Source organism: Carnobacterium viridans (assembly GCF_900102725.1).
In the GTDB taxonomy this organism is placed as follows: Bacteria; Bacillota; Bacilli; order Lactobacillales; family Carnobacteriaceae; genus Carnobacterium_B; species Carnobacterium_B viridans.
Map to the genome: position 1 here is coordinate 2,255,515 of NZ_FNJW01000008.1, position 115,343 is coordinate 2,370,857.

Here is a 115,343-nt window from a genome sequence, read left to right on the forward strand (position 1 = left end):
GACCGTTTTGGCATTGTCTCGCATATGGAATATTACACAGTAGAAGAGCTGAGTGATATTGTTTTGCGTTCAGCAGATATCTTTAATACTGAAATAATCGAATCAGGTGCAATTGAAATTGCCAGACGATCGAGAGGGACTCCTCGGGTAGCAAATCGCTTGTTGAAACGTGTAAGGGATTATGCTCAAGTAGAATCCAACGGTGTGATAAAAAAACAAATAGCAGATGAAGCATTGGCAATGTTGCGAATCGATCAAGAAGGATTAGATTTTGTTGATCAAAAATTATTAAAAACGATGATTGAAAATTATCATGGTGGACCAGTTGGATTGTCTACGATTGCAGCTAATATTGGAGAAGAAATTGAAACGATTGAAGATATGGTTGAGCCATATTTGTTGCAAGCAGGCTTTCTTCAACGGACCCCACGTGGAAGAATTGTAACTCATATGGGTTACACTCATCTCGGTTACCCAATTACTTATACAGATTAGGAGTATGACTATGTTAACAACAAAAGATTTTGATTTTGATTTACCAGAAGAATTAATTGCTCAAACCCCTTTAGAAAACCGCTCAAGTTCAAAATTATTAATTTTAGATAAAGAAACTGGAGAAGTTGACGATAAGCACTTCACGGATATCCTTGAGGAACTTAATGAAGGTGATGCACTGGTTATGAATGATACACGCGTACTTCCAGCACGGTTACACGGAGTAAAACCATCAACAGGCGCACATCTTGAAATATTGTTATTAAAAAATACAGAAAAAGATCAATGGGAAACGCTTGTTAAACCAGCTAAGAAAGCTATAGTGGGTGATGTCATTTCTTTTGGGGATGGAAGACTGACTGCGACTGTAATGGAAGAATTAACTCATGGAGGAAGAATCATCGATTTTTCTTACAATGGTATCTTTTTAGAAGTTTTAGAGTCATTAGGAGAAATGCCTCTTCCTCCATACATCAAAGAGCGATTAGAAGATAGTGAACGTTATCAAACCGTGTACGCAAAAGAAAACGGTTCTGCTGCTGCCCCTACAGCTGGCTTGCATTTCACAGAAGAACTACTAGAACAAATCAAGTCAAAAGGTGTAAAATTGGTCTTTTTAACGTTACATGTAGGTCTTGGCACTTTCAGACCTGTTAGTGTAGATTCAATTGAAGATCATGAAATGCATTCAGAATTTTATCGTTTAACAGAAGAATCTGCTGCAGAATTAACAGCTGTTCGAAACAATGGCGGTAGAATTATTGCTGTAGGAACAACCTCTATTCGTACGCTAGAAACGATTGGTACCAAGTTTAATGGAGAAATAAAAGCAGACAGCGGATGGACGGATATTTTTATATCACCGGGTTATACCTTTAAAGTTGTAGATGCTTTTTCAACTAACTTTCATTTGCCAAAATCAACATTGGTCATGTTGGTCAGTGCTTTTGCAGGCAGAGAGCACGTTTTAGCTGCTTATCAACATGCAGTAGACGAAAGATATCGTTTCTTTAGTTTTGGAGATGCCATGTTTGTTAAATAAAGTCTTTCATTAATCTGAATACAAACAAAGGGTCTATAATTTTTAGTGTTGGTAGATTTCTAAAATTGATTATACAAAATTTTTGGAAGAATAGGGGTTGCTTGTAGCCATGCATTGGATTCAATACGAATTACAGAGCGTTGACGCTTCAGCGATTACGCTTTGTTTGAGGCTTGAAAGCCTGAAGATGATAAGCTTCAGGCGGTCTCATGGCTCTATACAAGCAAACCCGTTCATTCCAGAAGAAATTTTAGTTTGATGCATCAACACTATTTGTCATACAACCCAAAAAAAATAGAAGTTGGCTTTTTAGGCCAACTTCTATTGGTTTTTAGAGAGGATAGGAGCAAATCAGCGAATAGTTTAAAACAAACACTTACTTGAACTTCTTTTAAAACGACATACAGTTTCTTTACTACTTAGGTTAAACTGCCTTTAAACTTTTAAAAAACGTAACTACTGTGTTGCCTAAGGTCCAGCTTTATTTTTAAACGAATGTGACAGTGAATCTTGTAACTAAAAACAGAATGTTGATTTTTTTGCTTCTTCTACTTCTAAACACTAAAGAAATTCAACTGATTCACTCATATGAGCATCTCTCTATCCACTTATAATATACCACGATTAGAAAGCGGTTACCAGTGAAGTGACTTAAAGTTAAAAAATAACTTGTTTTCTAAAATTAATGTGATAAACTATTATATTGAGTGAGTGCATACTTGTTTAAAAGTGTGGTAAATTTGGAGGTCATTATGAAGTGGCAAATGTAAACACGGAAGCATTAACAAAAACGCAGCAACGTATAATTGAGGCGGCATTAGATTTAGTTTCACATGTGGGCTATAAAAGTACTACAACAAAGATGATCGCACAAAAAGCTGAAGTTAATGAAACAACTATTTTTAAAAATTTTCAATCTAAACAAGTTTTAATAGATACTGCTTTTAAACAACACACAAAACAAATCACTGATGAAGTGGATAAGTTTTTTTCTCAGAGTTTTAAAGACACAACGGACTTAATGCAACAGTCCGGTCGCTTTATTGCGGATATTTTTGACAGGCATCGCCAGATTGTTCTGAGTACGATTAAAGAAGTAGGCAATGAACAAACAAAATCAATTTTTAACTATAAACAAGAATACATTCAGCAATTACTCTGTAGTAAATTAAAAGAATTTTCGAAGGATCATTCATTGACTGATCAACAGTATGAAACCATTGTTTTTATGTTTAATAGTGCTATTATGAGTCTTTTAGTTGATAAAGCTAGAAAAGAGTGTTCAGAAGATGATGAACAAGAACAGACGATTCATTTGGATGATGTTATTGAGTTAATATTAAAAACTGTGCGTTAAAGAATTGCAAATGGTAAAAAAAGTCACTGAATTTGTAATTTAAGAAGAACGAAAGTAGGAATGGAAACATGTCAGAACCAGCAATTAAATACCGATTGATAAAAAAAGAAAAACATACAGGTGCAAGACTAGGAGAAATTATTACTCCTCACGGAACGTTTCCAACACCTATGTTTATGCCAGTTGGAACGTTAGCGACTGTAAAGAGTATTGCTCCTGAAGAATTAGAGTCAATGGGAGCAAATATTATTTTAAGCAATACGTATCATTTGTGGCTGCGCCCGGGTGAGGATATCGTTGAAGAAGCAGGCGGACTACACAAGTTCATGAATTGGGACAAAGGTATTTTAACCGATTCAGGCGGATTTCAAGTATTTTCATTAAGTGATTTGCGTAGAATTGAAGAAGAAGGGGTTCATTTCAGAAACCATTTAAACGGATCGAAAATGTTCTTGTCTCCTGAAAAAGCCATTAATATCCAAAATAAACTAGGTCCAGATATTATGATGAGTTTTGATGAATGTCCGCCTTTTGACGAAAGTTTTGACTACGTAAAAAAATCAGTTGAACGAACAAGTCGTTGGGCTGAAAGAGGATTAAAAGCTCATGCCAAACCGGATAGCCAAGGATTATTTGGGATTATCCAAGGCGCTGGATTTAAAGAACTTCGACAACAAAGTGCTCGTGATTTAGTATCAATGGATTTCCCAGGGTATTCAATAGGAGGGTTATCTGTTGGAGAACCAAAGGAAAGTATGAATAAAGTACTAGAATACACTACACCTCTTATTCCAGATGATAAACCTCGTTATTTGATGGGCGTAGGAACTGCCGATTCTTTGATCGATGGTGTCATGAGAGGAGTCGATATGTTTGATTGCGTATTGCCTACTCGTATTGCTCGTAATGGGACATGTATGACCAGTAAAGGTCGAGTGGTTATTAAAAATGCACAATATGAACGCGATTTTGGGCCTTTGGATGATAAGTGTGATTGCTACACTTGTCGAAATTATACAAGAGCTTATATTCGTCATTTGATTAAAGCGGATGAAACATTCGGATTACGTTTGACTAGTTACCATAATTTGTATTTCTTATTAAATGTAATGAAAGATGTAAGACAGGCTATCATGGATGATAACTTATTGGAATATAGAGAAAGTTTTTTTGAAGAATATGGTTATAATAAACCAAATGCTAGAAATTTCTAAAGGTTTTATAAGAATGTTGTTTAAGAGATAGTAAAAAGACTAGATGTTTGGTAAAGTAAGTAATGTAAAGATGATTGAATCGGAGAATGGAGTGGAAAAATGGAGTTAATTCTTAATTTTGTACCTTTTATTGCGATTATGGGTTTGATGTATTTTATGATGATTCGCCCGCAAAAAAAAGCTGCTACAAAAACACAAAATATGCTTGATGCTATGAAAAAAGGCGACTCAGTTGTAACAATTGGTGGACTACATGGGATTATTGATGAAGTGAATACGACCAATAATACTGTTGTACTTGATTGTGACGGAATCTTTTTAACGTTTGAAAAGAAAGCCATTGCTCGCATAGTGACTAATGGAGTTTCAACTCCCGTAGAAGATCTTGGAACAAACACACCATCTCAAAATATAGTAGAAAACAATACTGACGAAAAATTTTAATCGTTACACTTAAGAACTTAAAGGGTGCTATCAGACTAAAACTGATAGCACCCTTTTTAATGCAATAGTTGTATTTTAAAACAAATTATGTTATTTTGTTTTAAAGTTCTGTAGCAGTTATATAAAGGAAGAGAAAGCAGTTTTTAGATAAGGAGTGCATGCTGTTGATCAATGAATCCTTTGCTTGTTATGCCAAGTATGAGCCGTGGTTAAAGTTGAAAATGCAAGAATTTAATCAAATGGGTTACCACCAAATAAACGAAGAAGATTTATGGAAATACGTTACAAACTTCTGTTGGAAAAGAATAAAACCAGCACACTATTACCAACAAATTAATGATATTATGAGGATTACACCAAATCAGTACTTAGATTTTGCTGCTTTAGAAGCTCAAGTTTATAAAGTTACTTCACTTGAAGAGATGGACTTTGATGATTTATTTTAAAAAGAGGAATCAGTGTAGTTGACTGGTTCCTCTTTTTTAAAGTGTATTTGTGAAGTATATAACATTTGAAACGAAAAAAATCGAAACATGTAAAATTATTAAAACCTTTCATTTAAAGGTTTTAAAATGAATTTAACTAAATTTCACTATTTTTCTTTACAAAAAAACGAAAATAAAGTATGATGATTGTGAAATAGATAACAACACTAGGAGGATTTAAAATGATGGAAGTTACTATGAAAGAAAAAATCAAAACAGATAAAAAAAATACTGTAAGCAATCAAGTTAGCGTAGCCGATGCAATCGACACTTTAGTTCGCCGAGGGAAAGAAGCCTTAAGTGTCTTAGAAACGTTCGATCAAGAAAAAGTAGATTTTATTGTTCATCAAATGGCAATGGCAGGCTTAAATCAACACATGCCTTTAGCTAAAATGGCAGTTGAAGAAACAGGTAGAGGAATTTATGAAGATAAATGCATTAAAAATATGTTTGCCACAGAATCTATTTGGAATACAATTAAACATGACAAAACTGCAGGTATCATAAGTGACGATGAGCAAAGCCAATTAATTGAAATTGCCACTCCAGTTGGAATCGTTTGTGGCGTAACTCCTGTAACTAATCCAACTTCAACAACATTATTTAAAGCACTAATTTCTATCAAAACACGTAACCCAATTATTTTTGCTTTCCACCCAAGTGCTCAAAAATGTTCAGAAGCTGCAGCACAAATCGTGTTGAATGCTGCTGTTAAAGCAGGAGCTCCAGAAAACTGTATCCAATGGATTAAACAACCCTCTCTTGAAGGGACTAACTTATTGATGAATCATTCAGATATCGCTATCGTACTAGCAACTGGTGGATCAGCAATGGTAAAAGCAGCCTATTCAACTGGAAAACCAGCTCTAGGAGTGGGACCAGGAAACGTTCCTAGCTATATTGAAAAGTCAGCAAAAATTAAACGTGCTGTCAATGACGTTATTGCTTCAAAATCATTTGATAATGGAATGATATGTGCTTCAGAACAAGCAATTATTGTCGATCAAGAAATTTATGATGAAGTAAAAGCAGAGTTTATAAAACATCAAGTACATGTTATTAAACCAAATGAATTAAAGAAACTTGAAGATGCAGTAATGAATCAAACTAAAACAGCTGTTAATGCATCTATCGTAGGAAAATCAGCAGAAGATATCGCTGAGCTTGCAGGGATCAAAGTTCCAAAAGGGACTAAAATTATTATTGCTGAATTAGATGGAGTAGGCGAAAATTATCCATTATCACGTGAAAAATTATCTCCAGTATTAGCTATGCTTAAGTCAACTTCAACTGAAGATGGATTCTCTTTAGCTCAACAAATGCTAGAATTAGGTGGTTTAGGTCACTCTGCAGCAATCCATACATTAGATGATGAATTGGCCAAAAAATATGGAGAACAAATGAAAGCATGTCGTATTTTAGTAAATTCTCCTACAGCACAAGGTGGTATCGGCGATTTGTATAATAACATGATTCCTTCATTAACTCTTGGATGTGGTTCATATGGTAAGAACTCAGTTTCCAAAAACGTATCTACTATTAACTTAATGAATATTAAAACAATTGCAAAACGTAGAAATAATATGCAATGGTTTAAACTGCCATCAAAAATCTATTTTGAGAAATATTCTATTCAATATTTACAAAAAATGGAAAATATCAAAAAAGTATTTTTAGTCTGTGATCCTGGTATGGTTCAATTTGGATATGCAGATAAAGTTATCAATGAATTAAACAAAAGAAAAGATAATGTACAAGTAGAGATATTCTCAGCAGTAGAGCCCAACCCATCAACGAATACAGTTATGATTGGAACAGAAGCTATGATCCAATTTCAACCTGATACCATTATTGCTATCGGTGGAGGTTCAGCAATGGATGCAGCCAAAGCAATGTGGTTATTCTACGAAAAACCTGAAACGGAATTCTTTGGAGCTAAACAAAAATTCTTAGATATTCGTAAAAGAACGTACAAAATTCCTACTTTAAATAAAACTCAATTTGTTTGTATCCCAACTACATCAGGAACTGGTGCAGAAGTAACACCTTTTGCAGTTATTACAGACAGTGAAACACATGTGAAATATCCTTTAGCTGACTATGCATTAACACCTGATGTTGCTATTATCGATTCACAATTTGTTATGAGTGTTCCTAAATCTGTTACTGCTGATACGGGTATGGATGTATTGACACATGCTATTGAATCTTATGTATCTGTTATGGCAAGTGACTATACAAAAGGATTAAGCTTACAATCAATTAAATTAGTTTTCCAAAATTTACGTAATTCATATGAATATGCAAATGAAGAAGCAAGAGAAAAAATGCATAATGCTTCTACTATGGCTGGTATGGCATTCGCAAATGCATTTTTAGGAATAAGCCACTCAATTGCTCATAAAATAGGTGGGGAGTATAATATCGCTCATGGACGTACAAATGCAATCTTGTTGCCTCATGTAATCCGTTATAATGCAAAAGATCCTTCAAAACACGCATTATTCCCTAAATATGAGTTCTTCAAAGCTGACGAAGACTATGCTGAAATTGCTCGTTTTATGGGATTCAAAGGAAATACAACAGAAGAGTTAGTGGAATCATTAATCTTTGAAATTGATAAATTAGGAAAAGACGTCGGTATTGAGATGAATTTGAAAGCTCAAGGTGTAACAAAAGAAGTTTTATATGACACTGTTGATCATATGGCTGAATTAGCATTTTTAGATCAATGTACAACTGCGAATCCAAAACAACCCTTAATTAGTGAGTTGAAACAAATTATTCTTGATGCATTTGAAGAAATCCATTAAGAACAAAAAGAAAAGCTAAGGCAAAAATTGCCTTAGCTTTTTTTTTACGCTCTTAATGCAATTAGTTGGATAAAGGACTTGCAAAAATATGAAATCAAGGTATACTTTTAACATAAGTTAGGCAAGCCTAAAAATAGCGAGTGGAAGCTGGTAGGGCTTTAAATTACAGGTGAAAAAAGATGATCCAATTGAATTATTTTATCTATAGGAATTAAAAAGATAAACCTAAAAAAGGTAGGAGAAAATTATGACGCCAAATAAAGAAGATTACTTGAAAATGATTTATGAACTTGGTGGTACAACTAAAAAAGTAACCAATAAAGAGCTGGTTGCAGGGTTAAAGGTATCTGCTGCATCTGTCAGCGAAATGGTGACCAAATTATTAAAAGGAGGATTTGTTGAACATGTTCCTTATCAGGGGATTCAATTAACCCAACAGGGTCTTCAAAAAGCAAGTGCTTTAGTAAGGAAGCATCGCTTGTGGGAAGTTTTTTTAGTTAGTCATTTAGGATATGCCTGGAATGAGGTCCATGAAGAAGCCGAGGTATTAGAACACGTTACTTCGGTTGAGTTAGCAAGGAAATTAGATCAGTACTTAAATTTCCCCACTGTTTGTCCTCATGGAGGAATGATCCCAACTGAAAAAGGCATCATCGATGAAAAAATACTTCCGAATCTAGTAGATAAACAAGTTTATGATGTGATCAAGATTAAACGAGTTGCGGATGAGAAAGAATTGTTGGATTACTTAGCTTCACTAGAAGTTAACATAGGCGATGTATATAAAATAATGGATATAGGAGCTTATGAAGGACCTATTATACTTGAGTCAGAAGGCAAGCAACTAGCAATCAGTTATAAAGCTGCTATGAATATTTTTATTGAAATAGCATAGAAAGTAGGAGAAAGATGAAAACTATTAAGGGTATTCTTTTCAGTTCGCTGTTTATTGCATTTATTTTTCTAACAGGTTGTTATAATTTTGAGTCAGATCAAGATTCGGATAAGTTAAAAGTCGTAGCCACCACGACTATGTTAACCGATTTATTGAAAGAAATAGGTGGGGAACAGATTGATGTAACCGGACTGATGTCTGCAGGAGTAGACCCTCATTTGTACAAAGCAAGTGCAAGAGATGTCATTTATATGCAGTCTGCAGATGTAGTAGCTTACAACGGACTAGAACTTGAAGGAAAAATGGGCGAAATATTTCAAGGTCTGGAAGAACAGAAAAAAACCGTTATTTCTTTAGAAGATGGTTTGAATGAAGAAGATATTCTTTCTGCTGGAGAAGGCAGTACCTCCATTGACCCGCATATTTGGTTTGACGTAGATCTATGGAAAAAATCAGCAATAGAAGTATCAAAAGGGTTGATTTCTGCAGATCCTAAAAATGAAACAAGTTATCAAGCGAACTTAGAAAGTTATTTGCTTGAATTGGAAGAGTTAGACCAGTATGTAACTAATCGTGTAAATGAACTTCCAGAAGATGATCGTGTTTTAGTAACAGCTCATGATGCCTTTAGTTACTTTGGTGAAGGATATGGGTTTAACGTTATTGGGCTTCAAGGATTAAACACAAATGCTGAAGCAGGGACAGGAGATATCAGCCAATTAGCTGATTACATTGTAGATAATGGCATAAAAGCTATTTTTATTGAGTCTTCTGTTCCAACAAGAACGATTGAATCTTTACAAGCAGCTACTAAAGAAAAGGGTTTTGAAGTTGAAATCGGAGGAGAGCTCTACTCCGATTCTCTTGGAGATAAAGAAAACGACAGTGAAACTTATATAAAGACAGTGAAATCTAATGTAGATACCATTGTTGATGCGTTGAAATAAATCAAAGAGACTGGAGTGCATAAAGTATGGAGAATGAACAAATAGAAAAAAAGACTGCAATACGCTTAAATCAATTAACTGTAGCTTATGAAGCACAACCGGTTTTGTGGAATATTTCGGTTAATATCCCTAAAGGCACATTAACAGCTATTGTTGGACCAAATGGTGCAGGTAAATCTACAATGATTAAATCTTTAATCAATTTAATCAAGCCAATTGCTGGTGAAGTAGATTTTACTTTTGAACAAACAAAAGATGAAAATTACGGAAAAAATAAAAACTTAGTCGCCTATGTACCTCAAAATGGAAGTGTGGATTGGGATTTTCCAACCACGGTTTTAGATGTCGTGGTGATGGGAAGATACGGTCACTTAGGGTGGTTTAAAAGACCTAAAAAGGAAGATAAAGCCTTAGCGAATGAGATGCTTGTAAAAGTAGGGATGGCTGATTTCAAAAATAAACAAATCAGTCAATTATCTGGTGGACAAAGACAACGTGTCTTTTTGGCCCGTGCATTGGTTCAAGAAGCGGAAATTTATTTAATGGATGAACCTTTTCAAGGTGTAGATGCCCAAACAGAAAAAATTATTATTCAGTTACTAAAGGAATTGAAAACAGAGGGGAAAACGATTGTCGTTGTTCACCATGACTTACAAACTGTGTCAGAATACTTTGATGAAGTTATTTTAATTAACCGCGAACTGATTGGAAGTGGACCAGTTGAAACAACCTTTACTAAAGAATTGATCGCCAAAACTTATCGTCAAAATCAAACAAAACCATGGGAGGAAGAGTAAATGGATGTACTAAGTGCTCTATTCTTTGATTATACTTTTCAAGTAGTCGTTTTCGGTTCGAGTATCTTAGGTTTATTAAGCGGTGTTATCGGAAGTTTTGCTGTTTTACGTAAACAAAGTTTACTTGGAGATGCGGTAAGTCATGCAGCACTTCCAGGAATCTGTTTAGCATTTATTCTTACCTCAAATAAACAAATGGAAATTTTGTTACTTGGAGCACTTATTTCAGGTTTACTGGCTACTTGGTTGATTATGGTGATCGTTAAACACTCTAAAGTAAAATTTGATAGTGCATTGGCGTTGACAACAGCTGTTTTCTTTGGTCTTGGTTTAGTCTTATTAACCTTCATCCAAAAAAGTCCAAACTCTAATCAAGCTGGTTTGGAAAAATTTATTTTTGGACAATCTTCTACTCTTTTAGAGCGAGATGTCAGAATTATGTTCCTAGTAGGGGTCGTGTTACTAATTGTGGTCATCGTGTTCTGGAAAGAATTTAAACTGTTAGCTTTTGATCAGTCATTTGCTACCAGTATTGGATTGCCAGTTTACTGGATGAATAGTCTTTTGGCAACTCTAACGGTGATCGTTATCGTGATGGGATTGCAATCAGTTGGAGTTATCTTAATGAGTTCTCTTTTGATTGGACCAGCAGTAGCAGCTAGACAATGGACGAATCATTTATCCATCATGGTAGTATTGGCAGCAACTTTCGGGTGTATTTCTGGAATTATTGGAACGATGATCAGTTCATTAGGCCAACAAATTCCAACGGGACCAACTATTGTTCTAATTATCAGTTCAATTGTGTTGATCAGTATTCTTTTTGCCCCAAGTAGAGGGATCATTTGGAAATGGATCAAAAATAACCAACGTAAAAAAGAATTTGCAACTCAATTAAAGAAAGGCGGATAAGTATGAACCCTGTTTTTGAAATACAACTCATTGCAGTTTTAGTTTCTGTTGCTTGTGCATTGCCCGGTGTTTTTCTGGTAATACGCGGGATGGCTATGATGACAGATGCCATTACTCATACGATTTTATTGGGTATTGTAGTAGCCTTTTTTATCACTCAAGATTTAAATTCGCCATTACTGATTGTAGGTGCTGCATTTGTAGGTATTCTAACAGTTTGGTTGACAGAATTAATTCATCAAACAAAATTACTGGATAAAGATGCCTCTATTGGAATTATTTTTCCAATGCTGTTTAGTATCGCTATTATCCTCATTACCCGTTATGCTGGAGATGTACATTTAGATACAGATTCAGTGTTATTAGGAGAATTAGCTTTTGCTCCTTTTGATCGATTGATTCTATTTGGGATTGATGTTGGTCCACAGGCTATTTATTCAATGACTGTTATATTGATTCTATTACTTTTATTCATTGGTTTTTTCTATAAAGAATTAAAATTGACTTCATTTGATGCTTTATTGGCAGCATCGTTAGGCTTTTCTCCGGTCTTGTTGCATTATGCATTGATGTCACTGGTGTCTGTTACAGCAGTTGGAGCATTTGAGGCAGTAGGATCAGTATTGGTAGTGGCGTTTATGGTAGGGCCACCCGTTTCAGCGTACCTGTTAACAGATCGGTTAAGTTATATGTTGGGTATCAGTGCTGCTTTAGGAGCTGTGAATAGTCTGATTGGTTTTCAACTATCTATGTACTTTGATGTTTCTATTGCGGGTATGATTGCAGTTGTAACTGGTTTAACCTTTATCTTAATTTTTATCTTTTCTCCAAAAAAAGGATTTATTTATGAATTGCATCGTAAAAAAAGACAAAAAAAAACATTGAAAAAAGCACTAGAAAGTAATCATTTAAGCTAAAACGCAGAAAGGGTCTGGACAAAAGTCTGAGACCTTTTTTTGCATGTTTGTTTCTTAATTTTAATGAAAATGGGATGTTATTCGTTCAATTCACTTATCTTATAAACCTTGATTCAGAATATACGTTCCCTTATAATAAGAGTGAAGGAGGTGGAAAAGGATGGACATTGGTGTATTAAGATTTGACGAACCTAAGAGAGACACAACAAGAAAAATTATACACATTGATATGGACGCCTTTTTTGCCTCAGTAGAAGAACGAGAAAATCCTGAATTAAAAGGGAATCCTGTTATTATAGCACGACATCCAAAAGAAACAGGAGGAAAAGGGGTCGTAGCTACTGCTAATTATGAAGCGCGCAAGTTTGGCGTACATTCTGCAATGAGTGCTCAAAAAGCATATGAATTATGTCCACACGGAAATTTTATCTCTGGACATTATGATTTATACCGCGAAATTTCTGCAGAAGTTCGGTCTATCTTTGAACGTTACACCGATACGATTGAACCTCTTTCGTTAGACGAAGCGTACTTAGACGTAACTGTAAATAAACAGAACTTAACGAGTGCAACTTATATTGCCAAACTCATTCAACGAGATATCTGGCAAGAAGTTCAATTGACTAGTTCTGCCGGAGTATCCTACAACAAGTTTATTGCAAAATTAGCTTCTGACTACCATAAGCCTGCCGGAATAACGGTTATCCCACCTGATGAAGCCTTGGATTTCTTACGGAAACTACCTATTGAAAAATTTTATGGTGTGGGGAAGAAGACTGTTGAAAAGATGCATGATCTTTCTATTTATACTGGAGAAGATTTATTTCAAAAAAATGAAATGGAACTGATGCAAAAGTTTGGCAAAATGGGCTATTCTCTTTATCGTAAAGTCAGAGGTATCGATAATTCACCTGTTCGAGTAAGTCGTGAAAGAAAGTCAATTGGTAGAGAGCTGACTTATGGAAAAAATCTTACAACTGAACAAGAAGTTCTGAGCGAATTAAGATTTATTGCAAATAAAGTACAAATCTCACTTCAGAAAAATCAAAAACACGGGAAAACAGTCGTATTGAAAGTACGGTATTCAAATTTTGAAACAGCTACAAAACGACTAACCCTGCCTAATTATGTGAAAAATGGGGAGGAAATATTCTTTCATGCTCAAAATCTATGGGATGAAATTGGGATATTGGATAGAGGCATACGATTACTAGGAATCACAGTAACCAACTTGGATCCTGTAGCCTATGAAAATATTGTCTTACCCTTATGGGATAAGGAAACATATTAATGAGTCTTGTTAGATAACAAGACTCATTGCATTCTATTTTTCACAACTGTATAATAAAATTATTCTATCGAGAGTTCGTTTCAGCGAACGAAAGGGGAGTAATAAGATGAAAATTTCTTGGCACGGACAATCTTGTTTACAAATATTGACTGATTCAGGAATGACTATTTTAATGGATCCTTTTATCACCGGAAATCCTAAAAGTGATTTAGACCCCAATACTGTTCAAGCAGATGTAATTATTTTGACACATGCACATGATGATCATATCGGAGATACAGAACCTATTGCAAAAAGAACAGGCGCTTTAATTATTGCTAATGTAGAAATAGCGTCTTTTTTTGAAAAGAAAGGCCTTAAAACGCATGGAATGCAAATGGGTGGGAAACATCAATTTGATTTTGGTGAAATTAAGATGACACCTGCTATTCATGGATCTTCATATGAAATAGAAGGAGAAACGGTTACCTTAGGACTTGCCGCGGGTATCATTTTTAGTGCGGATAAACAAACGATTTATCATGCAGGTGATACAGCATTGTTTACAGATATGAAATTAATCGGTGCTTATAAAACAATAGATGTAGCCTTTTTACCTATAGGAGACAATTATACTATGGGGCCAGAAGATGCCATCATTGCTGCAAGTTATATCCAAGCTAAAAAAGTTGTTCCTATTCATTATAATACGTTTCCACTCATTGAACAGAATGCAGAGGATTTTTGCACAAGCTTATCTGAAGATCAAGGTCTAGCCTTGAAAATTGGAGAAGTAATCGATTTATCTTATATGTAGCATGGAGGCAAATGAATGACTACTAAACACGATCAGATCATCACGTATATTGAAACATTACCGGTTGGAGAGAAAATTTCAGTAAGGTCAATTGCAAAAAATTTAAATGTTAGTGAAGGAACAGCATATCGTGCAATTAAAGATGCACAAAATGATGGATTGGTTTCAACGATTCAGCGAGTTGGAACGATTCGTATTGAACGTAAAATGAAAGAGACTTTCGAAACATTGACTTATGGAGAAGTTGTAAAAATCATAGACGGCGACATCTTAGGCGGTGAAGCAGGACTAGATAAAGATTTAAGCAAGTTTATCATTGGCGCAATGACGGAAGAGGCAATGATGCGCTACATTTCACCTGGTTCCTTGATGATCGTTGGGAATCGTGAAAATGCACAGAAATTGGCTCTTGAATGTGGCGCGGCAGTCTTGATTACAGGTGGCTTTAAAACAAATGAAGATATCATTTTATTAGCCAATAAATTGAATATGCCTGTATTAAGTACAACCTATGATTCTTTTACGGTAGCAACATTGATCAACCGAGCAATTACAGATCAACTAATAAAAAAAGAAATTATGCTTGTTGATGATATTTATACAAAAGCGGATAAAACCTTATATTTAACAGCTAATCAAGTCGTCCTAGATTATCGGAAATTAAATGAAGAAAGCCACCATACGCGCTTTCCTGTTGTGAATAAAAAAGGACGTTTGATTGGTATGGTTACCGCTAAAGATATAATTGGCAAACAAGATCAAATCAGCATTGAACGGGTTATGACAAAAAATCCTACATTCGCCAAAACACATATGAGTGTAGCCAGTGTGGGCCATTTAATGATTTGGGATGGGTTGGAAGTGATGCCTATCGTTGAAGATGACTTAACACTTATGGGTATAGTCTCACGTCAAGATGTCATGAAAGCCATGCAATCTTCTCAGCGTCAACCGCAAATGGGAGATACTTTATCTGATCAAATAAATGAAAATATAGAGATTTTAACAACTTCTTCAGAAGAATGGACGTCTAAAATCCCATATTATAAATTTAAAGTGACCCCGCAAATGACCGATAATGTTGGGACACTCTCATTTGGATTGTTGAGTGAAGTGATTTCTACCGTAACAAAAAATACCATGGTTGTTTATCAGAAGAAAAATGCTGTGGTAGAACAAATGAGTTTGTATTATTTAAAATTGATTCAGCTTGGAAGTGAAATAGAAATCAGACCAAGTGTTTTTGAAATTGGCAGAAGAACTGCCAAATTGGATATTGAAGTTTACACCGATACGGTTTTAGTAGCAAAAGCAACCGTAGTCTGTCAATTGATGCAAAGAAGTTAAAGGAGAAAAAGCATGGCTATAAACTTATACGATCAAATACTTGAAAAAATTAAAGAATCAGAAGTTGTTATTATTCATAGACATAAGAATCCTGATCCAGATGCGCTAGGGTCACAAGGCGGGCTAGCAGAAATATTAAAAGCTAGTTTTCCGACTAAAAAAGTTTTAAAAACAGGTGGACCAGTTGGCGATTTAAACTATTTAACTGAAATGGATGATGTTTCAGATGAAGATTATCAAGAAGCTTTAGTTATTGTGACTGATACGGCAAATACACCGCGCATTAGCGATGAACGCTACAGTCAAGGAAAGTACTTAGTCAAAATAGATCATCATCCTAATGATGATGCTTACGGAGATATTATTTTAGTGGATACGAATGCTAGTAGCTCTAGTGAAATAATTGCTGGTTTCTGTTTTCATCAAAAAAAAACATTGAAAATGACAACTACAGCTGCTAAATTATTGTATGCAGGTATTGTTGGAGATACTGGTCGTTTCTTATATCCGGCCACTACACCTAAAACGATGCGTATTGTTGCCGATTTAATGGAATATTCTTTTAAACCGGATGAAATCAATCAAAAAATGAATGCTATGTCGCGAAAAGTAGCGCAACTTTCAGGATATGTCTTACAAAATATAGAAATTCATCCATCTGGTGTAGGAAAAGTCGTTCTTACTAAGACGATTTTGGATCAATTCGGATTAACAGATGCTGAAACTTCTGCAGTTGTTTCCTTACCTAGCGCGCTCGAAGAAGTCATTTTATGGGGCATATTTGTTGAACAGTCGGATGGACATTTTCGTTGCCGTTTACGGTCTAAAGGACCAATAATTAATGAAGTAGCCAAAAAACATGATGGTGGCGGTCATCCACTAGCTAGTGGAGCTAACGCAAAAGATTTAAGTGAAGTAGAACAAATCATTCACGAATTGATTCATGTTGCTGAACAAAGTCAGTAAAAAAATAGATAAATGAGTCTCTAGACTTTTTAGTGTTGATAGCGTAGTTAAATTGGTTACAGGCTTCAGAGGTTTCCATGGCTCTCCAGAAGAAATTTTGGTTTGTTCTATCAACACCATTTTTGACGAAGAGATATAAATAAAAGCACATAATAAAAAGAGCCAAGATTGATTAATCTTGGCTCTTTTTATTTATTCTGAAATCTAAAAGTTACTCTATTTCATTCATAGCAACTTTAGGGGTCTTTTTTATAACATCGATAACTTCAAGGGTACCATTCCCAGACTTGATAACTTTAAAGATATAATTATTAAAAGTTAATTCTTCATCGATGGAAATATCGTATTTTTGATTCATCATCCAGCCGCCGATGGTATCGACATCTTCTTCTTCGATGGAAAGTCCAAAAATATCATTGACGTCATCAATCAACATCCTAGCGCTAACACGGTAGTGATGGTCGCCAATTTTTTTTATTTCTGGCTCACCAACAACTTCGTAATCATCGCTAATATCACCAACAATTTCTTCAACGATATCTTCCATTGAAATAATTCCACTGGTTCCACCATATTCATCAACAAGAACAGCAATTTGATTTCGTTCTTTTTGCATTTTTACAAGAAGCTCTTTAATAGGAATCGTTTCGATGACTGAAATGATGGGTCTAATGTATTCAGCAAAGCTAAAGGTTTCAGATAATTTTGCTTCCACGGCATCCACATAAACAGCGAATATTTCTTTTGTGTTTATAATGCCTAATACAATGTCTTTATCCCCATCTTTGATAACTGGATAACGTGTAAATCGTTCTTTACTTACCAACTGAGCTATCTCTCTCAAAGTCATTGAGGTCGACACAGTCACCATTTCAGTACGAGGTACCATGATTTCACGACTCATTCGATCATCAAATGCAAATACATTTTCTACGAATTGATATTCATCGCGATTAATTTCGCCACTTTTTAAGCTTTCACCCATAATGATTCGAAGTTCTTCTTCAGAAACGCCTTCTTCGGGTTCACTGATATTTTTCATTCCGATTCGGCGTGAAATACTATTTGCGATTCGATTCAAAATATAAACTAAAGGGTACATGATACGGAACCACATCTGTAATGGTTTAGCGATTAACAAACCAATCTGTTCCGTTTTATTGATGGCAATATTTTTAGGTACCAGCTCTCCAATAATGACTTGAAGAGAAGTTAAAATAATAAAAGATAAAGTAATTGAAGCAATCGTTGAAACAGAAGAGGGAATATCAACAGATGAAAATAAAAGATTAAACAAGCGCCCAAATGTAGGGTCACCTAACCAACCAATAGCTAACGAAGTGATGGTTACCCCTAATTGAGTTGCTGAAAGGTACGTATCAAGTTTTTGTGTCATCTCTTTTAAAAGGATTGCACGTTTGTCACCATTTTCAATTAAGTAATCCAACCTTGAAGGGCGAATACGTACCAGTACGAATTCTGACATCACGAATAATGCTGCGATAAATAAGATAATAAAGAATGCAATGATTCCAGTTGTAATTGACAAATTATTGTCTACGCCAGAGTTATAGCGTAGACTTCACCTCCTTGTAATATAGTTTTCAATGAATTGTAGTTATAAATAGTTCATCATACAAAGAGTAGTTCAATGGTCATTATTAGTAAATTCCTCAGGATGAGGATGAAATACAAGGTGAAAAACGACCAAAAGAAATAGTTGCATAAATAAAACTATCTTTTTGATAGCTTAATACCTTTATTCTATTTTCTGTCCCAAGGTCTCACCTCATCCTTTTTTTAACGAATATTAAAAAAACAGTCAGTTTTCCATTTTAATAAAGTCTTTAACTTTACTCTACATCAATATGGTAAAATGATAAAGAAAAAAATAGTAAAATGGTGAATAATAAACTATTGGTTAATGAAGACATATCCTACTTAAGGAGGATGTGTCTTCATTATTGATTTGCTAAACTAAGTATAATAGAGAATGATTTAGAATAAAAAGAATAAGGAATGAATGCGAATGAATAAATCTTCTTTTTTAGAGAAGTTGAAAAAAGCTTTGCTCACTTTTTGGAAATGGGCAAAACCGTATCTACTAAAATTTCACAAAATACGACAACGAATTTGGAAAAAATACCACGTAAATAAAATTATCCTTTTGATCATATTAACTGTTTCTTTAGTTGCAAGTGTTTATTTGTTGTATTTAGCCAAAACAGCAAATGTATCTACGTTAAAAGCAGGCCTAGAACAAACAACAACGATTTACGATGTTAATAATGAAGAAGCTGGAACCTTATACTCGCAGAAAGGAACGTTTATTTCTGTTGATAATATATCTGACTCGATTGAACAAGCCGTTATTTCGACTGAAGACAAACGCTTTTATAAACACTCAGGATTCGATCCAATTGGAATTGCCAGAGCGGCGGTTGGTTATGTTATCAATGGCGGAAACATTGTCGGAGGCGGGAGTACAATTACGCAACAATTAGCTAAAAATGCTTATCTGACATTAGATCAAACGTTTATTCGAAAATTAAAGGAACTTTTTTTAGCTATCGAAATTGAAAAAGTATATACAAAAGATGAAATATTAGAAATGTACCTCAATAATTCTTATTTTGGAAATGGAGTTTGGGGAGTCGAAGATGCTTCTCAAAAATATTTCGGGAAATCTGCGGCAGAAGTAACCTTATCAGAAGCCGCTACAATTGCAGGCATGTTAAAGGCACCTACAAATTATAATCCTATTGACGATTATGATAATGCTATTTCTAGAAGAAACGTTGTTTTGGACTTATTGGCAACAAATGAAATCGTTACTCAAGAAGAAGTAGACAATATAAAAGCTGAAGGGTTAACACTAGTTGATGCGTACTCAGAAAGAGAAGGATATCAATACCCATCTTACTTTGATGCAGTAGTAAATGAAGCAATTTACACCTATGATTTAAGTGAAGAACAAATTTTAAATAAAGGATATAAAATTTATACCTCATTAAATCAGGATTACCAGCGTGCAATGGATTTAGCTTATGAAAATGATTATTTATTCCAAAATGCAGCAGATGGAACATTGTTAGAAAGTGGTTCTGTTGCATTAGATCCGGAGACTGGTGGAGTTTTTGCCATCTTTGGAGGTCGAAAAGAGCATACATTTAGAGGATTTAATTATGCGACTCAAACGGTTAGGCAACCAGGTTCTATCATCAAACCATTAGCTGTTTATACTGTTGCTTTAGAGCAAGGATATAGCATTGATTCAATGTTAGTTGATGAGCCGATTTCTTATGGTAAAGATAAGTATACTCCTGAAAATGTTGATCATGAATATGAAGGAGAAGTACCAATGTATCAAGCATTGGCAGAGAGTAAGAATACCTCAGCGGTTTGGCTTCTAAATGAAATCGGGTTGAATAAAGGATTTAAAAAAGTTGAAGAATTCGGTATTCCTCTAACAGAAGGACCTGAAGGAGATGAATACCTAGGACTAGCTTTAGGTGGATTGAGTAAAGGAGTTTCTCCTCTTCAAATGGCGAGTGCCTACACAACGTTCGCTAATGGCGGTATGATGAGTGAAGGACATTTCATTACTAAAATCGTTGATGCTACAGGTGCAGTCATTGTTGATAACACGGAACCAAAAACTAAAAAAGTGACTACTCCAGAAGTTGCAGACCAAATGACAAGCATGTTGATGGGTGTCTTTACAAATGGAACAGCACAAAATAATAATCCGTCTGGTTATACGATAGCTGGAAAAACTGGGAGTACAGAAGTAACATTCAATGACGAGGGTGGTACAACAGATCAATGGACAGTTGGTTATACACCTGATATTGTAGTTGCAACTTGGATGGGGTTTGACCCAACTAATGAAGAACATTACATGACAACAGGTAGTTCCACTGGTGTAGGACCTTTGTTTAAAAAACAAATGGAAAATATTCTTCCATATACTGAATTAACAGCTTTTAATACAGAAAGTGCCCAAGAAATTGTTGCTGCAGAAGCAGAAAATGAAACAGGTTCTAATGACTGGAAACAAGATGTAAAAGACACAATTGATTCAATTGGTGGAAAAGTAAAAGAAGGCTCGGATATTGTTAAAGACAAATTTGGAAACTTGTTTGATCGATTTAAAAATAAAGTGACACAATAAAAAAAGTTAGCGATTTAGATTAGAATATTGGAAAAACAATGTATAAAATGGTATAGTCATTAAGATGAAACCATTATTTAAATTGGAGAGTGAAGTCTATTATGAGTACAAATATTTATGATACAGCCAACGCTTTAGAAAAAGAATTAAGAGATAGTGAGGAATATACTGTTTTGGTAGCAGCTTTTAATGAAGTAAAAAAAGACGAAGCAGCTAGCAAAATGTACTTTGACTTCCAAGAAGTTCAAATTAAATTACAACAAAAACAAATGTCAGGCGAACAAATTACTGAAGAAGAAATCGAGGAAGCTCAAAACTTAGCTCAAACTTCTGGAGAAAATGATGTTATCAAAAAATTGATGGAAGCTGAACAACGTTTAAGCACATTGATTGAAGATTTAAACCGCATCATTATGAAACCTGTTCAAGATGTTTACCAAGGTTAAGAAATAAAGGACAAAAAAGAACTCACTAGTATAGAAGAGTAGTGAGTTCTTTTTTTATGATATTAAAGGAACGTATGTGCCCTTCGTAAGCTGGAGGATATAAAAAGAAAGGAAAGAGTGAGTACAATGGTCAAATTTATTCATGCAGCTGATTTGCATTTGGATAGCCCTTTTATTGGCTTAAAAATGTTACCTGATTTTATTTGGAATGCTATTTATTTATCAACTTTTTCAGCTTTGACTACAATCGTGGATAGTGCGATAGAAGAAAAGGTGGATTTTATCTGCTTAGTTGGAGATATTTATGATAATGATGAGCGAAGTGTGAAAGCTCAAGCCTATCTACGAAATGAAATGGAACGATTGAATAAAGCCGAAATTCCAGTCTATCTATTGCATGGAAATCATGATTACATAGAAAATACTGGGCTACACTTAGAAATGCCTGAAAATGTCGTTGTCTTTACAGAATCAGTGGAAACAAAATGGTATACGACAACGGAAAAAGAGGAAGTTGCAATTAGTGGCTTTAGTTACGATAAAAGATGGGTTCTTGAACGGAAAATTAAAGAGTATCCTGAAAAACACTCACGTGCAAAGTATCATATTGGGCTGTTACATGGTTTCTCTGAAGGCTTAGATTCAGAACATGGAAACTACGCACCATTCTCATTAGGAGAGTTGAGAAGCAAGAGATATGACTACTGGGCCTTAGGACATATTCATAAGAGACAGCAGTTAGCTGAAAACCCGCCTGTTATCTATCCTGGAAATACTCAAGGTAGAAGCAGCAAGGAAAGTGGAAAAAAAGGATATGAATTAGTAACATTGACTGAATCTGGAGTGTTAATGGAATTTAGACCGACTTCAACGATTCAATGGGAGACAATTGACCTTTCCATTAAAGAAATCAAGAGTTTAGATGAACTTTACAAAGTTTTAAAGGCTGTTGTCGAAGAACAAAAAAATGATTTCTATAGTCTATTTCTTTCCATTCGTTTGGTGGATAGTGAGAATTTACTTGAAGGGGTCTTAAAAAAAATTAATCAAGGAGAATTATTAGAAGCCTTACAGCAAATTCCAAAAACAGATACTTTTGTTTGGGTCCACAAAATAGAATTGCAGACAGTAGTTGAAAATCGGATACCAGCTATCCAAAAGATTTTTCCAAATGAATGGGAACAAATTCAGAAAGAAATTGAAAAAGAAAGTTTATTTAATGAACTAACGAATGCTCTTTTTGATTTCCCAGGAATGGAAGAAGTTGTGGAAACACGTGAAGAAAATTACCGAAAAAAAATTGTGAAAGATGCTAAAGAGTTGGTTCGCAATCAACTTGGATTTGAGAGAAGTGATGACCTTGAAGATTAAATCAATGGAAATATATGGTTATGGAAAATGGGTAGACCACAAAATAGAGGATATAACTAACTTGCAATTGTTTTATGGAGAAAATGAAGCTGGAAAAACAACTTTAATGTCGTTTATTCACAGTGTTCTTTTTGGATTTCCTTCTAAGATTAGTTCTGAGCTAAGATATGAACCTAAGAGTAGCAGCCAATACGGAGGAAGGCTCTTTTTAACTGGTACACAATATGGGGATGTTCAAATTGAGCGTGTACGAGGAAAAGCAAACGGCACGGTTACAGTTACTTTTGCTAGTGGAGAAACGGGTGGCGAAGAATGGCTTGAAAAAATATTGTCTGGATTGGATAAGGCAACTTATCAAGCACTATTTTCTTTTAATTTAGCTGGTCTTCAAAAAGTCCAACAATTAAATCGTGAAAAATTGAATCGTTATTTTTTAAGTGTAGGATCAATTGGAAACGAACAGTTGTTAAAGGTGGCAGATAAGTTTCAAACGGAAGCGAGTAAGTTGTTTAAGCCCAATGGCCGAGTGACCATTATTAATAAAAAAATGGCCGATGTTGAAGCAAAAAGGAAACAAGTAAAACTAGCAAAAGAAAAGAATAGTCAGTACATGAATTGGTTGCTTGAAAAAGACAATCTTGAAAAAGAGTTGCTCAGCTTACGAGAACAAAGGACACATTATGAAGACAAAGCGTTCAAGCTAAACCAATTAGAATCAAATTGGGTACTTTTTAGTGAGATGCAAGATATCCAACATCAAATAAAAAAAGAACAGCTCGAAGAATTGCCCAAAGATGGATTGTATCAGCTCAATCATTACAATCAAGAAATAAATCAGCTTAAATTAACCATTACGCAACAACAAGAAAAATTGCATTATCTTAGAGATAAGACAGAGGAAACAAAGCAACTTAAAGTGTTTATCGAACATAGAGATGAAATCAATCAATTGATGGAAAAGCTGGATTATGTCCAAGCTAAGTTACAAGAAACTATTTTTATTAAAGAAACGATTTTGGCTACACAACATCAATTATTGCGTGAAAAACAACAATTAGGTTTAGAAGAACAACAAGCTATACCAGATATTATGACTGAGGAAAGTCGGTTTAGATTAAATGATTTACAAGTTAAACAAGCTCAAGTAGAGCAAAAAATAAAACTACTAACTGAACGTATAGCGTTTTTGAACTTCCAGCAAGAATCTTTAGGAGATCAACTCGATAAACTAGAGAAACGACTATGGGATAATCAATCCTATCAAGAAGTAGAAAATCAACTAGAAAAAAAGAATCCTGACCCACGTGCGTATAATAAAGTAGATAAGCAAAGTGAACAAAAACTAAGTAAAGGAAAACTCATTAACTTGATTATCGGAACAATGATAAGTATTTTAGGAGTGTATCTGTCTAATGGTACTGGATTAGTCCTCACGATTGCTGGTTTAGGACTCTTACTCTATAGTATTTGGCCAATCATCAAAAAAATAACCACACCAAATAAAGTAGAAGTGATTAAAGAAACGGCGTATTCATTTGAAGAATATATTCAACAAACCGAGATTCGAAAACAATGGCGAGAAAAACTTGCAGAAATTGATCAAGTTATTCTTGAATTAAATGAGAAACAAGCTCAATATGAAGAAACTGAAAATCAACAAGTTCATGTTGAAAAAGAATTTCAATCATGGAAACAAATATATGGTTATCCACTAGAGTACTCGAACAGCAGATTGATGCAAGAAACGGATATTTTTGGAGCAATAAGAGAAAAAGAAAACAACATCTATGAAAAACAAACACAATTAAGCCAAATGGAGAATGAGATAGTTGAGTGGAAAGAATCCCTCGATTATTTACAGTCTGTTATTTTTGTTGATTGGAATAGCAATATGCAGTTAATTGAAGGAATAAAACAATTTTTTAAAGAAGTTACAACGGATGAGGAAAAAATAAAAGAACTTACAAGGCAGCATAAAACAGCACATCAGCATATTGAACAGCTCATTATGCAACAAAAAGAATTTGAACGAAAGAGAAGATCGCTTTTCCAAACGGTTAAAGCTAAAACTGAAGAAGATTTCCGGAAAAAATATGTACTAGAGGAAGAATTAATAACAAAAAAAGCTCGTTTAAATTTGTTAGAACAGCAAGTTGGCGAATACAGTGCATTGTTAGAAAAATATCGTGATAAGGCTGCTTTAATTGAAAGTATCCAAGACCTAAAAGTAAAACTGCAACAATTAAAAGATTCAATTGAAAGCAAGTTAAATAAAAAAATAAAAACAGAAGTCGCGTTGAAAAATTTAGAAGTTGGTGGAGCTTATTCTGAACTATTGCAGGAATATGCTAATTTAAAGAGTGAAACACAAATTTTAGTTGATGAATGGACAACGTATAAAATAGCCGCAGAACTCATTGAGCGAACGTTAACTGAAGCTAGGAAAGATCGTTTCCCAGCAACTATTCGTGATACGACTTACTTTTTTGCTATTTTAACAAATGGAAATTACCAAAAAGTTTTCTTGAAAGACCAAACGATAACGGTTCAACGTAAAGATGGTACTCTATTTGAAGCTTCTGAGCTTTCCCAAGCAACAGCTGAACAACTTTATGTGGCTCTGCGTTTTTCATTCGTAAAAAATGCTAGTGACTTAATTCAATTGCCGTTGCTAGTAGATGATGGCTTTGTGAATTTTGATCACCAAAGAAAAAAAGAGATGTATCAACTATTACAGAGAATTAGTGAAGACATGCAAGTATTTTATTTTACATTTGATGCATCTGTAACAGATGTTTTTCGAAAAGAACAGATAGAAATGTTATAATAAAGAAAAGATGCAAATAGAAAGAGGGAGTCAAATGGAAAAGAAATTATTTGAATATACGAACGATGATACTTTCGACATTTATTTACTAATTAAATCAGCTGATATTCGTGTTGCTAAAAATGGCAAAAAATTTATTGCTTTTACATTTCAGGATACAAGCGGCCAAATGGATGGTAAATATTGGGATGCGTCAGAAGATGATATTGCAGCCTTTACTGCTGGAAAAGTAGTAAAAGTTTCAGGGAAAAGAGAACTTTATCAAGGGAATCCTCAAATCAAGCTATTTAAAATTGCCGTAACAAAATCTGGAGATCCAGATAATCCAGATTTATATGTTGAAAGAGCCCCATTAAAGAAAGAAGATATGATGGAAGAAATAAATGATACATTATTTGAGATTACAAATGCGAATATGAATCGGATTGTACGCTATTTATTGAATCATTATCAAAAACCCTTTTTTCAACATCCAGCAGCTAAACGATTTCATCATGCTTTTACTGGCGGACTAGCTTTCCATACGGTCTCTATGTTAAGAATTGCAAAGACAATCGCGACTCAATATGAAGATATCAATAAGCCGTTGCTGTATGCTGGTGTTATTTTACATGATTTGGGCAAAATTATTGAACTATCAGGACCAATATCTACAGAGTACACTTTAGAAGGAAATCTTTTAGGCCATATTGTAATAGTAGATGAAGAAATTACAAAAGCTTGTCTTGCTCTAAAAATTGATGAAAAAAGTGAAGATGTTTTGCTTTTGAAGCATATGGTATTGGCTCATCACGGACTGCTTGAGTATGGTTCTCCGGTTAGACCAAAGTTAAGAGAAGCTGAAATTTTATATATGATTGATAATTTAGATGCTACTGTAAATATGTTAAATTCGACATTAAATAGAACAGAGCCAGGGATGTTTACAGAAAGAATTTTTGGATTAGACAATCGGACATTCTATAAACCAAATGAATCAGAAAAAACAACGGATAGTAAATAAAAAAAGGCATTAGGATATTGATCCTAATGCCTTTTTTTATTTACGGTTGCTAGAGATACTAATGGTTATTCAGCAGCAGATTCTTCTACAGCAGATTCCTCAGTAGCAGAACTATCAGCAGCTGGTTCTTCAGTAGCAGACTCCTCAGTAGCAGATTCTTCAGTAGCAGACTCTTCAGTAGCAGGAGCCAAGTAAGCATCCATTGCAGTAGCTAGGTCTTTATCATCAATAAGGATATTTGCATCTTGCATAATACCTGAAATTACTTCTTGAATAGCAGCACTATCAGCTAATTTAGCTGTTAATAATTGATCTTTGATTGTATCTGTTTCTTCTTCAAGTGTTCCTTTTTCAGGTTTTTCAATCATTTTGATGATGTGGAAACCATATTCTGAAGCAACTGGTTCAGTTGTCATTTCGCCTTCTTTTAAAGCATAAGCTGCTTCTTCGAATTCAGGAACCATTTCTCCAGATGCGAAAGTTATTTCTCCGCCATTAGGAGCAGTAGCGGTATCTACTGAATTTTCAGTAGCAAGTTTTGCAAAATCAGCCCCATCATTTAGTTGAGTGATAAGGTCTTTTGCGGTTTCTTCATCTTCTACAAGAATATGAGCAGCTGTTACAGGTGGTACATAAGCGTCATAAGCAGCTTGAATTTCTTCTTCAGTAAATTTTGTTTTGTCTTTTACTGCTTCTTCAATTAATAAGTTTAAACGAATCGTGTCTTTATAGCTGTCAGCGGTATAACCTTGTTGCAGCATGATGTATTCAAATGCTTCAGCACCACCGTAATTTTCTTCTTCAGTAGAGTATTGTTTGTCCACTACTTCGTCTGTAACTTTATCTCCGTATGAATCATCTAAGACATCTTCGATAATCAGTTGTTGAAGCATACTTGTTCCAACGGTTTCTTTCATTGCTTCATAAAATTCATCTTCTGTAATTTTTCCTGCAGTTGATGAAGCAACAGTGCTATCAGAACAACCTGCAATTGTTAATCCGGCTAAGATAGTAGCTGTAGCTAGTAATAATTTTTTCATTTCCCTTACACATCCATTTCTTTTATTTTACATTATCAAATTACTTCCTAATGACAGATATAAATATACCATACTCATTTGTATAAAAAAAACTAAAATCCCATTATTTAGTTTAAAGTCAATTAAAAATCACAAAAAAAACACAATCGAACAAGTTTTTGAAAAAAAATCAGATAGAATAGACAAACGGAGCTGAGACTTTTAGGTCTCAGCTCCGTTATCTAAAGTAAAGGATTAAACTTGTTTCATACTTTGAGTTAAATCTTCTACATCTGCGGTTAGTTTTTCAGTATGTTCTTGAATTCGACGCATACGTGGTTCTGCTTCATAAGTGAATTCATCAACAGACTCTTTTACATCTTGTGTAAACTCTTCAGCTAATGTTTTACCTTCATTTGTTAATTGAGCTATTGCTCCTTTTAAGTCATTAACACTTTTAGATACATCATTTACTAAAACGGTCGTATCATCAACATATGTTTTTAGGACAGCTCTATTTTCTTTACCAGTACGTGGAGACTTAAGAAGACCATATATTCCTCCAGCTGCAGCACCTAAAATTAACCCATTCATAAAGTGATTAGACATTAATATCCCTCCAATTTGCTTTTTATGTTTAGTGCTATACTATCTAATTCATCAGTGGTGAAATTACCAGAATGATCACCAAAATGAATTGAAAAATCATCTTGTTCGTCATAACGAGGCAAGATATGTATATGTGAATGGAACACAGATTGATAAGCAACAGTACCATTATTATTAACGATATTCATTCCTTTGATAGCAGGATTGGATTTCTTGATTGCTGTCGCAATTTTGGGGATTTTACTGCCAATTGTAGCTGCTAAATCTTCATCTATTTCAAAAACATCTGCAACATGTTTTTTAGGAACAACTAAGGTATGACCTGGTGTTACTTGAGTAAGGTCTAAAAAAGCTACTATATCATTGTCCTCGTAAACTTTTCTGCTAGGTATTTCATTGTTGATAATTTTACAAAAAATACAATCTACCATATAAAATCCTTCTTTCTCCTACGATATCTTTATATATAAGTCGCGATTAATAGAGAAATATATTCTCTTATTTAATAAATGTATCATAAAATTGAAAGAAAGTGAAACGGTAACACATGAAACAGGAAAGATTCTCTCTTGTTCTTATGGTACAATAACTACAATAAATTGTGTAGAAGGGACTAAACTAATTATGAGTTTAACAGTATCGCATGTTACAGGAGGCTATAGTCAGATTCCTGTATTAAAAGACGTATCTTTTGAAGTAGGAGCTGGAAAATTAATTGGATTAATCGGCTTAAATGGAGCTGGTAAGAGTACGACTATAAAACATATCATTGGTCTGCTCCAATCTCAAAAAGGAGAAATCAGTATTGATGGTTTAACTTTAAAGAATGATAAAGAAAACTATCGAAAAAAATTCGGTTTTATTCCTGAAACGCCAGTTTTATATGAAGAATTAACCTTAAAAGAGCATATTGAAATTACAGCAATGGCATACGATATACCAATTGAAACAGCATATGAACGTGCTGACAAGTTATTAAAAAGATTTAGGTTAGAAAATAAGTTAGAATGGTTTCCAGCTAATTTTTCTAAAGGAATGAAGCAAAAAGTGATGATTCTTTGCGCTTTTTTAGTGGAGCCAAGCTTATACATCATCGATGAACCGTTTTTAGGATTAGACCCTCTTGGCATCAATGCCCTTTTGGAACTTATGGAAGAAATGAAAAAACAAGGAGCTTCCATTTTAATGTCTACTCACATATTGGCGACAGCTGAAAGGCAATGTGATGGATTTGTTTTATTACATGAAGGCAAAGTTAAAGCTGAAGGGACTCTGGAGGATTTAAGAAATACCTTTAACATGCCCGATGCGACTTTGGATGAGCTTTACATTCAATTAACAAAAGAAGAGGATAGTAAATGATGATAGAAATTTGGAAGCAACGTGTGAAACAACACCAAAAGAAAATGATGAAGTACCTAAAGTATATATTTAATGATCATTTCGTTATTGTATGTTTATTTTTAGTCGGTGCAATGGGATATGCGTATTCAAATTATTTGAAAACCCTGACGTCTTATGATGTGAAAGGACAATTAATAGGAGCTGTCGTTTTTACAGGAATATTAAGCGTTGGTAAACTAGCAACACTTATTCAACCAGCGGACGCTGTATTTATGCTACCCAAAGAAAAAGCTATGGAAGAGTATTTTAAACAGGCCAAATGGAGAAGTTTGTGGCTGCCTAGCTTCGTCATTTTAGTTGCTGTGGCTGTTTTAATGCCATTACTAGTCGCAATGTCTGGATTTGCTTTTTCAGATATATTTTATTTTGTAACAATGCTGATTATTTTAAAAGAAACTGATCTCAATGCCCAAGTCTTAAATTTAAAAACAAAAGAAACAAGTGACTGGATTAAAACGCGCTTTCTTTTATTTGGCATTTATTTGATTGTGTCAAGTCTTGCATTATTTATCCATCCTATAGTTGGATTAGTAGGAGCTGTGGTTGTAGCCGTAAGTTATCGCTTTTTAGCCAATCAAAAGAATGTTGCTCTAACGTATCAATGGGAAAAAATGATAAAAGATGAGACGAATCGAATGAAGCGAATCTATCAATTTATTAACTTGTTTACGGATATTCCAGCATTAAAGGGATTTGTTAAAAGAAGAGCTTATTTAGATGTTTTTTTGAATCCTATCCAAAAAAAACACAAAAATGTTTTTTACTATCTGTATGCTAGAGCATTTGTGAGGGGAACTGAATATAGCGGGTTATACATTCGCTTGGTTGTTATTGCTATGTTGCTAAGTGCCTTAGGACAATCGTTTATACTAAGTCTCTTTTTAACAGTCATATTTCTCTATTTGACCGGCTTCCAACTGTTACCACTTTATTTTCATTTTGACAATCTATCGTTAACTGTTTTATATCCTGTAAAGATAAATAACAAACTTCAAGCAATAAAGAAATTGATGCTGATACTTATGATGATTGAAGGTTTGTTAATTATTGGTGTATCTGTTTTTTACCTTTCCTTTATAGAAGTACTGATTATTGGAGTCAGTGCTATTGCATTTAACCTAGGGTTTTGTCAATTTTATTTACCGTCGCGGATAAATAAAATGATCAAATTACAACATTAATAATAAGGTGAGTTCAACTAATTTAATGTTAAGAATGCAAAGTGTCGTAATTTTTGATATGATAGAAAAAAATTTAAAAGGTATTACTTTTTAAAGGAAGAGGTTGAAGAATGAAAGTTATTTGGAATGATAAAATCGTTGAACGTAGTGAAGTTAAAATTGACATGGAAGACAGAGGGTATCAATTTGCAGATGGGATTTATGATGTCGTAAGGGCTTATAATGGCAAATTTTTCACGTTGAATGAACATGTAGATCGATTGTTTTCAAGTGCCGAAAAAATTGAACTGGTTATGCCTTTTACAAAGGATGAACTAAAACAGCTTTTAAGTACTTTGATGAAGGAAAATGGAATTAGTACGGGTAATATATATATGCAAGTAACTAGAGGAATTGGAATTCCAAGAAATCACACTTATACTGATCCAGAATTAGTGCCGCCAGTATTTACAGCTACAACTACAATTGTTCCGCGAGATCAAGAAAAAATGGATCAAGGGATGTCCGCTTTTATCGTGCCTGATATGCGATGGTTGAGATGCGACATTAAATCAATCAGTTTACTGGGAAATATAATGGCTAAGCACGAAGCCCATAAAAAAGGTGGAGATGAAGCTATTTTGCACCGTGATGGTATCGTTACAGAATGTTCTTCTTCAAATGTATGGATGATTAAAGATGATACTATCTATACGCATCCGGATGGTAATCTTGTTCTGCCTGGAATTACTAAAATAATGTTGTTAAAAGTTGCTCGAGAAGCAGGAATGTTAGTTAAAGAAGAAGCCTTTACTATAGAAGATTTGAAAAAAGCAGATGAAGTATTTGCTTCAAGTACAACGATGGAAGCTATGCCTATTGTAAGTATAGACGGAAATCCTGTTGGACATGGACAACGTGGAGCAGTTGTTGAAAAACTTCAACAACTATACGTTGATGCTGTTGAAAAAGAGTGTGGACAAATAAGATAGAAATCATAAGAGAATGCCTCTTTGTCAAATGGTGTTGATAAAAGAAATTTTCGTGCCATTAATTTAACTAAGCTATCAACACTAAAAAGTATAGAATCAAGAGAATCAGCCGAACTGTTTTGTTTGGCTGGTTTTCTTTGTAGAAATTTGTAGAAAAATGGCACCAGCTAAAATTGTGTGTTAAAAATTCGAAATAAAAATGGAATGAACGCCCATTTCAGCTTATATCTTCCGTTTCCATAGTAATAAAATAAACGCATTTGTAGAAAAAGAACGTATATATGCTTGACGTAGAAAGAAATTCTATCTAAAATAGGAAATGAACAGAAAGATAGATGTCTTTTGTGATATCTGTCCTTTTTTTGTCTGGCTTTGCGGGTAAACTATAAAATGATTTAGTGCTATTGGTTTAACGGGTTTAAACTTTTTTCGCTTATTCGAATAAGACGTTACAATCCCGTTTTGCTTTTCACGTCTGTATAGAAATGTTTCAGAATATAAAGCAAGGAATGATTTAGTATGGATTTTGAAATAGATTCTGGATGGAAATTGCATCCCGTTGGTGGTGACACTGGACAAGCGTATATGGGTACAAGGGCAGAAGAAAAGCTTTTTTTGAAGCGAAATTCTTCACCTTTTTTAGCTGCATTATCGGTTGAAGGAATTACTCCAAGATTGATGTGGACAAAACGCATCGGCAATGGAGATGTACTAACCGCCCAAGAATGGTTAAACGGAAGAGCACTTACTAAAACAGAGATGTCCTCACCACAAGTAGCAAAACTCATTAGTCGAATACATAACTCTGCGACATTGAGAAGAATGCTTGCTCGTGTAGGCGGTGAAATTGTTACTCCTGATCAATTAATTCAAAAGTATGAAGATAACTTGCCTTTAGATTTATACAATCATCCGTTACTATCACGAATAATAAAAAAACTAAAAGCTGAAGTAGACTTAATGAATATAGTTGAAACAAAAGTTTGTCATGGAGATATTTACCGGAAAAATTGGCTTTTATCAGATGAGAACCGTCTTTATCTAGTTGATTGGGATTCAGCTATGCTATGTGATCCAGCTATGGATCTGAGTATGTTGCTTTGTCAATATGTACCAAAAGATAACTGGATCGATTGGTTAGTTCACTATGATACGGAGCTGACAGAAGAGCTGAAAACGCGTATCATGTGGTATGCATTGATGAATTACTTGATTCAAACAAAAAAACACCACAGCGAAACCAGGTTCCATGAAATGAATAAAGACATTATTATGTTACAAACTCTTTATCAAGGTCAAAATTATTTTTTTTAATTAACGATTAACTCTAATTAGTTTAGCATTTATTCAAATCCTCTTCCTGTTTTTGAAGAGGATTTTTCTATGTAATGAGCAAAAAATAATAGAATACTAAAAAGAATGGAGAATAAGAATATGCGTTTAAGAAATAAACCAAATGCACCACAAAAAATTGCTGATTTTCCTCAGTATATACCAGAACAACCTGATAATTGGGTAGGAAGATGGCACGAAAGATTTGGCAATAATCACCCCATTCATATTGAAGTCGGTACAGGAAAAGGCCGCTTTATTACGGAAATGGCAAAGTTACACCCAGAAATTAATTATATTGGTATTGAACTTCAGATGAGTGTCATAGTTGTAGCATTAGATAGATTAATCGAGGAACAATTGCCGAATCTTCAATTATTACATGTTAATGGGGGTTCTGTAACTCAATATTTTGCAGAAGGAGAAGTTGACCAAGTTTATTTAAACTTTTCTGATCCTTGGCCAAAAACACGTCATGAAAAAAGACGTTTAACGTATAAGAGCTTTTTAGAAAGTTATGAGACCATCCTTGTATCCGAAGGTGAAATTCATTTTAAAACAGATAACCAAGGGTTGTTTGAATATTCATTGAGCAGTTTTTCAAAGTATGGCATGACACTTGAACAAGTATGGTTAAACTTACATGAGAGTGACTTTGAAGGAAATGTTAGGACTGAATATGAAGAAAAGTTTTCTTCAAGAGGCAGTCGGATTTATCGTGTAGTAGCAAAATTCCCTAAAAAAATCAAATAAGAAAAAGCGTTGAACCCAGAAACTATTCTGGGTTCAACGCTTTTTCTTATGGCTTTATACTTTTTAGTGTTGATAGCTTAGTTAAAAAAATGGTACGAAAATTCTGGAGGAATAGATTTTGCTTGTAGCCATGTATTGAATTCAATGCGAATTATAAAGCGTTAGCGCTTCAGCGATTAAGCTTTGTTTGAGGCTTGAAAGTCTGAAGACGTCCTTGGCTTCAGATGGTTCCATGGCTCTCCACAAGCAAACTCGTCTATTCCAGAAGAAATGTTGTTTTCTTCTATTCAACACCATTTGGCGAAGAGTTTTTCTTATTAAATACGGTATAAATCTAAGATACTACCTGTGTAAGCATCTGCAATAAATTCATATTGAATTAATTGGTCTTCTTCAATTCTTGAAATTCCGCCATAATAAACATCAGTTTTAAGCGCAAATTTTTGTAAGGGTACTTTTTGTAGTTCTATCCATGAACCTTCTATAGGACCTTCTTTTAAAAATAATTGTTTAACGTATTTTAAAATGGTATCTCCATGAATTGTTTTTTTTGCAGTGATTAGTTTATGAAGGAAATAACCGCAAGTTAATCCAGTTCCAAGAAGTAAGGCGCCAGCTAAAATATATGGTGTTGTTTCTTTTGTTTTACATACCATTTAATAAACTCCCCAATCTAATATTATTTTTTTATAGTATACCATGTTTAAAAATAAATGAAATTAAAGCATTCCTTCTTAAAATTAATTCGATTTAAGGTATAATAGAATAAATAGAGTTATAAGGGGGATAGATCATATAGGTTGAAGGAAAAGAACCTATATGGGGAAATACTTATGGAAGATAAAACATTCGATTTAATCAAGAAATTAACTGAAGCTCAAGGAACAAGTGGCTTTGAACACCGTGTACGTGATATTATGCGTAAAGAAATGACTCCATTAGTAGATGAAATTCAGCAAGATGGTCTTGGAGGTATTTTTGGAATCCGTAAAAGTAAAATAGAAAATGCTCCGAAAATCATGGTAGCAGCTCATATGGATGAAGTTGGTTTTATGATAGCCAGCATTTCAAAACAAGGATTATTTAGAGTTGTACCTTTAGGGGGATGGAATCCATATGTAGTTTCAGCACAACGGTTTACACTTCAAACTGCTAAAGGCGACTACCCATGTGTTTCTTCCTCTGTTCCGCCGCACTTATTGAGAGGTAAAGATGGAGCTGGGAGCAAATTAGACATTGCTGATATTTTATTTGATGCAGGTTTTGATTCTAAAGAAGAAGCTGAAGCATTTGGAGTACGCCCAGGAGATGCAATCGTGCCTGACGTGGAAACGATAAAAATGGCTAATGGTAAAAAGATTTTAAGCAAAGCTTGGGATAATCGTTATGGTACAACGGTTGTTATTGAAGCTTTAAAAGAACTACAAGGTGAGCAGCTGGCGAATACACTAATTGCTGGAGCTAATGTTCAAGAAGAAGTCGGTTTGCGAGGAGCAAAGGGAGCGGTTCATCAATTTAAACCAGATTTATTTTTTGCTGTAGACTGTTCACCTGCGGATGACTTAACAGGAGATAAAACTAAGTTTGGTCATCTTGGAGAAGGCTTTTTATTAAGAATCCAAGATCCAGGAATGATTACTTTAAAAGGAATGCGTGAATTTTTGTTGGATACTGCAACAACACACAATATTCCGTATCAATATTTTGTTTCTAAAGGCGGTACAGATGCTGGTGCAGCTCATCAAATGAACAATGGAGTTCCAAGTGCGGTCATTGGCGTGTGTGCTCGTTACATCCACACACATCAAACGGTCTTTCATATAGATGACTATGCAGCAGCAAAAGAGATGGTTGTGCAAGTTGCACGGACTCTAGATCGTAGTACCTTTGAAACGATTATGAAAAATAATTAATGGAATAGAAAGAGGGTAAGAAAATGGAATTATTAAATACTATTGAGGAATTCTATATAATGGTTAAAGAAAGTAAAAGAAAAACGATTTTCTTTTTCACGGCTGATTGGTGTGGAGATTGTCAATTTATCAAACCTATTATGCCTGAAATAGTCGAAAACCATTCTGAAATTGATTTTGTAGAAGTCGACCGTGATAAATTTATTGATCTTTGTGGCGAGTTGTCTATTTTTGGAATTCCTAGTTTTGTGGCATTTGAGAATGGAGAAGAGATTGGACGCTTTGTAAACAAAGACCGCAAAACTAAAGAAGAAATAGAGCAGTTTATAGAAACACTTTAATGGGTTGCTAAATTGATAAGAGGAGATGTGATTATGTTAGATACACAACAATACCAACGTATACTGATTGCGGTAGATGGAAGTGAATCTTCAGAAAACGCACTTATAAAGGCTATTAAAATAGCAGAAAGAAACAATAGTGAATTAATTATTGCTCACGTTTTTGATGTAAACTCTTATGCTTTAGGAATGATAGATACTGCGGGTATAACGGCTATAGATGCAATCGGAATTGATACAGACAAAGAAATAATGGAAAATCTTTTGAAAGAGTATAAACAAACAGCTATTAAACATCATTTGAAAAATGTTGAAACAATCATGGTACAAGGTGCTCCAAGAAAAGAATTAACTCAAAGTATACCAAATGATTACCATGTAGATTTGATTGTAGTTGGACAAACGGGTATGAATGCTGTTGAAAGATGGATGATGGGTAGCGTGAGTGAACATATTATTCGCAACGCTCCTTGTGACGTTCTAGTTGTACGAAATAAAAAACAAGATGAGGAAGTTAATAATGATTAGTATTTATAATAAAGCAGGTATTGGGGACACTCTTATTGTTATGTTAGACAATAGTGAACCTAAAGAACAAAGTTTTGAAAAAAATCAGGATGTTGTTCGTATTTTTAAAGAAGCAACCAATCAAACGGTTGGCTATAATTTTTTCAATAGTTCTCGATTTATTACTATTGAGGGAACGGGGCAAGTAATTTTGACTAAGGAACACGTAAGCAGTTTAAATGAAGAAATTGCTTTAGCAGGATTTTCTGATACTTTGGAGTCAGATGAATCTCCAAAATTTGTCATCGGAGAAGTGAAAGAATGTGCGGCACATCCTGATTCGGATCATTTATCTATTACGCAAACTGAGGTAGATAATGGAGAAATACTTCAAATAGTTTGTGGAGCCTCTAATATTGCTCAAGGCCAAAAAGTTGTTGTTGCTAAAGTAGGTGCTTTGATGCCTAACGGAATGGCTATATGGGATGGAGAGTTAAGAGGAGAACCAAGTCACGGCATGATTTGTTCAGCTCGAGAGTTAAACTTAACAGATCTTCCGAAACAAAAAGGTATTTTAGTTTTGCCAGATTCAGCCGTAACAGGCGAACAATTTCAATTGATTTAATTAAAAAAAAGACCCAAAAGCCCACTTTCAAAAAACAAAAAATTTTTTTTTGAAAGTGGGCTTTTGGTAATGTCTTTTTTTTTGTGTCTGTTTTGAAAAGATATCGTATGTTTCTTAAAGAAAGCACCTATAATCGCGCTATTTTTTATGGTAAACTAAGATTCGTAGTAAGGCAGGAAAGGAGGGTCATCATGCCCAAATATGATGGACCTAGTTATGAAAAAAATCAAGATCGCCAAAAAAAATTTAAATTTCCTTTCTATCGTGATGTTGAGAACGCACCGAATAAGGAAGAGTCGATTAAGAATTCCCAATTAAAAAATAAGGATAATCAACCAACCAAACAAGTAATAAAAAATGAAAAGAAAAATTCTAGGATTGATTTTACAACATTTCAAAAAGATAATATTTCTGTTAGAAACTATCTTTCAACCATTGGGAAAGAGGAACAACAGAAACAACTTGAATTGAAAAAACAAAAAAAACAATTTGAGAAAAGAATTAAACAAACAACTTATTCAAAAGAATCGTTAAAACATGCAGCTACTCCTTTTCAAGAAGGGAGAAGTTCGACTCCTTTTAAAGTTCAAAAGATTCCGTCTCCTTATTATGGATTTCAAGAGAGATCTAATAAGAAAAGTGAAGAAACCAATTACACAAGTATTCTTTTAGAGTTAAAAAAGAAATCAGAAGATTTCTTGCTATTTGAAGAGTATTTATTAAATGAATCAAACCAATCTTTTGTACATACAAGAGAGAAACAAGTAGAAGTGATTCAAGAAGTAGAAGTGTTACCAGAAGAAGAAACGATTCAAGAAGCAGAAGTGTTACCAGAAAAAGAAGTGATTCAAGAAGCAGAAGTATTACCAGAAGTAGAAACGGTACAAGAAGTAGGGATAATACAAGTACCCGCACAAGAAATAACTGAGGAAATTACAGAAGTTGTTACTAGTAATTCTGAATCAATAGTTGTTGAGAGCTCGTTAAATTCTGCAAAGAAAAAGCGTGGGTTATCTCGTTCTTTAGCTGGCATGATTGAAGAAGAGCAAAATATTCGACTTAATCGCGGGAAAAATGTAGCAAGGTATTTTGGTGAAGGAAAAACTTTGGCAACAAAAGCAAAAAATTCTATTAAATCAACTCGCATTTCTAGTAAAACTAAAGTTCAAAGTGCTGAAGAAATAGAAAATATGGAACTTATGGCAGCGCTAAGTCGAATGAATTATTTAGATAAACAAACTTTTCCAACTAATGATTTAGAACAAACTGAAAAACTAGAACAATCTCAAGAACTCATTGAAACACAATCAGAAACACAATCAGAAACACAATCAGAAACACAATCAGAAACACAATCAGAAACACAATCAGAAACACAATCAGAAACACAATCAGAAACACAATCAGAAACACAATCAGAAACACAATCAGAAACACAATCAGAAACACAATCAGAAACACAATCAGAAACACAATCAGAAACACAATCAGAAACACAATCAGAAACACAATCAGAAACACAACTGGATACCACTTTTACCGAAGTAATTGAAGAAAATAATTCTATCAGTAACTTAGAAGAGTCAAACCAAGATGAAATAGAAAAGAATAGTGAAATTATCACTCCTTTGTTGGAAATGACAGAAGAAATATATGATGAAAATTATAAGTTTCCATCAGTAGACCTTTTGCTTCGACCTGTAAAACTTGAACCAAATGCAATTGACGATTGGGTTCTAGAACAAGCAGAAATATTAAATGAGTCTTTAGATGCTTTTAATATCCATGCTCAAGTAATCGGTTGGACGATTGGGCCAGCAGTTACTCAATTTGAACTTCAATTAGGGCGTGGTGTAAAAGTTAACAAAATTACGAATCTATCTGATGATTTAAAACTTTCGCTAGCGGCAAAAGATATTCGTATAGAAGCTCCGATTCCTGGGAAAAGTTCGGTAGGGATTGAAATTCCGAATAAAAAATCAAGACCTGTGATGCTATCAGAAGTGATGGAAAGTAAAGAGTTTAAAGAAAGTCATTCTCCTTTAACGGTTGCAATTGGAGTTAATATAGCAGGTGAAGCAGTTGTCTCGACTATCGATAAAATGCCTCATGGTTTGATTGCCGGAGCAACAGGTTCAGGTAAAAGTGTTTTTATCAATTCACTTTTAGTAAGTTTGCTGTATAAAGCTACACCAAGTGAAGTGAAATTGCTTTTAATTGATCCAAAAGCAGTTGAGTTAGCTCCTTATAATGAAATTCCCCATCTCCTTTCACCAGTCATTTCCGAACCTAAAGCAGCTAGTGAAGCTTTAAAGTGGGCAGTAAACGAAATGGAAGAACGTTACCAAAAACTAGCAGCTGCAGGAGTTCGAAATATTCAACGCTTTAATGAAAAAGCAGAAGAACATGAAGATTTTGGGTTGAAGATGCCTTATATTGTCATTATTATTGATGAATTGGCTGATTTGATGATGGTGGCTAGCAACGATGTACAAGATTCAATTGCTAGAATTACTCAAAAAGCTAGAGCAGCGGGAATTCATTTAATTGTTGCTACACAACGCCCAAGTGTGGATGTCATTACAGGAACTATAAAAAATAATATTCCGACTAGGGTAGCCTTTATGGTATCTAGTCAAGTTGATTCACGTACGATCTTAGACACAGGTGGAGCTGAAAAGCTACTTGGAAGAGGAGATATGTTGTTCCAAGAAAATGGATCAGGACGCCCAATTCGTGTGCAGGGAACGTATGTTGAAAAAGAAATAGAGCGTATTGTTAAACACGTGAAAGACCAACGATCCGCAAATTATCTATTTGAACCCGAGTCACTGATGATGAAATTAGAATCAGTAGAGGGAAAAGATGAACTATTTGAAGATGTCCTTCCTTTCATTGTTTCAGAAGGACAGGTTTCAGCATCTGCTCTCCAACGAAAATTCAAAATCGGATTTAATCGAGCAGCCAATCTAATCGAATCTCTAGAAAATGAAAATTTTATATCTGGTCACAAAGGATCAAAACCGCGAGAAGTATTTTTGACAAAAGCTGATTACGAAGAAAAGTTTTTATAAATAATTCTACTGAAAAGTGAAAAACAGGTTTCGCGTAAGTCGACCTCCCAAAATACTGATTTTTGGAGGTCGTTTTATGTCTTGTTTACTCTCTTAATTAGAAATAAACATGTCATTTGCAAAAAAAATATTAAAAAATTATGACAATTGTATAGTTGAATCCGTTCACAATATTTCATTCTGCTAAGAGTCAGAGGAAAACGAGTTTTTAAGTGTGCTATTAAATTAATTCATGGTATACTAATTTCGTTGTAATTTTGTCTTTTTTAACTACCACTAAACGAATCATCTTATTTTAATGAGAAATACAAAGATGGTTTTTTTAACTCATCGTTCTATACTAACATTAAAGAACGTACTGGAATAGGATACATTAAATAGTCTCTCTCAAACATAACCATTCAAAAAGCATAAGGCTGAATTTACGAATATGGAGGAAATAAAGTAATGAAAAAAGAAACAATTTATCATTTTGTTGGTATTAAAGGTTCTGGTATGAGTGCTCTAGCTTTAATTTTGCACGATAAGGGATTTAAAGTTCAAGGATCGGATATTGAAAAATATTTCTTTACACAAAAAAATATTGAAGAAGCTAAAATACCAATGTTAAATTTTGACAAAGAAAATATTCATCAAGGATTAACTGTTATTGCGGGAAATGCTTTCCCAGATACTCATGAAGAAATAGTTGCGGCTAATGAATTAGGCTTAACCGTTATTCGTTACCATGATTTCTTGGCACAATTCATTGGTCAATTTACTAGTGTTGCAGTTACAGGATCACATGGAAAAACAAGTACAACAGGTTTATTAGCCCATGTGTTAAGTCCACTTAAAAGCACAAGTTACTTAATCGGAGATGGAACTGGTCATGGAGTACCTGATGCAGACTTCTTTATTTTAGAAGCATGTGAATACCGTCGTCATTTTTTAGCTTATCAACCGGATTACGCTATTATGACAAATATTGATTTTGATCATCCAGACTATTATAGCAGTCTTAGTGACGTCTTTGATGCCTTCCAGTCAATGGCAGTTCAAGTGAAGAAAGCTATTGTGGCTTGTGGAGATGACGAACAGTTACAAAAACTCCAAGCTAATGTACCAATCTTATATTATGGTTTTGAAGATCATAATGATTTTCAAGCTAAAAATATGACTCGTTCAACTACAGGTTCTACATTTGATGTTTATGTAAGAGATGAGTTTTATGGACATTTTGAGATTCCAACGTTTGGTAAACATAATATTCTTAATGCTCTTAGTGTAATTGCTATTTGCCAATATGAAAATATTGATAAAGAAGGCGTAATAGAAAATTTAAAAACATTTAAAGGCGTTAAACGTAGATTTAGCGAAAAACAAATGTTGGACATGGTAATCATTGATGATTACGCACATCACCCATCTGAAATTCGTGCAACAATTGATGCTGCTCGTCAAAAGTATCCGGATAAAGAAATTATTGCTATTTTTCAACCACATACTTTTACTCGAACAGTCGCATTGCTGAGTGATTTTGCGGAATCGTTGAATTTAGCTGACTCTATTTATCTATGTGATATCTTTGGATCAGTACGTGAAAATCAAGGAGACGTTACGATACAAGATTTAGTTAATAAAATCGATAATGGTGCGTCAATATTAAGCGAAGAAAATATGTCACCATTGTTAGACCATCATGATGCAGTTGCTATTTTTATGGGAGCTGGAGATGTTCAAAAATTTGAACTAGCATACGAGACATTGCTAAGTCATTCAGCATTAACAAAAGAATAGAAAAAAGACCAAAAGCTGTGGAATTAACCATAGCTTTTGGTCTTTTTATCCAAATTTATTTTAATTACCAGACTATCTGAAAAGTGCTAAACTAAACTCAAGAGTTACAAGACTAGAGAAATTGTAGATCGGATAATCAAGTTCGCTATCCTTCTGCTTTTTTGTTAAAATAGTAACGATAAGTAAGGCTTTCAAAAGAAGTTATTAGATGACTAAATGAGTTAAAACAGTAGCAGCTAAAGGAGTTTTATGATGAATGAGAAAAAGAAATTAGTATTGATTGATGGAAATAGTGTTGCATATAGAGCTTTTTTTGCATTACATTCACAATTAGAAAGAATGAAAAATAAGAACGGTTTACACACGAATGCATTATATGGTTTTCATAATATGATTGATAGTGTATTAACAAAAGAAAAGCCAACACATGTTTTGGTTGCTTTTGATGCTGGAAATACAACCTTTCGCCATAGTTTCTTTGATGAGTATAAAGCCGGTCGATCAAAGACACCAAGAGAATTCTCAGAACAAATGCCTTATCTAAGAGAGTTGTTGGATGGATTTGGGATTAGACATTATGAATTAGAAAACTTCGAGGCAGATGATATTATTGGAACTTTGGCCACAAAAGTTGATCCAACAATATATGATGTAGTAGTTATATCTGGTGATCGAGATTTAACACAGTTGGCAAAAGAGAATGTCCGAGTTGACATTACTGTAAAAGGTGTTAGTGAGTTAAAAGGGTACACAACTGAATCAATTTATGAAGAGATGGGTATTAGCCCGCTTCAAATCATTGATATGAAGGGTTTAGCAGGGGACGCATCAGATAATATACCAGGAGTAACAAAGATTGGCGAAAAGACAGCTCTTAAGTTATTGAAAGAGTATGGATCAGTAGAAGGAATTTATGAAAATATTGATTTATTAAAGAAAAGTAAAATGAAAGAAAATCTGATAAATGAAAAAGAAACAGCACTACTAAGTAAACGACTTGCGACTATTGATACCGATTCTCCTATAAAAGTTGGCGTTGAAGAATTGAGTTTCAATGGACCAAACATGGAAAAACTTATTTCTTTTTATAAAGAAATGGATTTTAATTCTCATTTAAGTAAACTTGACACTGCGGAATATGATGCAGAACAAAATAGTCAAAAAGAAGCTATTTTATATACAATCGTTACGGAAATTACAGAAAGTATGTTTAATAATAATATGGCTCTTTATGTAGAAATATTAGGCGACAACTATCATACTTCTCCTATTTTTTGTATTGGATGGGGAGATGACGAACATATTTATGTTGCGGAACCAGAAGTTGTTTTTGCATCAGATGATTTTAAAAACTGGGCAAAAGATAGTGGAGCTCAAAAACAAGTATTTGATGCTAAAAGGACCTATGTTGCATTAAAGAGACAAAGTGTGGATATCGCATCAATTGACTTTGATATCCTATTGGCTTCTTATTTGCTAAACACAAAAGACAATAGTAAAGATCTATCGGAAGTGGCTACAGAACATGAGTATTATGAGGTTTCCTCAGATGAAAGTGTTTATGGAAAAGGGGCAAAAATTGCTATTCCAGAAGAGAAGACTGTGACATACGATCATATTGCAAGAAAGATAAAAGCGATTCGTACCTTAAGTAAACAATTAGGAGAAAACTTAGAAAAGAATGAGCAAACCAAATTGTTTAATGAAATGGAACTGCCTTTATCCATCGTTTTAGCTGAAATGGAACTTACTGGGGTAAAAGTAAACGATAAACGATTAATGGAAATGAAAGAAGAATTTGCCATTCGTCTAACAGATATTGAACAACGAGTATATGAACTAGCTGGTGAAAAATTCAATTTGAACTCACCAAAACAATTAGGCGTTATTTTATTTGAGAAGATGGGTTACCCTGTGATTAAAAAGACTAAAACAGGTTATTCTACTGCAGTGGATGTTTTAGAGCAATTAAGAGAACAAGCTCCGATTGTTGAGCATATTCTAGATTATCGTCAAATTGCTAAAATACAATCCACTTATATAGAAGGTTTATTGAAAGTAATTGATAAAAAAACCGGGAAAATTCATACACGCTACATGCAGACAATTGCTCAAACGGGACGCTTAAGTTCAGTTGATCCTAACTTACAAAATATTCCGATTCGATTAGAAGAAGGTCGAAAGATTAGACAAGCCTTTGTTCCTAGTCATGAAGGTTGGGAAATATTTGCATCTGATTACTCGCAAATCGAATTGCGTGTATTGGGTCATGTTTCAGACGATAAATTACTAAAGGAAGCTTTTATTGAGGGGCAAGATATCCATTCAAGTACGGCTATGCGCGTATTTGGTATTGGATCACCAGAAGAAGTTTCCTCTGAGATGCGTCGTAGAGCTAAGGCTGTTAATTTTGGGATTGTTTACGGCATAAGCGACTATGGTTTATCTCAAAATTTAGGAATTAGTCGAAAAGAAGCGCAGCAATTTATTGATACGTATTTTGAAAAATATCCTGGCGTAAAAAAATATATGGAAGATATCGTGAGAGAGGCAAAAGATAAAGGGTTTGTTGAAACGCTCTTCCAACGTCGTCGTTATTTACCAGAGATCAATTCTCGAAATTTCAATTTGCGCTCATTTGCTGAAAGAACAGCTATCAACACACCTATCCAAGGGAGTGCAGCAGATATTATAAAAATTGCTATGATTAAAATGGACGAAAAATTAAAAGAGTCAACTATGCAAGCAACTATGTTGTTGCAAGTACATGATGAACTAATTTTTGAAGCACCAAAAGAAGAAATTGAACAACTAAGAGCATTAGTGGCTGAAGTTATGGAAGGTGCAGTAGAATTATCTGTTCCGTTAAAAGTTGACAGCAACAGTGGAAAAAGCTGGTATGAAGCGAAATAATAAAGAAAGTGTTTCTGCTAGGATTAGTAATAGCAGAAGCACTTATTTTATCTAGAAAGGAAGAAATACGTTGCCGGAATTACCTGAAGTTGAAACAGTTAGAAAAGGGTTAGAAAAACTTGTATTAAAAGCAACGATAGAATCCGTTGAGGTGTATTGGGATCGTATTATTTCAGGACCAATTGAAACTGCTGAGTTTAAACGCATTTTAATGGGCGAAAAAATCATGGAATTTGATAGACGAGGAAAATACATTATTATTCGTTTTAACCAATGGGCACTGGTCTCGCATTTGCGGATGGAGGGGAAATATGAAGTAGAAGAATCAGCAGCACCTCTAAAAAAACATACGCACGTTGTTTTTCATTTAGCGGATGGGAGAGACCTACGTTACTTGGATGTGCGTAAATTTGGACGGATGACGCTTGTGCCAATAGGAGAAGAATTTACTGCGACTGGGATAAGGTTGCTAGGCCCAGAGCCTATGGTAGAAACTTTTGACAAAGCAATATTTTATAGGACGTTGCAAACAAAAAAAAGAGCAATTAAGCCTCTGTTGTTAGACCAAAAGATAGTAGCAGGTTTAGGAAATATCTATGTAGATGAAGCACTATTTTTAGCTAAAATTCATCCCTTGAGAACGGCGAATAGTTTGCAAAAAATTGAAGTTTCTAAATTACACGAAGCCATCATAAAAGTACTTGGTGACGCAGTTGAAGCGGGAGGGACGACTATTCGTACGTATCAAAATGCGTTAGGAGAAGCTGGTTCATTTCAAGTGAATTTGTCTGTCTATGGTAAAAAAGGGCTACCTTGCGTTCGTTGTGGTACACCCATCGAAAAGATTAAAGTTGCACAAAGAGGGACTCATTTTTGTCCTATGTGCCAGCGATTAAGTGTTGATTAATAAAAAAGAGGCGATAGAATGACTGTGATCTTAGGATTAACTGGAAGTATTGCTACGGGTAAATCAACTGTCAGCAAAATATTTAAAGAACAAGGATTTCCTGTGGTGGATGCAGATCTTGGAGCAAGAGAAGTCGTCAAACCAGGAACAGAAGGATTGTGTGAAATAAAAAAGCAATTTGGCGATCACGTTATTTTGTCTGACGGCACGTTAAACCGAACGGCATTAGGGGAAATTGTGTTTAAAGACGAAAAACAAAGAGAAAAGCTAAATGTGATCTTATCTAAACGCATCTATCAATGGCTGATGGACCAAAAAGAAGAGTGTTTGAAACGAGACCCTGCGATTCTTGTGTTGGATATCCCGCTTTTATTCGAGTCGGGTTATGAAAAAGAAGTGGATCAAGTGATGGTAGTAGCTACGACCAAAGAGACTCAAATCAATCGATTGATGAATAGGGATAAGATAGGAATAGAAGAAGCAATTCAAAAAATCAACTCTCAAATCCCAATTTCAGAAAAAATTGTTCTTGGAGATAGCGTTATTGACAATAGCGGGTCAACCGAAAATACAAAACAACAAGTTATAGATTGGATAGACAAAATAACAGCCAAATAAGAGACGCAAGAACAAGTATTTTCGCTTGTTCTTTTTTTATAGATCAAATTTACTCCTTATTTAACCGGTTTTAACTCTAGTCTATGTGTGGTATAATAAAGCAAATAAATGCGTACAAATAGAGTGTTAATAAGAATAACACTTAAGATAGGAATGATAAACATGCAATGTCCACGCTGTCAAAATAATGGTTCTAAAGTTGTCGATAGTCGTCCAGCAGATGATGGGCGTGCTATTCGCAGAAGAAGAGAATGCGAAGCATGCAATTTCCGCTTTACTACATTTGAACGAGTAGAAAAAACACCGCTGTTAGTGATTAAAAAGAATGGAACCAGAGAAGAATTTAATCGCGAAAAAATTCTAAGAGGATTGATTCGTTCATGTGAAAAACGACCTGTAGCGATGGAGCAAGTCGAAAAGATAGTTGATGAGGTAGAGAATCAAATCAGAGGATTAGGCGAAAATGAAATTGCTTCTGCTATTATTGGAGAATATATTATGGAAAAATTAGCTGATGTAGACGAAGTAGCTTATATCCGTTTTGCTAGTGTTTATCGTCAATTTAAAGATATGAGTGTCTTTTTAAAAGAATTACAGGAATTTGAAAGAAAAAAACTGAAAAAAATTAATTGAAACAGAAAGGTGGGAGTTGTTTTGGGATATCCATGGAAAAACTTAAGTCCCAAGGATGGTTTTTTAGTAAAACAACAGGCATTGCTTTCGGATATCGATCAAAAAATTCTCACTTTTTTGTATCAACCTTTAGTAGGAAATGCTGCATACAGTCTTTATATGACTTTGTGGACAGAGATAGAAGAAGAGAATTACTGGAGTGAAGGAATCTTACATTCTGAATTGCTAGCTTTGTTAAATATTGGTATCCCTGAGTTGTATCAAGCTAGAATTAAACTTGAAGCAATAGGGTTGATTAAAACGTACCTTCAAACAAGTCCGACTAAGTTAATTGTCTATGAATTACAAGCTCCCCAAACGAGTGACGTCTTTTTTAAAGATGATTTATTGAGTTTGTTGTTATTAGAAAAAGTTGGAGAACGAAAATTTAAAAAATTAAGAAATCGCTTTGTTGTAGAAACTATAGATAAAAATAAGTTTCAAGAGATCACAAAGTCTTTCTTGGATGTTTTTCAATTTGACGCAGAATTACTAAAAAGAGAGAAAGAATTACTTAAACAACCGGTTTCTTATATTGGCAATACAAGTTCTACTAGACCCAGAGTGGATCCTAAAACATTTGACTTGAAATTCTTTTATACAGGATTAAATCAACAATATATCAACCGTTCTTCGATTACAAAAGAAATTGAAGAGACAATCCTAGTATTGCATACGCTATACGGCTTAGATGAATTAGCTATGCAACAATTTGTATTAAATGCTTCGGATATCGAAACGGGTAAAATTGACGAAAAAAGATTGAAAAGATTAGCGTATGATGATTACCACAACAAAAACCAACAAAACATTTCGTTAAAAGACGTTGTGGAAAAGGATATAGAAGTAGAATCAAACCAACAGAAAATGCGCGAAACAGAACTAACTAAAAGAGGATTAACTAAAGAAGACATTGCCGTTATTGAAGTGAGTGAGCAAATAAGTCCGGTTGATTTTATGAATTCTATTAAAGATCAAAAAGGTGGGTTTGTCACAAAACCAGAAGAGTGGACATTAGAAGAAATTGTCAAAAAAGCTAACTTGCCAACGGCCGTTATCAATATTTTGATTCACTATATTCTAGTGGTAAGGAATAATCCAACGTTGGATCAAAAATTAGCCTATAAGATTGCAAATGATTGGGCACAAGAGAAAGTCCTTGCGCCTGAAGAAGCGATTCAAAAAGTGAAAAAAATGTATTCTGAAAATGCTGAAAAACGACAACAACAAGAAAGTCGCAGTAAATCATATACGCAAAACAGAGGCAAAACAAATTATGGCAATCAAACAACGACAAGAAAAGAGACCCTTCCTGATTGGGCTAAAGAAGGAAATAATCAATTGGAAGAAAAGCCGATGAGTGAAGAAGAGCAAAAAGCATTTATGGAAAGATTGAAAAGAATTCAAAATTTCGGCAAAGAAGGTGAATAATGATGGAAGATATCGGTGAAAGCCTGACACGAATGATTAAAGAGCGTAATTTAAATCATAAATATGAGGAATTGATCCAAGAAGTATTAGATGATCCAGATGTCATGCAATTTATTGAAGACAATCGCCAAAAATTAGACGATGAAGCAATTGTCAAAAGTTATGCTAAGTTGTATGAATACGTACAAGAAAAAAAGAAATTTCATTTAAATAAAGGTATGATGGCACCTGGATACCATCCTAAATTGATTTTAAACTACCATTATATTGACGTAACTTATGTACCTTCTGCTGAGTTAGTTGCTAGGCAAAAAGAATTAGAAATCAAAAATCGTATTTATTCTATGGATATGCCTAAAGATGTTCGGAATGCAACATTAGCTGATTTTGAATTGACAGATGAACGACGGTTTGCGATTTCAGAGGTATATGACTTTATTGATGCTTATATGACGAGTCCTAAAGCTTACCATAAAGGTTTGTATTTACAAGGATCATTTGGTGTAGGGAAAACGTATCTTTTAGGTGCGTTAGCACATGAATTAGCTAAAAACGGATTTCCTTCTACGCTTATGCACTTTCCGTCATTTGCAGTGGAAATGAAACAATCTATTGGCAAGAATAATACCGGTGAAAAGTTAGAGTTTGTAAAAAAAGCCCCAATACTTATGTTAGATGATATTGGTGCGGATTCTATGTCTAGTTGGATAAGAGATGATGTATTAGGAGTTATTTTACAGTACCGTATGCAAGAACAATTGCCTACTTTTTTCTCTTCTAATTTTGATATGAAACAACTTGAAGAAGAACACTTAAGGGTAACTCAAAGAGGCGAAGATGAACCATTAAAAGCAAAAAGAATAATGGAAAGAGTTCGTTATCTAGCTAAAGAAGTAAAAATGACGGGTTCGAATCGACGCCATCTTCAATAAAGAAAAAAAATACGTATCCTCTCCTTGAAATTAGAAGCAAAAAGTGCTTTAATGATAGATATAAAAGAAATCATTGAGAAAGACACCAAAACTTGGTTGCGATTTTTTTAGAGAAGAAAACAATGCTGAAAGTTTTCTAATTTCGTTCTTGTTTTGACCCCTTTCGAGTGCCGCTGTGAACCTTTTCGTATTAGCAGTTGGTCGTTTAGCTAGCGTTAACAGCTTAGAGTGAATTTAGTGTGTTTACTAAATTCTGAATCTGGGTGGAACCACGTAATGAACGTCCCTTTTATGGTATTTTATATACTATAAAAGGGACTTTTTTGTTTTCTAGCTGAATAAAGATGGTATTTTTAAATTAGAATATGGAGGAATAAACTATGTCAGACATTAACATTACATTTCCAGATGGAGCAGTAAAGTCTTTTCCAGCAGGTTCATCTACAAAAGATATTGCTGAAAGTATCAGCAAAGGTTTAGCTAAAAAAGCATTAGCTGGTAAATTTAACGGAGAATTAGTGGATTTAGTACGCCCACTAGAAGTAAATGGTGAAATTGAAATTATTACACCTGATCATGAAGATGCCTTACAAATTTTGCGTCATTCTACTGCTCACTTGATGGCGAATGCATTACGTCGTTTGTATCCAGATATAAAATTTGGAGTAGGCCCGGCTATTTCAACTGGGTTCTACTACGATACAGATTCTGAAACACCAATAACAGATGAGGATATTCCAAAAATTGAAGCTGAAATGATGGCAATTGTAAAAGAAAACAATCCTATTGTTCGTAAAGAAGTTACTCGGGAAGAAGCATTAGAAATCTTCAAGGATGATCCTTACAAAGTAGAATTGATTACAGCTTTACCTGAATCAGAAAAAATTACAGTTTATGATCAAGGCGATTTTGTGGATTTATGTCGCGGTGTCCATGTGCCATCTACAGGTCGCATTCAAGTGTTTAAACTGTTATCTCTTGCAGGTGCCTACTGGAGAGGAAACTCAGATAATAAAATGATGCAACGAGTTTACGGAACAGCATTCTTTGATAAAAAAGACTTGAAAGAGTTTATAAAAATGCGTGAAGAAGCTAAATTACGTGATCATCGTAAATTAGGGAAAGAATTGGATTTATTTATGATTTCTCCTGAAGTTGGATCTGGCTTGCCGTTCTGGTTGCCAAAAGGTGCTACGATTCGTCGTACGATTGAACGCTACATCACTGACCGTGAGATCAGCTTAGGCTATCAACATGTTTACACACCTATTATGGCGGATGTAAACTTATACAAAACTTCTGGTCATTGGGACCATTATCATGAAGATATGTTCCCCCCTATGGATATGGGTGATGGTGAAATGCTTGTCTTGCGCCCAATGAACTGCCCACATCATATGATGGTATATAAAAATGATGTGCACAGCTACCGTGAGTTGCCGATTCGAATTGCTGAATTAGGACAAATGCACCGCTATGAAAAAAGTGGGGCTTTATCTGGATTACAACGAGTACGTGAAATGACTTTGAATGATGGACATACATTCGTACGCCCAGATCAAATTGAAGAAGAATTCAAACGTACATTAGAATTGATGTTAGCTGTCTATGGTGATTTTAATATTACTGATTATCGTTTCCGCTTAAGTTACCGTGATCCTAACAATACAGATAAATACTTTGATGATGATGCAATGTGGGAAAAAGCTCAAACGATGCTTAAAGCAGCAATGGATGATATGGAACTGGAGTATTTTGAAGCAGAAGGTGAAGCAGCTTTCTATGGTCCTAAACTAGATGTATTAGTAAAAACAGCTATCGGAATTGAAGAAACACTTTCAACAATCCAATTAGACTTTTTACTTCCAGAACGTTTTGACCTAACATATGTAGGAGAAGATGGCGAAAATAATCACCGTCCTGTAGTTATTCACCGTGGTATTGTTTCTACAATGGAGCGCTTTGTAGCTTACTTGATTGAAGAATATAAAGGAGCATTTCCTACTTGGTTAGCACCAGTTCAAGCAACTATTATTCCGGTTAACTTAGATATGCATACAGATTACGCTTACGAGATCAAAAAACAACTGGAAAGTATTGGAATGCGCGTAGAAGTTGACGAACGCAATGAAAAAATGGGGTATAAAATACGTGCTTCTCAAACACAAAAAATACCTTATCAATTAGTTGTTGGAGATAGTGAAGTTCAAGATAATACGGTTGCGGTACGTAAGTATGGCGAGAAAGCAACTGAAACAATTGGATTAACTAATTATTTAGAAAAAGTCTCAGCAGAAATAAAAAACTTTAGCAACTAATTGATTGACATTTTAGATTCAACAAAGTATAATAAATGAGTTGAGAAAATCAAGCAGAAGCACCCGCTTCTCGCCTAAGTTGACGAAAGTGTCTCTGGGCTAGATATAAACGATGATAACTTGCATTCGGTGTGAGTTAGAAATTATTTATAGGCGGGTTCATAATGAACTCGTCTATTTTTCTGCTGTTCTTTCTCTCAAATCTAATGGAGGTGTATGACCATAGCAAAAGATATGATGGTAAATGACGGCATTCGTGCACGTGAATTACGCGTTATTGGTAGTAACAGCGAACAACTTGGTGTAATTACAAAAAGTGAAGCGTTAAAACTTGCAGAAGAAGCAAACTTAGACTTAGTACTAGTAGCTCCAAAAGCAAAACCACCTGTAGCACGTATTATGGACTACGGTAAATTCCGTTTTGAGCAACAGAAAAAAGAACGTGAAGCCCGTAAAAATCAAAAAGTCATTAGTATCAAAGAAGTAAGATTAAGTCCTACTATTGATTTGAATGATTTTAATACTAAATTACGTAACGCACGTAAGTTCCTTGAAAAAGGAGATAAAGTAAAGGCTTCAATCCGATTTAAAGGTCGTGCCATTACTCATAAAGGTATTGGTAAAGAAGTGTTGGATCGTTTAGCTAAAGAAACAGCTGATATTTCAACTATTGAATCAGCTGCTAAAATGGATGGTCGTAGCATGTTCTTAATTTTAGCACCAAAGAATGAAAAGTAAGAGTATTTTGAGGAGGAAATAACAAATGCCAAAACAAAAAACACACCGTGGTTCAGCAAAACGGTTCAAAAGAACAGGTAACGGCGGATTAAAACGTCACCATGCTAAGACAAGCCATATGTTTGCAAACAAATCACAAAAACAAAAACGTAAATTACGTAAATCAGCAATGGTATCTTCTGGCGATATGAAACGTATCCGTCAACAATTAGCTAAATGGTAATCTTTTACCTTAGTGTATTTTAGTTCATTTTAAAAAATGAACAAATGTAGTTTAAATTAGTCAAAAGAGTTTTCTGTAGAGAAAACATCTTAGAGGAGGAAATTAATATGCCACGTGTAAAAGGTGGAACGGTTACTCGTAAACGTCGTAAAAAAATATTAAAATTAGCAAAAGGGTATTACGGTTCTAAACATATTTTATTCAAAACAGCTAAGCAACAAGTAATGAAATCATATACTTATGCTTACAGAGATCGTCGTCAAAAGAAACGTGATTTCCGTAAACTATGGATTGCTCGTATCAATGCAGCTGCTCGTTTAAACAACATGAGCTACAGCACATTTATGCATGGTCTTAAATTAGCAGAAATCGATGTTAACCGTAAAATGTTAGCTGATATCGCTGTTACAGATGCTGCTGCATTCACAGCATTAGCTGAACAAGCTAAAACTGCTTTAAACAACAAATAATATTTTAAAAGCTATTTCACTATTCTGTGAAATAGCTTTTTTTTTGAATGATTTTAAAGTAAATGTGTCGAGAATGTAACAAATAAAACAAAATTTTTAATGAGCAAAACTAGTTGGAAAAACTATAAGTATAGGATTTTTTCAAAAAAAAATGGGAGTACGATTAAAAGAAAACATTTTTATTGCATTATTTTAATAATTTGTATTGAGTTTGTGATAGTAAGATGATAATATGATTTGAGTAAACTAATATTGTGTTATTGATTATTAGAAGAATTGAAAAAGAAATAGGGGGATTTAAAATGAAAAAAAGTAAATTAGTTAGTTTATTAGGGTTAACAGCTACATCTGCATTAGTTTTAGCAGCTTGTGGTGGAAGCGATGGTGAAACAGCAAGTACAGAATCAAAAACTTCTGGATCTTCTGAAGAGCAAGTACTGAACCTGATTGAAAGTGCTGAATTACCAAATATGGATTCTGCAAAATCAACAGATGTAGTAAGTGGTACTGTTTTAAATAACGTAAATGAAGGATTATATCGTCAAAATCCAGAGAATAAACTTGAGTTAGGAATGGCTGAGGAAGAACCTGAAGTCAGTGAAGACGGATTAACTTACACTTTTAAAATCAGAGAAGATGCAGTTTGGTCTAATGGTGAACCCGTTACAGCAAATGATTTTGTCTATGCTTGGCAACGTTTAGCAACTCCTGAAACAGCTGCTGAATACTCATACATGATTGACGGTGTTGTTGAGAATGCTTCTGCAATTTTGACTGGAGAAATGGAACCTTCAGAATTAGGTGCTACAGCTGTTGATGAAAAAACTTTAGAAGTTCAATTAGAAAAAGCTGTACCTTACTTTAAAGATTTACTAACGCTTCCAATGTTTTTACCACAAAACGAAGCTTTCATAACAGAACAAGGTGAAAATTATGCAACTAATAGTGATACTGTTCTGTACAACGGTCCTTTTGTATTAGACGAATGGGATGGAACTGGCTTAAGCTGGGTGTTGAATAAAAATAAAGATTACTGGGATAAAGACACTGTAACGTTAGATACAATCAATGTTGATGTAGTTAAAGAAACATCTACTGCAATCAATTTATACGATACAGGAGCAGTTGACCGTATTACATTATCAGGTGAATATGTACAAACAAAACAAGGCGATCCTGAATTGAAAACTCAACCAACATCATCTGTTTTCTACTTTAAATTTAACCAAGAACGTGATGGAGCAGAAACACCTTTAGCTAATGAAAATATTCGTAAAGCTATTGCAATGGCATTTGACAAACAAGCTTTTGCTGACACAGTTCTTCAAAACGGTTCTATTCCAGCTAATGGATTAGTTCCAGCTGAATTAGCTGTTGATCCTGCTACGGATAAAGATTTCCGTGAACAAAATGGAGATTTATTATCATTTGATGTTGAACAAGCGCAAAAGTATTTTGAAGCAGGTTTAAAAGAGTTAGGTGTAGATTCACTTACTTTAGAAATTCTAGGTGATGATACTGAAAATGCTAAAAAATCTTTAGAATTTATGCAAGGACAATTGACTTCAAATCTGCCAGGTTTAGAAATCAACTTAAGAAATGTTCCATTTAAGGTTCGTTTAGAAGCAAACTCAAATCAAGATTACGATATTCAAATGGCTGGTTGGGGAGCTGACTACGCAGATCCAATTAACTTCTTAGAATTGTTCCATACAGAAAATGGAAATAACAAATCTGGCTACTCTAATCCTGAATATGATGCATTAGTTGAAAGTGCTCAAACAGACGTAACAGATTTAGAAGGCCGTTGGACAGATATGTTAGAAGCTGAAAAAATCTTAATGGAAACAGGCGGAATTGCACCAATCTATCAACGTGCATATTCTGTTTTAGAAAAAGATTATCTTAAAGATTACTCAAGTCACTTAACAGGTGCAGAATACTCGTACAAATGGGCTTCAATTGACGGAAAAGAATAACATTTTAGGAAAAAGAGCGAATGAATATTCGCTCTTTTTTTGTGTTTACCGTGTGAAATGGATAAGTTTCCAATGAGAGTAAGCCGATAGCCGTTTCTCTCCCTTTTGAATGATGATAAAATGATGAAGTTATGAATATTTTATGTTCGAATTTTATTACGATTCATTAGGAGGAAAAGAAGTGAAAAAGAAAAAATATCTTCAGTTAATGGGGTTATCACTAGCTTCTGTTAGTTTATTAGCAGCTTGCGGTGGAAACAAAGAAGAATCGACAACAAATACAGATAGCAAACAAGAACTAAACTTAATTGAGTCAGCTGAATTACCAACAATGGATTCAGTATTAGCAACGGATGCTGTTAGTTTCAATGTAATGAGTAACGTTAATGAAGGATTATACCGTCAAGGACCAGATGGAGAACTTGTGTTAGGTATGGCAGCAGAAGAACCAGAAATAAGCGAAGACGGATTAACGTATACCTTTAAAATCAGAGAAGATGCAGTGTGGTCAAATGATGAGCCTGTAACAGCTAACGACTTTGTTTTCGCATGGAAACGCTTAGCTACACCTGAAACAGCTGCAGAGTACTCTTATATGATTGATGGAGTAGTATTAAATGCAACTGCTGTCTTACAAGGTGAAATGGAACCATCTGAATTGGGTGTAACAGCTGTTGACGACAAAACATTTGAAGTTCAATTAGAAAAATCTGTACCTTATTTTGAAAGTTTAACAACATTGTCAATGTTTTTCCCACAAAATGAAGCTTACTTTACAGAACAGGGTGATGCGTATGCATCAAATAGTGATCACGTTCTTTATAACGGACCTTTTGTACTAGATGAATGGGATGGAACTGGCTTAAGCTGGGTATTAAATAAGAACGAAGGTTATTGGGATGCAGAATCTGTTGAGTTAGATGCCGTTAATATTGACGTTATCAAAGAAACTTCAACTGCTTTGAATCTCTATGATACTGGATCAATTGACCGTATGGTTTTATCAGGAGACTATGTTCAAACACAACAGGGTAACTCAGATTTGAAAACTCAACCTACTTCTACCGTAGCTTATCTTAAATTTAACCAAGAACGTGATGGAGAACAAACAGCTTTAGCTAATGAAAATATTCGTAAAGCTATTGCGATGGCTTTTGACAAACAAGCCTATGTAGATACAGTTCTTCAAAACGGTTCTATTCCAGCTGATGGGCTTGTTCCAGAAGCTTTAGCTGTAGATCCAGCAACGGGTGAAGATTTCCGTGAACAAAATGGTGATTTACTAACATTTGATCTTGAACAAGCTCAAGAATATTGGGAAAAAGGATTACAAGAGTTAGGAGTAGAGTCTTTATCATTAGAAATCTTAAGTGATGATACTGAAAATGCTAAAAAATCAATTGAATTTTTACAAGGACAATTAACACAAAACTTACCAGGATTAGATATCTCACTAAGAAATGTACCATTTAAAGTACGTCTAGATGCTAACAGCAATCAAGACTATGACATCCAATTATCATTATGGGGAGCAGATTATGCTGATCCGATTAACTTCTTAGAGTTATTCCAATCTGAAAATGGAAATAACAAGTCTGGATACAGCAGTGCGGATTATGATGCATTGATTGAAAGTGCCCAAACAAACGTAACAGATTTAGAATCACGTTGGCAAGATATGCTTGATGCTGAAAAAGTATTAATGGATGAAGCAGGTATTGCGCCAATTTATCAACGTGCGTATGCTGTTTTAGAAAAAAATTATGTTGAAAACTTTACAACTCATTTAGTAGGAGCAGAATGGTCACTTAAATGGGCATCTGTTACAAAATAATGTAAATTTAAAATTAGTAGATCAATTAAAAGAAAGAGCCTGGACTTCTGTTCCTGGCTCTTTCTTTACTATTATCACTGAAAAATAGTATATATAAAAACCAACTTAAGAACCTATTTTTTTATAAACAATGTTATAATTAAATGAATAAATTAAATTGGAGGCCTCTATTATGGAAGAAAAAGAACTAAAGATGTTAAAAGAATTAACAGATGCAAAAGGGATCTCAGGAAACGAAGGACAAGTAAGAGAACTATTCGTAAAGTATGCAAATCCTAATGCAGATAGTATTAGCTTCGATGGATTGGGTAGTGTCATTGCAAAAAGCGTTGGAGATAAAACTGGGCCTAAAGTATTGTTTGCTGGACATCTAGATGAAGTAGGTTTTATGGTAACAAACATTACTGAAGAAGGTTTTATTAAATTTCAAACGATTGGCGGATGGTGGGCACAAGTAATGTTGGCTCAACAAGTTCAAATTACAACTGGGAAAAACAAAATTATTCATGGAGTGATTGGATGTAAACCACCACATGTTTTAACTGCTGAAGTACGCAATAAAGCATATGATGTTCAAGAGATGTTTATTGATATTGGAGCTTCATCAAAAGAAGAAGTCATGCAATGGGAAATCAAGCCCGGAGATATGGTAACACCCTATACTGAATTCAGACGGTTAAATGGATCTAAATTTTTATTGGCTAAAGCTTGGGATAATCGTATTGGAACAGCTGTTACTTTAAAAGTATTAGAAAATTTAAAAGCTGAAGGACATCCTAATAAAGCATTTGCTGTTGGAAATGTACAAGAAGAAGTAGGGTTAAGAGGAGCAAAAACAGCAACTCATTTAGTTGATCCCGACATTGCTTTTGCATTAGACACCGGTACAGCTGGAGACACTCCAGGGATGACTGAAAAAGAAGCAGACTCTAAATTAGGAAAAGGTCCACAAATTATTATTTATGATGCTTCAATGATAGCTCACAAAGGCTTGCGTGACTTTGTTGTTTCTGTTGCAGAAGAATTAAATATTCCTTTCCAATATACCGTGATTGCAGGTGGAGGAACGGATGCAGGAAGTCAGCATGTAAGTAAAAATGGTATACCAGCTTTAGCTATAACGGTTGCTACACGCTACTTACACTCTCATACTTCAGTTATTCATGAAGATGATTATTTGAATACTGTAAAACTAGTTACAGAAGTCATTAAGCGTTTAGATAGCGATACTGTTGAAAAAATTAAATACCCTAGTTAAACTAAAATTCAAAAAACTGTAGTGCATATGAAATTCATGCACTACAGTTTTTTCTGATTTATATTCTCGTATCTTTATGACAAATCCATGAACTATGGACTAATCTTTTATAGATAAACGAGAATAACGTTTCCTTTTATTAAAATAACAAGTAAAATAAAGATAATGGAAAAAAATAGGTAATGCTAAATAATATATATGAAAAAAAACGAAAGGGGGGGAATTAATGAAGAGAGCTAAAAAGAGAATTACAGTAATAGGCGGCGGAATAACAGGGCTAGTTACTGCGTATCGTATAAAACAGCAAATTATAAATGAACAGCTGCCTTTTGAACTTATTTTATTAGAGTCTGCTTTAAAAGTAGGTGGTAAAATTTACACTATGAAGGTAGGTGAAAACTATTTTGATCTAGGTGCTGAGTCAATCGATATTCGTTATCCCGAGGCAATGGATTTGATTAAAGAATTAGGTCTAATGGATCAGGTAGTTTATAGTGAAGGAAATAAGCCAGATATCTTTTTTTACAATAAGTTGCATACTCTCAATTATCCAACTTATAAAGGTATTCCAGTGAGAAAAATGGATATTTGGAAAAGTGACTTATTAACATTTCAAGGTAAAATGGCTAGTTTTAAAGATAATCTATTTCCTATGAAACCCTTAGATAAAGACATTCAGATGAGCCTGTATCTTAAAAGTCGCTTCGGAGAAGAATTGGTAGAACATATTGTTGAACCTTTCTTTTCAAAAGTTTATGCTAGTGATTTGGATGAAATGGGAATTAAATCTTCCAAAGAGGTTATTTATTCATTAGAACAAAAATATGGAAGCTTATCGAATGGTATAAAGCATCATCCTGAATTATTGGATGGTTCTGGTAATTATATTACTTTCCAAAAGGGATTAGCTGTTTTAACCGATAAACTAACTGAGATTCTAAAACCACATATTCAAACAAGTAAAAAAGTTTTTGAAATTAAAGAAGGTACAGAAGGCACTTATATTATTGATATTAATCGAAAAGAACAAATGCGGGTTGGTGCAATTTGCATTGCAACACCAGTAACTGAATATTCAAAATTAATAAAAAATGAACGTTTTGGACAAAATTTTGACCAAGTTGAAACAGCGTCTATTGGATATATTTTATTTAAGTTTAAAAAAGCAGCTATTAAAAATGAACCAACTGGTTTTGGTGTAGTGACTCCTAGAAGAAATGATTCTTATGTAACATCAATTGTTTTTTTAAATAAAAAGTGGCCATTTCTTAAAGAGGAAGAAGATGTCTTTATCGGAGTAAGTTTTGGTAGAAAAGGTGAAGACCTACTTGTTACATTGGGCAATAAAGAAATAGAAGAATCGATACTAAAAGACTTGGAAATAATACTCGGTATTACCGACAAGCCATTAAACCGAATTGTAAAACGTTGGCCTGACGCAATACCTCAGTATACTGTAGAACAAGAAGAAAAAACAAAAGAAATGATAAAAATGTTAAACTATGAATATCCGGGAATTTATATTTCTGGGATTGGGCTAGAAGGTTTTGGGATCAATCAATGTATTAGCCAAGCAAATAGAACAAGTAAACGTATAGTTGAACATATAAAAAAACAAAATTGTGTTTAACATAAAAATCTGATTGCTTATAATAAAATAAAAGATTCCTTTTTAAAATAAAAAGGTTTTTTTTATTTTAAACTGAGCTGTCTTGGTGTATGGTGTTAGAGAAATGATAAATAAAAAAAGAAGCGAGGGATAAAGATGAAGTTAACCATTTTAGGTTTTTGGGGCGGATATCCAACGAATAATTCAGGTACAAGTTCTTATCTATTGGAAGCTGAAAATTATCACCTATTGATTGATGCAGGAAGTGCTTCTTTGATTGCTTTAGAAAACCATTTGAATCCACTACAATTAGACGCGGTAATATTATCTCATTACCACTATGATCATATTGCTGATTTAGGGGTATTGCAATTTACACGTCAGTTGAAGCGAATGAAGAATAATCTTGAGCGAGCTCCATTGCTGCCTATTTATGGACATGCAGGAGATAAGGAAAATTTCAAACGATTAACAATGGACCTTGTAAGTGAAGGAATAGAATATGAAGAAAAGGAAAAAATATTTATTGGCCCTTTTGAAATTCATTTTATGAAAACATTACATCCAGTAGAATGCTATGCTATGAGAATCAATGAAATAAAAACAGGAAAGACTCTTGTCTATACTGCAGATTCTGGTTACTTATCTGACTTTATTTCTTTTAGTAAAGATGCTGACGTTTTGCTAGCAGATACAAATTTTTTTAACGGAATGGAAAATCATCGCGTTCACATGACTGCTTCTGAAGTCGGAAAAATTGCAAATGAAGCAAATGTAAAAAAGGTTATTTTGACACATTTACCCCAAGAAGGAGATTTACAGCTTTTAAAAGCTCAAGCTATTAGTGAAGCGCCAACAACAGAAATTAGGTTAGCTAAAAAAGATTTGATAATTGAAATTTAATAAAAAAAGTAAAAAACAATCAGAGATGAGGAAAACTAAATGTATTACGTTAAAAATGTTCGCAATGGAAAAGAAATAACAGATCCTGCTATTAACTTGGCAATTGAATACCATTTATTAAATAATGTCGTATTGGATGAACCAATTTTACTATTTTATATTAATGAACCGTCTATTATAATTGGAAGAAACCAAAATACAATTGAAGAAATCAATACAGATTACGTTGAAAAAAAGAACATTCACGTAGTCCGTCGATTTTCAGGTGGTGGAGCTGTATACCATGATTTTGGAGTGTTTTGTTTTTGTTTTATTACTAAAGACGATGGAAATTCATTTCGTGATTTCGGTAAATTTACAGAGCCCATAATTGATTCTTTACACAAAATGGGAGTAGAAGGAGCTAAGCTTGAAGGTAGAAACGACTTATTAATAAATGGACAAAAATTCTCTGGAAATGCGATGTATTCAAAAAATGGACGAATGACCGCACATGGCACTATCATGTTTGATAGTGATATTGAAGAAGTTGTGAATGCTCTTAAGGTGAGAAAAGATAAAATCGAGTCAAAAGGAATTAAATCAATAAGAAGTCGTGTAACAAATATAAAACCTTATTTATCTGATGATTATCAATTTTTAAGTACAAAAGAATTTCGTGACCGCTTAATACTGAAGATTTTTGATGTTCAGACTCCTGATGGAATTAAAGAGTACGAATTGACAGAAAAAGATTGGAAAAAAATCGAAGAACTTTCTAGAAACTATTTTAATAATTGGGATTGGAATTATGGCAAATCGCCAAAATTCGAATTGGTTCGTCGTCAACGTTTTTCTATTGGTTCAGTAGAATTCAAAATGAACGTAGATAAAGGTTTAATTCAAGATATCCGTATTTTTGGAGATTTCTTTGGCTTAGGAGACATTTCTGATGTGGAAGAACGATTAAATGGGATTAAGTACGATGTAACATCTATAAGTGAGGCTCTTGACGACATAAATATCAAGAATTACTTCGGAAATATTACTAAAGAAGAATTAATACACTTAATATACTAAAAGAAAAAATCCGTTAGAATAGGAATTCTAGCGGATTTTTCTTTGGCTCTATACTTTTTAGTGTTGATAGCTTAGTTAAATTAATGGCACGAAAATTCTGGAGGAATAGGGTTTGCTTGTAGCTTGCATTGAATTCAATGCGAATTACAAAGCGTTGGCGCTTTAGCGATTACGCTTTGTTTAAGGCTTGAAAGTCTGAAGACTATGAACTTTAGGCTTCAGGCGGTTCCATGGCTCTCCACAAGCAAACCCGTCTATTCCAGAAGAAATTTTATTTTCTTCTATACAAGACCATTTGACAAAGAGTCTTTTCTTCTCATTATTTTCGTTTTCTGCCTAAACCAATTGCATTTCTCATTTTTAAAAGAGTCTTGTCAGCTACCATGCGTGCTTTAATGGCACCCTCATCCAAAATGGAATCTAACTCCTCTGAATCGATCAATTCATTGTGTCTAATTTGAATAGGTTCTAATACTGAAACGACAGCTTCCCCTAAATCTTCTTTAAATTGACCATACCCGCTATTTTGGTAACGATCTACTAATTCAGGAATACTAAAATCAGTAAATGAAGCGTAAATAGTTAATAAGTTAGATATACCAGGTTTATTTTCAGGATCATACTCTATTACGCCACTTGAATCTGTTAACGCACTCTTGATTTTTTTGCGAATGACTGTGGGTTCGTCCAACATTGAAATAAAACTTTTTTTATTCTCATCAGACTTGCTCATTTTTTTCAAGGGATCTTGTAAACTCATAATCCGCCCACCAGATTCTGGTATATTTACTTCTGGTGTTGTCAGCAATTGATTGCCATTGCCGTATTTATTATTAAAACGACTAACAAAGTCTCTAGTTAATTCTAAATGTTGCTTTTGATCATCCCCAACAGGAACTAAGTCAGATTGATAAAGAATAATATCGGCTACCATTAGAGGAGGGTAAGTCAATAAACCAGCAGATACACGAACACGATTATCTTTTGCAGATTTATCTTTAAACTGAGTCATCCGTTCTAATTCACCTAAACTAGTATTGCATTGGACAATCCAAGCAGCTTCAGCATGTGCAGAAACCTCAGATTGAATAAAAATAGTCGCTTTTTTTGGATTCAGTCCGATAGCTAAGTATAATGCAGCTAAACTTTTTGTTTGTTGTCTAAGTTTCAATGGTTCTTGCTGTACCGTAATTGCGTGTTCATCTACGATACAAAAATAACTTGTATAACTTTCTTGTAAATCTATAAATTGTTTCATTGCTCCAATGTAATTTCCAATTGTAGGAGTTCCACTAGGCTGGATACCTGAAAAAATTGTCTTCATTAATTATACACCCCTTAATTCTAAATCTAATCATTATTATACGCTATTTTAAGATGGATTAAAGGATTTGTTCATGCCTACTACTAAATAATCATCTTTCAATAAGGTAATAAGCTAACAACGTAAGGACACAGACAATTAATAAGGCTGAACCTACCTTTAAAAAAAAGTGATACCCTTTTCCAACTACTTTAGAAAGTGGTTTTACATGTAACTCTTCATCTGAGTTTCTGCCTTTTCGAATATTGAAAGCAGCTTTCCTCATACTGTAGTTAAAAAAGTCAAAGAATCCTGAAGAAAGAGTTGCACCAAAAAGACCAAGAATAAGAAACAAGGCAGCTCCATAAAACGTAAGATTTGTAGTATGATAAAATGAAAGTTCTCCATAGATAATAAGCTCGAACAGTATACATAAAAAGAGTATAGTTAAAAAAATCCGAATAGGTGTAAATGTTTGTTTCACATAATTTCCTCCTTGAAGTAGATAACTAATCGTACTAAATTCATTATAAAGGAATACAATGAAAAATGTATGGAAAAATTAGGGACAAAAAAGGCTTTATCTTTTGTAAAACAATCCGTTTTCTATTTGTCTTCTAATCTTTTTCTAATCTTTTGACAGAATATGATAGCTTATTTCAAAAAAGTTTTGCAATATTGCTTTTTACAAGCTATTCTATATAGTATATTCTTTTTCGTAGAAGAATTAAAATTAAAATTGTTGGAGGTGCTCTAATCGATGAAAAGTTATGCGAGGTTTTTAGGAAAACGTGTATTATACATGTTATTGACATTATTTTTAATTGCATCGATTACTTTCTTCTTAATGAAGCTTTTACCAGGTACTCCATATAGTAACCAGGATAAACTTTCAGAAGAACAAATCCATATTATGAATGAACAATATGGATTAAATGAACCGGTGCCGGTTCAGTATTTAGTATACATCGGAGGATTACTTAAAGGGGATTTAGGAACGTCATTCCAATTTAACAATACTCCCGTAACGAAACTGTTATCTACGCGTATAGGGCCATCCTTGCAGCTGGGTATTCAAGCAGTCGCACTTGGGACAATACTAGGGATTGTTTTAGGTGTAATCGCAGCAATGTATCAAAACACATGGATTGACACATTAGCAACATTTTCAGCAATTTTAGGTAGATCTATTCCTAACTTTGTTATTGCAGTATTATTGCAACTTATTTTTGGAGTATATCTACAATGGTTCCCAATCGCATTGTGGGATGGCGGATTCAGTTCATCTGTTTTGCCTACATTGGCTTTAACGATATCTCCGTTAGCCGATTCTGCTCGTTTTATTAGAACAGAAATGGTAGATGTATTGAGTAGTGATTACGTTGAATTGGCAAGAGCCAAAGGGCTAAGTAGATGGACAGTAGCATTTAAACATGGTGTTCGTAATGCATTGATTCCATTAGTTACAATCTTAGGTCCTATGGCAGTTGGTTTAATGACTGGTTCAATGGTTGTAGAAAATATCTATGCTATTCCAGGAATTGGAGAACAATTCGTTAAATCAATTATGACAAATGATTACCCTACCATTATGGGTGTAACCATTCTTTACTCGGCTATGCTAGTCTTTATTATTTTAGTGGTAGATATTTTATACGGAGTAATTGATCCACGTATTCGTGTTTCTACAGAAGGAGGGGACAAATAATGCATAATCAAGATAATACTCCTGTTGCAGATGAACTAAAGAATCTGTCTCCTGACATGTTTGCTCCAGCATCTGAATCCAGTATTCAAGATAACGAAAAAATTGCAGCACCTTCATTAAGTTTTATACAAGACTCGTGGAGAAGATTGAAAAAAAATAAAGCAGCCGTAGTTAGTTTAATTGTCCTGACAATTATGATTATTCTTACAATTGCAGCTCCAATTGTTGCACCACATGATCCAAATGTTCAAACTGTAGAGTTCGCAAGCTTGCCTCCTAAAATTCCAGGAATTGGAATTGATGGGTTAAATGGAACTCAAAAAATTGGAGAAACTCGGGTAGATAAGTATGCTGAAAAAGGTGTTCCTGAGGATCAATACTATATTTTTGGTACAGACAGCTTAGGTCGTGATTTACTTTCACGTATTCTTTATGGTACTCGAGTTTCCTTAATCATTGCATTTGTTGCAGCATTTTTTGACTTAACGATAGGTGTAACTTATGGTTTAGTTTCAGGATGGTGTGGTGGAAAAATTGATAACTTCATGCAACGTGTCTTAGAGATTTTATCAGGTGTTCCTAACTTAGTCGTCGTTATCTTGATGCTCTTGGTTTTAGATCCAGGTATTATGTCTATTATCATTGCGTTAGCTATTACTGGATGGATTTCAATGGCTAGGGTAGTTCGTGCACAGACATTGAAATTGAAAAATCAAGAATATATTCTAGCAGCCCGTACGTTGGGTGAATCTTCAATAAAAATTGCATTTAAACATCTAATTCCAAATTTATCAGGTGTTATCATTATTCAAACTATGTTCTCAATTCCGTCTGCGATTTTCTTCGAAGCATTCTTGAGTTTCATCGGTATAGGTATTCCTGCACCAACAGCTTCATTAGGAACATTGATTAATGATGGATACAAAACATTCCGTTTCTTACCTCATTTAATGTGGTATCCAGCAGCAGTTATTTGTATTTTAATGATTTCATTTAACTTGTTAGCAGATGGTTTGCGTGATGCATTTGATCCAAAAATGAAAGATTAGCGAGGTGAAAATGAATGAGCAATGTATTAGAAGTTAAAGATTTAGAAATCACATTCGACACCTATGCTGGTAAAGTAAAAGCTATCCGTGGTGTCAGTTTTGATTTGAAAAAGGGCGAAACATTAGCTATTGTAGGGGAATCCGGTTCTGGAAAATCTGTTACTACTCGTAGCATTATGCGTTTGCTGTCACAAAATGCAAATATTGAAAATGGAGAAATCCTTTTTAATGGTGAAGATCTTATAAAAAAATCTGAAAAAGAAATGCAAGCTATTCGTGGTAAAGAAATTGCGATGATTTTTCAAGATCCGATGACATCTCTTAATCCAACAATGACTATTGGAAAACAAATTTCTGAACCTATTCGTTTGCATCAAAAGCTAAACAAAGAAGATGCAAGTAAAAGAGCGTTAGAATTATTAAATCTAGTTGGCTTACCAGACGCAGAAAGACGTATGAAACAATACCCTCACCAATTTTCTGGTGGGCAAAGACAACGTATTGTTATTGCAATTGCTCTTGCATGTAATCCTGAAGTGCTAATTGCTGATGAACCAACAACAGCTTTAGATGTAACAATTCAAGCACAAATCTTAGATCTTATGAAAGAACTACAAAAGAAAATTGCAACTTCTATTATCTTCATTACACATGATCTAGGTGTAGTAGCTAACGTTGCAGATCGTGTTGCAGTTATGTATGCAGGTAAAATTATAGAAATTGGAACAGTGGATGAAATTTTTTACAATCCTCAACACCCATATACATGGGGACTAATCAGTTCTATGCCTACCTTAGAAATTACTGAAACACTTTATGCTATCCCAGGTACTCCTCCAGATTTATTGGACCCGCCAAAAGGGGATGCGTTTGCTCCACGAAATGCATTTGCGATGAAGATCGATACAGAGTTAGAACCACCATACTTTAAAGTTTCTGAAACGCATTTAGCTTCAACATGGTTATTACATCCCGATGCACCAGCCGTTGAACCGCCACCAGAAATTAAAGCACGTCAAAAAATTTATGAAGAAAAATTTGCCCCACTCCATGCATCTTTAAAAAATGCTAAGACTGAAGTCAAAGGAGGGGTAAATTAAGATGGAAAATAGAGAAAAGATTTTAGAAGTTAGAGGTCTAAAACAATATTTCAACAAAGGAACAAAAAATGAAGTTCGCGCCGTAGATGATGTTACTTTTGATATCTATAAAGGTGAAACTTTTGGTTTAGTTGGCGAATCTGGTTCAGGTAAATCAACAACCGGTCGTTCGATCATTCGATTGTATGATCCAACATCTGGAGAAATTGATTTTGAAGGTACCAAAGTTCATGATATTTCTGGTAAAAAAGATATGTTGAAATTCAGAAGAGAAATGCAAATGATTTTTCAAGATCCATATGCATCTTTGAATCCAAAAATGAAAGTTCGCGATATCATTGCAGAAGGTATCGATATACATGGTTTAGCTACTTCTACGGAAGACAGAAATAATCAAGTAAATGAACTGTTAAAGACAGTAGGGTTAAACCCAGACCATGCTTCTCGTTACCCACATGAGTTTTCAGGTGGACAAAGACAACGTATTGGTATTGCAAGAGCTCTTGCAGTTAAGCCTAAGTTTATCATTGCAGATGAACCGATTTCTGCATTAGATGTTTCAATTCAAGCACAGGTTGTCAATTTATTGATGGAATTGCAAAAAACTCAAGATTTAACGTTCTTGTTTATTGCCCATGATTTATCGATGGTTAAATACATCAGTGATCGTATTGGTGTAATGAATACCGGTAAATTACTTGAATTAGCACCTGCTGATGAAGTGTACAATACTCCATTACATCCTTATACAGAAAGCTTGTTGTCTGCTGTACCTTTACCAGATCCTGAATATGAGCGTAATCGTGTGCGTACTCCTTATATTCCTCGTGAATCAAATGGAGAACCTGAAGAGTTACGTGAAATTTCTCCAGGACATTATGTTTACTGTAGAGAATCTGATGTAGCTGCTTTGAAAGAAAAGAAAGCAAGCTATACTAAATAATTGAGTAAAAGCTACAAAGAAGACTGTATGAATCTTCTTTGTAGCTTTTTTTAGTGTTAAAAAAAATTGAATACATACAAAATCATTTAAAAAAATAGAGAGGACTTGAAGATGGATAGAAGTTAAATAAAAGAATGTTTGGTTTAAAACATTCTTTTATTTAGAATGAATTTTTATTTGTATTCATTATCATTATTCTTATTTACGAAAAAGCTTATTAAATAAGGGGTTATATTTGTTTAAATGTGAACTAAAAAAATATTTTGTAAAATTAATGTTAAAATTAAGTATAAGTGACAAAAAGATGGCAAAAAGGGTAGTAATTTTAAAATGAATGTTTTATAATAATATTGTAAGGCATTTCATAGTTTCATTAACAGTCCTCAATTTTTTTGAACAATCTATCTGATTAAAAAAGGAGAGAATAACATATGGTAACTTTATATACATCGCCTAGTTGCACATCATGTCGTAAAGCAAGAGCTTGGTTAGAAGAAAATAATATTACTTATAAAGAAAGAAATATTTTTTCTGAACCATTGACGATTGGTGAAATTAAATCAATCTTAAGAATGACAGAAGATGGTACAGAAGAAATCATTTCGACTCGTTCTAAAGTATTTCAAGAACTAAATGTCGATCTTGACGACTTACCTTTAAATGAATTGTTTGATTTGATTCAAGATAATCCTGGACTTCTACGTCGACCAATCATGGTAGATGAAAAGAGATTACAAGTTGGATACAACGAAGATGAAATCCGTCGCTTCTTGCCTCGTGAAGTAAGAGCGCTTGAATTAAAACAGGCACAACTGATAGTTGGAAATTAGTAATGAGGAAAAACTACACATCCCAAGGGTGTTGTAGTTTTTTTTTGGTACTTTTAACTTTACATTTTATTTATTTCCTTTAGAATGGTTATATAGATTATTCATTAGTTGAAGTGTTTTAACGATGAAGAAGAGAAATGAGGTGTAGGACTATGGAAATGGAACACATTAACGAAAACACCATCCGAGTATTAATTGAGAACGCTGATTTGGAAGAAAGAGGCGTAACGTTTCTAGATCTTTTAGGAAACCACAAGCAAATTGAAAATTTCTTTTATAGTATATTAGAAGAAGTGGATGTTGACGAACAATTCCATGAATCTGATGCCATAACATTTCAAGTGTTGCCAAATGGAAATGGTCTAGAATTGTTTATTAGTAAAGGTGGTCCATTAAACGATCAATTAGACTTTTCTTCAGCATCTGAGAATCTTAACTCAGATGAATTCTCTCAATATATAAAAAAACAAATGGTACAAAATTTAGAAAAATCCGAAACTGAGATTGATGAAACCGTAAATCACATTGAAGACGAAATAAAAGAAGTTGTTTTGAGATTTAATCAATTTGAAGATATGATTGAATTATCAAAAATGATGCACGTAGATAAGGCACGCTCTAATCTCTTTCTCTACAAAGAATGCTATTATTTGAATCTAGTCTTTTTTGTTAATGAAATGACTGAAAGAAGTGCTGATGAAGAAATTGCTCTTGCACTAGAGTTTGCTGAAAAGACAACTGTTACTCAAGGGGTTTTAGAAGAACATGGGAAGATACTCATGGAAAAAAATGCCTTAGAGTTAACACGTTATTACTTTAAATAAACTAAATAGTATGAAATTGGAAATCAAAGAAAGCTTATCTTTCTTTGGTTTTTTTTGTTAGCAGCGTTTTCACCTTCTTTGCGGATAGTTTAAATAGAACAACAAAGAGAGGGGACTAATTAGAATGTTAGTTGCAGTAAGTAAGGAGAATCAGTATATCAATGCATTAGATGTGCAGAAAAATGAAAAACAAAAAAAGGACTATTACTGCCCAAGCTGTAAAGAACCAGTTTTTCTTAAACAGGGAGCAATCAAGCAACCTCATTTTACTCATTTTCAAAAAAGTGACTGTACTGTGTTTTCAGAAGGAGAAACCCAAGAACATATTTTAGGAAAAAAGATACTTTATCAGTGGCTCACACAACAAGAGATACCCTGTCAACTTGAAGCTTATTTGCCGAATTTAAAGCAGCGCCCAGATTTATTAGTCTGGTTAGATGAACAGACGCCAACTGCTATAGAGTTTCAATGCAGTGCTCTTTCTGCTGAGAGAATGATAGAACGAACATTAGGCTATACTAAAAATGGCTATCGAGTTTATTGGATTTTAGGACAAAATTTCCATTTGAAAAATAAATTAACCAGTTTTCAGCGATTATTTATACAGGAACATAAAAAAATAGGATGCTACTTTTTAGAGTTGCATGTAGAATCAAACGATATTGCTATCCATTATGATATCAGTCAAGAGGGAAATTCATCCTATGTCATCTCTCAATGTCGTTATTTAAAAATAGATAAAAATACTAGCTTAAATGCAGTAATTCACCAGTTCTCGCAGTACTCAAAAAATACTAAATTAGAATCTAAAAAAAAGTTGATCCAAAGCCATTATCTTTTAAATAGGGGGAGAAATTATCAAGTACCGATAATAGTGGACTTTCAAAAATACATTTATAAAAAAGGTGATTCATTGGTTTCTTTGCCACTAGAAGTTTATCTGCCTGTGAAAAATCAATTATTTATCAAAACACTTTCTTACTTCTGGAAGTATCAGTTTTTAGAATGGATAATGAAAAGAAATAGTGGGGAAATTATAACTAAAAAAGAAATAGACCAACAAACTACACTAATGATAAAAAATAATGACCTTAAATTTCACGTTATGCCTCTCGTCTCTGATGTAAGTAAAAGAAAATGTATCGTTCATTTTATTACGTCTTTGAACAAAAGGGGACTATTAACACTTATTTCTCAGTCAGAATGGATAGTACAAAAGGAACCACAGAGGTATAACAATGAAAAGGAAAAAATAGCAGAATTTTTAATGTTGGATGGGTCTTTTGTAGAATCATAAGAGAATGTTAGAGGAATGTTCTTTATTTTAAAACAGTTTATGGTAAGATTAATGATAAGATAATTCCTAGGAGGTCTTTTAATGAGTGAATCAAAAAAACTGCCAATAAGAAATAAAGTACCTAATGAATTGACATGGGATTTACAAGTAATTTTTCAATCCGATGATGATTTCAAACAATCTTATAAAGAACTTGAAACTAAAATAGAATCTGTTATATCATATAAAAGAACACTTAGTAATGGTTCAGAAAGTTTTTTAAAAGCTATTCAATCTATTTTAGATCTATCCAATCAATTGGAAACACTGTATGTCTATGCTCAATTAAAAAATGATCAAGATACAACAAATTCAATTTATCAAGGAATGTATGAACAGGCCAGTAAATTAGCAACACAAGCTAATGAAGCCATCTCATGGTTTGAACCTGAAGTTTTAGAATTGTCAGAAGAAAAAATAGCCCACTATTTTAGTGAGAATGAAGATTTAGTCATTTACAAACATTTTATCGAACAATTAACTGCTGCTAGAAAACACGTTTTGAGTGCCAATGAAGAAGCCTTGTTAGCAGGGGCAGGAGAAATTTTTAATGCTTCAAGTCGCACATTTAATATTTTGAATAATGCAGATATAACTTTCCCAACCATTAAGGACGAGGAAGGAAACAATATTCAGTTATCGCACGGTGTATATGGACAACTAATGGAAAGTACTGATCGCTCTGTCCGCGAATCAGCTTTCAAACAGTTATATAAAGTGTATGAAGGTTTACAAAATACTTTTTCAAGTACTCTTTCCTCACACGTTAAATACCATAATTACAATGCCAAAGTCCATCACTATCAATCTGCACGTGAGAAAGCATTAAGCAACAACCATATACCAGAAGCTGTACATGATACTTTATTAGACATTGTTCATGAACATTTACCATTGCTGCATCGTTATGTTGCTTTGAGAAAAGATCTACTAGAGGTAGAAGAACTTCATATGTACGATATGTATACTCCAATAAGTGGTGAAGCAGGAATTAAGTATACGTATAAAGATGCCCAAGCAGAAACATTAAAAGCATTGGAACCTCTAGGTGAAGATTACTTGTCTGTACTTAAAAAAGCATTTAATAACCGTTGGATCGACAGTATCGAAAATGAAGGGAAAAGAAGTGGTGCCTATTCTTCTGGAGCATACGACACGAATCCTTACATCTTATTAAACTGGCATGATTCTTTAAATCATTTATATACACTGGTCCATGAGCTGGGTCATAGTGTTCACAGCTATTATACAAGAACGAATCAACCCTATGTCTATGGTGATTATTCTATTTTCTTAGCTGAAATAGCTTCCACTACAAATGAAAATATTTTAACGGATTATTTATTAGAGACACAAAAAGATCCAAAAGTTAGAGCTTATGTGTTGAATCATTATTTAGATGGATTTAAAGGAACTATATTTAGACAAACTCAGTTTGCGGAGTTTGAACATTTTATTCATGAAGAAGATGCAAAAGGAACACCTTTAACAAGTGAGTTCTTATCAAATTATTACAGTGATTTGAATGCCCGTTATTACGGGCCAGATGTTGTGAAGGATCCTGAAATTGCTTTCGAATGGACTAGGATACCTCATTTTTATTACAATTACTATGTTTATCAATATTCAACAGGATTTTCAGCTGCTACAGCTTTAGCTGCTAAGATTGTCAATGGTGAAGAAGGTGCTTTAGACAACTATTTAAATTATTTGAAATCTGGAAGCAGCGATTATCCTATTGAAGTAATGAAAAAAGCAGGCGTAGACATGACTAAGAAAACCTATCTAGAAGATGCTATGAAAGTTTTTGAATCTAGATTAAATGAATTAGAAGAGCTTATTGAAACGTTAAAATAAAACACATCAAAAAAAACTGAGCCGGCTAGCTCAGTTTTTTTTTGACTCTATACTTTTTAGTGTTGATAGCTTAGTTAAATTGGTTACAGGATATTTCTGGAGGAATAAGGTTTGACGAAGAGTCTTTTTTAGATGTGTGGACTAGAAAATAAGATTATAATACTTGTAATGAAGCTTTATTAATGGAACGAATACCATTTTTAGAAATCATTTGATTTCTTGCTTCGATAATCAATGGGTTAGGGTTATGCAAGGCTTGAAGCAATTCAACTGTGATGCCTTCTTCAATTAATAAACCATGATCTTTATGTTGATTACTAAATAACACACAAGAAGGAGCGCTAGAAGCATTCATTTCACGAGCTACTTTTTGATCAGCTTCAAAAGAGGTTTTTGTAAATTCTAATTCTTTATCTTCAAGAAACATTGGAATATCTAATTTAACTTTTTTAGCTACTTCTAAAACAAGAGCTTCTGAAAAAGATTTCTTTTGTTCAATTAGTGCATCTTGCAATTCTAGTAAAAAATTACGACCTTTTTTCTTTCCTTGCATTGTCGCAGCAGAATAATAAAGACAACTATCATAAGTCACAGAACATACAGCATTACGTAAATTCAAATCACTTTTCGATAAATTATTTGTAGCAAGATACTGAGTAACGGTACTTAAATTATGAATAGGAATAAAGTGAACGCGTATTTTACTAGTAGATTTTTCAACGAACTTCAAAACTTCTTTTTCAGCTCGCAAGCAACGGGAGTCAATTGGATTAATAAATAAATAAATTTCAGTCATTTCATTATGATTGGATTCATTTTTTGTATGTGTAGTTGAGAACATTTATTTTCACCTTAGCCTTAATAGTTCGATTTTTATATTTATATACGTGGTCTTTTTGTTAACAAATATACTTTATCAAAAATAGCTAAAAAAATATAATAAAGGGTCTTGTTTTTGATTTAAAATTTGTATGAGTTGTAACAAAGTCGCCACATTTCAGATGAAATCGTTTAATAGCAATGATAAACCGTTATATTGACTCCATCATTCGAACAATTTTATTCTTAGTGGGTCTTTTTTCTATTGAATGTTTCTTTAAAAATTGTTCAAAGTAAACTTTTCCAATTGAACGAGAGGCTGCTTCAAATTCCAATTCATAATCATTATTTGTGCCATATGAACTTTTATCTAATACAATAAGTCCTTGAGCAATCCTTTTTTCACACCGCTTAGTTGTTAAAGATCCGAATAAACGCAGATTTTTTAGATCAATTTGTAATTCAGTAAGTTTTTTTGCTACATAGCCATCCGTTTTAATAGTCTTTGAATTTAAAAATTGTTGTGCTTCTTTTAATGATAAAGAATCAGTTGTTTCTAATATATCTTCCCCAAGAGGTGTTTTTAAGGTTAATTCAGCTGAAGATGTAAATAAGCGAATGCGCAAAGCTGAGTGTTTATTTTTTAGTTTCCAATCTGTAGTATCATAATAATGATTTTCTTGAGTGTAACAATCATTTTCAGACAAGTTTAAGTTCTTTAATAAATTGGTGTATTCTGTTTTTGTTAAATTATTTTTAAATTCAATTTCTATTTGCTGAGTCATCCAGTTATTCTCCTTTTAAATCAATTTAGTGAATCTATTTATTTTATCATTTAATTTCTATTTTAGTATATTTCTTCTTTTAGAGGAAATATGGTAAAATGGAGCCATATCACACTTTAAATAGTGTAAATCACAAGTTCCTAAAAGAGGGTATAAAATGATGGATCAAAATTGGGAAAATTTTTTAACACCTTATAATCAAGCTGTTGAAGAGTTGAAAATTAAATTAAAAGGTATTCGCAAAGAATATAGTAGAAGTAATATGCATGTACCGATTGAATTTGTTACGGGAAGAGTAAAGCCAGTGAATAGTATTATTGGAAAAGCTGCATTAAGGAATATTTCTTTTAAAGATTTAGAGACTGAAATGCAAGATATAGCAGGACTAAGAATCATGTGTCAATTTGTAGAGGACATTCATGAAGTCGTGAAGCTGTTAAGAAATCGAAATGATATGAAAATTATTGAAGAAAGAGATTATATCTCGAATAAGAAAGAAAGTGGTTACCGTTCTTATCATGTTGTGTTTGAATATCCAGTACAATTAATTCATGGTGAAAAGAAAATTCTTGTTGAGATACAGGTGCGGACGTTAGCTATGAATTTTTGGGCAACGATTGAACATTCGTTAAATTACAAATATCAAGGTGAGTTTCCGGATGCCATCAATGTCCGGTTAAAAAGAGCAGCAGAAGCCGCTTTTCAATTAGATGAAGAAATGTCTCAAATTAGAGAAGAAATCCAAGAAGCACAGCACTTATTTTCTCATAATAAAAGAACAGCGATCAATAAAGCACCTGAAAACAATGATTTTTTTTAATGCATATTGATTGAAGCTGCTACAGCAACATGTTTAAATGAAAAAAGGAGGGGACAACTTTGAAAATAGCAGTAGTTAATAATAATGTTGAGCAATCTTTAAAGCTAGCCGAACAATTTCGGATACTCTGTTTGAAGAACCGTCTTCAGTTAGATGATAAAAATCCAGATGTCGTTGTAACGATTGGTGGAGATGGAACGTTGTTGTCCGCCTTTCATAGGTATGCCCACATGCTTGATAAAGTCCGCTTTGTGGGTGTACATACAGGACATTTAGGCTTTTATACCGATTGGCGAGATTATGAATTAGAAGATCTCGTTGCAAGTTTGCTTAAAGATAAAGGCGAAAGTGTTAGTTATCCTTTACTTGATGTAAAAGTGACGTATCAAGGACAAAAGGAACCTTCTCACTTTTTATCTTTAAATGAATCAACAATGAAACGTATAGACGGGACTATGGTGTGTGATGTCTTTATAAAGGACGAGTTGTTTGAGCGGTTTAGGGGAGATGGGATGTGTATCTCAACGCCTACTGGTTCAACAGGTTACAATAAGTCTGTTGGAGGAGCTGTTATCCATCCACGTCTTGAAGCATTGCAGTTAACTGAAATCGCACCAATTAATAATCGCGTTTTTCGCATCTTAGGATCTCCTTTAATTGTGGCACGAGATGAATGGATCAGAATAAAACCACTTACTACAGAAGGATTTGTTTTAACGATTGACCAGTTAACCTCTTCTGAGAAGAATATTACTGAATTAACTTATAGCATTGCGAAAGAACGCATTCACTTTGCTCGATACAGACACACTCATTTCTGGAGTCGAGTTGAAGATGCTTTTATTGGAGCGAAAAAAAAATATGAAATTTAGTTGGAGTTATGATTTGCCAACTAGTTTACAAGTGAAGTCATTTCTAAAAACAAAAGGAATTTCACGTAGTTTACTAGCAAAAATAAAGTTTCATGGAGGAAAGATTGAAGTCAATGAAACGGAGGTAACGGTACGCTATCTTTTAAAAAGCAAAGATACTGTGCAAGTTACCATCCCTGATGAAGCGCCTCATGAAACAACTGTCCCTATTGATATTCCTATTGATATCGTATACGAAGATGAGCACTATTTGGTTGTAAATAAACCATATGGGGTAGCCTCAGTCCCTTCTCAAGTACATCCTGAAGGAACTATGGCTAATCGCGTCAAGGGCTATTATGTACGTCAAAATTACGCTGATCAGGTTATTCATATTGTGACTAGACTTGACCGTGACACCACAGGCCTTATGTTGTTTGCTAAACATGGATACGCACATGCACTAATGGATACTAAATTAAGAGCTAAAGAAATTACAAAAAAATATACTGCCTTAATCGGTGGGCAGTTGAACAAAGCTGAACATGGATTTATTGATGCGCCAATCGCACGCACCACTGATTCAATTATTACTAGAAGAGCTCATGATTCTGGAAAAGAAGCATTAACTGAATATTGGATCAAAGGATCTTTTCCACAAGCTACTTTAGTTGATATTCAATTGCACACCGGCAGGACCCACCAAATTAGGGTGCATTTTGCCCATATCGGTCATCCATTAATGGGTGATGACTTATATGGTGGTGAAAAAAATACTTGGATAACCAGGCAGGCGTTGCATTGCAGAGAGCTGAACTTTAGTCATCCTTTTACAAATGAACAAATAAATCTTGAACTTAATTACCCAGAAGATATTACCCAATGGCTACATCAACATGAACAGCAAGAGGTTAATAGTTAATGGAACGAACTTAGAAAGGGGTGTAGCCCTTGAAAGAAGTACAAATGGAATTTGAAGAACAAATAGAACAACTAAAAGATTATTTGGCTGCCCAAGATATCATCTTATTTAGAGAGAGATTTTTAGAATTGCACGTTTACGAACAAAGCCAAGTGTATCTTTCTTTATCCGACAATGAACGATTAGACTTATACAATTTTTTATCTCCTAAAGAAATGGCAGATATGTTTGAAGTCCTTGAGGAAGAGGAAGAGTCAGTTGAAAAATATTTAGAAGAAATGAATCCTCAGTATGCTGCAGATATGTTAAGCGAGATGTACAGAGATAATGCAGTAGACATGTTGAATCAATTAGAACCAGCAACAATCAAAAAATATTTAAGTTTAATGCCTTCAGAAGATGCGGATGGAATTAAAAAATTATTGAATTATGAGGACGATACTGCAGGTTCAATAATGACAACTGAGTATGTTTCAATTTTTGCGAATCAAACAATAAAATCAGCTATGGCCATTTTAAAAAAGAAAGCGCCAGAAGCTGAGACAATCTATTATGTGTACGTGGTAGAACTGAATAGAAAATTAGTGGGCGTAATCTCATTAAGAGATTTAATCGTACATGAAGACGATGAAATGATCTCCGACATCATGGGAGACCGCCTAGTGTACGTCAATGTGAATGATGACCAAAGAGATGTAGCACGTACAATGCAAGACTATGACTTTTTAGCTATTCCAGTAGTAGACAATGAAGAACGATTAATTGGAATCATCACGATTGATGATATTATTGATGTCATTAATGATGAAGCCGCCAGCGATTACTCTGGGTTGGCTGGGGTCGATGTAGATGAAAAATCTGAAAATCCATTTGTTGTCGCTTCAAAAAGACTTCCATGGTTAATCATATTATTATTCCTTGGCATAGGCACATCTACTTTAATTAGCAATTATGAAGAAATGATTAGTGAGGCAAGCATTTTAGCTGTTTTTATCTCGTTAATCACAGGAACTGCGGGTAATGCAGGAACCCAATCATTAGCTGTAGCGGTCCGTAAATTAGCAGACAGCGATGATAACAAGAGAAGTTTTAGAAAATTGATTTTGAGTGAAATAGCATCTGGTTTAATTACCGGTGTGGTGACGGGAGTTACGATTTTTTTAGCAGTAGGACTATGGCAACAAAATTACATTTTAGGATTAGTAATTGGTATTGCAATGCTGGCGGCTATCACAATCGCCAACCTTGCGGGTAGTTTTATACCTATCTTAATGGAAAGAATAGGATTTGATCCGGCAGTGGCTAGTGGCCCTTTTATCACGACACTCACAGATTTAACTAGTGTGCTGATATACTTTAATATTGCTGCATTATTTATGAATTATTTAGTCTAGAAATGCATTATTGAAATAGTAAATACACTTAAACAGAATAGAAGTATTTGCGCTAGAAGAGGATGAACATCTGTGGCAAATAGAAAGAAAAAAAAGATCACAAAAAAACAAAAAGAACAAAGAACAAAATTAATTTCCGCCGGTGTCGTACTCTTGTTGGTTTTCTTCATGGGATTATTTCTAGGAGAAAATAAACAGTCTGATCTTTCTTTAAGTGGTAAAATAGAGCAGTTTAAAGAAGAACTGATCACAATTTTTCAGCCAGAAGAAAAAGAAGAAGTAAATGAGACAAAAAATCAAGAAACAACAATCCGTTTTTTAGATGCAAATCAAGGATCAGCAACTCTTATTCAAGCCAAGGACGGCACAACTATTTTAATAGATAGTGGACGTTATGAAGACAAAGATAAGAAAATTATTCAACAGCTGGATGAATATATTGGAACAGGCGGAACGATTGATCTTCTTATATTCACTCACAATGATTCAGATCATATTGGGTATGGAGATCTTATTATCAATTATTATGATGTAAAAGAAGTCTGGATGAATGGAAATGATGCAACCAGTAAAATTTACGAGCGGGTATTAGATGCTGTAGATGCAAGTAACGCAGTCTACACTGAACCTAAAACTGGTGAAAAACATCAAGTAGGGCCTTTTCAAATCGATGTACTCAGTCCTGATGAGCAGTCAGATAATGACCAAAATGATGATTCGATCGTAACCAAAATTACGGTTAATCAAGTAAGTGGATTATTCAGTGGGGATGCTTCTCAAAGTATTGAAAAAGATATTGTTGAATCTGGAGCAGATGTAACAGCTGATTTCATTTTAATGGGACATCATGGATCAGACACTAGTACTGGCGAAGAATGGATTCAGGCAAGTCAACCCGAGTTTGCAGTTTTTTCAGCAGGAGAAAACAATAGCTATGGACATCCTGGGGAAGAAGCGATTGGCAGATTACAAAAACTAGCTATTCCGGTTTATGGAACAATCGAATATGGTACGATTACTTTAACGGTTCATGAAGATGGAACTTATAGTATTCAAACTGAAAAGGGAGAGAATCCTGATGAAGATGGTGCTTGAAGAAATAGAAGGTGAACTGGCTCGTTTCGTACCTGATGAAGGGCCCTTGGTTCTTGTGAAAAAGAATTGCTTACCAGAAAATTATCACCTTGGCGAGTTGTATGAAGTGTCTATAGAAGGTGAACGAGTTATTGCTATTAAACCTTTAAAAAAAGAAACAGAGGAAAGGCTTGCTAAGATGAAGCAAAAGAGAGCAAAACTTTTAAATAAAAAGCGATAAAAAAGCAATGAAAAACATAAGATGTTTTTCATTGCTTTTTTGATTGTAAGATTAATCCAGCTTTTTACTCATCAAATGATGAGGGATGCCCGCATCCATAAAACCTTCACCTTCAACTTGATAACCTAATTTTTCATAAAAAGTTAAGGCATGGTCTTGTGCATCAAGCATGAGTGTATTAAATTTCTTTGTTCTAGCAAACCGTTCTATTTCTAGCATTAGTTCATGACCTAAATTCATTTTACGAAAGTCCATTAAAACAGCCACTCGTTGGATTTTGAATGTACTTGTGTTTTTTTTGTAGATTCTTGCTGTAGAAACGGCTTTGTTTTCTAAATAACCGATGACATGCTGAGTTTGATCTTCTAAGTCATCAATTTCTAATTCTGGAGGAACAAGTTGTTCTTCTACAAATACTTTATTTCTGATTTTTACAGCATCTTTATAATTGTTAGAGCTTAAGTCTGTTGTCCAAATAAATTCCATAATATCCCTGCTTTCTACGTAGTTAAAATCGTACCATAACTAATAAAAGGAATCTATAAGAAAACAACTACAGCTTTTATTCAGAGCTTCTTTATTTATTTCAATGAATGAACTATACTAAAGAGTATAATTCATAGGAATGGTGGTTAATGTAATGAATGAAAAAACGATTCAGCTGGTTGAAAAATTAACAACAATCCCTTCTCCAACAGGGAATACGTATGAAATTATTGCCTTTATCGAAAACTATTTAAAACAAATAGGATATGAAGCAAAAAAAACAAATAAAGGCAGTTTAATGGTTACCGTAAAAGGAATAAACCATCAAAAACAACGGTTTGTAACAGCTCATGTGGATACATTAGGAGCGATGGTAAGAGCAATCAAACCAAATGGACGACTTAAATTAGATTTAATTGGTGGATTTCGTTATAACGCTATTGAAGGTGAGTATTGTACGATACATACAGCTAATAGGAATATATCGGGTACGATTCTGATGCACCAAACTAGTGTCCACGTTTATAAAGATGCAGGAACTGCGGAGAGAAATCAAGATAATATGGAAGTTCGGATCGATGAAAAAGTACACACTAAAGAGGAAACAAAAGATCTTGGTATTTCTATAGGAGATTTTATTAGTTTTGATCCTAGAACTGAGATTACAGCTAACGGCTATATTAAATCGCGTCATCTAGATGACAAAGTAAGCGTAGCTATATTACTGCAATTTTTAAAAAAAATAAGCAATGAAAAAATAAATCTGCCATATACAACTCATTTTTATATTTCGACGAATGAAGAAATTGGGTATGGTGGGAATTCGAATATTTCTGATAAAGTGGTCGAATATTTAGCGGTTGACATGGGTGCAATGGGAGATGACCAACAAACAGACGAATACTCTGTATCTATATGTGTCAAAGATGGAAGTGGTCCTTATCATTATGAAATGAGGAAAAAACTAACTCAAATTTGTGAAGATAAAGGAATTCCTTACCAACTCGATATTTATCCTTTTTACGGGAGTGATGCATCTGCAGCTATGAAAGCTGGTGCGGACGTTCGTCATGCATTAGTAGGCGCAGGAATCGAAGCTAGCCATGCTTATGAAAGAACCCATGAGGAATCAATCATAGCAACAGAACAATTGATTGAGCAGTATCTAATGAGCAGTATGCAAGATTAATCAGAGAGGACTAACTTTTTTATGGATTACTTTAAAAAATCAAAATTAATGTTTTGGACAGTTTGGTTATTAGTCAGTGCAACATTAATCTTTATGAGCACTAAAATCGAGTTTATTTTTCAACCATTGACAACATTTGTTTCGACATTGTTTACACCGCTTATTGTTGCAGGTTTTTTATATTACTTATTAAATCCAGTAATTGGCCAATTAGAAAAAATCAAAATCAAACGAAACTATGGAATCATCATCGTTTTTCTTTTATTCCTTAGTTTTGTAGCATTTTTAGCTGTTTCAGTTATTCCTAATTTATTAGAACAAGTTGGACAATTAATTACGAGCATACCGTCGTTTTTAAAAACATTAGAAGATTTTTCTAATGAACTTTTACAAGGACCAATGCTTGAAAACTTCGACTTAGAAAAAAGTTTAGGTACTATGGATCTCTCCATTGAAAATATCGCTAATACGATTTTCACAACATTGACTGCAAGTGTTGGAACTTTAGTAGGCGCATTGACGAACACTACAATCGTCATTTTCACTGTGCCAATCATCTTATTTTATATGTTTAAAGATGGAAAACACTTTCGACCAGCGGTGGCTAAATTTTTTCCAAAAGAATATAGAGGTCAAATGATTGAATTATTAGGCCAAATGAATGAAACCATTGCTTCATATATTAGTGGTCAAGCTTTAGTTTGTTTATTTGTAGCAATATTTACTTATTTAGGCTATTTGATTACAGGAATGCCTTATGGATTATTGTTAGGGATCATTGCAGGCGTTACAAATATTATTCCTTATATCGGTCCTTATATTGGGGCAGCCCCAGCAGTCTTTATTGCTTTAACGATTTCTCCAACACAAGCTCTGCTAGTAGCGCTCGTAGTATTAGTGGTGCAACAGATTGACAGTGCATTTATTTCACCAAATGTGATTGGGAAAACATTATCAATCCATCCATTAACGATTATCGTCTTATTGTTGGTTGCAGGGAACATTGCTGGAATACTTGGAATGATCTTAGGAGTTCCAACATATGCAGTCGTTAAGACGGTTGTTGTCTATTTAAGAGATATGTTTATGATTAGAAAAAAACATGCTTCAACTTAAAAAAAATCCTATAAATTGTTGTTTTCTTTATAGAGTTTGTGATATAGTGTTCAGAGTGAAAGCATGAACACTATATCACAATTTTTTTTGGTGAGTGAATGTAGTCACATAATTTAAATGGCCTTATAGGAGGATACAAATAATGAAAGTAGTCGTTATTGGATGTACACATGCTGGTACCTCAGCTGTTAAAACAATCTTAAAAGAAAACCCATCTGTGGAAGTATCTATTTTTGAAAGAAATGACAATGTTTCGTTCTTATCTTGTGGAATTGCAATGTATGTTGGTGGAGTTGTAAAAGATCCAGCAGGCTTGTTCTACTCAAACCCTGAGGAATTAACTCAAATGGGTGCAAATGTTAAAATGGAACACAACGTTAAAAGTATTGATACGCAAGCTAAAAAAGTAACAGTAGAAAACATGAATACTGGAGAAGTATTTGAAGAAACATATGACAAATTAGTAAACACAACTGGATCTTGGCCTATTACACCTCCAATTCCTGGTATCGAAACTAAAAATGTTTTATTATGTAAAAATTACAATCAAGCAGAAGAAGTCATCAAACAAAACCAAACCGCTAAAAAAGTAGTTATTGTTGGTGGAGGCTACATTGGTATTGAATTAGTAGAAGCATTTGAACAATCAGGTAAACAAGTAACTTTAATTGATGGATTAGACCGTATTCTTAACAAATACTTAGATCCAGAATTTACGGATGTATTGGAAAGTACTTTAGAAGAACGTGGAATTAAACTTGCATTGAACCAAGCTGTAACTTCTTTCAACGCTGACGAAAACGGCGAAGTTAAATCTGTAACTACTCCAAAAGGCGAATACGAAGCAGACTTAGTTATTTTATGCGTTGGATTCCGTCCAAACAATGAATTATTAAAAGGTAAAGTTGACATGATGCCAAATGGCGCAATCCTTGTTGATGATTATATGAGAACAAGTGATAAAGATATTTATGCAGCTGGAGACAGTTGTGCAGTTCATTACAATCCAAATGGCGGATCAGCTTACATTCCTTTAGCAACTAACGCTGTTCGTATGGGAACTTTAGTAGGTAAGAATATTATTGAACCTAAAGTGAGATATAGAGGAACACAATCAACTTCAGGTTTGTACTTGTTTGGCTATAACATTGGTTCAACTGGTGTAAACGTTAATAGTGCTGCACACTTTGGCCTAGATGTTCGTGCAGTTTTCGTTAAAGACAACTACCGTCCAGAATTTATGCCGACTACTGAAGAAGTTTTCATGAAATTAGTTTATGAAGTAGGAACAAACCGCATCGTTGGTGGACAAATTATGTCTAAATATGATGTAACAGCTTCTGCTAACACACTTTCATTAGCTATTCAAAATAAAATGACGATTGAAGATCTTGCTTATGTAGATTTCTTCTTCCAACCTTATTTTGACCGTCCTTGGAACTACTTGAACATCTTAGCTCAAGCAGCTTGTGATCAAGAAGACCAATTAGCTAAATAATCGAACATATAAATTGATGTATAAAAACAGCAAAATCTTTGAAGCTTGATAGTTGAAAAGATTCATAATAAAATAGGTAAGGGTCTGAGACAGATAATCTCAGACCCTTTTTATAAGCATTTAATTTGGAGGTTCAACTATGAAAATAAACAAGAAAATCATTTCTGGTATTATTGCGCTTATTCTTTTCTTTACAGGATCATTTGTTATTGACCAACAGCAAGAAACACCTAGTACAGTAGCAGAGAATCAAACAGCTATTGAATTGGTAAGAACAATTGACGGAGATACAATCGTCTTTGCTGAAGATGGTGAAGAAAAAAAGTTGCGGTTATTGCTGATTGACACTCCAGAAAGTAGCACGACAAAAACGGGTTCTGCACAGCCATATGGTAAAGAAGCAAAAGATTTTTTAACGAATTATTTAGAAGGAAAAAAATTATCGATAGAATATGATCCTTCTCATGAAAAATTAGATGCCTATGATCGTGTATTGGCTTATCTTTACGCAGATGGAGAACTGATACAAGAAGTGATGGTTGAAAAAGGACTAGCACGTGTAGGGTATGAAAATGGAGATGAGCTTTATTTGAATGAACTTGAAGAAGCAGAGCAAGAAGCAGAAGTAGCAAATGTAAATATCTGGTCTGTTGATGGGTATGTTGGAGAATATGGATTTAATAAGCTAAAATGATGTTGATACCCATAAATTTTAGTTTAGTTTGGTTTATCTGTAGGGATTACTGTATGCTTGAGTACCATATTCTGTATTTGATTGCACCTATATGGTAGGCAAAGGGTGTTTAAGTACAGTAAGTTGTATTTGATTATATCCATATGGTAGGCATAAAGTGTTTGAGTACCGTAAGCTGAATTTGAGTACATCCATATGGCACGTAAAGGGTGTCTGAGTACCATAAGCTACATTTGAGTATACCCATATAGCAGGCAAAGTATGTTTAAGTACCATAAGCTACATTTGAATACATCCATATGGCAAGCAAAGTGTGTTTAAGTACCGTAAGCTACATTTGAGTACATCCATATAGTAGGCAAAGTATGCTTGAGTACCATATTTTGCATTTGAGTATATCCATATGGCACGCAAAGTATGTTTAAGTACCGTAAGCTACATTTGAATACATCCATATGGTACGTAAAGTATCCTTATGCTTACCATAAGATTCATTTGATTTAAGCAGTTTATAAAATAATAATTCAGTAGAACAAACAAAAGTGAACTAAGACTAAAATTAATTTAAAAAGGAATAGGGTATAAAATACAATACTAAATATGCTATAATAATTGAGTTAATGAGACAGACTGCCAGGATAAGGTATTCGTATTACCTAAGAATGTAATCAAAGATTGAATTAGACTAAATAAAAAGACTTAAATGAGGGATAATGAATGGAAAGCTATTTGAAAGATGAAGTAGAGTCACGAAAAACATTTGCAATTATTTCCCATCCGGATGCAGGTAAAACGACCATCACAGAACAATTATTGTTATTTGGTGGAGCAATTCGTCAAGCTGGTACGGTCAAAGGGAAAAAATCTGGGAAATTTGCTAAATCAGATTGGATGGAAATAGAAAAGCAACGTGGGATTTCTGTAACCAGCTCTGTGATGCAGTTTGATTATAAAGACAAAAGAATCAATATTTTAGATACACCAGGACACGAGGACTTTTCTGAAGATACGTATCGTACATTGATGGCCGTTGATAGTGCAGTGATGGTTATTGACAGTGCAAAAGGTATTGAGCCTCAAACAAAAAAACTATTTAAAGTTTGTCGTATGCGTGGCATTCCAATTTTCACATTCATCAATAAATTGGACCGTGATGGAAGAGAACCACTTGATTTATTAGAAGAATTGGAAGAAGTATTGGAGATTGATTCTTATCCAATGAATTGGCCTATCGGTATGGGAAAAGGTCTTTTAGGTCTTTATGATAACTATAACAAGACAATTGAAGTGCATCGTCCTGAAATTAATGGTTTAAATGGACAAAAAGTCATCAAATTGAATAAAGATGGAGAAATCGAAGGTGATCATCCACTTAAAGATTCTAGTTTATATACTCAAGCTTTAGAGGACATTGAATTGTTGAATGAAGCAGGTAATGAATTTTCCGAAGAAAAAATTGCTGCTGGAAAATTAACACCTGTATTCTTTGGATCAGCATTGACCAATTTTGGAGTAGAAACATTCTTAAATACGTTTATTAATTTTGCGCCAAGTCCAACAGCTCATACTGCAACGGATGGTGAAAAAATTGAACCGACGACAAATGAATTTTCTGGTTTTATATTTAAAATCCAAGCTAATATGAATCCTGCCCATCGAGATCGAATTGCTTTTGTGCGTATTTGTTCAGGGATTTTTGATCGTGGAATTGATGTTACTTTAGCGAGAACAAATAAAAAAATGAAACTATCAAATTCAACCCAGTTTATGGCCGAAACACGTGAAGTTGTGCAACACGCTGTAGCAGGGGATATTATTGGACTTTATGATACTGGGAATTTCCAAATAGGGGATACGATTTTTGAAGGTAAATTAAATGTAGAATATGAAAAACTTCCTCAATTTACTCCAGAAATGTTCATGAAAGTTCAAGCTAAAAATGTTATGAAACAAAAATCATTCCATAAAGGTGTACAACAATTGGTTCAAGAAGGAGCTATTCAATTGTACAAAACATTCCATACGGAAGATTATATTGTTGGAGCAGTTGGACAATTGCAATTTGAAGTTTTTCAATACCGAATGTTAAATGAATACAATTCTGAAATTATTATGTCACCAATGGGGAATAAAATTGCGCGTTGGATCAAACCAGAAGATTTGGATGAGAATATGTCTTCCAGCCGTAATTTATTGGTGCGTGACCGTTTTGGCAATCCATTGTTCTTATTTGAAAATCAATTTGCGCTTCGTTGGTTTGCAGATAAATATCCGGATGTTGAGTTAACATCATTACTATAAACAATAAAAAAACAAGCCATTCTGTTTTAACTTAGAACGGTTTGTTTTTTTTATTGTGAAAATGATAAATACCCTTAAAGAGTGCTTGAAATAAAAGGTAGTAACCATTAAAGTTGAACTGTAGCTTTAATGGTCATAAACAAAAAAGATTATTCGTAAACAGGAATAGATAGTTCAACAATATGTGGTGCGTGTAAGATTTCAACATTATCTAATGTTGTTTCAAGTATATTTTCTAACGCAAAGCTAATTTCCGCATTTTTTATATTGCGTACTTTGTTTAATAAAAGAACATCTTTATGCGTTGGAGCACCTGAATAAATGACAGTAGTCGGACCTAGAGAAAAAACTTTCACAAAATTAGCATCAGTATTTTCTAGTTGTTCCATTACTAGTTCAGAATGATTATTTGTAACGTCTATTAGTTTCATAATCTTCCACCTCTTCTATACCGGTTAGGTTACAAATATTATATAATTAAAAGCACAACAATTCAAAACATTTTAACTCTTAAATAGCACTAATTGAGAAAAGATAACATTGATACTTCATAAGGAGGCTAGTTTTTGAATATTTATAAATATATAACTCGTTTGTCTAATCAATTTTCTTCCATTCAATTGATTGTACTGTATTATTTCATTGTCGTCATAGCTGCTAGTATCCTTTTAGCATTACCTATATTTAGAAATCCGGGGATGGAACTTTCTTTTATTGATTTGATTTTTACAGCTGTTAGTACTATTAGCGTAACAGGACTAACTACAATTAATTTAGGAGAAACTTATAATATTGCCGGTGTGATTCTTATGCAATTTTTATTTATGTTAGGAAGTTTAGGGGTAATGATGGTTTCGACTTCCTTTATGCTCATTAGAAGAAAAAAGGTTTCTTTGAAACAGCGACAACTTATCATGACAGATATGAATCAACCTAGGCTGAGTGGAACAGTTCGATTAATACGCAACACAGTGCTTATTATTTTAGGATTTGAGTTTATTGGTGGATTGATTTTAAGTACTTATTTTTTCCTTTTTTCAAACTGGCCACTAAAAGAAGTTTTATTCCAAGGATTTTTCACGAGTTTTTCAGCAGTTGCAAATGTCGGTGTAGACCTTACAGGGAAAGTACTGATTCCATTTCATGATGATTATTTTGTTCAATTCATTATTATGCTGTTAATCATCGTAGGTGGAATCGGTTTTCCGGTATTATTAGAAATAAAAGATTTTTTACAGTATCATAAAATGAAAAAAACATTGCCTTTTCGTTTTTCTTTATTTACTAAAATTACAGTCTTTTCCTTTTTTATTTTATTATTCGGTGGAGCGCTTTGTATTTGGTTGTTAGAATACAATCAATTTTTTAAAGGCATGTCGTTTACAGAAAGTGCTTTTTATTCTTTCTTTTATTCGGTAACTACTAGAAATGCAGGTCTTATGACTACATCGTTAGGCAATTTTAGTGAAGGAAGCTTGTTGCTGTTTTCTATTTTGATGTTCATTGGAGCAAGTCCTAGTTCTGTAGGTGGGGGAATACGAACCACTACGTTAGCAATTGTGATGGTTTACTTAATTTCTTTTATTAGAGGTCATGATCAAGTTTCGTTATTTAAGCGTCGCATTGAACGAGACGATGTGCAAAAATCCATTACGGTCTTTATTTTGTCTATGATTTTGTGTCTATTTAGTATCATGGTGTTAAGTGTTAGTGAATCACATGATCTGATCACGCTCATTGTAGAGGTGACTTCGGCGTTTGGAACAACCGGATTGTCATTAGGGATAACACCTACTCTTACAGTAGTAGGCAAATTGATTATTATTGTGTTAATGTTTATCGGAAGAATAGGAATGTTATATATGTTGATGCTGTTGGTTCCTAAACATAAAGCAGATAAAAATTATCATTACCCGACTGAAAAAATCATTATAGGATAAAATAAATAAAAAGAGCTCACGATCAAGATTTGATTACTTGATTGTGAGCTCTTCTCATTTTTTCAGCTCTATACTTTTTAGAGTTGATAGCTTGGTTAAATTAAGGACACGAAAGTTTTTGGAGGAATAGGGTTTGCTTGTAGCCATTCAAAGAATTCAATGCGAATTACAAAGCGTTGGTGCGTTAGCGGTTACGCTTTGTTTAAGGCTTGAAAGTCTGAAGACTATGAACTTTAGGCTTCAGGCGATTTCATGGCTCTCCACAAGCAAACCCGTTTATTCCAGAAGAAATTTTATTTTCTTCTATCAACACCATTTCCTAGGTGCAGAATCATTTTTTAGTTTAGGATTAAATTTCAGTATCTGGTTTCTCAATTTCTTCAACAGCAGATTCTGCTAAAGCAGTTTCTTTTGCTTCTACAATTAGATTCTTATCTTGATCTGTTTTTGCTACTAATTCTTTCACAGAAGGGTAATCAAGATAAAAATCAGCAATACGGTCTTCAATTTGTTCTTGAATGACACGACGTAAGGGACGAGCACCTAGTTTTGGATCATAGCCTAATTCGACTAATTTTTCTTTAGCAGACTGATCAACTTCTATGGATATACCTTGATGTTCGAGCATATCATTCACATCTGCTATCAATAAATCTACAATATACAGTAAGTTTTCTTTTGTAAGTGAGTTAAATTCGACGATGCCATCAAACCGGTTAATAAACTCGGGTTTGAAGTAATCCGTTAAATGATTTAAAACCGATTTTTGAGTACCAGAAGTGGCAGCACCAAAACCGACACTTGCTTCTACATTACCGGTACCCGCGTTACTTGTCATAATGATGATGGTATCTTTGAAGCTCACCGTACGTCCTTGAGCATCGGTCAATCTGCCATCGTCTAAAATCTGTAAGAACATATGCAAAACATCTGGATGAGCTTTCTCGATTTCATCTAATAAAATGAGACTATAAGGATTATGACGAACCTTTTCAGTCAATTGACCTGCTTCATCATAGCCAACGTATCCTGGAGGAGAACCAATCAATTTAGAGACACTATGCTTCTCCATATATTCACTCATATCAAAACGGATATAAGCTTCTTTACTACCGAAAAGTTCTAGCGCTAATTGTTTAGCTAATTCAGTTTTTCCGACTCCTGTAGGTCCAACAAAAAGGAAAGAACCGATTGGGCGATTTTTACTATTAAATCCTATTCGATTTCTGCGTATTGCTCTAGAAACTTTTTCAATTGCTTCATCTTGTCCAATAACGTGTTTCTTTAAATCTTCTCCTAGATTACGCAATTGTTCTTGTTCCTTTTCTTTTAATTCGCCTACTGGAATATTTGTTTTCATTTCAATGATTTCAATCATATCTTGTTCGGTTACAGTAGGTTCATCTGAATCTGGTTTTTGCTGATCACGCATAGTAGAGAATTTTTTAGCCTGATCACGATAAAAAGCAGCTTTTTCATAATCTTCTTGCTGTAAAGCTAATTGTTTTTGTTGAGCAGCTTCTGCGATTTTATCTTCTAGTTGTTTAGGATCAACAACTTGTATCGTTAAGTTCTTTTTAGAACCTGATTCATCTAGTAAATCGATTGCTTTATCTGGTAAAAACCGATCCTGAATATAACGATTAGAAAGATTTACGGCGCTTGTAATTGCTTCGTTTGTATAATGAACGTGATGATAATCTTCGTATTTTTTTTGCAGTCCTTTAAGAATGGTGATCGTCTCTTCAATAGACGGTTCGCTTACGCGTACAGGTTGCATACGACGTTCTAATGCAGCGTCTTTTTCAATTGTACGATATTCTCTTAAAGTAGTTGCTCCAACCATTTGCAATTCACCACGTGCAAGAGCGGGTTTAAGCATATTTCCAGCATCCATACTTCCTTCTGCGCTTCCGGCTCCAACAATTTCATGAACTTCGTCAATAAATAAAATAATTTGTGGATTTTTCTTCAATTCATCCATTAATTGTTGCATCCGCTCCTCGAATTGTCCACGAATACCAGTTCCTTGAACTAATGAAGCGACATCTAGACGAATAACTTCTTTACCTAATAATTTTTGAGGAACATCACCGTCAATAATTTTTTGTGCTAAGCCTTCTACAACAGCTGTTTTACCAACACCGGGTTCTCCAGTTAAGACAGGATTATTTTTAGTACGGCGGTTTAAAATTTCAATTACGCGTTCAATTTCCTTGTCACGTCCTATAACGGGATCAATAGCACCTGATCGAGCAGCTTCAGTTAAATTTGTTCCATATTCACCTAAAAGACCAGGTATCTTATTAATAGGTGGTTGTCCTCCAGAACCGTTTTGAGTCGGAGGGGCGTCAGGATTATTTTGTTGGAAATTATTGTTTTGTGCATGTTGCATTGAACGGAAAAATTGATCTAAGTTACCAAAACCAAATGGGTCTTGTGGTGTGCGGCTGTTTCTAATTTCTCCACGATTTTGTGCGTCTTTAATCAATTGGTAGCAATTTTGACAAACATCTAATTGACCTTTTTGGCCATTCATATTGGTATACAAATGGATAGTTGCTTCACGTTGGTTACAATTTTGACATAACATTTTAGCACAACCTTTCATATAATCGGTTAGTTAGGAAAACAAAAGATCAAAAAATTGACCATTACTGACCTTTCATGATTAGTATTATACACCGACTTTTTTTTGCTTTCAAGTAATTTACACTATAAATGTTTAGTATTTTCCATTAGACTATTAATATTCAAGAAAAAAAATAAAGCAAGGATGTTTTTAAAATGACAAAGGAAGAACTGCAAATGATGATGGACCAATTAGTTCAAGGTCAAGTCGACGATATAAAAATTGAAAAAAATGATTTTATGATTTTTCGTGAAATTTGGATCAATCATGAAAAAAAAGACCAGATTATTGGAGAAGCTCTACATAATGGAGTTATCATTTATCGGTATAGGTCAAACTAAAGAGCAGCAAAGCAAAATTAGGAAATAATAGTTGTTTAAATGAGCAAAAAATGGTATTCTAGTAAATTGTAAGGGCTGTATCAATTGTTTTACTGAAAAGAAATGTTATTGACAGTTAAAACTGGATGTAGTTCTCAAAAATAATATTTATTAAAGGGGATTTTTAATTATGGAAAAACGCGAATTTCATGTAGTAGCTGAAACAGGTATCCATGCACGTCCAGCAACATTATTAGTACAAACAGCAAGCAAATATAGCTCAGATATCAACTTAGAATACAAGGGTAAATCAGTAAACTTAAAATCAATCATGGGTGTTATGTCTTTAGGTGTTGGTCAAGGCGCTGAAGTAACTATCTCTGCTGATGGTTCAGATGAAGCTGAAGCTCTTTCAGGAATCGAAGAAACTATGAAGAAAGAAGGCTTAGCTGAATAATGGTTGAAAAATTAAAAGGGATCGCAGCAAGTGACGGTATTGCAGTAGCAAAAGCTTACTTACTAACTGAACCCGATTTAACTTTCAACAAAATTACAGTTGAGAACTCTGATTCAGAAATTGACCGCTTAAAATCGGCATTAAACGAAGCATCAAAAGAACTTGAGATCATTCGGTCTAAAGCAGCAGAATCTTTAGGTGAAGAAGAAGCCCAAGTTTTTGATGCTCATTTAATGGTTCTTTCTGATCCAGAATTAATCGGGAGTATCGAAAGCTCAATCGTCGACAACAAGATCAACGCAGAAAGCGGTTTAAAAGAAGTAACAGATATGTTTATTGGTATGTTTGAAGGCATGGAAGACAATCCTTATATGCAAGAACGTGCAGCCGATATCAAAGATGTTACTAAACGTGTATTGAGCCATTTGTTAGGTGTCAAACTTCCTAATCCTTCAATGATTGATGAAGAAGTAATTGTAGTTGCACATGACTTAACACCAAGTGATACGGCTCAATTAAACCGTCAATTTGTTAAAGCCTTTGTTACAGACATTGGTGGACGTACTTCACATTCAGCTATTATGGCTCGTTCGTTAGAAATTCCTGCAATTGTAGGAACGAAAGAAATCACTTCTTTTGTTAAAGAAGGAGATCTTATCATCATTGATGGTTTAGAAGGCGATGTAATCGTCCACCCTGAATCAACAGATGTTGCAACTTACGAAACAAAAGCTAAAGCTTTTGCTGATCAAAAAGCTGAGTGGGATAAATTAAAAGATGAACCAACAATAACTGCAGATGGAAAGCACATTGAACTAGCTGCAAATATTGGAACTCCAAAAGATTTAGTGGGTGTAAAAAGTAACGGTGGAGAAGCTGTTGGATTATACCGTACAGAATTCCTTTATATGGATTCACCTGATTTTCCTACAGAAGAAGCTCAGTTTGAAGCCTATAAAGAAGTTTTAGAAGGTATGGAAGGTAAAGCTGTTGTTGTCCGTACCATGGACATTGGTGGCGATAAAGAATTGCCTTACCTAACATTGCCACACGAAATGAATCCTTTCCTAGGGTACCGTGCCATTCGTATTTGTTTAGCACAACCGGACATGTTTAGAACGCAATTGCGTGCATTACTACGTGCGTCTGTTTTTGGACAATTACGTATTATGTTCCCAATGATTGCGACTTTGCAAGAATTCCGTCAAGCTAAAGAGATGCTTATGGAAGAAAAAGCTAAATTAGTAAGTGAAGGCGTAGATGTTTCAAATGATATCGAAGTTGGTATCATGATTGAAATTCCTGCAGCTGCTATTATTGCAGATAAATTTGCTAAAGAAGTTGATTTCTTCAGTATTGGTACAAATGATTTGATTCAATACACTATGGCTGCTGACCGTATGAACGAACGCGTTTCTTATCTGTACCAACCATATAACCCATCAATTTTACGTTTAATCAAAAATGTTATTGATGCTTCTCATAAAGAAGGAAAATGGACTGGTATGTGTGGAGAAATGGCTGGAGATCAAACTGCAGTGCCACTTCTTGTAGGCTTAGGACTAGACGAGTTTTCTATGAGTGCTTCAAGTATTCTTAAAACACGTAGTCTAATGAAACGTCTAGATACAAAACAAATGGCTGAGTTAGCTGATAAAGCAATCAATGATTGTGACACTGCTGATGAAGTTATAACACTTGTTGAAGCGTACACTAAATAAAGACAATTAAGCACAAGAATCTAATGGATTCTTGTGCTTTTTTTGTAATCATTCATCAAAATGACTGCGTTCTTCTTATTAGAACTGATATACTAGAATTAAATTAAGCTAAGGGAGAGGATGCAAATGACAAAAACTATCGGATTTATTGGAACTGGGGTTATGGGTTCTTCCATTGTCAAACACTTATTAGCAGCTGATTATGCTGTAACAGTGCATAACCGCACCAAAAGTAAAACGGATGAATTGATTCAATTAGGAGCTAAATGGGCTGATTCACCAGCTGAGGTAACGGCTAAGAGTGAAATTGTTTTTACAATTGTTGGGTATCCGCAAGATGTAGAACAAACTTATTTTGGTGAAAACGGAATTTTTACAACAGCAACCCAAAATCATATTTTAGTGGATATGACAACGAGTACACCTACATTAGCTCAAAAAGTGTATCAAGAAGGTAAAGAACGAGGAATTGAAGTTCTAGACGCTCCCGTATCTGGAGGAGATCTAGGCGCTAAGAATGGGACGTTGACCATTATGGTTGGTGGGGAAGAAAGAACGTATGAAAAAGTAAGACCTATTTTTAACGTATTTTCTGCTAAAGTAAATTTACAAGGTGGAGCGGGTAGTGGACAGCATACAAAAATGGCGAACCAGATTATGATTGCTGGCACAATGATGGGAATGGCAGAACTTTTAGCGTATGCTAATGCTGCAGATTTAGACCTTGAAAAAGTATTGGATACAGTTGGAGGAGGAAGCGCACAAAATTGGTCATTATCAAATTACGGACCAAGAATTCTTAAAGAAGATTACACAGCTGGTTTTTTTGTAAAACACTTTATCAAAGATTTGAAAATTGCATTGGATGAGTCTGAAAAGATGAATTTAGATTTGCCTTCTACACGTTTAGCTAAACAATTATATGAAGATTTAGCGCTAAAAGGCTTTGAAAATGATGGAACACAAGCGATTATTAAGTTATGGTGGACAGAAGGAAAACGCCAATAAAAAGTATGAAAAGAGAAATAAAAAAATACACCAGTCCTAAGCATCGATTGCTTATGGACTGGTGTACTTTTTTTTGCTTTATACTTTTTAGTGTGGATAGCTTAGTTAAATTGGTTACAGGATTCAGACGTTTCTGTGGCTCTCTACAAGAAAAATCGTCGATTCCAGAAGAAATTTTATTTTTTCTAGCATCACCATTTGACGAAGCGTTTTTTTGTGAAAATCTATACAGTTTTAGAATGAGAGAGTGTATAGCTCTTCAATCGCTTAACAGCTTCTACTAAGTTTTCCATGCTGGCAGCATAGCTTAGACGGATATAACCTTCACCTGCATCTCCAAAAGCTGAACCTGGGATTAAAGCTAGCTTATTTTTTTCAGCTAAATCCACACAAAAATCCATGCTATTTTGGATGTACTCTTTCGGAATTTTTGCAAAAAGATAAAAAGCACCATTAGGACGTGCTACTTCAAATCCTAATTGAATCAATTCTTCATAAAGGTAATCTCTTCTCTTCTGATATTCTTTTTTCATAGGAAGAGCATCATCTATTCCAACAGTTAAAGCAGCTAAAGCAGCTTTTTGAGAAATTGAAGTGGCACATGTAACTAAATATTGGTGTACTTTAATAATTTGTGCAGTAAGTTCTTTTGGTGCAAAGATAAACCCGATTCTCCAACCGGTCATTGCATGTGACTTTGAAAGACCATTAATGAGAATCGTTTGTTCTCTTAAGTACTCGGCGATAGAGACATGCTCATTGTCGTAAGTTAACTCGCTATATATTTCATCGCTTATAACAAATAAACCGTGTTTTTTCAGGACTTCAGCTAGAGCTTTGACTTCTTCACGCGTGTAAGTTACACCTGTTGGATTAGTTGGATAATTTAAAATAATGGCTTTTACAGAGCTGCCATGTTCGATCATTGTATCCTCAATCATCTGAGGAGTTAAGACAAAACCATTTACGCTCGTGTCTATAAAAATAGGTGTTGCTTGGCTTAAAGTAATCAAGGGTTCATAGCCAGGAAATATTGGGGAAGGTACCAATATTTTATCACCTGGGTTTAAAATAGCTAATAAAGAAGCGGAGATGGCTTCAGTAGCACCAATGGTTACTAAAATTTCATTTATAGGATCGTAAGAAAGAGAATATTTCTTTTTAAGAAACTCAGAAGCTGCCCCTCGTAGCTGAATAGCACCAGCCATACCTGTATAATGGGACTCATTATTATTAATAGCTTCTATAGCGGCTTCTTTAATGTGATCGGGTGTATTGAAGTCTGGTGCTCCTAAAGTCAATTTAAGCATGCCTTCTATTGGCGACACACGTTCATCGAATTTACGGATATCTGAAACTTCGATTTTATAGATTTGATCGTTAAAACGTTCTTGTAATGGATTCATTAATTTGGCACCCCCTTGTGATAATGTATTTCAATTATATTAACATAAGTTCTATTAAAGATTCGACATTTTTTGTGCAAAGATTATTTTTTTTATGAAAATAGAGTGAGTTTAATGTCTTTTATATAAAATTCTGGTAGAATGATTACTGAGTTAAGTTTGAAAGGGGCACGAAACTATGACAACTTCACAATTAGTAGGAATTATTCGCCGATTGGAAGCTATGCTAGAAGATACAGAAAGTGAAGTTCAAGTTCGTCGATTTGAAAAAGAAGGAAACGAACGTTGTGTTATTACGTATGATGCAAAATCTGAAACATTTGAATTATTAGAAACTTCTACTCAGCAAGTTTATCAATTTGATGATGTAGACTTAGTTGCTATGGAAATATTTGAATTACTTCAAGATTAAAATAGCCTGTTAAAGATATACAAAAAAGTTCTTTCAAGAATTTTTTTGTATGTCTTTTTTTTATTTGTTTTCGAGCTAGTATTTTTTTTGATATTCGTTATACTAGAAATATGTATAATTAGAAAAAAGTGAGATAGAGATTGCTTAAACCTCATATTAACAGGAAATAATTTAGTTGGAAAAGGAGATATACAATGAAAAACCATTTGCAAATAGGGATCTTAGGTTTTGGAACGGTTGGAAGTGGTGTGTTGCGTATATTGAAACATCATGAACCAAAATTAAATCAAGTGACCGGTGTTTCTTTAAGAGTAAAAAAAGTTTTAGTGCGCGATATTGATAAAAAACGAGGCGCAATTGCTGAGGGCATTGAGTTGACTTTGGATGTCGATGAGATTATAAATGACCCAGAAATAGATATTGTAGTAGAAGTTATGGGAAGTATCGATGAAGCAAAAAACTACATTAAAAAAGCGTTGAAAGCTGGAAAGCATGTTGTCACAGCCAATAAAGATCTGATTGCGTTGCACGGAAATGAATTGGTGGCATTAGCAAAAGAAAATCAGTGTGATTTATATTATGAAGCTAGTGTTGCTGGTGGAATTCCAATTTTACGTACGATAGTAGATAGTCTAGCTTCAGATGATATCCAAAAAGTTTTTGGAATTGTTAATGGAACAACGAATTTTATTTTGTCAAAAATGACGAGTGAAGGAAAAACGTATGAAGCAGCTCTAAAAGAAGCTCAAGAATTAGGTTTTGCAGAAAGCGATCCAACAAATGATGTTGATGGAATAGATGCTGCACGTAAAATGGTTATATTGACGCGTTTAGCTTTTGGTATGAATGTCGAATTAGATCAAATTGAAACAAAAGGAATTCGAGATTTACAACAAGAAGACATTCAAATGGCTGAAAAATTAGGCTATAAAATCAAATTGATTGGTTCAGCAATTCAAATCGAAGAAAATATAAGTGTGGATGTCGGGCCAGTCCTTGTACCAGCTAAACATCCATTGGCAAGTGTTCAAAATGAAAACAACGCTGTTTTTGTTGTTGGTGCAGCGGTAGGAGAAACGATGTATTATGGCCCCGGTGCAGGAGAGTTGCCCACTGCAAATAGTATTGTCAGTGATTTAATTACAGTTGCGAAGAATATTCAGTTAGGCACGAGTGGGAACGTCTTTAGTTCTTACCAGCATGAAACAAGTCTTGCGCAAGACAGTGAAGTAAGAAATAAATACTATATTGCTATTGAGATGCAAGATAAAACTGGACAATTTTTAGCGTTAGCAAAAGTGTTCAGCCAATGCGATAGCGGTTTTGACCAAATTATTCAGCAACCACATTCAAGTGAAACGGCAAAAGTAGTGATTGTGACACATGAAATAAATAAAGCTCAACAAAAAGAAATTTTAAAAGCACTCAAAGATTCTAAGGATATGAATCTCCTTGTTTGTTTTAAAGTAATGGAGGGGAAATAATGTATCAAGGTTTACTTGAAAAATATAAAGAACTACTGCCTGTTACAGATAAAACGCCCATGATTTCTCTTTATGAAGGAAATACACCTCTTATCCCACTAACGAATCTCTCTAAAGAACTCGGGATTGAGTTGTATGGAAAATACGAAGGGTTGAATCCTACTGGTTCATTTAAAGATCGTGGAATGGTTATGGCCGTAGCAAAAGCAAAAGAAGAGGGTGCGAAAGCCATCATTTGTGCATCTACTGGGAATACCAGCGCTGCAGCAGCAGCATACGCTACACGAGCTGGTTTAAAAGCGTATATCGTCATTCCAGATGGTAAAATTGCTTTAGGTAAATTGGCTCAAGCAGTCATGTATGGCGCAGACATTATTTCAATCCAAGGCAATTTTGACCAAGCATTGAAAGCTGTTCGGAAATTGGCTGAAACAGAAGCTGTTACATTAGTTAATTCGGTTAATCCTTATCGTATTGAAGGACAAAAAACAGCAGCTTTTGAAGTATGTGAAGATCTTGGAAAAGCACCGGATGTGTTAGCTATACCGGTTGGTAATGCTGGAAATATTACTGCCTACTGGAAAGGATTTAAAGAATGGAATGAACTAAATCAAACGGGATTGCCAAGGATGCATGGATATGAAGCAGAAGGCGCCGCGGCTATTGTGCAAGGAAAAGTGATTGAAAGCCCTGAAACAATTGCAACAGCTATCAGAATTGGTAATCCTGCTAGCTGGGAATTAGCAGAGAACGCTCGAGACGAGTCTAAGGGGAAAATTGATTCTGTGACTGATGATGAGATCATTAATGCTTACCGTAAAGTTGCTGCAATGGATGGAGTATTTATTGAACCAGGATCTGCAGCTTCATTAGCGGGAGTGATTAAGGATATCAAAAGCGGAGCCATAACTAAAGGCGAAACGGTTGTCTGTGTGTTTACTGGAAACGGACTGAAAGACCCAGATACTGCTCTTGAAGTGACGGAAATTCCTATTTCAAAAATGGACGACTTAGAAGACATGAAAAAACATTTACAAGCAGGTGTTGGAAAATTATGAAAATAATTGTACCAGGAACAACGTCAAACTTGGGTCCGGGTTTTGATTCATGTGGGTTAGCATTAAATCTCTATTTAACATTGGAAATAGGAACTGAAACGGACAATTGGATCATTCACCATCAACTCGGAGAAAGTATACCAAACGATGAAACAAATCTCATTATCCAAACGGCCTTATCGCTAGTTCCAACGCTTACGCCTAGAGAGTTATGGATGGAAAGTGAGATTCCTGCAACACGCGGATTAGGAAGCAGCTCAGCAGCGATTATTGCAGGTATTGAAATGGCTAACCAATTAGCTGACTTACAGCTAATTGATATGGATAAAGTGACTCTGGCTTCTAATTTAGAAGGGCATCCAGATAATGCTGCGCCTGCTATTCTGGGTGATTTTGTAGTAGCTAGCAAAATTCAAGATTCTGTTTATGCAGTAAAACACACTTTCCCAGATACGGGTATCTTGGCGGTTATTCCAACCGATGAATTATTAACAAAAGAAAGTCGAGATGTGTTGCCGAAAACACTAGCTTATACGCAAGCTGTACAAGCCAGTTCTATCAGCAATGTAATGATTGCAGCAGTCCTAGCGAATGATTTGAATTTAGCAGGAGAGATGATGGGAAATGATTTGTGGCATGAAAATTACCGTAAAGAGTTGGTGCCTCATCTATCTCAAATTCGGAGTCTAGCCAAAAAAAATGGAGCTTACGCTACCTTTTTAAGCGGTGCAGGATCAACGGTATTGATTTTAGCACCTTATCCGAAATTAAAAGAGCTGGAGCAACGTTTAAAAGAAACCTTTACAGATACAGATGTACGACAATTTAGTGTTGAACGAAAAGGTATCCAAGTGAAAAAATAAACCAAAAAGTCAGAACACAAAGTTCTGACTTTTTTTGGTTTGTTTTTCAAGGAGAGCATGCCTCTGTATGATCAAATCATTCATTGCAGAGGAAACGAATAAAAAAATTAGTTGAAAATGTGGATTTAAAGTTCGCCAACTATTTTTGAACCATGTAATTCTGTAACGCCAAGGTGTTGCTGGATAGCATCTGCATTTTCACTACTGATGCCTCCACCAGGAAGAATAAGAATACGATCTTTCGCATAATCAACTAATTCTTTAAGATGAGAAAGTGTTTCTTCAATTGGTAAGGTTAAATCTCCACCATGAGTTAAAATTCTTTGGACACCGTGTTCAGCTAACCAGTCAATAGCTTCAAATTGTTTTTCATTGGGTATAGCATCGAAAGCCATATGAAACGTTACTTGAAGTCCATAGGCTTCTTCTAGTAATTGTTCCATGGCATCTTCATCAATCAATTGATCGTTGGTCAGACAACCTAATACAATCCCGTCTAATCCTAAATTACGCGCTTCAATAATGTCATAGCCCATAATTTTAAGTTCACTGTCATTATAAATAAAATCACCTGAACGAGGACGGATCATAGCCATCAATGGAATCGATTTTTCAGCACAATAGGCAGCTGCTTCATGCATGACACCTTTACTGACAGTCGTTCCTCCACTGATTAAGTAATCACACAATTCAATTCTGGTTGCTCCTTGAGCAATGGCTTTAGGAATAAAACTATAATTTTCTAAACAAACTTCTTTTAAATACATTAGCATAAACCCCTTTTAAGTGGATGTAATAAGTTGTTGACTCTTTAATTGCTTATTTCAATGTGCAACCAGTATTAGTATAGCAAAAAAAACTAAATTGTTCATGGAATTCATAAGATAATTGAAACTAAAGAATGTCTTCGCTATAATAAAACAGGAATGTTAAATCTCCATTTTTAAATTTAAAAATGGACTTAATAGGTAGCCTGTATTTATCACAGCTAAACAGGTTTAAAGGATGGTAAACAATGAAAATTTTAATTCAAAAATTTGGTGGTACATCAGTAAAAAATGAAGAGAGCCGATTAGCAGCAAAAACACACATTGAACATGCTGTCTCATTAGGCTATAAAGTAATTGTTGTTGTGTCCGCTATTGGAAGAATGGGTGATCCATACGCAACAGATTCTTTATTGAATTTGATTGATGGAGAGAGAAGCTATTTAGACCTAAGAGAGCGAGATATGCTGTTGTCCGTTGGAGAGACAATCTCAACAGCTGTTTTTACAAATCAATTAAAAAAACATGGCATTAATGCAGTTGGATTAACGGGACAAAGTGCTGGTATTCGAACCAATGAAGACTACGGACAGGCAAAAGTGATAAGAATCGATACTGCAACAATAACTGAGCAGTTTAAAACAAAAGATGTTGCTGTAGTAGCTGGTTTCCAAGGAGTAAGTGATAATGGTCATGTCACAACAATCGGTCGCGGGGGAGTGATACGACTGCTGCCTTGTTAGGTGCTGCATTTAAAGCAGAAAGCATTGATATTTTTACGGATGTTTCTGGAATGATGACAGCAGATCCTAGGTTAGTAGAAAATGCTCAATTCTTACAAGTCGTAAGTTATAATGAAGTCAGTAATATGGCCCATGAAGGAGCAAAAGTCATTGATCCAAGAGCAGTTGAAATCGCGCAACAAGCAGGGATTCCGGTTCGAATCCGTTCAACTTATGAAACTGTAACGGATGTGGGAACATTAATTACACATTCAGAAGACCGAAACATCCCGCAACGACTAGTGACGGGAATTGCTCATGTACCTCATTTGGTACAATTTACGATTGAAACAAATGAAAAGCTACAGGAGTCATTGTTCAATCTCTTAGCGCAATCCGGCTTTAGTTTGGATTTCATCAATATATTTCCTGGTAAAATCGTATTCACTTTACCGCAACAAATTAGTGAAAGAGCCAAACAATTATTAGATGAACAAAGCGTTAGCTATACGACTCACGAAAATTGTGCGAAGGTAGCCATTGTAGGTGCGGGAATAACAGGGGTCCCAGGTGTGACTGCTAAAATCGTCACTGCAATGTCAAAACTGAAGATACCGATATACCAATCAGCAGATAGTTATACAACTATTTGGATTTTGATTGAAGAAAAAAACTTGAAACAAGCATTGAATGAACTCCATGAAGTATTTTTACAAGTAAACTAAAAATAATGCAGCTGTTCTTTATAAGGTTAAAATAATTTTGTCATATGAGAATTAGCCTAAAAAAGACCGCTAATGATTGTTTTTTTAATAATTTGGCGTATAATTAAGAAAATAGTAAACTGTAGGAGTACTGTAAGAGGTACTCCTATTTTAATGAGTAGGGTGAAAAAATGTTAAAGGTATTTAAACCGACTTATATGGTAGAAGCGATTTATCATATAACACCAGAACAATTGAAAGAACAAAATGTCAAAGCTGTCTTAACAGACTTGGACAATACTTTGATTGCATGGAATAATCCAGACGGGACCAAAGAGTTGATTGATTGGATCAACGTGATGGAAGAAGCCGGTATTCCTGTAGTGATTCTTTCGAATAACAAAGCTAAGCGTGTGGAGCGAGTTGCAAAAGTATTGCGACTAGACTACGTTTCTAGAGCTTTAAAACCAACAACGATTGGATTTAAAAGAGCGAGTAAAAAATTAAATCTATCCACTAATGAGATTATTATGGTCGGCGATCAGATTATGACGGATATTTGGGGAGCAAACCTTGCTGGGATACGTAACGTATTAGTAAAACCGATACTAAACACAGACGCTTGGAATACTCGATTTAACCGTTTTATGGAGCTGCATATTATGAACTATATGATCAAAAAAGATCCAACTATGAGATGGAGGAAGTCAATAAATGACGACAAAAGAATTAACTAATGAGGAAGAGATTCGTTGTATCGGATGCGGAGCTATTATTCAAACAATGGACAAAGAGGCTGTAGGATACACGCCAGCTTCAGCCTTAGAAAAAGGGTTAGAAAAAGGTGAGGTCTACTGTCAACGTTGTTTCAGGTTACGCCATTATAATGAAATTCAAGATGTTCAATTGACGGATGATGATTTTCTGAAATTATTAAATGAACTGGGTTCGGAAGATGCATTAATCGTGAACGTAATTGATATTTTTGACTTCAATGGCAGTTTGATACCTGGACTACACCGTTTTGTTGGGAAAAATCCAGTATTGTTAGTCGGGAATAAAGTAGACTTACTTCCTAAATCATTGAAGCGTGGTAAAATGACGCAATGGTTACGTGAACGAGCTCATGAAGAAGGGTTACGACCAGAAGATGTCTTATTAACTAGCGCCATGAAACCTGCTGAGATGGAGATCTTGCTTGATGCTATTGAGAAACATCGTAAAGGACGTGATGTATTTGTAGTTGGAGTTACCAATGTTGGGAAATCGACATTGATCAACCAAATCATTAAATCAACTGCTGGCGTTCAAGACTTGATTACGACTTCTCAATTTCCAGGAACAACACTTGATCGGATCGAAATTCCGTTAGATGATGGCAAAAATTTAATCGATACACCAGGAATTATCCATCGTCATCAAATGGCTCATGTTTTAGGGGATAAAGATTTGAAATTGATTGCACCTAAAAAAGAGATCAAACCGATCGTTTATCAATTAAACGAAGGACAAACGTTGTTTTTTGGTGGAGTCGCTCGTTTTGATTACTTAAAAGGAGCAAGACATTCATTTACTTGTTTTGTATCTAATGATTTGCATATACACCGTACTAAATTAGAAAAAGCGGATGAATTGTATCAAAAACAAGTAGGTAAATTATTGCAGCCTCCTCGTGAAGATGAGGTTGATGGATTCCCTGAGTTGGTTCGATTTGAATTTTCCGTTAAGGAAAAAGCTGACATTGTTTTTGCAGGCCTTGGTTGGGTAACCGTTAATGAGCCTGGATGTGTCGTAGCTGGATGGGCGCCTAAAGGTATAGATGTCCTTATTCGAAAATCTTTAATATAACAGACTAGAAATAAAGTAGAAGAGATCACTATGGTCTTAATGGAGTGAATAAAAATGAAGTTAACAGGTAAACAAAAACGTTTTTTAAGAAGCAAAGCACATCATTTAAATCCTATTTTTCAAATTGGGAAAAATGGATTGAATAAAGAAGTTATCGTACAAATTAATGAAGCTTTAGAAAAAAGAGAATTAATCAAAGTAGGATTATTACAAAATACAGATGAAATAGCTGAAGATGTAGCAGCTGTTCTTGAACAAGAAATCGGCTGTGATGCAGTACAAGTCATTGGTCGTGTTATTGTGTTATTTAAGAAATCTAATCAAGAAAAATATCAACGTATTTCGAATGAAATTCCACGAGCAAAATAACAAACCGTTTAGTTAGTATATTTTTGGGAAGAAAGGTGATTAGCTTGAAAAGGCAATCTTTTTCTAATAGTAGAACTCAATTAGCAACAGAAGTTGACTTTGACATCCAACAAAAAAAAAGAGTTGGTATTCTTGGAGGGACGTTCAACCCTCCTCATATCGGACACTTGATTATTGCGGATCAAGTTTGCCATCAATTGGGGTTAGAAAAAATCTATTTCATGCCAAGTGCCAATCCGCCACATCAAGATGAAAAAAAAGCAATTGAAGCTAATCATAGACTTCATATGGTTGAACTAGCCATTGAAGGCAATCAAAGATTTGATGTTGAAAAAGCAGAAATTGAACGTGGTGGAAAAAGTTATACCTATGATACAATAGTGAAATTGAAGGAAGAACATCCGGATACAGATTATTATTTTATTATTGGTGGAGATATGGTGGAGTACTTACCAAAATGGTATAAAATAGAAAAATTGGCTCAGCTTGTAGAGTTTGTGGGAGTTAACCGCCCAGGATACAATCTTCTTAGCCCTTATCCAATTATTTGGGTAGATGTACCTTCAATGGATATCAGTTCTACTTCCTTGCGTAAAAGTTTAGAAATGAACTGTCCAGTAAATTATTTGATCCCTAGAAAAACGCTAGAGTATATTTGGCGTGAAGGGTTGTATCAAAATGGAAGATAAAATGAATCAATTGAGGTATTCAAACAACTACACAACGTTGACAAGAAATGAATTGATTCAAGCTGTTCAAAGTCAAATGAGCCAAAAACGGTTTCAGCATGTTTTAGGTGTAGAGCAAACTGCTGTTGAATTAGCAGAAAAATATGGTGCCTCCAATGAAGCAGCTAGTATTGCGGCGTTAACGCATGATTACGCAAAAGAACGCAGCGATAAAGAGATGCAGGAATTAATTTATCGCGAACAGTTTGATTTAGAATTGCTGGAATACGGAAGCAATATTTGGCATGGACCATTGGGTGCGTTTTTAGTTGAACAAGAACTAGGAATATCTGATTCTGATATTCTAAATGCTATTAAATACCACACAATAGGTGCACCAGAAATGACTATTCTAGAACAAGTTATTTATGTTGCTGACTATATTGAACCTGGCAGAAATTTTCCTAGTGTAGAAAAGGCTCGGAAAATTGCAGCAGAAAATTTACAAGCAGCAGTTCAATATGAAACAAAACAAACCTTGCAACATCTGATTGAAAAAAATAGAAAAATTTATCCAAAAACAATTGCTACTTATAATAAATGGGTAGCAAATCCTTAGGAGGAACAACATGGTAACTGAAAGTATAGAATTAGTAGAATTGGTTGTAAAGGCAGCAGATGACAAAAGAGCAGAGGACATCATCGCGATGGATGTTAGCAAAATTTCTATTTTAGCAGATTACTTTATTGTTATGCACGGGAATAGTGAAAAACAAGTTAAAGCTATCTCTGAAGAAATCATTGATAAAGCTGAAGAAGCTGGAATTGATGTAAGAAGAGTTGAAGGACGTGATTCATCTAAATGGTTGCTAATTGACCTTGGAGATGTAGTTGTCCATGTTTTCCATTACTCAGAACGTTCATTTTATAATCTTGAAAAATTATGGAGTGATGCTCCGTTGGTAGACATCACTAAGATGGTCTAATTTCAATGAGTTATCAAACATTTGCACAAGTATATGATGCGATTATGGATGAATCCCTTTATGATCGTTGGGGGCAATTTGTTGATAAGCACCTTCAAAATAAAAAGACAAATGTGTTGGAACTTGCTTGTGGAACGGGTGCGTTAGCTGTAGCACTCTCTAAAAGAGGCTACACTGTAACGGGACTAGATTTATCTGACAATATGCTGAGTTTAGCAAATGAACGAGCAATGGCAGAAAAAGTAGATCTACCCTTAATTCAAGCAGACATGATGGAACTATCTGACATTGGTCAGTATGAAGCTGTTACTTGTTTTTCAGACTCATTATGCTATATGCCAAATGAAGAAGCAGTGTCAAAAGTTTTCCAACAAGTCTATAATGTGTTAACAGAATCAGGAACGTTTTTGTTTGATGTTCATTCGACCTATCAAACGGATACCGTATTTCCAGGATATATGTTTAACGACCAATCTGAAGAAATTAGTTTTTTATGGAAAAGTTATGCGGGTGAAGAACCTCATTCTGTCGAACATGACCTAACATTCTTTGTTTATGATGAAGAATTAGATCTATATGAACGCTACGATGAAACACATAAAGAACGAACCTATTCAATCGAACAGTACAAAAATATGCTTTCAAAAGCTGGTTTTTCTTCAATTGAAATAAGTGCTGATTTCGGGGATACTGAAGTAACCGAAGAAAGTCCACGTTGGTTTTTTGTTTGTACGAAATAAATAGCTTATGAATGAAACCTTTTTAATGGAAAACAGAAAAATCGATTAGGATTTTTCTGTTTTTTTACATAATGATTTCTATCGAAAGGAGAGATACATTGTTAACAAAGGCCTATCATGTGCTCCAAGAGACATATGGTTTTACAGAATTTAAAACAGGACAAAAAGAAGTCATTGAAAAAGTTTTACAAGGAAAAGATACGTTAGCCATTATGCCAACAGGCGGGGGGAAATCCCTTTGTTACCAGATTCCTTCTCTAGTCTTTGAAGGAGTGACAATAGTTGTTTCACCGCTTATTTCCTTGATGAAGGATCAAGTAGATGCATTAACAGAAGTAGGTATACCGGCTACTTATTTAAATAGTACGTTAACTGCTGCAGAGATGAATGTACGTTTGAAAAAAGCAGTCAATGGAGACTATAAGTTGATTTATGTTGCTCCTGAGCGATTCCAAACGGAAGAAATTTTTTACTTGATGCATACGATAAATATCTCAATGATAGCTATCGATGAAGCGCATTGTATTTCTCAGTGGGGGCATGATTTTAGGCCTAGTTACTTATCTTTAGGAGAATCAATCCAACAATTGGATTATCGACCTATCGTATTGGCTTTAACAGCTACGGCAACACCTATTGTCTCAAACGATATTTTGAATTTATTAGGTATTCTTCCTGATAATCGAGTGAAAACAGGATTTGAGCGTGATAATCTAGCTTTTCAAGTGATTAAAGGACAAGAACGCAACCGGTTCTTATTGGATTATTTAACCGTTAACAAAGGACAATCTGGAATTGTCTACGCTAGTACACGAAAAGAAGTAGAGCGGATCTATGAACTGTTAAACGCCAAAAAAATTAAGGCTGGTAAGTATCATGGCGGGTTAAAAGAAGATGAGCGTAACAGTTGGCAAGAAAAGTTTCTATATGATGAAGTAACAGTAATGGTCGCGACAAATGCATTTGGTATGGGGATCGATAAAAGTAATGTCCGTTTTGTTATTCATTATCAAATTCCAAAAAATATTGAAGCATACTATCAAGAAGCTGGACGTGCAGGTAGAGATGGACTGCCAAGCGATGCGATTTTATTATTCTCTCCTCAGGATATGCAAATTCAGAAGTTCTTTATCGACCAATCCGAGATGACGGAAGAATTAAAAAACCAAGAATACCGAAAACTAAGAGAGATGGCCCAATATGGCTCAACGCAAATTTGTTTGCAGCGGTACATTGTCGAGTACTTTGGTGACAATTGTGAAGATTGTGGAAGGTGCAGCAACTGTTTAGATGATCGTGAAGTTGCAGATATTACGTTAGAAGCTCAAAAAGTATTATCTTGTGTTAAGCGAATGGGTCAAACGTATGGAAAGTCGCTTATCATGAAAGTATTGACTGGCTCAAAAGATAAAAAAGTCACGCAATGGCATTTTGAAAACCTTTCAACTTATGGGTTGATGAAAGGGGTGCCTCAAAAAGATGTAACACAATTGATTGATTATCTAACGGCTGAAAAATATTTAGCGCCTACTGATGGTCAGTATCCCATTTTAAAATTAACCGAAAAGGCTGTTGCTGTTTTAAAAGGAGAACTATCTGTTACCAGAAAACAAGCAAAAATTGCACAAAAAGTAGCAGTAGATGATGCTTTATTCGATCAATTAAGAGAATTAAGACGTGCATTTGCAACGGAACAAAAAGTTCCACCGTATGTTATTTTCTCAGATGAAACATTGCACCAAATGTGTGTATTAATGCCTCAGAATGAAACTGAAATGTTGACAGTAAAAGGTGTAGGAGAAAATAAATTAGAAAAATATGGAGAAGCTTTTTTAACCTGCTTAAAACAAGCTAAAGTAACGAGTTAAAGAGAGGTCTTTGAATGATGAAGAGTTGTGGTGTAGTTGTAGAATATAATCCATTGCATAATGGTCATGTGTATCATTTGAAAAAAGCTAGAGAGGTATCGGGTGCGGATATTATTATTGCTGTAATGAGTGGGAATTTCTTGCAACGCGGTGAACCAGCAATTGTAGACAAATGGACTAGGACACAAATGGCGTTAGCAGCTGGAGCAGATATAGTGATTGAACTACCAGTAGCTTTTAGTGCGCAACCTGCTGATCATTTTGCTAAAGGAGCCGTTGGATTATTACAAGCCATGAAGTGTGATGCAATTTGTTTTGGCTCTGAATCAGGTGAAGGGTCGGATTACCAAAAACTAGCTCAATTTTTAAATCAGCATACTGCAGCTATTAACCAACGATTTAAAGAAAATAAAAACCAAGGACAAACATATGCTTCACAAATGGAACAAGTTCTTAAGGAACTCCTTCCAAGTCAACCCATTGCTCTCTCTACGCCAAATAACATTTTGGGATTAGCCTATGCAAAAGAAAATCTGCTGTATGAAAAACCGATGGAACTTTATGCCCTGAGACGGATTGGATCAGCTTATCATGACGAAGAATTAATTGAGCAAAATTTTTCAAGTGCTACAGCTATTCGGAAAAAATTATTGGAGAAGAATCAAAAAGCTGTATCTCTTGAAGAATTAAAGGCAAATATGCCAGCAAGCAGTTTGGAGTTGATAACGGACAATCCGCTTGTTAGCTGGGAAAATTATTGGCCTTATTTAAAATATCAAATAGAAGTTCAGTCTTTGGAGGAGCTTCGGTCTATTTACCAAGTAACAGAAGGTATTGAATACCGCTTAAAAGAGTGTATTCAAGAAGCCAATAGTTTTGAGCAGTTTATTTCGTTAGTTAAAAATAAACGTGTATCATGGACTCGATTGCAACGAATGTGTGTGTACATCTTGCTTCAATTAAAAAAAGAAGATATGGTCAAGGAATTGCAAAAACCAAAAGCTGTCCACTTATTAGGGTTCAGCTTATTAGGAAGAAAGTACTTGCAAGAAATTAAAAAAGAGTTGACGATACCCTTAATAGCCAATGTAACCAAAAAGAATAAAAAATTATGGACATTAGATATAAAAGCAGGTAAGATTTACCAAATGGGTCAGTTGGGTTTAATAAAAGAACAAGATTATTATCGTCAGCCGCTAAATTTTTATTTTGAAAATACCTATGAAAACAAAGCTTAGCAAGAAAAGACTGTAAGGTAAAATACGTTGACAAAGGGTTCATTCACTAGTATAATAATCTTTGTTGCTTTAGGAGTGATGTAAAATGAAATGGTCATTAAACGAATTGCAAAAATACCGCAATGAGCCGTTAGTTTTCTCGGAAACTGTTGACTTAAAAAAACCGTTGATGAATCGAGAAAAGGAATTAATGGATGTTTCTCCAATTAACTTAGAAGGAACACTCATTGTTCATGAAAAAGAAATCTTGCTTCATATGGTTGTTTCATTAAATGTGACACTACCCTCTGCAAGATCACTAAAACCAGTTTTGTTCCCTATGTCAATTGGAATAGATGAAATCTATATTCCGCCTTCTGCTACTCCTGGATCTAAAATAGATAATGAGGAAGAAACAGTCATTCTTTTAGATAAAGATATGATTGATCTGTCTGAAGCTATCACGGATGCAGTTTTGTTAAATCTTCCATTGCAAGTTTTTACGCAAGAGGAGATAGAAGGACAAGAAATGCCTAGTGGAAATGATTGGCTGGTCGTTTCTGAAGATGAATACATTTCAGATTTAGAAACACAGAAATCAGAAACTGAGGATCCTCGTTTTGCTGGTTTGAAAGATTTGTTTAAAGACGAATCTGATAATCAGAAATAAGTATGTATTATAGGCTTCTTTTTAGCACAAACTTGTGTAAAGAAGCAATTTTTAAGGAGGTGTAAGGAATGGCAGTACCAGCAAGAAGAACATCAAAAGCTAAGAAAAACAGACGTCGTACTCATTTTAAATTAGAAGTTCCAGGTATGAACGCATGCCCTAACTGTGGCGAATTGAAAAAAAGCCATCACGTTTGTGCATCATGTGGACATTACGATGGTAAAGAAGTAATCAGCAAAGAAGCTTAATTTTTTGCACATTTCATCATGAGATGATTTGAAAACCCTTATTGAGACCATGGCTCAATGGGGGTTTTTTGATTTTTAAACTAGTATTTAATTTGGAGTATACAAAAAGGATTCTTCGTCAAATGGTGTTGAATAAAACAAAAAAAATCTTCTGGAATAGACGGTTTTGCTTGTAGCCATGGAATCCAATGCATGGCTACAAGCAAACCCTATTCCTCCAGAAATATACTGTACCCAATTTAACTAAGCTATCAACACTAAAAAGTATAGAGCCACAAAAGCTGAAATTACGTTAAATTTTAAAAGAGCGTATTTTATGATAGTGTAGTCTAATAAGTAGCCAGATATTAAGTAAGGCATATACATATTTAAAAGGTGGGATGAAATGGGGTCCGAGACTTCTTTAATAATAGGGAAAATGATACTGTACTGTTTGCCACTTGTTTTGCTACTTTTTTTCAGTAAGATAACGCAACGTCATTTTAAAAGGCAACATTCAGCTATTAAGTTACCAGATCTACTGGTTCCTTTCTTAATTTTAGGTATTCATATTCTTAGCGAGCTAACCTATGGATTTACTGTAATTCCATATTTTTTAATTTTTATATTTAGTTTAGGAATTGTTGTACTTTTGTTTATTGCAGCAAAAAAAGGTGAGATTTTATATAAAAGTTTTTTTAAAACGTATTGGCGATTTGTTTTTATTAGCTCTCTATTAACCTATTACAGTTTGGTTACAGCTAATATAATAATGACTTGAAAAAGACTTAAAAAATCTGGACAACTAAAAAAATAGTGTTATTTTTTAATTTTGAGAATAATAGATGAACTAGAAATAATAGTGTTTGAAGATGATTTAAAGATTGATTAAGCAAAAAAAGCAAGCGAGAGGCAATTTTGTCCTCTCGTTTGCTTTTTTTTTGAAGTAATTTGGGAAAACTCCCCACTTGAAATTTGTCATAGGAATAGAAGTATTTACATGTTTAAAAATAATCAAGCTGTAACCAAAAAGATTTATGTCTTTTTTTGAATAAATGTGGAGGAAAGTGGGGCATTGTGGTAGACTAAAAATATCTAATTGGAGTTTGGGGTGAGACAGCTATGTTATTGGGTGAACACAAGCACAACATTGATGCCAAAGGTCGTTTAATCATGCCATCAAAGTTTCGATCTGATTTAGGGGAGAAGTTTATTCTTACTCGTGGATTAGATGGATGTTTGTTTGGATATCCGCAAGATTCATGGTCTGCTCTTGAAGAAAAACTCAAACAACTTCCGTTAGCAAAAAAAGAAGCTCGTGCTTTTACAAGGTTTTTTTACTCAGCTGCTGTTGAATGTGAAATAGATAAACAAGGAAGAATCAATATTCCTCCAACTTTAAGAGAACATGCAAAATTAGAAAAAGTTTGCCATGTTGTTGGCGTTTCTGAACGAATTGAAATTTGGGGAGAAACAAGATGGAACCAGGTTTCCCAAGAAGCTGAAGAGACATTTGATAGTATTGCTGAAGATATGATTGATTTTGGATTCTAGCAATCTACCAATTTAAAATAAAGATAAATAAATTAGTGAGTTAGGTAGGCGAAAAAATGACAGCATTTAATCATGAAACAGTCTTATTACGCGAAACAGTTGATGGGCTGTCGTTATCTCCAGAAGGTATTTACGTTGATTGTACTTTAGGTGGAGCAGGACATAGTGAATATTTATTATCACAATTAAATGAAAACGGGCATCTATTTGCTTTTGACCAAGATGAGCGTGCAATTGAAAACGCAAAAGTTCGTTTAGCTGAATATGTTGAAAAAGGTATGGTTACCTTTATTAAAGCAAATTTCCGATATATTAAAGAAGAATTAACTGAACGTGGAATAAGTGAAGTAGATGGAGTGTTATATGATTTAGGAGTTTCTTCTCCACAGCTAGATGAAGCAGAACGTGGCTTTAGTTACCATCAAGATGCACCTCTAGACATGCGAATGGATACAGATGCTCCATTAACAGCAAAAGATGTCGTTAATGAATGGTCTTACCACGATTTGATTAGAATTTTCTACCGTTATGGAGAAGAAAAATTCTCAAAACAAATTGCTCGTAAAATTGAAGCAGCTAGAGAAATTAAGCCAATTGAAACAACTAGTGAACTAGTTGAACTCATTAAATCAGGAATACCTGCACCAGCTAGAAGAAAAGGTGGACATCCAGCAAAACGTGTCTTTCAAGCGATACGAATTGCCGTTAACGATGAGTTATCTTCAGTAGAAGATTCGTTGGAACAAGCAATTGAGTTAATGTCAATTGGTGGACGTATCAGCGTAATTTCGTTTCATTCATTAGAAGATCGAATTGTTAAATCTATCTTTAAAGATCATTCTAAAGGACCTGAATTGCCTCGTGGATTACCCGTTATTCCAGACGAATTTTTACCTGAATTAAAATTGATTACCAGAAAGCCAATATTACCTTCAGAAGAAGAGTTAGCCGTAAATAATCGCTCGAGAAGTGCCAAGTTACGAATTGCTGAAAAACAAACTAAAGTAAACTAAACAATAAAGGATAGGAAGGAAGTATTATAGTATGCCATTAGAAAGTAATTTAGCTAGAAATCTTGAAGTCGAAGTACCCTTTCAGCCGCAGACAACTCCTACTCCTAAAAAGGAAAAGATACATACTCCTTTTACAAAAAGAATTGGGATAACAAAAGGAGAAAAACTACTTATCAGTTCAGTTTTAATTATTTTGTTTGCTCTTATTGCTATTAGTATTTCTTTAGAGATTACCATCGCCAGTACTAATCGTACGCTACAAGATGCAACAACCTCTATTGCTGAAACCACAACGGTAAATGAAAACTTAGAACAAGAAGTCCAAGAATTATCACGTTATGATCGTGTGTATGAGATTGCAAACAAATTTGGTTTAGAAATGAACGAAGAAAATGTAAGGAATGTTATAAAATGACGAATAAAAACCCTTTAAAAAACAGAAAAAAAGTTGCTATACTGTTGTTTTTTGGCACTATTCTTTTACTAACTGTTTTTACGGGACGAATTGCATTTATCATGGTAAAAGGTGAAGTTAATGGAGAAGATTTGTCTCAAAACATAAATAATTTATACACGAGAAGTAGCATCCTAGAAGCAAACCGAGGAACCATATATGACGTTGGGGGGGAATCGGTTGCAATGGACGCTACTTCTTATTCTTTAGTAGCTGTTTTAACAGATGAATGGTCTAATTCTGAGGACCCTCAGCATGTAGTTGATAAGGAAAAAACAGCTGAAACGCTAGAAAAATACATTTCAATGAGCAAAGAAGAAATTTTGGCTAAATTAAATCAAAAAGACCTTAATCAAGTTGAATTTAGTGAAGAAGGGAAAAATTTATCCTATGATACAAAAAAGGGGATTGAAGAAGAAAATCTACCAGGTATTGTTTTTGAAGAAACGCCTACAAGACTATACCCCAATGGGATATTTGCTTCACATTTAATCGGATATGCAGCATTGCCCTCTGGAGAAGAAACAGACGTTTCAAGTACAGACTTAACCGGTATGATGGGGATTGAACTCGCTTATGACGACTTGCTGAAAGGAACAGATGGAAAAAAAATTTATCAAAAAGATAGTTTTGGTTATGTAATTCCTAACTCTGAAGTAGAAACGACAGAACCGGTTAACGGTGATGATATTTACCTTACTCTTGACAAACGAATGCAAGTATACCTAGAAAACGTTATGAGTGAAGTAGATGAAAAATACAATCCTGCTATGATGACAGCAACGTTAATCAATCCAGAAACAGGTGCTATTATCGCTACTTCGCAAAGACCAACATTTAACGGCACAACAAAAGATGGAATTGACCAGTTGTGGCAAAACGTATTAGTTGAAAATACTTATGAACCGGGATCTACAATGAAAATATTGACCTTAGCGTCAGCTGTCAGTGAAGGTGTATTTGATCCAAATGCTTATTTTCAATCCGGAGTCAAAAACGTTACTGGTGGGTCAATTCATGATCATAATCCAGACGGCTGGGGGACAATCTCTTATTTAGAAGGTTTGGCTCGTTCGAGTAATGTAGCATTTGCTAACTTAATGGAAAAAATGGGTGCAGACACTTGGCAAGAATATATGAACGCTTTTGGAATTGGTCAAACAACTAATTCGGGATTGGCAAAT

Annotated in this window: 106 protein-coding genes, 1 pseudogene and 1 other annotated feature (2 of these 108 only partly in view); of the genes and pseudogenes, 93 read left to right on the top strand and 14 right to left on the bottom strand. The window is 34.4% G+C overall.

Features of this window, described 5'->3' with window-relative positions; translation table 11 throughout:
* The 16 genes from ruvB to BLT48_RS12400 form a co-directional block, all read left to right on the top strand.
* A protein-coding gene (gene ruvB, locus BLT48_RS12325; RefSeq protein ID WP_035021929.1) for a Holliday junction branch migration DNA helicase RuvB crosses the window boundary here: on the top strand, window positions 1–495 show its 3' portion. It extends 519 nt beyond the left edge of the window; the window shows 495 of its 1,014 coding nt (coding positions 520–1,014); its start codon lies off the left edge, out of view; its stop codon occupies window positions 493–495.
* A 10-nt stretch (window positions 496–505) separates the two neighbouring features.
* The gene (queA, locus tag BLT48_RS12330; protein WP_089978326.1) at window positions 506–1,537 is read left to right on the top strand and encodes a tRNA preQ1(34) S-adenosylmethionine ribosyltransferase-isomerase QueA; all 1,032 of its coding nucleotides are present in this window, start codon (window positions 506–508) and stop codon (window positions 1,535–1,537) included.
* A 757-nt stretch (window positions 1,538–2,294) separates the two neighbouring features.
* Window positions 2,295–2,894: a TetR/AcrR family transcriptional regulator gene (locus BLT48_RS12335; protein WP_035021936.1), complete on the top strand. Its 600-nt coding sequence runs from the start codon at window positions 2,295–2,297 to the stop codon at window positions 2,892–2,894.
* Between the two features lie 68 nt (window positions 2,895–2,962).
* A complete protein-coding gene (gene tgt, locus BLT48_RS12340) occupies window positions 2,963–4,108 on the top strand; it encodes a tRNA guanosine(34) transglycosylase Tgt (protein WP_035021939.1) in 1,146 nt (381 codons plus the stop codon).
* Between the two features lie 99 nt (window positions 4,109–4,207).
* Entirely contained in the window at window positions 4,208–4,552 is a 345-nt protein-coding gene (gene yajC / locus BLT48_RS12345) for a preprotein translocase subunit YajC (protein ID WP_035021941.1), read from the top strand.
* 158 nt (window positions 4,553–4,710) lie between these two features.
* Window positions 4,711–4,998 (top strand): post-transcriptional regulator, encoded by a 288-nt coding sequence (locus tag BLT48_RS12350; protein ID WP_089978329.1) that lies wholly within the window; start codon window positions 4,711–4,713, stop codon window positions 4,996–4,998.
* A gap of 221 nt (window positions 4,999–5,219) precedes the next feature.
* Window positions 5,220–7,850: a bifunctional acetaldehyde-CoA/alcohol dehydrogenase gene (gene adhE, locus BLT48_RS12355; RefSeq protein ID WP_176944130.1), complete on the top strand. Its 2,631-nt coding sequence runs from the start codon at window positions 5,220–5,222 to the stop codon at window positions 7,848–7,850.
* A 247-nt stretch (window positions 7,851–8,097) separates the two neighbouring features.
* Window positions 8,098–8,745 carry a metal-dependent transcriptional regulator gene (locus tag BLT48_RS12360; RefSeq protein WP_089978331.1) on the top strand — a complete coding sequence of 216 codons (648 nt, stop codon included), beginning with the start codon at window positions 8,098–8,100 and terminating at the stop codon, window positions 8,743–8,745.
* A gap of 14 nt (window positions 8,746–8,759) precedes the next feature.
* On the top strand, window positions 8,760–9,692 hold the full coding sequence (locus tag BLT48_RS12365) for a metal ABC transporter solute-binding protein, Zn/Mn family (protein ID WP_089978333.1): 933 nt from the start codon (window positions 8,760–8,762) through the stop codon (window positions 9,690–9,692).
* 26 nt (window positions 9,693–9,718) lie between these two features.
* The gene (locus tag BLT48_RS12370) at window positions 9,719–10,489 is read left to right on the top strand and encodes a metal ABC transporter ATP-binding protein (protein ID WP_035021951.1); all 771 of its coding nucleotides are present in this window, start codon (window positions 9,719–9,721) and stop codon (window positions 10,487–10,489) included.
* A complete protein-coding gene (locus BLT48_RS12375) occupies window positions 10,490–11,401 on the top strand; it encodes a metal ABC transporter permease (protein WP_035021954.1) in 912 nt (303 codons plus the stop codon).
* Between the two features lie 2 nt (window positions 11,402–11,403).
* On the top strand, window positions 11,404–12,318 hold the full coding sequence (locus tag BLT48_RS12380) for a metal ABC transporter permease (RefSeq protein WP_089978336.1): 915 nt from the start codon (window positions 11,404–11,406) through the stop codon (window positions 12,316–12,318).
* A 160-nt stretch (window positions 12,319–12,478) separates the two neighbouring features.
* A complete protein-coding gene (dinB, locus tag BLT48_RS12385; RefSeq protein WP_089978339.1) occupies window positions 12,479–13,609 on the top strand; it encodes a DNA polymerase IV in 1,131 nt (376 codons plus the stop codon).
* A gap of 106 nt (window positions 13,610–13,715) precedes the next feature.
* Window positions 13,716–14,405, top strand: coding sequence for a metal-dependent hydrolase (locus BLT48_RS12390; protein ID WP_089978342.1), 690 nt, complete (start codon window positions 13,716–13,718; stop codon window positions 14,403–14,405).
* Between the two features lie 15 nt (window positions 14,406–14,420).
* Window positions 14,421–15,752, top strand: a complete 1,332-nt coding sequence (locus tag BLT48_RS12395) for a DRTGG domain-containing protein (protein ID WP_089978345.1) — start codon at window positions 14,421–14,423, stop codon at window positions 15,750–15,752.
* A gap of 12 nt (window positions 15,753–15,764) precedes the next feature.
* Window positions 15,765–16,718, top strand: coding sequence for a DHH family phosphoesterase (locus tag BLT48_RS12400; RefSeq protein WP_089978347.1), 954 nt, complete (start codon window positions 15,765–15,767; stop codon window positions 16,716–16,718).
* A gap of 211 nt (window positions 16,719–16,929) precedes the next feature.
* Here BLT48_RS12400 and BLT48_RS12405 read toward each other — a convergent pair whose 3' ends face one another.
* Window positions 16,930–18,267 carry a hemolysin family protein gene (locus BLT48_RS12405; RefSeq protein ID WP_089978350.1) on the bottom strand — a complete coding sequence of 446 codons (1,338 nt, stop codon included), beginning with the start codon at window positions 18,265–18,267 and terminating at the stop codon, window positions 16,930–16,932.
* 480 nt (window positions 18,268–18,747) lie between these two features.
* Between BLT48_RS12405 and BLT48_RS12410 the strand changes: the two genes are divergently transcribed.
* The 5 genes from BLT48_RS12410 to BLT48_RS12430 all read left to right on the top strand — a co-directional run bounded on the left by BLT48_RS12410 (window position 18,748) and on the right by BLT48_RS12430 (window position 26,539).
* Window positions 18,748–20,892, top strand: coding sequence for a PBP1A family penicillin-binding protein (locus BLT48_RS12410; protein WP_089978352.1), 2,145 nt, complete (start codon window positions 18,748–18,750; stop codon window positions 20,890–20,892).
* Window positions 20,893–20,993: 101 nt separating this feature from the next.
* Window positions 20,994–21,338 (top strand): YlbF/YmcA family competence regulator, encoded by a 345-nt coding sequence (locus BLT48_RS12415; protein ID WP_035021980.1) that lies wholly within the window; start codon window positions 20,994–20,996, stop codon window positions 21,336–21,338.
* 126 nt (window positions 21,339–21,464) lie between these two features.
* Window positions 21,465–22,709 (top strand): metallophosphoesterase family protein, encoded by a 1,245-nt coding sequence (locus tag BLT48_RS12420; protein WP_089978355.1) that lies wholly within the window; start codon window positions 21,465–21,467, stop codon window positions 22,707–22,709.
* The gene (locus BLT48_RS12425; protein ID WP_244885829.1) at window positions 22,693–25,536 is read left to right on the top strand and encodes an ATP-binding protein; all 2,844 of its coding nucleotides are present in this window, start codon (window positions 22,693–22,695) and stop codon (window positions 25,534–25,536) included. The genes BLT48_RS12420 and BLT48_RS12425 overlap by 17 nt, the downstream gene beginning before the upstream one ends.
* Window positions 25,537–25,570: 34 nt before the next feature.
* Window positions 25,571–26,539, top strand: coding sequence for a 3'-5' exoribonuclease YhaM family protein (locus BLT48_RS12430; RefSeq protein ID WP_089978358.1), 969 nt, complete (start codon window positions 25,571–25,573; stop codon window positions 26,537–26,539).
* 65 nt (window positions 26,540–26,604) lie between these two features.
* On the opposite strand, the gene BLT48_RS12435 is transcribed toward BLT48_RS12430, so the two are convergent.
* From BLT48_RS12435 to BLT48_RS12445, 3 genes are all read right to left on the bottom strand, one after another.
* Window positions 26,605–27,579, bottom strand: a complete 975-nt coding sequence (locus tag BLT48_RS12435; protein WP_089978360.1) for a peptidylprolyl isomerase — start codon at window positions 27,577–27,579, stop codon at window positions 26,605–26,607.
* Window positions 27,580–27,813: 234 nt separating this feature from the next.
* Window positions 27,814–28,167: a YtxH domain-containing protein gene (locus BLT48_RS12440; RefSeq protein WP_089978364.1), complete on the bottom strand. Its 354-nt coding sequence runs from the start codon at window positions 28,165–28,167 to the stop codon at window positions 27,814–27,816.
* Window positions 28,167–28,598, bottom strand: a complete 432-nt coding sequence (locus BLT48_RS12445; RefSeq protein WP_089978367.1) for an HIT family protein — start codon at window positions 28,596–28,598, stop codon at window positions 28,167–28,169. The genes BLT48_RS12440 and BLT48_RS12445 overlap by 1 nt, the downstream gene beginning before the upstream one ends.
* Before the next feature lie 193 nt (window positions 28,599–28,791).
* On the opposite strand from BLT48_RS12445, the gene BLT48_RS12450 reads away from it, so the two are divergent.
* The 5 genes from BLT48_RS12450 to trmB all read left to right on the top strand — a co-directional run bounded on the left by BLT48_RS12450 (window position 28,792) and on the right by trmB (window position 33,808).
* Window positions 28,792–29,529, top strand: coding sequence for an ABC transporter ATP-binding protein (locus tag BLT48_RS12450; RefSeq protein ID WP_089978371.1), 738 nt, complete (start codon window positions 28,792–28,794; stop codon window positions 29,527–29,529).
* A complete protein-coding gene (locus tag BLT48_RS12455; protein WP_089978375.1) occupies window positions 29,526–30,752 on the top strand; it encodes an ABC transporter permease in 1,227 nt (408 codons plus the stop codon). Before BLT48_RS12450 ends, BLT48_RS12455 begins: the two co-directional genes overlap by 4 nt.
* Before the next feature lie 110 nt (window positions 30,753–30,862).
* Window positions 30,863–31,723, top strand: coding sequence for a D-amino-acid transaminase (gene dat / locus BLT48_RS12460; protein ID WP_089978378.1), 861 nt, complete (start codon window positions 30,863–30,865; stop codon window positions 31,721–31,723).
* A gap of 519 nt (window positions 31,724–32,242) precedes the next feature.
* Window positions 32,243–33,037 (top strand): phosphotransferase family protein, encoded by a 795-nt coding sequence (locus tag BLT48_RS12465; protein WP_035022005.1) that lies wholly within the window; start codon window positions 32,243–32,245, stop codon window positions 33,035–33,037.
* A gap of 120 nt (window positions 33,038–33,157) precedes the next feature.
* Window positions 33,158–33,808: a tRNA (guanosine(46)-N7)-methyltransferase TrmB gene (gene trmB, locus BLT48_RS12470; protein ID WP_035022007.1), complete on the top strand. Its 651-nt coding sequence runs from the start codon at window positions 33,158–33,160 to the stop codon at window positions 33,806–33,808.
* 317 nt (window positions 33,809–34,125) lie between these two features.
* On the opposite strand, the gene BLT48_RS12475 is transcribed toward trmB, so the two are convergent.
* Window positions 34,126–34,464, bottom strand: coding sequence for a PepSY domain-containing protein (locus tag BLT48_RS12475; RefSeq protein WP_035022009.1), 339 nt, complete (start codon window positions 34,462–34,464; stop codon window positions 34,126–34,128).
* Window positions 34,465–34,641: 177 nt separating this feature from the next.
* Here BLT48_RS12475 and pepA point away from each other — a divergent pair, with 177 nt between their 5' ends.
* The 22 genes from pepA (at window position 34,642) to lplA (ending at window position 61,911) form a co-directional block, all read left to right on the top strand.
* Entirely contained in the window at window positions 34,642–35,721 is a 1,080-nt protein-coding gene (gene pepA, locus BLT48_RS12480) for a glutamyl aminopeptidase (RefSeq protein WP_089978381.1), read from the top strand.
* 23 nt (window positions 35,722–35,744) lie between these two features.
* Window positions 35,745–36,062, top strand: coding sequence for a thioredoxin family protein (locus BLT48_RS12485; protein WP_035022014.1), 318 nt, complete (start codon window positions 35,745–35,747; stop codon window positions 36,060–36,062).
* A gap of 33 nt (window positions 36,063–36,095) precedes the next feature.
* Window positions 36,096–36,590: a universal stress protein gene (locus BLT48_RS12490; protein WP_176944131.1), complete on the top strand. Its 495-nt coding sequence runs from the start codon at window positions 36,096–36,098 to the stop codon at window positions 36,588–36,590.
* Window positions 36,583–37,194 (top strand): YtpR family tRNA-binding protein, encoded by a 612-nt coding sequence (gene ytpR / locus BLT48_RS12495; protein WP_035022018.1) that lies wholly within the window; start codon window positions 36,583–36,585, stop codon window positions 37,192–37,194. Before BLT48_RS12490 ends, ytpR begins: the two co-directional genes overlap by 8 nt.
* A 191-nt stretch (window positions 37,195–37,385) precedes the next feature.
* The gene (locus tag BLT48_RS12500; RefSeq protein ID WP_089978387.1) at window positions 37,386–40,268 is read left to right on the top strand and encodes a DNA translocase FtsK; all 2,883 of its coding nucleotides are present in this window, start codon (window positions 37,386–37,388) and stop codon (window positions 40,266–40,268) included.
* 447 nt (window positions 40,269–40,715) lie between these two features.
* Window positions 40,716–42,047: a UDP-N-acetylmuramate--L-alanine ligase gene (murC, locus tag BLT48_RS12505; RefSeq protein ID WP_035022024.1), complete on the top strand. Its 1,332-nt coding sequence runs from the start codon at window positions 40,716–40,718 to the stop codon at window positions 42,045–42,047.
* Window positions 42,048–42,299: 252 nt separating this feature from the next.
* Window positions 42,300–44,960, top strand: a complete 2,661-nt coding sequence (gene polA, locus BLT48_RS12510; RefSeq protein ID WP_089978390.1) for a DNA polymerase I — start codon at window positions 42,300–42,302, stop codon at window positions 44,958–44,960.
* A 70-nt stretch (window positions 44,961–45,030) separates the two neighbouring features.
* The gene (gene mutM / locus BLT48_RS12515) at window positions 45,031–45,867 is read left to right on the top strand and encodes a DNA-formamidopyrimidine glycosylase (RefSeq protein WP_089978394.1); all 837 of its coding nucleotides are present in this window, start codon (window positions 45,031–45,033) and stop codon (window positions 45,865–45,867) included.
* 18 nt (window positions 45,868–45,885) lie between these two features.
* Window positions 45,886–46,485, top strand: coding sequence for a dephospho-CoA kinase (gene coaE, locus BLT48_RS12520; protein ID WP_035022032.1), 600 nt, complete (start codon window positions 45,886–45,888; stop codon window positions 46,483–46,485).
* Window positions 46,486–46,647: 162 nt separating this feature from the next.
* Complete coding sequence (gene nrdR / locus BLT48_RS12525; RefSeq protein WP_089978397.1) at window positions 46,648–47,118, top strand: transcriptional regulator NrdR; 471 nt, start codon at window positions 46,648–46,650, stop codon at window positions 47,116–47,118.
* A 21-nt stretch (window positions 47,119–47,139) separates the two neighbouring features.
* Complete coding sequence (locus BLT48_RS12530; RefSeq protein ID WP_089978400.1) at window positions 47,140–48,588, top strand: replication initiation and membrane attachment family protein; 1,449 nt, start codon at window positions 47,140–47,142, stop codon at window positions 48,586–48,588.
* Window positions 48,589–48,590: 2 nt separating this feature from the next.
* Window positions 48,591–49,520 carry a primosomal protein DnaI gene (gene dnaI / locus BLT48_RS12535; RefSeq protein WP_035024117.1) on the top strand — a complete coding sequence of 310 codons (930 nt, stop codon included), beginning with the start codon at window positions 48,591–48,593 and terminating at the stop codon, window positions 49,518–49,520.
* A 380-nt stretch (window positions 49,521–49,900) separates the two neighbouring features.
* Window positions 49,901–51,838, top strand: a complete 1,938-nt coding sequence (gene thrS / locus BLT48_RS12540; protein WP_089978403.1) for a threonine--tRNA ligase — start codon at window positions 49,901–49,903, stop codon at window positions 51,836–51,838.
* Between the two features lie 45 nt (window positions 51,839–51,883).
* Window positions 51,884–52,026, top strand: a sequence feature (ribosomal protein L20 leader region).
* Window positions 52,027–52,054: 28 nt separating this feature from the next.
* Window positions 52,055–52,576, top strand: coding sequence for a translation initiation factor IF-3 (gene infC / locus BLT48_RS12545; RefSeq protein ID WP_035022042.1), 522 nt, complete (start codon window positions 52,055–52,057; stop codon window positions 52,574–52,576).
* A 25-nt stretch (window positions 52,577–52,601) separates the two neighbouring features.
* On the top strand, window positions 52,602–52,799 hold the full coding sequence (gene rpmI / locus BLT48_RS12550) for a 50S ribosomal protein L35 (RefSeq protein ID WP_013710373.1): 198 nt from the start codon (window positions 52,602–52,604) through the stop codon (window positions 52,797–52,799).
* A gap of 107 nt (window positions 52,800–52,906) precedes the next feature.
* Window positions 52,907–53,269 (top strand): 50S ribosomal protein L20, encoded by a 363-nt coding sequence (gene rplT / locus BLT48_RS12555; RefSeq protein WP_029277585.1) that lies wholly within the window; start codon window positions 52,907–52,909, stop codon window positions 53,267–53,269.
* A gap of 302 nt (window positions 53,270–53,571) precedes the next feature.
* The gene (locus tag BLT48_RS12560) at window positions 53,572–55,248 is read left to right on the top strand and encodes a peptide ABC transporter substrate-binding protein (RefSeq protein WP_089978406.1); all 1,677 of its coding nucleotides are present in this window, start codon (window positions 53,572–53,574) and stop codon (window positions 55,246–55,248) included.
* Window positions 55,249–55,429: 181 nt separating this feature from the next.
* A complete protein-coding gene (locus tag BLT48_RS12565; protein WP_089978409.1) occupies window positions 55,430–57,082 on the top strand; it encodes a peptide ABC transporter substrate-binding protein in 1,653 nt (550 codons plus the stop codon).
* Window positions 57,083–57,254: 172 nt separating this feature from the next.
* Window positions 57,255–58,340 (top strand): M42 family metallopeptidase, encoded by a 1,086-nt coding sequence (locus BLT48_RS12570; protein WP_035022054.1) that lies wholly within the window; start codon window positions 57,255–57,257, stop codon window positions 58,338–58,340.
* Between the two features lie 226 nt (window positions 58,341–58,566).
* A complete protein-coding gene (gene hemG, locus BLT48_RS12575) occupies window positions 58,567–59,970 on the top strand; it encodes a protoporphyrinogen oxidase (protein ID WP_035022056.1) in 1,404 nt (467 codons plus the stop codon).
* 135 nt (window positions 59,971–60,105) lie between these two features.
* Window positions 60,106–60,852, top strand: a complete 747-nt coding sequence (locus BLT48_RS12580) for an MBL fold metallo-hydrolase (RefSeq protein WP_089978413.1) — start codon at window positions 60,106–60,108, stop codon at window positions 60,850–60,852.
* 39 nt (window positions 60,853–60,891) lie between these two features.
* Window positions 60,892–61,911, top strand: coding sequence for a lipoate--protein ligase (gene lplA, locus BLT48_RS12585; protein WP_035022061.1), 1,020 nt, complete (start codon window positions 60,892–60,894; stop codon window positions 61,909–61,911).
* Window positions 61,912–62,230: 319 nt separating this feature from the next.
* Here the strand turns inward: lplA and trpS are convergent, their stop codons facing one another.
* Complete coding sequence (gene trpS / locus BLT48_RS12590; RefSeq protein WP_035022064.1) at window positions 62,231–63,235, bottom strand: tryptophan--tRNA ligase; 1,005 nt, start codon at window positions 63,233–63,235, stop codon at window positions 62,231–62,233.
* A 91-nt stretch (window positions 63,236–63,326) separates the two neighbouring features.
* Window positions 63,327–63,698, bottom strand: coding sequence for a DUF3899 domain-containing protein (locus tag BLT48_RS12595; protein WP_089978415.1), 372 nt, complete (start codon window positions 63,696–63,698; stop codon window positions 63,327–63,329).
* A 276-nt stretch (window positions 63,699–63,974) separates the two neighbouring features.
* Between BLT48_RS12595 and opp3b the strand changes: the two genes are divergently transcribed.
* The 8 genes from opp3b (at window position 63,975) to pepF (ending at window position 72,861) form a co-directional block, all read left to right on the top strand.
* The gene (opp3b, locus tag BLT48_RS12600; RefSeq protein WP_089978418.1) at window positions 63,975–64,922 is read left to right on the top strand and encodes an oligopeptide ABC transporter permease; all 948 of its coding nucleotides are present in this window, start codon (window positions 63,975–63,977) and stop codon (window positions 64,920–64,922) included.
* Window positions 64,922–65,971, top strand: a complete 1,050-nt coding sequence (opp3C, locus tag BLT48_RS12605; RefSeq protein ID WP_089978421.1) for an oligopeptide ABC transporter permease — start codon at window positions 64,922–64,924, stop codon at window positions 65,969–65,971. The genes opp3b and opp3C overlap by 1 nt, the downstream gene beginning before the upstream one ends.
* Window positions 65,972–65,985: 14 nt before the next feature.
* Window positions 65,986–67,071, top strand: coding sequence for an ABC transporter ATP-binding protein (locus BLT48_RS12610; protein WP_089978424.1), 1,086 nt, complete (start codon window positions 65,986–65,988; stop codon window positions 67,069–67,071).
* A 1-nt stretch (window position 67,072) separates the two neighbouring features.
* Window positions 67,073–68,014, top strand: coding sequence for an ABC transporter ATP-binding protein (locus BLT48_RS12615; protein WP_089978426.1), 942 nt, complete (start codon window positions 67,073–67,075; stop codon window positions 68,012–68,014).
* Between the two features lie 431 nt (window positions 68,015–68,445).
* Entirely contained in the window at window positions 68,446–68,844 is a 399-nt protein-coding gene (spxA, locus tag BLT48_RS12620) for a transcriptional regulator SpxA (RefSeq protein WP_035022083.1), read from the top strand.
* Between the two features lie 152 nt (window positions 68,845–68,996).
* Window positions 68,997–69,668: an adaptor protein MecA gene (locus BLT48_RS12625; RefSeq protein ID WP_089978429.1), complete on the top strand. Its 672-nt coding sequence runs from the start codon at window positions 68,997–68,999 to the stop codon at window positions 69,666–69,668.
* Between the two features lie 124 nt (window positions 69,669–69,792).
* The gene (locus tag BLT48_RS12630) at window positions 69,793–70,965 is read left to right on the top strand and encodes a competence protein CoiA (RefSeq protein ID WP_089978431.1); all 1,173 of its coding nucleotides are present in this window, start codon (window positions 69,793–69,795) and stop codon (window positions 70,963–70,965) included.
* A gap of 81 nt (window positions 70,966–71,046) precedes the next feature.
* Complete coding sequence (pepF, locus tag BLT48_RS12635) at window positions 71,047–72,861, top strand: oligoendopeptidase F (RefSeq protein WP_089978433.1); 1,815 nt, start codon at window positions 71,047–71,049, stop codon at window positions 72,859–72,861.
* 154 nt (window positions 72,862–73,015) lie between these two features.
* Here pepF and BLT48_RS12640 read toward each other — a convergent pair whose 3' ends face one another.
* Complete coding sequence (locus BLT48_RS12640; RefSeq protein ID WP_035022093.1) at window positions 73,016–73,702, bottom strand: DsbA family protein; 687 nt, start codon at window positions 73,700–73,702, stop codon at window positions 73,016–73,018.
* Between the two features lie 190 nt (window positions 73,703–73,892).
* Window positions 73,893–74,465, bottom strand: a complete 573-nt coding sequence (locus BLT48_RS12645) for a CYTH domain-containing protein (protein ID WP_089978437.1) — start codon at window positions 74,463–74,465, stop codon at window positions 73,893–73,895.
* A 160-nt stretch (window positions 74,466–74,625) separates the two neighbouring features.
* Here BLT48_RS12645 and yjbM point away from each other — a divergent pair, with 160 nt between their 5' ends.
* From yjbM to BLT48_RS12675, 6 genes are all read left to right on the top strand, one after another.
* Entirely contained in the window at window positions 74,626–75,285 is a 660-nt protein-coding gene (yjbM, locus tag BLT48_RS12650) for a GTP diphosphokinase (protein ID WP_089978816.1), read from the top strand.
* A gap of 59 nt (window positions 75,286–75,344) precedes the next feature.
* The gene (locus BLT48_RS12655; RefSeq protein WP_035022097.1) at window positions 75,345–76,157 is read left to right on the top strand and encodes an NAD kinase; all 813 of its coding nucleotides are present in this window, start codon (window positions 75,345–75,347) and stop codon (window positions 76,155–76,157) included.
* Window positions 76,147–77,058, top strand: a complete 912-nt coding sequence (locus BLT48_RS12660; RefSeq protein WP_089978818.1) for an RluA family pseudouridine synthase — start codon at window positions 76,147–76,149, stop codon at window positions 77,056–77,058. The genes BLT48_RS12655 and BLT48_RS12660 overlap by 11 nt, the downstream gene beginning before the upstream one ends.
* Before the next feature lie 44 nt (window positions 77,059–77,102).
* Complete coding sequence (mgtE, locus tag BLT48_RS12665; protein ID WP_089978821.1) at window positions 77,103–78,452, top strand: magnesium transporter; 1,350 nt, start codon at window positions 77,103–77,105, stop codon at window positions 78,450–78,452.
* A gap of 72 nt (window positions 78,453–78,524) precedes the next feature.
* Window positions 78,525–79,547, top strand: coding sequence for a ComEC/Rec2 family competence protein (locus BLT48_RS12670; protein ID WP_035022101.1), 1,023 nt, complete (start codon window positions 78,525–78,527; stop codon window positions 79,545–79,547).
* Window positions 79,537–79,767: a DUF3006 domain-containing protein gene (locus tag BLT48_RS12675; RefSeq protein ID WP_226776690.1), complete on the top strand. Its 231-nt coding sequence runs from the start codon at window positions 79,537–79,539 to the stop codon at window positions 79,765–79,767. Before BLT48_RS12670 ends, BLT48_RS12675 begins: the two co-directional genes overlap by 11 nt.
* A 51-nt stretch (window positions 79,768–79,818) precedes the next feature.
* Here the strand turns inward: BLT48_RS12675 and BLT48_RS12680 are convergent, their stop codons facing one another.
* Complete coding sequence (locus BLT48_RS12680; protein WP_089978440.1) at window positions 79,819–80,253, bottom strand: GNAT family N-acetyltransferase; 435 nt, start codon at window positions 80,251–80,253, stop codon at window positions 79,819–79,821.
* A 154-nt stretch (window positions 80,254–80,407) separates the two neighbouring features.
* Between BLT48_RS12680 and BLT48_RS12685 the strand changes: the two genes are divergently transcribed.
* The 5 genes from BLT48_RS12685 (at window position 80,408) to BLT48_RS12705 (ending at window position 87,051) form a co-directional block, all read left to right on the top strand.
* Window positions 80,408–81,442 carry a M42 family metallopeptidase gene (locus BLT48_RS12685; RefSeq protein ID WP_035022107.1) on the top strand — a complete coding sequence of 345 codons (1,035 nt, stop codon included), beginning with the start codon at window positions 80,408–80,410 and terminating at the stop codon, window positions 81,440–81,442.
* A gap of 21 nt (window positions 81,443–81,463) precedes the next feature.
* A complete protein-coding gene (locus BLT48_RS12690) occupies window positions 81,464–82,558 on the top strand; it encodes an AI-2E family transporter (protein WP_035022108.1) in 1,095 nt (364 codons plus the stop codon).
* 142 nt (window positions 82,559–82,700) lie between these two features.
* Window positions 82,701–84,056: an FAD-dependent oxidoreductase gene (locus tag BLT48_RS12695; RefSeq protein ID WP_035022109.1), complete on the top strand. Its 1,356-nt coding sequence runs from the start codon at window positions 82,701–82,703 to the stop codon at window positions 84,054–84,056.
* Between the two features lie 139 nt (window positions 84,057–84,195).
* A complete protein-coding gene (locus BLT48_RS12700; RefSeq protein WP_089978443.1) occupies window positions 84,196–84,750 on the top strand; it encodes a thermonuclease family protein in 555 nt (184 codons plus the stop codon).
* Between the two features lie 717 nt (window positions 84,751–85,467).
* Complete coding sequence (locus BLT48_RS12705) at window positions 85,468–87,051, top strand: peptide chain release factor 3 (RefSeq protein ID WP_035022112.1); 1,584 nt, start codon at window positions 85,468–85,470, stop codon at window positions 87,049–87,051.
* A 149-nt stretch (window positions 87,052–87,200) separates the two neighbouring features.
* On the opposite strand, the gene BLT48_RS12710 is transcribed toward BLT48_RS12705, so the two are convergent.
* Window positions 87,201–87,482, bottom strand: coding sequence for a DUF1827 family protein (locus BLT48_RS12710; RefSeq protein ID WP_089978444.1), 282 nt, complete (start codon window positions 87,480–87,482; stop codon window positions 87,201–87,203).
* A 135-nt stretch (window positions 87,483–87,617) separates the two neighbouring features.
* Between BLT48_RS12710 and BLT48_RS12715 the strand changes: the two genes are divergently transcribed.
* On the top strand, window positions 87,618–88,991 hold the full coding sequence (locus BLT48_RS12715; protein WP_089978447.1) for a TrkH family potassium uptake protein: 1,374 nt from the start codon (window positions 87,618–87,620) through the stop codon (window positions 88,989–88,991).
* 349 nt (window positions 88,992–89,340) lie between these two features.
* Here BLT48_RS12715 and BLT48_RS12720 read toward each other — a convergent pair whose 3' ends face one another.
* Window positions 89,341–91,584 carry an ATP-dependent Clp protease ATP-binding subunit gene (locus BLT48_RS12720; protein ID WP_089978448.1) on the bottom strand — a complete coding sequence of 748 codons (2,244 nt, stop codon included), beginning with the start codon at window positions 91,582–91,584 and terminating at the stop codon, window positions 89,341–89,343.
* Window positions 91,585–91,778: 194 nt separating this feature from the next.
* Here BLT48_RS12720 and ykzS point away from each other — a divergent pair, with 194 nt between their 5' ends.
* The 4 genes from ykzS to BLT48_RS12740 all read left to right on the top strand — a co-directional run bounded on the left by ykzS (window position 91,779) and on the right by BLT48_RS12740 (window position 95,129).
* Window positions 91,779–91,964 (top strand): protein YkzS, encoded by a 186-nt coding sequence (ykzS, locus tag BLT48_RS12725; RefSeq protein WP_035022119.1) that lies wholly within the window; start codon window positions 91,779–91,781, stop codon window positions 91,962–91,964.
* Between the two features lie 169 nt (window positions 91,965–92,133).
* Entirely contained in the window at window positions 92,134–92,400 is a 267-nt protein-coding gene (locus tag BLT48_RS12730) for a phosphocarrier protein HPr (RefSeq protein ID WP_035022122.1), read from the top strand.
* Window positions 92,400–94,121, top strand: a complete 1,722-nt coding sequence (gene ptsP, locus BLT48_RS12735; protein WP_089978451.1) for a phosphoenolpyruvate--protein phosphotransferase — start codon at window positions 92,400–92,402, stop codon at window positions 94,119–94,121. Before BLT48_RS12730 ends, ptsP begins: the two co-directional genes overlap by 1 nt.
* Window positions 94,122–94,247: 126 nt before the next feature.
* On the top strand, window positions 94,248–95,129 hold the full coding sequence (locus tag BLT48_RS12740; protein ID WP_089978452.1) for an NAD(P)-dependent oxidoreductase: 882 nt from the start codon (window positions 94,248–94,250) through the stop codon (window positions 95,127–95,129).
* Between the two features lie 224 nt (window positions 95,130–95,353).
* Here BLT48_RS12740 and BLT48_RS12745 read toward each other — a convergent pair whose 3' ends face one another.
* Window positions 95,354–96,535: a pyridoxal phosphate-dependent aminotransferase gene (locus tag BLT48_RS12745; RefSeq protein WP_035022130.1), complete on the bottom strand. Its 1,182-nt coding sequence runs from the start codon at window positions 96,533–96,535 to the stop codon at window positions 95,354–95,356.
* Window positions 96,536–96,713: 178 nt separating this feature from the next.
* On the opposite strand from BLT48_RS12745, the gene BLT48_RS12750 reads away from it, so the two are divergent.
* The 4 genes from BLT48_RS12750 to thrB all read left to right on the top strand — a co-directional run bounded on the left by BLT48_RS12750 (window position 96,714) and on the right by thrB (window position 100,352).
* On the top strand, window positions 96,714–96,947 hold the full coding sequence (locus BLT48_RS12750) for a YkuJ family protein (protein ID WP_035022133.1): 234 nt from the start codon (window positions 96,714–96,716) through the stop codon (window positions 96,945–96,947).
* A gap of 194 nt (window positions 96,948–97,141) precedes the next feature.
* The gene (locus BLT48_RS12755) at window positions 97,142–98,431 is read left to right on the top strand and encodes a homoserine dehydrogenase (RefSeq protein WP_035022136.1); all 1,290 of its coding nucleotides are present in this window, start codon (window positions 97,142–97,144) and stop codon (window positions 98,429–98,431) included.
* The gene (gene thrC, locus BLT48_RS12760) at window positions 98,431–99,489 is read left to right on the top strand and encodes a threonine synthase (protein ID WP_035022139.1); all 1,059 of its coding nucleotides are present in this window, start codon (window positions 98,431–98,433) and stop codon (window positions 99,487–99,489) included. The genes BLT48_RS12755 and thrC overlap by 1 nt, the downstream gene beginning before the upstream one ends.
* On the top strand, window positions 99,486–100,352 hold the full coding sequence (gene thrB / locus BLT48_RS12765) for a homoserine kinase (protein ID WP_035022142.1): 867 nt from the start codon (window positions 99,486–99,488) through the stop codon (window positions 100,350–100,352). The genes thrC and thrB overlap by 4 nt, the downstream gene beginning before the upstream one ends.
* A gap of 125 nt (window positions 100,353–100,477) precedes the next feature.
* On the opposite strand, the gene BLT48_RS12770 is transcribed toward thrB, so the two are convergent.
* Complete coding sequence (locus tag BLT48_RS12770; RefSeq protein ID WP_035022145.1) at window positions 100,478–101,119, bottom strand: copper homeostasis protein CutC; 642 nt, start codon at window positions 101,117–101,119, stop codon at window positions 100,478–100,480.
* 248 nt (window positions 101,120–101,367) lie between these two features.
* Here BLT48_RS12770 and dapG point away from each other — a divergent pair.
* The 17 genes and pseudogenes from dapG to BLT48_RS12855 all read left to right on the top strand — a co-directional run.
* Window positions 101,368–102,566: pseudogene (dapG, locus tag BLT48_RS12775) on the top strand (aspartate kinase).
* 170 nt (window positions 102,567–102,736) lie between these two features.
* Window positions 102,737–103,282 (top strand): YqeG family HAD IIIA-type phosphatase, encoded by a 546-nt coding sequence (locus tag BLT48_RS12780; protein WP_089978455.1) that lies wholly within the window; start codon window positions 102,737–102,739, stop codon window positions 103,280–103,282.
* Window positions 103,260–104,393, top strand: a complete 1,134-nt coding sequence (gene yqeH, locus BLT48_RS12785) for a ribosome biogenesis GTPase YqeH (RefSeq protein WP_035022153.1) — start codon at window positions 103,260–103,262, stop codon at window positions 104,391–104,393. Before BLT48_RS12780 ends, yqeH begins: the two co-directional genes overlap by 23 nt.
* A gap of 54 nt (window positions 104,394–104,447) precedes the next feature.
* Window positions 104,448–104,762, top strand: a complete 315-nt coding sequence (yhbY, locus tag BLT48_RS12790; RefSeq protein WP_089978457.1) for a ribosome assembly RNA-binding protein YhbY — start codon at window positions 104,448–104,450, stop codon at window positions 104,760–104,762.
* Between the two features lie 44 nt (window positions 104,763–104,806).
* Window positions 104,807–105,451 carry a nicotinate-nucleotide adenylyltransferase gene (locus BLT48_RS12795; protein ID WP_089978460.1) on the top strand — a complete coding sequence of 215 codons (645 nt, stop codon included), beginning with the start codon at window positions 104,807–104,809 and terminating at the stop codon, window positions 105,449–105,451.
* Complete coding sequence (gene yqeK, locus BLT48_RS12800; RefSeq protein ID WP_226776687.1) at window positions 105,441–106,049, top strand: bis(5'-nucleosyl)-tetraphosphatase (symmetrical) YqeK; 609 nt, start codon at window positions 105,441–105,443, stop codon at window positions 106,047–106,049. Before BLT48_RS12795 ends, yqeK begins: the two co-directional genes overlap by 11 nt.
* A gap of 10 nt (window positions 106,050–106,059) precedes the next feature.
* Window positions 106,060–106,416 carry a ribosome silencing factor gene (rsfS, locus tag BLT48_RS12805; protein WP_035022163.1) on the top strand — a complete coding sequence of 119 codons (357 nt, stop codon included), beginning with the start codon at window positions 106,060–106,062 and terminating at the stop codon, window positions 106,414–106,416.
* Window positions 106,417–106,421: 5 nt separating this feature from the next.
* Window positions 106,422–107,156, top strand: coding sequence for a class I SAM-dependent DNA methyltransferase (locus tag BLT48_RS12810; protein WP_035022165.1), 735 nt, complete (start codon window positions 106,422–106,424; stop codon window positions 107,154–107,156).
* Between the two features lie 71 nt (window positions 107,157–107,227).
* The gene (gene recQ / locus BLT48_RS12815; protein ID WP_089978462.1) at window positions 107,228–109,024 is read left to right on the top strand and encodes a DNA helicase RecQ; all 1,797 of its coding nucleotides are present in this window, start codon (window positions 107,228–107,230) and stop codon (window positions 109,022–109,024) included.
* Window positions 109,025–109,038: 14 nt separating this feature from the next.
* Window positions 109,039–110,262 carry a nucleotidyltransferase gene (locus BLT48_RS12820; protein WP_226776686.1) on the top strand — a complete coding sequence of 408 codons (1,224 nt, stop codon included), beginning with the start codon at window positions 109,039–109,041 and terminating at the stop codon, window positions 110,260–110,262.
* 85 nt (window positions 110,263–110,347) lie between these two features.
* Window positions 110,348–110,911 carry a YceD family protein gene (locus BLT48_RS12825; protein ID WP_035022171.1) on the top strand — a complete coding sequence of 188 codons (564 nt, stop codon included), beginning with the start codon at window positions 110,348–110,350 and terminating at the stop codon, window positions 110,909–110,911.
* 68 nt (window positions 110,912–110,979) lie between these two features.
* Window positions 110,980–111,159: a 50S ribosomal protein L32 gene (gene rpmF, locus BLT48_RS12830; protein WP_007723076.1), complete on the top strand. Its 180-nt coding sequence runs from the start codon at window positions 110,980–110,982 to the stop codon at window positions 111,157–111,159.
* Between the two features lie 418 nt (window positions 111,160–111,577).
* Entirely contained in the window at window positions 111,578–111,919 is a 342-nt protein-coding gene (locus tag BLT48_RS12835) for a DUF3397 domain-containing protein (RefSeq protein WP_226776756.1), read from the top strand.
* 341 nt (window positions 111,920–112,260) lie between these two features.
* Entirely contained in the window at window positions 112,261–112,692 is a 432-nt protein-coding gene (gene mraZ, locus BLT48_RS12840; RefSeq protein WP_035022177.1) for a division/cell wall cluster transcriptional repressor MraZ, read from the top strand.
* A 56-nt stretch (window positions 112,693–112,748) separates the two neighbouring features.
* Window positions 112,749–113,705, top strand: coding sequence for a 16S rRNA (cytosine(1402)-N(4))-methyltransferase RsmH (gene rsmH, locus BLT48_RS12845; protein WP_035022178.1), 957 nt, complete (start codon window positions 112,749–112,751; stop codon window positions 113,703–113,705).
* A 31-nt stretch (window positions 113,706–113,736) separates the two neighbouring features.
* Window positions 113,737–114,120, top strand: a complete 384-nt coding sequence (ftsL, locus tag BLT48_RS12850) for a cell division protein FtsL (RefSeq protein ID WP_035022180.1) — start codon at window positions 113,737–113,739, stop codon at window positions 114,118–114,120.
* Window positions 114,117–115,343, top strand: the 5' portion of a protein-coding gene (locus BLT48_RS12855) for a penicillin-binding transpeptidase domain-containing protein (RefSeq protein WP_089978468.1). It continues 933 nt past the right edge of the window; 1,227 of the gene's 2,160 nt are visible here — the first part of the coding sequence; the start codon lies at window positions 114,117–114,119; its stop codon lies beyond the right edge, outside the window. Before ftsL ends, BLT48_RS12855 begins: the two co-directional genes overlap by 4 nt.

Bases quoted from the DNA above. Each gene is read 5' to 3' on its own strand.
- queA (WP_089978326.1), top strand. From the start codon at position 506: ATGTTAACAACAAAAGATTTTGATTTTGATTTACCAGAAGAATTAATT.
- tgt (WP_035021939.1), top strand. From the start codon at position 2,963: ATGTCAGAACCAGCAATTAAATACCGATTGATAAAAAAAGAAAAACAT.
- yajC (WP_035021941.1), top strand. From the start codon at position 4,208: ATGGAGTTAATTCTTAATTTTGTACCTTTTATTGCGATTATGGGTTTG.
- BLT48_RS12350 (WP_089978329.1), top strand. From the start codon at position 4,711: ATGCTGTTGATCAATGAATCCTTTGCTTGTTATGCCAAGTATGAGCCG.
- adhE (WP_176944130.1), top strand. From the start codon at position 5,220: ATGATGGAAGTTACTATGAAAGAAAAAATCAAAACAGATAAAAAAAAT.
- BLT48_RS12360 (WP_089978331.1), top strand. From the start codon at position 8,098: ATGACGCCAAATAAAGAAGATTACTTGAAAATGATTTATGAACTTGGT.
- BLT48_RS12365 (WP_089978333.1), top strand. From the start codon at position 8,760: ATGAAAACTATTAAGGGTATTCTTTTCAGTTCGCTGTTTATTGCATTT.
- BLT48_RS12370 (WP_035021951.1), top strand. From the start codon at position 9,719: ATGGAGAATGAACAAATAGAAAAAAAGACTGCAATACGCTTAAATCAA.
- BLT48_RS12375 (WP_035021954.1), top strand. From the start codon at position 10,490: ATGGATGTACTAAGTGCTCTATTCTTTGATTATACTTTTCAAGTAGTC.
- BLT48_RS12380 (WP_089978336.1), top strand. From the start codon at position 11,404: ATGAACCCTGTTTTTGAAATACAACTCATTGCAGTTTTAGTTTCTGTT.
- dinB (WP_089978339.1), top strand. From the start codon at position 12,479: ATGGACATTGGTGTATTAAGATTTGACGAACCTAAGAGAGACACAACA.
- BLT48_RS12390 (WP_089978342.1), top strand. From the start codon at position 13,716: ATGAAAATTTCTTGGCACGGACAATCTTGTTTACAAATATTGACTGAT.
- BLT48_RS12395 (WP_089978345.1), top strand. From the start codon at position 14,421: ATGACTACTAAACACGATCAGATCATCACGTATATTGAAACATTACCG.
- BLT48_RS12400 (WP_089978347.1), top strand. From the start codon at position 15,765: ATGGCTATAAACTTATACGATCAAATACTTGAAAAAATTAAAGAATCA.
- BLT48_RS12410 (WP_089978352.1), top strand. From the start codon at position 18,748: ATGAATAAATCTTCTTTTTTAGAGAAGTTGAAAAAAGCTTTGCTCACT.
- BLT48_RS12415 (WP_035021980.1), top strand. From the start codon at position 20,994: ATGAGTACAAATATTTATGATACAGCCAACGCTTTAGAAAAAGAATTA.
- BLT48_RS12420 (WP_089978355.1), top strand. From the start codon at position 21,465: ATGGTCAAATTTATTCATGCAGCTGATTTGCATTTGGATAGCCCTTTT.
- BLT48_RS12425 (WP_244885829.1), top strand. From the start codon at position 22,693: ATGACCTTGAAGATTAAATCAATGGAAATATATGGTTATGGAAAATGG.
- BLT48_RS12430 (WP_089978358.1), top strand. From the start codon at position 25,571: ATGGAAAAGAAATTATTTGAATATACGAACGATGATACTTTCGACATT.
- BLT48_RS12435 (WP_089978360.1), bottom strand. From the start codon at position 27,579: ATGAAAAAATTATTACTAGCTACAGCTACTATCTTAGCCGGATTAACA.
- BLT48_RS12440 (WP_089978364.1), bottom strand. From the start codon at position 28,167: ATGTCTAATCACTTTATGAATGGGTTAATTTTAGGTGCTGCAGCTGGA.
- BLT48_RS12445 (WP_089978367.1), bottom strand. From the start codon at position 28,598: ATGGTAGATTGTATTTTTTGTAAAATTATCAACAATGAAATACCTAGC.
- BLT48_RS12450 (WP_089978371.1), top strand. From the start codon at position 28,792: ATGAGTTTAACAGTATCGCATGTTACAGGAGGCTATAGTCAGATTCCT.
- BLT48_RS12455 (WP_089978375.1), top strand. From the start codon at position 29,526: ATGATGATAGAAATTTGGAAGCAACGTGTGAAACAACACCAAAAGAAA.
- dat (WP_089978378.1), top strand. From the start codon at position 30,863: ATGAAAGTTATTTGGAATGATAAAATCGTTGAACGTAGTGAAGTTAAA.
- BLT48_RS12465 (WP_035022005.1), top strand. From the start codon at position 32,243: ATGGATTTTGAAATAGATTCTGGATGGAAATTGCATCCCGTTGGTGGT.
- trmB (WP_035022007.1), top strand. From the start codon at position 33,158: ATGCGTTTAAGAAATAAACCAAATGCACCACAAAAAATTGCTGATTTT.
- BLT48_RS12475 (WP_035022009.1), bottom strand. From the start codon at position 34,464: ATGGTATGTAAAACAAAAGAAACAACACCATATATTTTAGCTGGCGCC.
- pepA (WP_089978381.1), top strand. From the start codon at position 34,642: ATGGAAGATAAAACATTCGATTTAATCAAGAAATTAACTGAAGCTCAA.
- BLT48_RS12485 (WP_035022014.1), top strand. From the start codon at position 35,745: ATGGAATTATTAAATACTATTGAGGAATTCTATATAATGGTTAAAGAA.
- BLT48_RS12490 (WP_176944131.1), top strand. From the start codon at position 36,096: ATGTTAGATACACAACAATACCAACGTATACTGATTGCGGTAGATGGA.
- ytpR (WP_035022018.1), top strand. From the start codon at position 36,583: ATGATTAGTATTTATAATAAAGCAGGTATTGGGGACACTCTTATTGTT.
- BLT48_RS12500 (WP_089978387.1), top strand. From the start codon at position 37,386: ATGCCCAAATATGATGGACCTAGTTATGAAAAAAATCAAGATCGCCAA.
- murC (WP_035022024.1), top strand. From the start codon at position 40,716: ATGAAAAAAGAAACAATTTATCATTTTGTTGGTATTAAAGGTTCTGGT.
- polA (WP_089978390.1), top strand. From the start codon at position 42,300: ATGAATGAGAAAAAGAAATTAGTATTGATTGATGGAAATAGTGTTGCA.
- coaE (WP_035022032.1), top strand. From the start codon at position 45,886: ATGACTGTGATCTTAGGATTAACTGGAAGTATTGCTACGGGTAAATCA.
- nrdR (WP_089978397.1), top strand. From the start codon at position 46,648: ATGCAATGTCCACGCTGTCAAAATAATGGTTCTAAAGTTGTCGATAGT.
- dnaI (WP_035024117.1), top strand. From the start codon at position 48,591: ATGGAAGATATCGGTGAAAGCCTGACACGAATGATTAAAGAGCGTAAT.
- thrS (WP_089978403.1), top strand. From the start codon at position 49,901: ATGTCAGACATTAACATTACATTTCCAGATGGAGCAGTAAAGTCTTTT.
- infC (WP_035022042.1), top strand. From the start codon at position 52,055: ATGACCATAGCAAAAGATATGATGGTAAATGACGGCATTCGTGCACGT.
- rpmI (WP_013710373.1), top strand. From the start codon at position 52,602: ATGCCAAAACAAAAAACACACCGTGGTTCAGCAAAACGGTTCAAAAGA.
- rplT (WP_029277585.1), top strand. From the start codon at position 52,907: ATGCCACGTGTAAAAGGTGGAACGGTTACTCGTAAACGTCGTAAAAAA.
- BLT48_RS12560 (WP_089978406.1), top strand. From the start codon at position 53,572: ATGAAAAAAAGTAAATTAGTTAGTTTATTAGGGTTAACAGCTACATCT.
- BLT48_RS12570 (WP_035022054.1), top strand. From the start codon at position 57,255: ATGGAAGAAAAAGAACTAAAGATGTTAAAAGAATTAACAGATGCAAAA.
- hemG (WP_035022056.1), top strand. From the start codon at position 58,567: ATGAAGAGAGCTAAAAAGAGAATTACAGTAATAGGCGGCGGAATAACA.
- BLT48_RS12580 (WP_089978413.1), top strand. From the start codon at position 60,106: ATGAAGTTAACCATTTTAGGTTTTTGGGGCGGATATCCAACGAATAAT.
- lplA (WP_035022061.1), top strand. From the start codon at position 60,892: ATGTATTACGTTAAAAATGTTCGCAATGGAAAAGAAATAACAGATCCT.
- trpS (WP_035022064.1), bottom strand. From the start codon at position 63,235: ATGAAGACAATTTTTTCAGGTATCCAGCCTAGTGGAACTCCTACAATT.
- opp3b (WP_089978418.1), top strand. From the start codon at position 63,975: ATGAAAAGTTATGCGAGGTTTTTAGGAAAACGTGTATTATACATGTTA.
- opp3C (WP_089978421.1), top strand. From the start codon at position 64,922: ATGCATAATCAAGATAATACTCCTGTTGCAGATGAACTAAAGAATCTG.
- BLT48_RS12610 (WP_089978424.1), top strand. From the start codon at position 65,986: ATGAGCAATGTATTAGAAGTTAAAGATTTAGAAATCACATTCGACACC.
- BLT48_RS12615 (WP_089978426.1), top strand. From the start codon at position 67,073: ATGGAAAATAGAGAAAAGATTTTAGAAGTTAGAGGTCTAAAACAATAT.
- spxA (WP_035022083.1), top strand. From the start codon at position 68,446: ATGGTAACTTTATATACATCGCCTAGTTGCACATCATGTCGTAAAGCA.
- BLT48_RS12625 (WP_089978429.1), top strand. From the start codon at position 68,997: ATGGAAATGGAACACATTAACGAAAACACCATCCGAGTATTAATTGAG.
- BLT48_RS12630 (WP_089978431.1), top strand. From the start codon at position 69,793: ATGTTAGTTGCAGTAAGTAAGGAGAATCAGTATATCAATGCATTAGAT.
- pepF (WP_089978433.1), top strand. From the start codon at position 71,047: ATGAGTGAATCAAAAAAACTGCCAATAAGAAATAAAGTACCTAATGAA.
- BLT48_RS12640 (WP_035022093.1), bottom strand. From the start codon at position 73,702: ATGTTCTCAACTACACATACAAAAAATGAATCCAATCATAATGAAATG.
- BLT48_RS12645 (WP_089978437.1), bottom strand. From the start codon at position 74,465: ATGACTCAGCAAATAGAAATTGAATTTAAAAATAATTTAACAAAAACA.
- yjbM (WP_089978816.1), top strand. From the start codon at position 74,626: ATGGATCAAAATTGGGAAAATTTTTTAACACCTTATAATCAAGCTGTT.
- BLT48_RS12660 (WP_089978818.1), top strand. From the start codon at position 76,147: ATGAAATTTAGTTGGAGTTATGATTTGCCAACTAGTTTACAAGTGAAG.
- mgtE (WP_089978821.1), top strand. From the start codon at position 77,103: ATGGAATTTGAAGAACAAATAGAACAACTAAAAGATTATTTGGCTGCC.
- BLT48_RS12675 (WP_226776690.1), top strand. From the start codon at position 79,537: ATGGTGCTTGAAGAAATAGAAGGTGAACTGGCTCGTTTCGTACCTGAT.
- BLT48_RS12680 (WP_089978440.1), bottom strand. From the start codon at position 80,253: ATGGAATTTATTTGGACAACAGACTTAAGCTCTAACAATTATAAAGAT.
- BLT48_RS12685 (WP_035022107.1), top strand. From the start codon at position 80,408: ATGAATGAAAAAACGATTCAGCTGGTTGAAAAATTAACAACAATCCCT.
- BLT48_RS12690 (WP_035022108.1), top strand. From the start codon at position 81,464: ATGGATTACTTTAAAAAATCAAAATTAATGTTTTGGACAGTTTGGTTA.
- BLT48_RS12695 (WP_035022109.1), top strand. From the start codon at position 82,701: ATGAAAGTAGTCGTTATTGGATGTACACATGCTGGTACCTCAGCTGTT.
- BLT48_RS12700 (WP_089978443.1), top strand. From the start codon at position 84,196: ATGAAAATAAACAAGAAAATCATTTCTGGTATTATTGCGCTTATTCTT.
- BLT48_RS12705 (WP_035022112.1), top strand. From the start codon at position 85,468: ATGGAAAGCTATTTGAAAGATGAAGTAGAGTCACGAAAAACATTTGCA.
- BLT48_RS12710 (WP_089978444.1), bottom strand. From the start codon at position 87,482: ATGAAACTAATAGACGTTACAAATAATCATTCTGAACTAGTAATGGAA.
- BLT48_RS12720 (WP_089978448.1), bottom strand. From the start codon at position 91,584: ATGTTATGTCAAAATTGTAACCAACGTGAAGCAACTATCCATTTGTAT.
- ykzS (WP_035022119.1), top strand. From the start codon at position 91,779: ATGACAAAGGAAGAACTGCAAATGATGATGGACCAATTAGTTCAAGGT.
- BLT48_RS12730 (WP_035022122.1), top strand. From the start codon at position 92,134: ATGGAAAAACGCGAATTTCATGTAGTAGCTGAAACAGGTATCCATGCA.
- ptsP (WP_089978451.1), top strand. From the start codon at position 92,400: ATGGTTGAAAAATTAAAAGGGATCGCAGCAAGTGACGGTATTGCAGTA.
- BLT48_RS12740 (WP_089978452.1), top strand. From the start codon at position 94,248: ATGACAAAAACTATCGGATTTATTGGAACTGGGGTTATGGGTTCTTCC.
- BLT48_RS12745 (WP_035022130.1), bottom strand. From the start codon at position 96,535: ATGAATCCATTACAAGAACGTTTTAACGATCAAATCTATAAAATCGAA.
- BLT48_RS12750 (WP_035022133.1), top strand. From the start codon at position 96,714: ATGACAACTTCACAATTAGTAGGAATTATTCGCCGATTGGAAGCTATG.
- BLT48_RS12755 (WP_035022136.1), top strand. From the start codon at position 97,142: ATGAAAAACCATTTGCAAATAGGGATCTTAGGTTTTGGAACGGTTGGA.
- thrC (WP_035022139.1), top strand. From the start codon at position 98,431: ATGTATCAAGGTTTACTTGAAAAATATAAAGAACTACTGCCTGTTACA.
- thrB (WP_035022142.1), top strand. From the start codon at position 99,486: ATGAAAATAATTGTACCAGGAACAACGTCAAACTTGGGTCCGGGTTTT.
- BLT48_RS12770 (WP_035022145.1), bottom strand. From the start codon at position 101,119: ATGTATTTAAAAGAAGTTTGTTTAGAAAATTATAGTTTTATTCCTAAA.
- BLT48_RS12780 (WP_089978455.1), top strand. From the start codon at position 102,737: ATGTTAAAGGTATTTAAACCGACTTATATGGTAGAAGCGATTTATCAT.
- yqeH (WP_035022153.1), top strand. From the start codon at position 103,260: ATGACGACAAAAGAATTAACTAATGAGGAAGAGATTCGTTGTATCGGA.
- yhbY (WP_089978457.1), top strand. From the start codon at position 104,448: ATGAAGTTAACAGGTAAACAAAAACGTTTTTTAAGAAGCAAAGCACAT.
- yqeK (WP_226776687.1), top strand. From the start codon at position 105,441: ATGGAAGATAAAATGAATCAATTGAGGTATTCAAACAACTACACAACG.
- rsfS (WP_035022163.1), top strand. From the start codon at position 106,060: ATGGTAACTGAAAGTATAGAATTAGTAGAATTGGTTGTAAAGGCAGCA.
- BLT48_RS12810 (WP_035022165.1), top strand. From the start codon at position 106,422: ATGAGTTATCAAACATTTGCACAAGTATATGATGCGATTATGGATGAA.
- recQ (WP_089978462.1), top strand. From the start codon at position 107,228: ATGATTTCTATCGAAAGGAGAGATACATTGTTAACAAAGGCCTATCAT.
- BLT48_RS12820 (WP_226776686.1), top strand. From the start codon at position 109,039: ATGATGAAGAGTTGTGGTGTAGTTGTAGAATATAATCCATTGCATAAT.
- BLT48_RS12825 (WP_035022171.1), top strand. From the start codon at position 110,348: ATGAAATGGTCATTAAACGAATTGCAAAAATACCGCAATGAGCCGTTA.
- rpmF (WP_007723076.1), top strand. From the start codon at position 110,980: ATGGCAGTACCAGCAAGAAGAACATCAAAAGCTAAGAAAAACAGACGT.
- BLT48_RS12835 (WP_226776756.1), top strand. From the start codon at position 111,578: ATGATACTGTACTGTTTGCCACTTGTTTTGCTACTTTTTTTCAGTAAG.
- mraZ (WP_035022177.1), top strand. From the start codon at position 112,261: ATGTTATTGGGTGAACACAAGCACAACATTGATGCCAAAGGTCGTTTA.
- rsmH (WP_035022178.1), top strand. From the start codon at position 112,749: ATGACAGCATTTAATCATGAAACAGTCTTATTACGCGAAACAGTTGAT.
- ftsL (WP_035022180.1), top strand. From the start codon at position 113,737: ATGCCATTAGAAAGTAATTTAGCTAGAAATCTTGAAGTCGAAGTACCC.